This is a genomic window from Sphingosinicella sp. LHD-64 (genome assembly GCF_031157375.1).
Taxonomy (GTDB): domain Bacteria; phylum Pseudomonadota; class Alphaproteobacteria; order Sphingomonadales; family Sphingomonadaceae; genus Allosphingosinicella.
In genome coordinates, this window is the sequence record NZ_JAVIFV010000003.1 from 169,882 (window position 1) to 278,440 (window position 108,559).

Sequence of the window (108,559 nt, forward strand, 5' to 3'; positions counted from 1 at the left end):
GCTTCTCGAACGCCTTGTGGACGAAGGCCGAGACCTCCTCGTCCTCGACCGGGAGGATGCGCGGCAGCATCTCGACGATGGTCACCTCGGCGCCGAGGTCGGAATAGAAGCTGGCGAACTCGACCCCGATCGCGCCCGAGCCGACGACCAGCAGCTTGGTCGGCATCTCCTTCGGCACCAGCGCATGGCGATAGGTCCAGATCCGCTCCCCGTCCGCCTTGGCGAACGGCAGGTCGCGCGCCCGCGCGCCCGTGGCGACAATGATGTTCTTGGCGGCGAGCTCGGTTGTCTTGCCGTCCTTGGTGACGGTGAGCTTGCTTTTGCCCGCCAGCGCGCCGTCGCCCTCGTAGACAGTGATCTTGTTCTTCTTCATCAGCCCCTTGACGCCGGCATTCAATTGGTCGGCGACCTTGCGGCTGCGCTGCACCACCGCGGCGAGGTCGAAGCCCGGCTTCTCGACCGTCAGGCCATAGGCGGCGGCATGGGTCATATAGTGGTAGATTTCCGACGTGCGCAGCAACGCCTTGGTCGGAATGCACCCCCAGTTGAGGCAGATCCCCCCAAGCCGCTCGCGCTCGACGATCGCGACCTTCAGCCCAAGCTGCGCCGCCCGGATCGCCCCGACATAGCCGCCGGGTCCGGAGCCGAGGACGATGAGATCGTAAGTGTCAGCCATGGAGCGCTCCTTTAAGCCCCTCTCCCCTCTGCGGGAGAGGGATTGGGGAGAGGGGATACCAGCGCCTCAAGGATTCGCTGGGTTACCCCCTCCTTGTTGGTGAGAATGTCGTTGTTCCAGAACCGGAGAATTCGAAAGCCCTGACTGCGAAGATAGATGTCGCGGCTTGCATCGGAAGACGCATCATGTTGCCCACCATCCGCCTCGACGATCAGCCGTTGCCGGAGGCAAGCGAAGTCGACGATGTAGTTATCGATCGGCACTTGTCGTTTGAACTTGTACTCCGACAGGCGTTTCGCCCTGAGGAGGTCCCACAGCTTCCGCTCGGCATCCGTCGGTGCGCTCCGCATCGCCTTGGCGCGCGTCCGAAGGAGCTTCGGCGTCGGATGAGAGCCCTGCCCTCTCCCCAACCCCTCTCCCGCAAGGGGAGAGGGGCTCATTACGCCAGCATCCCCATCGGGTCCTCGACCAGCTTCTTGAACGCCTGCATCAGTCGTGCCCCGTCGGCGCCGTCGATGGCGCGGTGGTCGAAGCTGCCGGTGGCGCTCATGATCGTCGCGATCTGGAGCGAATCGTCGATCACATAGGGGCGCTTCTCGCCGGCGCCGATCGCCATGATCATGCCCTGCGGCGGATTGATCACCGCGTCGAATGCCTTGATGCCGTACATGCCCATGTTGGAGATGCTGGCGGTGCCGCCCTGATATTCGTGGGGCTGGAGCTTGCCCTCCTTGGCGCGGCCGGCAAGGTCGGTCATCTCCTTCGAGATCGCCGAGAGCGACTTGGTGTCGGCACCGACGATGATCGGCGTGATCAGGCCGTTCGGGATCGACACCGCGACCGAGACGTCGGCGCGGCTGTACTTGAAGAGCTGGTCGCCGGAGATCGAGACGTTGCACTCCGGCACCTCGATCAGCGCCACCGCGAGCGCCTTGATCATCATGTCGTTGACGCTGAGCTTGACGCCGCGCGCCTCGAGGCTGGCGTTCAGCTGGCTCCTGAGCTTCAGCAGCGCGTCGAGGCGGATGTCCACCGTGAGGTAGATGTGCGGGATCGTCTGCTTCGCCTCGGTGAGGCGCCGCGCGATCGTCTTTCGCATGTTGGAGAGTTTGACCGCCTCGTGCGGGATCTCGGCCTCGAACGCGGCCGGCGCGGCGTGGGCGGGCGCTACAGCTGGTGCAGCAGCGGCGGGCGCCTCGGCCACCCTGGCCGGTGCCTTGCCGGAGGCCGCCTTGATGTCGGCCTTGACGATGCGGCCGCCGGGGCCGGTGCCGCTGAGGCCGGACAGATCGATCCCCTGCGCCTCGGCCAGCCGCCGCGCCAGCGGGCTCGCCTTCACCCGGCCGCCGTCCGTGGCCGGCGCCGGAGCCGGAGCAGGTGTCGGAGCCGGAGCAGGTGTCGGAGCGGGCGCGGGTGCTGGCGCCGGAGCCGAAACTTCGGCCTTCGGCTCCTCTTTAGGCGCAGGGGCCGGGGCCGGGGCGGCCGATGCCGCGGCCGAAGCGTCTTCGCCCTCTTCGGCAATCAACGCGATGACCGTGCCGACCTTCACTTCATCCGTGCCGTCCGCGACCAGAATCTTCGCCACGGTCCCCTCGTCGACCGCTTCGAATTCCATCGTCGCCTTGTCCGTCTCGATCTCCGCCAGGATGTCCCCGGACTTCACTGAATCCCCTTCCTTCACCAGCCATTTGGCGAGGGTCCCCTCCTCCATGGTCGGCGAAAGGGCGGGCATCTTGAGTTCGATCGGCATCGGAAAGGGCTCTCCTGTTCGCGGGGTCCGCCGCACCCAAGCGTCCAAACAGCAAAGCCATGGTCCGGGTCAAGCCTGTCCTGAGCGGCCGGCCTTTGCCGGCCAGCCGAAGGGCCTGTCCTGAGCGGCCGGACGGGCCAAGACTTGTGTCGCCGCCCCGATTGGCGCAGTCCTGTCGCAAACGGAGGGGGTCGTGCGGTCCTATTTGGTCGTGATGGACGAGACGGAGGAGGCGCTGGGAGCGCTCCGTTATGCAGCGCGGCGGGCGGCGCGGACCGGCGGGATGGTCGAGATCCTGGCGCTCGTCCCCCAGGCGGAATTCTCGCAATGGGGCGCGGTCCAGCAGGCGATGGAGGAGGAAGCGCGGCTGCGCGCCGAGGCGATGCTCGCCCAGGCGGCCGGGGCGATCGCCGAGGAAGCCGGGATCAAGCCCGCGGTCACGGTGAAGCAGGGCGAACCGGCCAAGGCGGTCACCGAGATGCTGAAGGAACGCCCCGAGATCACCGCGCTCGTCCTTGCCGCGGCGGCCGAGGGCAAGCCAGGGCCGCTGATCAGCCATTTCGCCGGATCGGCCGCGAGCAGCCTGCCCTGCCCGCTGATCATCGTGCCGGCCGGCCTCAGCGACGAGGCGCTCGACCGGCTGACCTGATCCTCAGCCGCGCTCGCCGGCGGGCGGCGGGGCCGGGCGCGGCGCGGGCCGCGGGGCCGGACGGGGCGGCGGGGGTGGTGCCGGACGCGCAGCGGCCGCGGGCGGGCAATCGCAGCGCGGGCGCGGCGCGGCGGTGCGATGGACGCGGCGGCGCGGCCGCTGGCGGACCTCGACAACCTCCTCGATCACTTCCTCGGTATAGGTCACGGCCGGCGTATAGGTCGTCTCGATGATGATCGGATAGGCATAGCCATAGCCATAGCCATAGCTGTATCCGTAAGCGCCCTGGCCGTAATAACCGCCATAAGGCTGCGGCGGACCGTAACCGGGCCCATAGTCGGCATAGGCCGGGCCGCCATGCTCACGCGCCCAGGCATAATCCTCCTCACCCGGGCGGTAGTCGCGGCTTCCGTGATAGGCGGGAATGCCGTCCTCGACGTCCCAGCGTTCGCCATATTCGTCCCAGTCGAGTCCTTCGCGGCTGTCGAGGACGCGGCCGCCCCGGTCGATCCGGTAGGCGTCGTCATAATAGCGGACCCAGCGGCTGTCGGCGCCGGGATCGGCGAAACCGTAGGCCTGCCAGTTGCTGATGTGGAATTGCGGTCCGAACCAGAAAGGATGCACGACGAAGCCGCGTCGGATGCGGTGCGGGAAGCCCGGACCGGGGCGGAAATGATGGCCGCCGCCATGGCGGACGACCGTGTTGCCGCCATGCCCGGTGACGCCCGGCGGCGGCCCGTGGCGCGGCGCCGGCTGGGCCAGAGCGGCGGCCGGAATCAGCGCGGCGCCGGCGGCAAGCGTCAGGAGGGAAAGCGTCTTCATCAGGCCAGGTCCCCGTTTCGCAATCGGGGATGTCTAGCCGTCCACGTTAACCAAGGCCATGCCGCCCAGCCGCGCGGCGATGCGCTGTATCAGTTTGACACAGCCCGTTTCGTCCTCCGCGTCGAACCGCCCGGGGAGCGGACTGTCGAGATCGAGCACGCCGATCAGCGTCCCGCCCTCCGCAACGATCGGCACGACCAGCTCGGACCGGCTGGCGGCGTCGCAGGCGATGTGGCCGGGAAAGGCATGGACATCGGCCACACATTGCGGCTCGCGCGTGGCGGCGGCGGCGCCGCAGACGCCCTTGCCGAACGGGATGCGGATGCAGGCCGGCCGCCCCTGGAACGGGCCGAGCACCAGTTCCTGTCCTGAGCCCGTCGAAGGGTCGCCACCGACATTGCGGTAGAAGCCGGCCCAGTTGAGATCGGGCAGCGCCTCCCACAGGAGGGCCGCGACATTGGCCATATTGGCGATCGCGTCCGGCTCGCCGGCGGTCAGCGCGTCGGCGGCCTCGGTCAGCTCGGCATAGAGCGACGGCTTGTCCGCCGCTTCGATCTTGAAGTCGTACATCAGATCCCTTTCGTCATTCCGGTGAAAGCCGGAATCTCCCTTCCTTTGAAGAACGGGAGCAAGAAATGAGATTCCAGCTTTCGCTGGAATGACGGGCTAGTCGAAACTCACCTTTCCGCGCCCCTGCTTGACCGAACCGCGCTGCTTCTTCGTGTCGACCCGCTTCGCCTTGGCCGCGCGGCTCGGCTTCGTCTTGATCCGCTTCGCCTGCCGGATATGGGCACGCGCGATGAGGTCCGCCAGCCGGGCCCGTGCGTCCTCGCGATTGGCCTCTTGGGTTCGGTAATTGCGCGCGGTGATCACGATCTCGCCGGCATCGGTCATCCGGCTGCCCGCCAGCTCCTTGAGCCGCTGCCAGGCGTAAGGCTGGAGGCCGAGCTTGAACACGTCGCAGCGCAGCTGGCAGGCGGTCGCCACCTTGTTGACATTCTGTCCGCCCGGGCCGGAGGCGGCAAGGAACCGCTCCTCCAACGCCTCCTCGGGAATCTCAAACGGCATCGGCCGGCTCCAGCAGGGCCTCGTCGAAGCCGGCATTGACGAAGGTCGGCGGCAATGGCGCGGTGGCCTCGATCGGGGGCTTGCCCGCCCGCTCGACCCGTAGCGAGCGGGCGTGGAGCAGCATCGGCCCCTTCCCCGCCCCGTAGACCGGATCGCCGGCGATCGGCAGGCCGATGCCCGAGGCGGCATGGACGCGGATCTGGTGGGTGCGGCCGGTCTCCGGCGTGAACAGGATGACGGCGCGACCGTCGCGAACCGCCGCGATGCGCCAGTGCGTGACGGCCGGCTTCCCGCGCGGATCCGGCACCATCCGCCAGCCCTCCTCCGCCGTCGAGGTCTTGCCGAGGGCGATCTCGACCGTGCCCGACTCGAGAGCCGGCACGCCGTCCAGCACCGCGAGATAGGTCTTGCCGACCTGCTTCTCCTCGAACGCCCGCTGGAATTTCTTGTGCGCCTTCGGGTTGCGTGCGAGCAGAAGGCAGCCCGAGGTGTCCCGGTCGAGGCGGTGCACCGGGAGCGGTTCGCGCTGGAAACCGAAGCGCAGATGGCGAAGATAGTCCTCGAGGCTCTCCGGCGTGCGCGAACCCGGATGCACGGCAAGCCCGGCCGGCTTGTCGAGCACGATCGCCTCGCCATCGATGAAAAGCACCCGGTTCTGAATCACTTGGCCTCCTGCGAATCGCCTGCCACGACTGTGGCGGCACCGCAAATGAGGGGGTTGAAATTATCCCATAATTTCAAGCCATGCCGGGGCATGGCGAGCCCTCATGGCGGTTTTCCAACGATTCCATCACATTAACACCAAATTAACCTTTTGCGTTCACATCTCGAAAGGTTAATGGGCGTCGTGGACCCGGCTTTCAGGGGCGGTCCGCGACGACAGGAGGGCGATTTTTCATGCGCGTGCTGCTGATCGAAGACGAGCCGACGACGGCCAAGGCCATCGAGCTCATGCTGGGCACCGAAGGCTTCAATGTCTACACCACCGATCTCGGTGAGGAGGGCTTGGATCTCGGCAAGCTCTACGACTACGACATCATCTGCCTCGACCTCAACCTGCCCGACATGCACGGCTATGACGTGCTGAAGAAGCTCCGGACCGCCAAGGTCGGCACGCCGGTGCTGATCCTCTCCGGCGTCAGCGAGCTCGATTCGAAGGTCCGGGCACTGGGCTTCGGCGCCGACGACTATGTCACCAAGCCCTTCCATCGCGACGAGCTGGTCGCGCGCATCCACGCCATCGTCCGCCGCTCGAAGGGCCACAGCCAGTCGGTGATCCGCACCGGCAAGCTGTCGGTCAATCTCGACGCCAAGACGGTCGAGGTCGACGGTGCCCGCGTGCACCTGACCGGCAAGGAATATGCGATGCTGGAGCTGCTCTCGCTCCGCAAGGGCACGACGCTCACCAAGGAGATGTTCCTCAATCATCTCTACGGCGGCATGGACGAGCCCGAGCTCAAGATCATCGACGTCTTCATCTGCAAGCTTCGCAAGAAGCTCAGCCTCGCCTGCGGCGGGGACAATTATATCGAGACCGTCTGGGGCCGCGGCTATGTGCTGCGCGAGCCCGACGAAGTGGAAGCGGCCCAGGTCGCCTGAACCAGTTCGGGGGAGCGCTTGGCAAGAACCGGCGTCCGCGAGCCTCGCGGGCGCCGGTTTTCTTTTCAGCCCCCGTCATTCCAGCGAAAGCTGGAATCTCGCTGCCTTTGCAGGGGTAGTGACGAACAAATGGGATTCCAGCTTTCGCTGGAATGACGGCTCAAAGAGTGACCCCGATCAGAAATCTGCGGCCAGCGCGGGCCACAGCACCATGAGCAGACCGGCCAGGCTCGCCGCCCAGACGAAGGTGCGGACCACCGGCACGCCGAAGCCGTAGAGCGGCAGATAGACGATCCGCGCGCCCAGCCATACCAGCGCGCCGATCGCGGTCCACTGGCTGGTGAGGTTCGCGGCGGTCACGATCAGGATCGCGGCAGCCATGACCGGGAAGGTCTCGAAATAATTGGCCTGCGCCCGCGCCAAACGGCCGACGACCGGATCGGGCGGCGGCAGGGTTTCGTCGCGCGCGCCGACGTTCCACTTCGTACCGTACTGCCGCGTCTTCACCCGCACCGCGGCGAAAACATGGACCAGCGCAAGGACGCAGCCCCAGGCGAGCACGGCGAGTTCGGTCGTCATGGGCGAACGATAGGCCCGCCCTGTCCACGCGTCACGCCGGCAATCATGCTGCAACGCAAAATGCGTTTGCGGTCCGCGCCTATTGGTGCATGTTGATCGCCGTCCAACCGGCTGCGGGGTGCATGGCGAAACGACCGGCCTTCGACGAACTCTGGGGAGCGAGCCGCGACCGGACGGCGCGCCCCGGCTTCGAGCCGCTCGCCCGATGGCTCGCCGACACGCCGCCCGCCGAACTCGAGCGCCGCCAGCAGGCGGCCGAGGCCGCCTTCCGCAGCCTTGGCATCACCTTCGCCGTCTATGGCGAGGAGGAGGCGGCGGAGCGGATCATCCCGTTCGACATCATCCCGCGCGTCTTTTCCGCCCGCGAATGGGCGAACCTCTCGGTCGGGCTCGAGCAGCGGGTGCAGGCGATCAACGCCTTCATCGACGACGTCTACGGCGCCCGTCGCATTATCGCCGACGGGGTGATCCCGGCAGATATCGTGCTCGGCAACCCGCAATATTGCGTGCCCGTCGCCGGCGCGCGCGCGCCGCACGGCATCTACGCCCATATCTGCGGCATCGACATGGTCCGCACCGGGCCGGACGAATTCTATGTGCTGGAGGACAATGCCCGCACCCCGTCGGGCGTCTCCTACATGCTGGAGAACCGCGAGGCGATGCTGCGCCTGTGCCCGGAGCTGTTCGAGGCGCTGCCGGTCCAGCCGGTGGATTCCTATCCCGAGCTGCTCCGCGACATGCTCTATTCGGTGACGCCGGGGCGGACCCGCGCACCGACCTGCGTGGTGCTGACGCCCGGCCATTTCAATTCGGCCTTCTTCGAGCACAGCTTCCTCGCCGACAATATGGGTGTCGAGCTGGTCGAGGGGAGCGACCTGGAGGTCGATGACGACATCGTCTGGATGCGCACGACCGACGGGCGGGTGCGCGTCGACGTCATCTACCGCCGGATCGACGATGCCTATCTCGATCCGCTCGTCTTCCGGCCGGATTCGGCGCTCGGCGTGCCGGGGCTGATGGCCGCCTATCTCGCCGGCAACGTCACCCTGGTGAACGCGCCTGGCACCGGCATCGCCGACGACAAGGCGATCTATTCCTACATGCCCGAGATCGTCCGCTATTATGCGGACGAGGAGCCGAAGCTCCCCAATGTCGAGACGTACCGGTGTCGCGAGCCGGACGCGCTCAAATACACGCTCGACCATCTCGAAGAACTGGTCGTGAAGCTGGTCGACGGTTCGGGCGGCTATGGCATGCTGGTCGGCCCGACCGCCTCGAAGAAGGAAATCGAGGCGTTTCGCGCCGCGCTCAAGGCCGAGCCGCACCGCTACATTTCCCAGCCGACGCTGGCACTCTCGACCGTGCCGACGATCACCGAGGCCGGTATCGCGCCGCGCCATGTCGATTTCCGCCCCTTCGTCCTCACCGGCTCGACGGGGGTGAAGATCGTGCCGGGCGGCCTCACCCGTGTGGCGCTGCGCGAAGGTTCTCTGGTGGTGAATTCCAGCCAGGGCGGCGGGACCAAGGACAGCTTCATCCTCGACGGGGACGGCGAACCGGAGGGCGCTCCCTGATGCTCTCGCGCACCGCCCTCAGCCTCTACTGGATCGGCCGCTACATGGAGCGGGCCGAGTTCACCTGCCGGCTGGTCGAGGCGACGATCCGCCTCAACGCGCTCGGCGACCATGTCGAGGGCGATCAGGCCTGGCGGAGCGCGCTCAGCGTGGTCGGGTCCGCGCAGGCCTTCGCCGCCACCGGGGAGACCTTCAGCAGCCACGCGGCGCGGCGCTACCTGACCTTGAGCGAGGACAATCCGAGCTCGATCCGCACCTGCATCGCGTCCGCGCGCGACGGTGCGCGGGCCGCCCGCACGGCGCTGACGGTCGAGGTCTGGGAGGCGATCAACCGCGCCTGGCTCCTCCTGCGCGGACGCACAAGCCCCGGCGGCATGCAGCAGACGCTCAATCTCGTCGACGAGCTCAAGGCCGAGATCCGCGGCTTCGAGGGCGCGCTCGGCCGGATGCTGCGCAGCGAAGGCCGTTGGTTCATGCAGTTGGGCTCGGTGATCGAGCGCGGCGACAACACCGCGCGGCTGCTCGACGTCAAATATTACCTGCTGCTCCCGCCGGGGCAGGAGGTCGGCGGCGCGCTCGACCGCGACCAGTGGACGACGATCCTCCAGATCGTCTCGGCCAAGACCGCCTACCGTCACATCTACCAGGAAGCCCTGCAGCCCTGGCTGGTCGCCGACTTCCTGATCTTCCGCAAGGAAATGCCCCGGTCGCTCTCCGCCTCGGCCGACGAGACGGTCGACCTGCTCGGCGCGTTTGCCGGCCGCTCGGGGCGGATCGGTCCGGCCGACCGGCTCGCCCGCCAGCGTCAGGCACGGGTGGACGATCTCGACATCGTCACCATCTTCCAGGACGGCCTGCACGAGTGGCTGCACCGCTATGTCGGCGAGAATGCGGCGCTCGATCAGGCCATCGCCCAGCAGTTCCGGTTCGCCTGATGCAGCTCGTCGTCAACTACACCACCGCCTACAGCTATACGGAGCCCGCCCGGCGGGTGATCCAGCTGCTGCGCGTCACACCGCAGAGCTTCGCCGGCCAGGCGGTGCTCGACTGGCGGATCGACGTCGATTGCGACGCCCAGCTGCGCGAGAGCCGCGACGGCTACGGCAACATCATCCACATGCTCTACGTCGACCGGCCGGTGGATCACCTGCGGGTCGCGGTAACGGGCAAGGTGCTGACCGACGACAAGGCCGGTGTCGTCCACGGCCTGACCCATGAGCTGCCGCAGCAGATCTTCCTGAGGCCGACGCCGCTCACGCAAGACGGGCCGGCCATCGCGGCGCTGTCGGAGCGGATCGCCGCATCCGGAGGCAGCCCGCTCGAACGGCTGCACGGCCTGTCCGGGACGCTGTATGACACGCTGCGTTTCGACACCGAGGCCACGGCGGTCGACACCGTGGCCGAGCAGGCCTGCGCCGAGGGCCATGGCGTGTGCCAGGATTTCGCCCACATCTTCATCGCCGCCGCCCGCCGGCTCGGCATGCCCGCACGCTACGTTTCCGGCCATCTCTTCCGCCGCGACGGCGCGCACTATCAGGAAGCGGGCCATGCCTGGGCCGAGGCCTGGGTCGACGACCTCGGCTGGGTCGCGTTCGATCCGGTCAACGGCATCTGCATCGACGACGCCTATCTGCGCGTTGCTTGCGGACTCGACTATCGCGACGCGGCGCCGGTCGTCGGCGCACGTTCGGGTGGCGGCGGCGAGGATATGACCGTAAAAGTGCAGGTCAGCGATGCGTCGCAGCAGGCGCAGATGCAGATGCAGGCCTGAAACCAACCGCACGAGGAAATCGGGGGACGGATGACCTACTGTCTTGGCATGCTGCTCGACGCCGGGCTGATCATGATCGCCGACACGCGCACCAATGCGGGGGTCGACGACATCTCCTCCTACCGCAAGCTACACTGCCTCGCCGACGACAAGGACCGCTGCATCTACGCCGCCTCGGCCGGCAATCTCTCGACGACCCAGACCGTGCTCGGCCTGCTGCGCGAAGGCGTGCCGACCGGCGAGGATGAAAGCCTGATGCGCACGATCCACGAGCCGACCAGCATGTTCCGCGCGGCCCAGCTGGTCGGCGAGGCGGTGCAGATCGCCAACGAGACGGTCGGCAGGGCGCTCGCCTCGATCAAGATCAGCGGCGCCTCCTCGATCCTGCTCGGCGGACGGATCGGCAAGGGTCCGCCGTCGCTCTACCTGATCTACTCCGCCGGCAACTTCATCGAATGCAAGCCGGACGTCCCCTTCTTCCAGATCGGCGAGACGAAGTATGGACGCCCGATCCTCGACCGCACGATCACGCCGTCGACCTCGCTCGCCGAGGCGATGAAAGTGGCTTTCCTCTCGTTCGACTCGTCGATCCGCTCCAACCTTGCGGTGGCGCGGCCGCTCGACCTCATCGTCATGCCGACCCGGGCCGGCGCCAAGCCGTTCACCCGCCGCATCGGCGTCGACGATCCCTATTTCGACGACCTCTCGGCACGCTGGGGCGACCTGCTGCACGACGCGACTGCGGCGATCCCCGATCCGCCATTCATGGCCGAGCTGAACGGGCATTAGGGCGGTGGCGCACAGCGAAGCATTCGAGACCCTGCGCAAATACGGGCTCGCCTTTCCGGAGGCGACGGAAGGTTTCCCCTGGGGCCACACCGCGCTCAAGGTGCGGAACAAGACGTTCGTCTGGCTCGACGAGACCGAGGGCAAGCTCAGCATGACCGCAAAGCTGCCGGTCAGCCGCGACTTCGCCCTTGTCTTCGACTTCGCCGAGCCGGCCGGCTACGGCCTCGGCCGTTCGGGCTGGATCAGCTGCCGGTTCGCGGACGGCGAGACGCCCGACCTCGACCTCCTCAAGCGCTGGATCGCCGAAAGCTATCGCGCCGTCGCGCCGAAGAAGTTGGCGGCGACCCGGCCCGGCCAATGATCCCTATTCGTCATTCCGGCGAAAGCCGGAATCTCCCGTCCTTCAGGAGTGAGGAGGAAAGAGATTCCAGCTTTCGCTGGGATGACGGGGTTTAAAGTCCCAGCGCCCGCCGGATCTCGCGCCAGTCGACGATCTTGTAGTTCTGCTGGCCCTGACCGTCGTCGGTGTCATGGACGCCGATCGCGCCTTCCGGAAACGGTCCGATCGGACCGCTCCATGCGTCGACACCGTCTGTACTCGTCACCGAATCGATCGCGCCGCCCTCGATCGCGAAGCGACCGACATAGTCGTAACCCTCAGCGGTGATGCGCCACACCGGATAGGTGCTGTCGCCCTGACTGGAGGCAATGAGATATTTCGCCCCGCGGTCGCGCATGATGGCGAGGCCCTCGACGTCGGCGGTCAGTCGTCGACCGTCTGCCATGGCGATCCGGGTGCCGGCCGTCTCGCCGGAAAGCGCAAAGCGCCAGATACCGACATCCTCCTCACCGACATAAAGCTGACCGGCCTCATCATCGGCAACGCAGCCTTCGGGCTGTGACCCGACGCGCATGGTGCGCTCAAGCGTTGCGCTCGGTCCGCCGGCGCCGGCCGTCACGCGATACTGACGCACTTCCCCTTCCTTGTTGTTGGGAATGAGGAAGAATGCCTCGCCAGCTCGCGCCATGCAGAAGCCGTAGGGTTCCCCCATGTCGGTCGCCGGGATGAAGCCATAGGGGCGCGTCTCGAGCGTGTCGGGATCGAGCAGATAGGTCATGATGCCGAAGCGTCGACGATCCGTGGCCGCGACGAGCACGTAATCGCGGCCGTCAACGACGAAGCCCGGACGAAGGTCGACATTGTTCATCGGCCCGTCGCCGAAGAATTGCCGGACGCTTCCGTCCATATCATGCACGTAGAGACCGTCGGACTTGTCCGTGCCGAATATCACCGCGCGGCTCGGGTCGCGCGGATCGGCCCAGAATGCCGGATCGTCCGCATCGACAGCGGGGTCGGTGGTGACCACCGTCTCGACCGCCGCCGGCACGGGCCGCGCCGGATCGCCGCGGGCGGCGGAGCCTTGGGGGATCGCGACCTCCGTGGTGGTGGCACAGCCCGATAAAGCGAGCAGTGCGGCGACCGCAGTCGTTGCATGAAAACGCATCGACATCCCCCTAGAAATTCGCCCGGACGCCGAATTTGCCGGTCCAGCTATATTCCTCATACTGAAGAAGGCGCGGACGCCCCGGCCCGCGCTGGTAGGCCGTGTAAGGCTCGTCGAAGGCGTTCACCAGCTCCGCGAACACCTGGAAATTCCGGTTGATCCGGTAGCGGACGCTCGCATCGAACTGGAAATGGTCGCGCACGTAACGGTCCTCGTCAGGCTCGCCGCCGATCTCATCCAGATAGCCTGCCCGATAGGTGCCCGCGAGCCGCAGGCTGATCGGTCCGCGTTCATAGCCCAATACGGCATTGAAGGTATGGCGCGACGCGCTGGGCAGAGGGATGGTTCGACCGGTCGTCAATTCGCCGTCCGCGAGGCGACCCTCGGCATCCGTATACGTGTAATTGAAGTTGACGAGCAGTCCGTTGAGCGGCGCCGGCAGGAAAGTCAGCGCCTGCTGATAGCTGAACTCGAAGCCGGTCACCTCGGCCCGTTCGCCGTTGATCGGGATCGTCGCCTCGTCCGCGAACACGCCATTGAAGGTGATATCCTCGAAATTCGCCTCGACGATGAAATCGTCGATCGACTTGTAGAAGAATCCCGCCTGCACGACCGCATTGCGGGCGAAATAATATTCCGCCGACAGATCGAGGTTCCACGCACGATAGGGTCGCAATTCAGGGTTGCCGAACGTGCCTTCGCGATCGCCTTCGTCATTTTCCTCAATCAGGAAGCGGGGTGCGAGATTGCCGATATTCGGCCGCACGATGCTGCGATAGCCGCCAAGGCGCAGCAGCATGTCCCGCGCGGCCTGGTAACGGATGTTGATGCTGGGAAGCCAATCCGTGTACCTTCGGCGGAAGTTGAGCGGAGACACGAAGACTGTATCCTCCTCCAGCTCGACGCCGTCTCGGATCGCGCCCTCCTCGACGAGCTCCACGAAGTTGCCATTGATGTCGTTGCGCGTGTGCTCCATGCGCACCCCGGCCACCGCGCGCAGCGGGCCCGTGTCGAGCCTGCCAAGCAGATAGCCCGCATAGATGTCTTCCGACACGGAGTAGTCGGCCACCGCGGATTCGAACGCTGTATCGATCGGGTTGAGCTCGAAACTGCCGCGATTGGCGTCGAAGAAGTCGCGCGCATCTCCGAAACTCGGCACCGGATCAATCACGGCCAGGCCGTAATTCTGTTGACCGAGCACGTCGGCCAGCGTGAAGTCGCCGTCGAACCCGTCGTAGAGGTCGAGTTCGAGGTCATAGTCCTTCTGACGCAGCCGCACCTTGCCGCCGAACTGGATGTCGAACGAGCCGGTGGCGAGCGGGATGTTGCGCGTGATGTCGGCGCGAACCGTCCACTCCTCGTCGGTGGAATCGCTGAGCGAGGTCAGGCTGAGCTCGTTGAACTCGAACTCGGCCGGATCCAGAAACGCCTCATTGCCTGCGTTGATCGTGTAACGCGGCAATACGGTGTCCGAATAATCGAACGTGACCGACAGATCGCCCGGATCCTCGAAGCTGCGCCGGAACTCGATCGGGTCGATCGAGCCATTCTCTCTCTCCGAAGCCCATGAATAGGCACCCGAGTAACGGAAGGTCCAGGGACCCGCCACCGTCTCGCCGCCCGTGGTCAGCGAGAGGATGTTCTGGGCTTCGAAGCGATCCTTGAGGTCGCGCGTGACCTGGATCTCGCCATCGTCGGACAGGAACGTTGCCGTGTTGCTGTCGCCGCTCGACGGATCTTCGTCCATCTCGAAGATCAGGCGTCGACGATATTCCTGATCCTCGAAGCGGCTGTAGAGCCCGCGCGCGTAGAGCGTGGTCGTGCTGCTCGGCCGCCAGTCGAGCGACAGGGTGCCGCCGATACGCTGGCGGGTGACGTCATAGTCGCGATATTCGAGCGTATCGGCGAAGACGATACCGTCATCCGTCTCCCCCCAGCCATCCATTTCGACATTGTCGGTCGCGAAGCGCCGCCGATAGTAGGAAAAGCCACCTGCAATGCCGAAATTGTCGGTGAGCCGCGTGGAGAAATCGACGCTGCCCTTGGGGGAGAGACGATCGGTAAGGTCGTTGTAGGTCCCTTCAAGAGACAGTGCGAGCAGCCCGCGCTGACGATCGAAGGCACTGGTTGTGTTGATCTCGATCGACGCGCCGATCGTATCCGCGTCCATATCGGGTGTAAGCGATTTGCGGATCTCGATCGACTCGATCAGCTCGGTCGGGATCACGTCGAGCGCGACTGAGCGGACGTCTGCTTCAGGGGCCGGGACGCGATTGCCATTGATCGATGCGGCATTGAGATTTGGATCCAGGCCGCGCACCGAGACGAAACGGCCCTCGCCCTGGTCATTGAGAATGTTGACCCCCGGCGCGCGGCGCAGCGCCTCGGCGACATTCTGATCGGGAAACTGGCCGATCGCGTCGCGGGTGAGGACGGTATCGACCGTGTCGGAAGCCCGCTGCCGGGCCAGCGAGCTCGAGAGATTGGCGCGCTGGCCGATGACGAGAATCGAAGCGCCTTCGATCGCCCCCAATTCGACGCTGGTCGTGACCGTGCCGGCTTCCGGCACCGCAATCGACTGTGTGACCTCCTCCGCGCCCGTATAGCGGGTGCGCATCGTGTAGGTCCCGGGGGGCACGTCGGCGAAGCGAAAGGTGCCGTCGGAGGCGGCCTGGGTAGTCCGGCCGAGCTCGACGAGGATGATCTCGGCGCCTTGCAGCGCGCGCGTTCCTGAGCTGTCGACAACGGTCCCCGCGATCGTCTGCGCGAATGCCGTGCCCGGCAGCGCGACTGTGACCAGCATGGCCGCGATCATCCGGCTGCGCGCCGACAGCCTGCCCATCTTTCTCATGTCCGGAAAACCCCCTGATGATGCGCCGAGTCGTCGGCTTGTGGGGCTCGCTATGGCGAGTCAGCATGGCAGGCAGGCTACGTTTCGCGAACGTTTCAATGACGATTGGAAGTCAGTTTTACGACCGGAGAGACGGGTGTGAATTTCTCACATCGTTTCGGCCCATGCAGGCGCCAGCGCCGCCTCGGCCGCGACCCGCCCGGTCTGGACGGCCCCGTTCATGTAGCCGGGCCAGGCGTCCGACAGCCATTCGCCGGCGAAGAACAACGGGTCCGCGCCGCTGGCGCGGACCCGTTGTTCTTCCTCCACCGTCATCAAACTTCCGAAGCGGGTGATCTGGCCAGGCCGGAAGTTGATATAGGCGCCTTTGGTCAGCGGATCGTCGCACCAGCGGGTGCGGCGGACGATGCCGATGGGCTGCGGCAGCGCCGGGATGGCGCGGCGCGCGGCATCGCTGAAGCGGGCGGCGAGGTCCGCAGTGTTCGACGCCGCGGCGGCTGCGACCTGATCGCCGCCGAGAAAGTAGCAGATCGCGCCGGCGCCCTGCCCTTCGGCCGGCGCGAACGAGGCGGCGTCCCAGCCGGCGGCGAACGGCTGTCCCGCCCAGAGCGCGCCGCCATAGCCAAGCGAGTCGCGCCACGGCTGCGTCTCGTATCCGACCACCAGCTTCTCGTTGCGGCCAAGCTCGATCTCACCGATCAGGTCGCGCCACAGCGGCGGCAGCGGCCCGTCGATCTCCACCTCGCGGATCAGCGGCGCCGGAAGCGCGAGGATCACCCGGTCGGCGCGCACCTCCTCGCCGTCGGCAAAGGCGAGACGGACCTCCGGCCCGCTCACGTCGAGCCGGGTCAGGCGCCTGTTGAGGCGGATCGCGCCTTCGTACAGGCGGCCGAGCGCGCCGGCGATCTGATCCGACCCGCCCGAGATGACGTAGCGCTCGTCGGACAGGCTGACCCGGGTGACCCGCGCGCCGTCGACGGTGGGCAGGTTGAACAGCAGCTCCAGCGCGGAGGCGTCGCGCGGCTCGGCGCCATATTCGGTGCGAATGCCCGCCTCGATCGCGTCGCGGGCATCGCCGGCGGGCAGTTCGCGGCGATCGAGATAGTCGGCGACGGACATCGCATCGATCTCGCGCGCGACCGCCTCATAGTCCCGGTCGAGCCGATCCGAATCCCGTGTGATCTCGGCGGCGATGCCGCGTAATGCACGGGCGAGATCCGCCTCTTCGACAGGCGCGCTGTCGCGGCCGATCTGCACTTCATGCGTCGGACCGAACGCCTTGCGGTCGACCATCCGGATGCCAAACCGGCGGATGAGGCGGATCATGTCGGCATGGTCGCTGTTCACCAGCTGCCCGCCCTCGTCGAACGCATAATCCGGCGCGAACACGCCCCGCACGCTGCGCGTCCGCCCGCCGACCGCACCGCGCGCTTCATGGAGCGTTGCCGCGACACCGCGCGACGCCAGCGTGTCGAGTGCACTGAGGCCAGCCAGCCCGCCACCGACGATCGCGATGCGTGGCGGCGTCTGCCCGAAGGCCGGCGCGCGCGGCAGCAGCAGCGCGCCGGCGCCACCCGCGAGCCCGGCCAGCACCCGGCGGCGCGTGATCCCGTCGCCGCCTAGCCGCGCCAGCGCCTCGCCATTCGCCTTTAGGTTCATCGCCCGCGCCCGATCGAGCGCCCGCCAGATGCCGACTCCCTTGCTCATTTGCCCTTCTCCCCCAAAAGAAGCTTTGACAACCACGTTAGTAGAGAAACTCTAGACTCGTGTTTCGACATGCCCTAAAAGCGGCGTCCGCTGGAGGGCCGGAGGGGGGCCACTTGTGCCCGAAACGGCGCCGTGCCAGCGAATGAACTGGTTCTCCTCGCAACTGGTAAAGGAATACGAACGTGAAGAAGATTGCTATTGCTCTCGTCGCTGTGTCGACCCTCGGCCTCGCCGCTTGCGGCGGTGAGACCACCCCGACCACCAACGAGGTCGTTGCCAACACCCTCGACGCCGCCAACGAAGCCGTTGCGGACCTTGAGAATGCGGCTGACGCTGCGGTTGCCGACATCGGCAACGCGACCAGCGATCTGACCAATGCGGCCGACGCTGCCGGCGACTCGGTTGCCAACGTCGCCGACGCGGCCGGCAACGAGCTGAACTAAGCAAAGCTTCACAGCATTGCGGAAGGGCTGCGTGCCGGATTGGCGCGCAGCCCTTTTTCTTTGCCCGCGTCTCGCGTTAGACAACCGGCTTTGCGATTCTAAGCCGATTCTGGGAGGATGCGGGATGAGACTGACGCTGAAGCTGGCCGGACTGGGCCTGGCGCTGACGCTCGGCGCGTGCGGCGGCGGCAACGACAATAGCGGCGGCCTGACCCGCGAAGAGGAGCGCCAGCTCGACAATGCCGCGGCGATGCTGGAGGACAATGTCTTCGACGCGTCCGCCGACAGCCTGGTCGCCAACGAGGCGGATCTCGGCGCGGCCGAGGACGGCGCGGTGCTCGACAACGAAAGCGTCAACTCCCAATAGCTTCGGCCGGCGCGTTCGGCAGGGCAAAGGCGGGACGGCGCATCGCGGCAACGCAGGAGGTGTCGATCCCCTCCGTGCTGCCGCGGTCGAACAGCTGCCGCGTGAGCGACTGGGTGCAGTCGTTGACCGGCACATGGCCGGCCGGCACCACGACGTGCAGCGGGCGGCTGAAATTGCGCGCCATCGCCGCGCCCCAGGAGGGCGGAGTCACGGGATCGAACTGCCCGGACAGGATGAGCACCGGCACATCCGAGCGCATCTGTCGATAATAGTCGTCGGACACCTGCCCGCGCGGCCAGACCGAGCAGGCCGCCATCTGGCCGCGGACGCGGTAGGCGCCGATGAAGCTTCCCTCGGTCAACCGCGCCACCTCCTCCGGCCGAATTCGCCAGACGTCCTCGGCGCAGCTGATCGAGAGCATGAGGCCGGTGCGGACCGCGCGTCTCAGCCCGCGGCTGCCTTGCATCGCCGCCTCGGCAAACGGCGCGAGATCGCCAGCGCGGCCGCGCTTCAGGAGGAGCGGCACCTGCAGCGCATTGTCGCCGTAGAGAATGACCCGGAGGCCGTCGCCGAACGCAGAGGCTGTAAGCCGAACCTCCACCGGCGCGTTGGTCGCAGGATGCGGAATGCGGACCATGACCGGCGCGGCACCGAGCCGGGCGAGAATCGCCGCGAGGTCGCCGCGCACGTCGGGATAGGCCGCGGCGCAGGCCGGATCGGCGACACAGCTCTCGACGATCAGATCGAAGGCGCGCTGGGCAGCGGCGGCGTGATAGAGCGGCAGCCGGTTCTCGATCGGCGCTGCGCCGGACAGTGCCGCGGCGCGGACATGGGACCCGAACATGCGGATATAGGTGAGCGCGGCACGGGTGCCGTAGGAACCGCTGTCGATCAGGATCCGGTCATGGCCGAGCGCCTGACGCAACTCGTCCAGATCCTCCATCGCCTTGGGGGTGGTATACTGGGTGAGGTCGGCGCGTTGCGCGAGCTGATCGCGGCATTCGGCATAGCGGACGCCGTCGGCGAGCAGCGGCTCGAGATAGGCCTGCACATTGTCGTCCGATCCGCCGAGCGCGCATTCCAGCGCGTTGTCGCCGCCGGTCCCGCGGATGTCCATGAGGACGATGTCGCGGGTGTCGCGATACCGGGCGTCGGCAAAGCCCGGCGCGTCGACCGTCGCCGCCTGGCCGGGGCCGCCCGAAATGAAATAGACCGGTTCGCGGCCGGGCAGATTGCGTGCGGGCAGGACCACGACGTTGAGCGCAAGCACGCGACCGTCGGTCACCTCGCGGTTCTCGGGAACCCGGAGGGTGCCGCAACGCGCGGTGACCTGCTCCCCGGTCTCGGCGCCGTCGGGGCCGCGCACGGCAATCTGGCAGGACGACAAGCCAAGACGCTCTGCCGGCGGCGCAAGCTCAGCAAAGGCCGGGGCGGAACTCGCCAGCAGGGCGGCGATGACGATGAGCAAGCGGTGCGCGATCACGAGGCTCTCCCGTCGGTCTGTTCGGCACCTTGTTCCGCAAGCGGCACTGCCGGGCAAGAAAAAGGGCCAGGGAGTCGCCTCCCCGGCCCTTTCTCGTTTTCTGCCTGGGCAGCGGCGCGAAGTGAATTCGCGCCGTCGGTTGGGTCGGCGGCATGCCGCCGCCCGCCGTCCGTTCCGATTCCGTCTCCGGCGCAGCGCGAACGCTGCGCCGGTGCGAAATCAGAAGTCCATGCCGCCCATGCCGCCGCCCGGCATCGCCGGCATGGCGGGCTTGTCTTCCGGCAGCTCGGACACGGCGGCTTCCGTCGTGATGAGCAGGCCGGCGACCGAGGCCGCGTCCTGGAGGGCGGTGCGCACGACCTTGGTCGGGTCGATCACGCCGGCGGTGACGAGGTTCTCGTAGGTGTCGGTCTGGGCGTTGAAGCCCAGATTCTCGTCATTGCCGTCGATCAGCTTGCCGGCGACGACCGCGCCGTCGCTGCCCGCATTCTCGGCGATCTGCCGCAGCGGCGCCTGGAGCGCCTTGCGGATGATGTCGATGCCGCGGGTCTGATCGTCGTTGGCGCCCTTGAGGCCTTCGAGGGCCTTGGTGGCGTAGAGCAACGCCGTGCCGCCGCCGGGGACGATGCCTTCCTCGACCGCCGCGCGGGTGGCGTGAAGGGCGTCGTCGACGCGGTCTTTGCGCTCCTTGACCTCGACCTCGGACGCGCCGCCGACCTTGATCACCGCAACGCCGCCGGCCAGCTTCGCCAGCCGCTCCTGCAGCTTCTCGCGGTCATAGTCGGACGTCGTGACCTCGATCTGCTGACGGATCGATTCGATCCGGCCCTTGATCTGGTCGCCCTCGCCGGCACCGTCGACGATGGTCGTGTTGTCCTTGTCGATGGTGACGCGCTTGGCCTGGCCGAGCATGGTGACGGTGACGCTCTCGAGCTTGATGCCGAGATCCTCGGAGATCATCTCGCCGCCGGTCAGGATCGCGATGTCCTGCAGCATCGCCTTGCGGCGATCGCCGAAGCCCGGCGCCTTGACGGCCGCGACCTTGAGGCCGCCGCGCAGCTTGTTCACCACGAGCGTGGCGAGCGCCTCGCCCTCGATGTCCTCGGCGATGATGAGGAGCGGACGGCCCGACTGGACGACCGCTTCCAGGATCGGGAGCATCGCCTGCAGGTTGCTGAGCTTCTTCTCGTGGATGAGGATGTAGGGGTCGGTGAGTTCGACCGACATCTTTTCCGGATTGGTGATGAAGTAGGGGCTCAGATAGCCGCGGTCGAACTGCATGCCCTCGACGACGTCGAGCTCGAACTCGAGACCCTTGGCTTCCTCGACGGTGATCACGCCTTCCTTGCCGACCTTCTCCATCGCCTCGGCGATCTTCTCGCCGACGACGGTGTCGCCGTTGGAGGAGATGATGCCGACCTGGGCGATCTCATTGGAGCCGGCGACCGGCTTGGAGCGCGCCTTGAGGTCCGCGACGACCTTCTCGACCGCGACGTCGATGCCGCGCTTGAGGTCCATCGGGTTGATGCCGGCCGCGACCGACTTCATGCCCTCGCGCACGATCGCCTGGGCGAGCACGGTGGCGGTGGTGGTGCCGTCGCCGGCAAGGTCGTTGGTCTTCGACGCGACCTCGCGCAGCATCTGCGCGCCCATGTTCTCGAACTTGTCCTTGAGCTCGATCTCCTTGGCGACGGTGACGCCGTCCTTGGTGATGCGCGGCGCGCCGAAGCTCTTGTCGAGCACGACGTTGCGGCCCTTGGGGCCGAGGGTGACCTTCACCGCATCGGCGAGGATGTCGACGCCGCGCAGGATGCGCTCACGGGCATCGCGCGAGAAGCGTACGTCTTTGGCTGCCATGTTGGACTACCTTTCAGTCTGGAAAATTCACGAAGTTCACGGTGTTCGCCGTGCGTGCGAAGGTCAGCCGACGATCCCCAGGATGTCGCTTTCCTTCATGATGATGAGGTCCTCGCCGTTGACCTTGACCTCGGTGCCCGACCATTTGCCGAACAGGATGCGGTCGCCGGCCTTGACGTCGAGCGGGGTCACCTTGCCGTCCTCGGCCTTCGCGCCGGTGCCGACGGCGACGACTTCGCCTTCCTGCGGCTTTTCCTTGGCGGTGTCGGGGATGATGATCCCGCCGGCCGTCTTCTCCTCGGCCTCGACGCGGCGTACGAGCACGCGATCGTGCAGCGGACGAAAGTTCATGCGTTCAACCTTTCCCTGTGGCGCGGCAACCCCATCTGGATGACAAGGCTGCGCTGATGATTCACTGTTAGCACTCATGCATGACGAGTGCCAACGCGCGCCGATTTAGGCACGGGAAAGGCGGCGTCAAGGGCCGCGACGCGAAGCGGGCGCAATCAGGGTCGAATCGAGACCCGCCAGGCGACCGAGAAGCGCCAGTCGGACTCATATCCGGCGAACGGCCGGTCGACGGTGCGGGCATATTCGAGCTCGATCATCGCCCGGTCCATCCAGGCGAGGCGCACGCCCGCCCCGGCCGAGGCCAGGTCGAAATCGGCGCCCGTGAAGAAGCCCGGTCGCGGCACCAGGCGGACGGCCGCATAGTCGCCGAAGCCGTAGATTTCGCTGGCCGCGAACCGGCCGGAGCCGATCGGGCGCCAGGCGAGCTCGGCGAGGCCGGCGAGGCCGCGGTCGGCATTGAGGATGCCGATCTCGAAGGCGCGGCCGAAATCGGCGCCGCCGATCGAGAAGCGCTCGACCGCCGGTAGGGGATCGCGCGTCCACTGGCCGCTGCCGCGCAGGCGCAGGACGGCGCGCCGGCCCAGAGCCTGATCGAAGGTCGCGCGGCCATTGATCTTGAAGAAGGTCGCATCGCCGCTGGCAGCAGGCACGTCGGCGCCGAGCACGGAGAGGCCGCGGCTGACGGTGAGGCCGGCGCTCAGCGCCCGCCGCTCGGCGGTCTGGGCGTAGCCGGCCGCGGCGCGGAGCGCGCGGGTCTGCTCGGTGGCGATGATCGAGCCGAAGGCGGCATTCTCGCTGTCCAGGCCGTCAAAGGCGAGGCTCAGGGTCAGGTTGCGCCGGTAGCCGCGGATCAGCGGATGGGTGAGGACGAGGCCGAAGGACGTCGCCTCGCCGCGCAGGTCCGAGCCGCGGGGACGGGTGATGAGATGGCCGACGCTGCCCGTGAGGCGGGTACCCTCGCGCCCGATCGGGGTCGAATGGCTGCCGCCGACATAGAGCTGCTCGTCGAAATCGACCGAGGCCAGGCCGGCGATCTGGGTCTCGTCGCCCTCGCGTAGCAGGCCGTAGCCGCGCGCCGTCGCCTGGAACTGGCCGTCGCGGACCAGCCGGGTGGTGCGGTTGTCGAAGCTGAAGGCCAATGTGGGCCGGCGATAATCGAGCGCGAGGATGAGGCGCACGCCGCCCGGCCCCGCCCCCATCTCGAGCCGCGACTGGACCTTGAGGCCGGGGATATCCTGGATCAGCGAGATGTAGCGTTCCAACGTGCGGCGGCTGGTCGGCCGCTCGCGGGTGAGATTCTCGGCATAACGCCGGACCAGCTCGTTGGAGCGCCCCTCGACCTCGCCGGTCAGGATCACCGCCTCGATATGCCCCTCCGCGACCAGCACGCGGACATTGCCGGTCGACAGGTCCTGCTCCGGAACGGCGATGGTGAAGAGGGCGACCTCGGAGCGGCCATAGGCGCGCGACATCGCATCGGCGAGCGCCTGCAAGGTCGCCCGGTTCGCCGGCTGGCCGACGAAGACCATCGCCGCCTCGGCCACGATTCCCGGTACGTCGGTCTTTTCGAAGGAAATGGTGCGGATCGGCGGCGCGGCCTCGTCGCCGGCCTGGACGCTGACCGCCGCCGACGGCGTGTCCGCCGCCTCGCCGGTCGGCACCGGCGCGGTTGGCTGGGTGCGATCGACGCGGTCGCGGTCGATCGGGGTCGAGGTCTGCGCGCCCGCCGCCGACGCCGCGCCGGCCAGCGCGAGCGCGCCGAGCATGTGACGTTTCATGATGACTCCCCCTTTACATCGCGACGACGCGCGAAGGCGGGGCCCGGCGAACCAGACCCCGCCCTCTTCACGCGCGCGCCGTCAGTCGCGGCGGCCGCCGGTCAGGCCGCCGAGCAGGCCGCCGTTGTTGCCGCCATTGCCGTTGCCGCCCGTTAGGCCGCCGAGCAGGCCACCATTGGTGGCACCATTGCCGTTGCCGCCGCCGAGCAGGCCGCCGGTGAGGCCGCCGACCGTGCCGGTGACGCCCTGCACGACGCCCTGCACCGGACTGGTCGGAGCGGGGCTGCCAGTGCCGCCGCCCGTGGCCGGCTGGAGCACGCCGGTGACGGTGTTCACCACCGTCTGGACCGGATTGCCGCCCTGCCCGTCGCCGCCGCCCGGCAGCACGCCCGTCACGGTTTCGACGACCGCCTGGACGGGATTGCCACCCGCGCCGCCACCGCCGCCCGGCAACGCGCCGGTGACGGTGTTCACGACGGTCTGCACGACATTGCCGCTGTTGCCCGTCGCGGGCGTAGCGATGGTGAGCAGCTGCCCTTGCGAGCCTACGCCGAGGGTCAGCGCCTCACCCTGCTGCTGGGTCGGCGAGAGGACGCTGGCGCCGATCAGCGGCGACTGGCCCTCGCGTCCGATCACCCTGGCATTGCCGACGGTGACGTTGACCAGGGCGCCCGGCGCAGCGGTGAGGCCGTCGACGAGATAATCCTGGCCGTTGCCGGCACGGACCAGCGCCTGACCGGTATTCTCGATCACGTCGACCACCCGACCGGCAAGCGAGACCTGGCCGGGCAGCACGCCATCGACCTGGTCGGCAAGGTTCGAGACCGGACCGCCGGCAAGGCCCGTCACGGCGTTGCCGGACGCAACGAGCACGCCGGAGACGACCGGAAGCCGGCTGTTGGGATCGCCGGTATTGGCGAGAAGACCCGTGCCGGCGATGCCGTTCGGCCCGATCAGGCCGCCGACCGCCAGCGCGCCGAGCCCGCCAAGGCCGGGAAGCCCGTTCGAGCCGCCGGACCCGTTTGTGCCCGGAGGTCCGGCGGGTCCGGCGGGTCCGGCGGGTCCGGCGGGGCCTCCAGGGCCCGCTGGGCCCGCAGGCCCCTCGGCACCGGCCGGTCCCTGAGCGCCTTGCGGGCCGGCGGGCCCGACGCCCGAGAACCGAGTCGATCCGTTCGACTCACATGCCGAGAGACCAACGAAAAGAACGGCCGATGATGTCACGGCCATTGCCCTTGCTAACATGTGCGACATACTCCCTGCTCCTTCCCCGTTTGAAGTCACTAGTAAGACTATAACGCAGTTCTACTTATTATGTTCCCGAAACTGTTCCGAAACGGATGCAATAGATTCCAAGGGGTTAACTGCTATTAACTATATCTGTTAATAAACGTTACTTATGCGTCTATTTGATCTAATCTATAGACAAATTGACCAGTAACGACAGTCATCTGACCATTTACATGAGACGGTGGCTGGTCTAGCGGAGCGGGCATAAGGAGGCCCCGCATGAAGTTCGTCGGCAAGGTCTGGAGGCTGCTGGTCGGGATCAAGGACGCGCTGGTCCTCATCTTCCTGCTGCTCTTCTTCGGCGGGCTCTACGCCCTGCTCTCGGCGAGCCCCTATGACGGCAGCGCCCGCGATGGCACGCTCCGGCTCGATCTCGCCGGCGCGATCGTGGAGCAGCCGGCGGAGGAAAGCGCGCTGGCCGCGCTCGGCGGCGGATCGGTGACGCGCGAATATCGCCTCGCCGAGGTCGTGCGGTCGCTCGACGCCGCGGCGGAGAACAGCCGCATCCGGGCCGTCGCGCTCGATCTCGACATCTTCACCGGCGGCGGCCAGACCGCGATCGCCGATGTCGGCGCCGCGCTCGACCGGGTGCGGCGCGCCGGCAAGCGCGTCGTCGCATATGCGACCGGCTATACCGACGACAGCTACCAGCTCGCCGCCCATGCCGACGAGATCTGGCTCGATCCCTTGGGTGTGGTCGTGATCGCCGGGCCGGGCGGCGCCAGCCTCTATTATGCCGGGCTGATGGAGCGGCTCGGCATCACCGCCAACGTCTACCGGGTCGGCACCTACAAGTCGGCGGTCGAGCCCTATACGCGCAGCGACATGTCCCCGGAGGCGCGCGAGGCGAGCCAGGCGCTCGCCGACGGGCTCTGGCAGACCTGGCAGCAGGACGTCCGCCAGGCGCGGCCGCGCGCCAACATCGCCGGCTGGGTGCAGGACCCGCAGGCCTTCATCCAGGCCGCGAACGGCGACCTGGCGCAAGCGGCGCGGCGGGCGGGACTGGTCGACCGGGTCGGCGATCGCGTCGCCTTCGGCCGGCGCATAGCCGAACTCGGCGGCGCGGGCGAGGCGAGCGTGCCCGGCAGCTACCGGGCGGTCCACTATGACGCGTGGGCCGCGGAGAATCCGCTGAGCCGTTCGGGCCAGATCGGCGTGCTCACCGTCGCCGGCACGATCGTCGACGGCCACGCCGCGCTCGGCACGGCCGGGGCCGAGACGGTGGTCGAAACGCTGGAGACCGGACTCAGGAACAACACGCTGCGCGCGCTCGTCGTCCGGGTCGACTCGCCCGGCGGATCGGTGATCGCCTCGGAGCGGATCCGCCGCGCCATCCTGGGCGTGCGCGAGCGCGGCATCCCGGTGGTGATCTCGTTCGGCTCGGTGGCGGCCAGCGGCGGCTACTGGATCGCGACCGCCGGCGACACGATCATGGCCGAGCCTTCGACGATCACCGGATCGATCGGCGTGTTCGGCATCCTGCCGAGCTTCCAGGGCACGCTGCAGCGGATCGGCGTCGGCGCCGACGGGGTGCGCACCACGCCGCTCTCCGGCGAGCCGGACCTGCTGCGCGGCCCTTCCGAAGAGGCGAGCCGGCTGCTGCAGACCGGCGTCGATGGCACCTACCGGCGCTTCATCGGCCTCGTCTCGCGGGCCCGGCGGCTGCCGCCGGCGCGGGTCAACGAGATCGGCCAGGGGCGGGTCTGGGCCGGCGGAACCGCCCGGCAGATCGGCCTGGTCGACCGCTTCGGCTCGCTCAATGACGCGATTGCCGAGGCGGCGCGGCGCGCGAACATCGCCGCCGAGGATGCCCGCCCGGTATTCCTCGACAAGCCGCCGAGCTTCTGGGCACAGCTGCTGCGCGGCGTCGCCGAGGGCGAGAATACGGCGCGCGCGCCGGATGCCTTCTCGCGCCTCGCGCAGCGGCCACAAACCGTGCTGACCCGGGTGCTGGCAGACGCCGAGGCAATGCTGGACGGCCCGGCGATCCAGGCCCGCTGCCTCGAATGCCCGGCAATCGCGCCGGTGCGGCGGGCGCGGGGGGCGGACGACTCGCTGATCGGGCGCCTGCTGGCGCTGGTCTGGCGACCGTGACGATTCGGCTGGCGACGCCGGAAGATGCCGGAGCGATTGCGGAAATCTATGCGCCCTACGTGACCGGCTCGGCGGTCTCGTTCGAGACCGAGCCGCCGGACGCCGCGATGGTCCGCGAGCGAATGGCAGCGGGCGATGGCCTCTATCCCTGGCTCGTGTTCGAGGAGCCGGACGGGACGATCGCCGGCTACGCCTATGCCACCCAGTTCCGTGCCCGCCGCGCCTATCGCTTCACCGTCGAGGCGACCGTCTACGTGCGCGGGGACCGGCACGGCCGCGGTATCGGCGCGCGGCTCTACGAGACGCTGTTCGCGCTGCTGACTGACCAGGGCTTCACCCAGGCGATCGTCGCCATCACCCTGCCCAACGACCCGAGCATCAAGCTGCACCGGGCCCAAGGCTTCACCGAAGCGGGCGTCTACCGCGACGTCGGCCACAAGCTCGCCGAATGGCGCAGCGTCGCGATCTGGCAGCGCCCGCTCGCGCCACCCGCCGCGAACCCGGCCGAGCCGCGCCCGGTACACGAGGCCTGGCGGGGCTGACGAAGCGTCCCGTTCCGGGGCAGGATTTTCTTAACCCTGTTCCGGTCTCGACAGACCGGGCCGCGACGCGTCAGTTCGCGCCCATGGACCGGCGTTTCCTCATCGCACTCGTGCTCGCCTGCCTGTTCGTGGCGATTCCCTCGCACGGCCAGGTGCCGCCCGCGCCGTTCACCGTGCAGGAGAGCGGCAACGGGTTCGCGACGCTTGCCGAGGCCGTCGCGGCGATCGGCGACGGCAGCGGCACGATCCTGATCGCGCCCGGCCGCTACCGCCAGTGCGCGGTGCAGAACGGGGGAGAGATCGCCTATGTGGCCCAGCAGGCGGGGACGGTGATCTTCGACGGCGTCGCCTGCGAGGGCAAGGCGGCGCTCGTCCTCGACGGCCGCGCCGCCCGGATCGAGGGCCTCGTCTTCCAGAACATCCGCGTGCCCGACATGAACGGCGCCGGTATCCGGCTCGAGACCGGCGATCTCACCGTGCGCGAGACGATGTTCCGGAGCGGCGAGAACGGCATCCTCGTGTCCAACGACCATGGAGGCACGATCCGGATCGAGCACTCGACCTTCTCCGGCCTCGGCGGCTGCCCGGAAAATGCCGGCTGCGCCCATTCGATCTACAACAGCGGCACCGGCACGCTGATCGTCACCCGGACCCGCTTCGAGCGCGGCACGGGCGGCCATTATCTCAAGAGCCGCGGCCGGCGGATCGAGGTCACCGAATCGAGCTTCGACGACAGCCAGGGCCAGGCGACCAACTACATGATCGACCTCTCCAACGGCGCCACCGGCACGATCGCCGGCAACACCTTCGTCCAGGGCGAAAACAAGGAAAATTACAGCGCCCTGATCATGGTCGCGGCGGAGGGCGCCGAGCATCGTTCGGCGGGGCTTTCCGTCACCGGCAATCAGGCCGATCTCGCCCCGGGCGTCGACCGGCGGACCGCCTTCGTGGCCGATGCGAGCGGCGATCCGATCACGATCGCGAACAACCGCCTGGGGCCGCAGATCGCCCGGTTCGAGCAGCGCTAGGCTCTTTCCGAAACACGAACAGGTCGTCACCCTGAACTTGTTTCAGGGTCCAGCTGGTCACTTGCCCGGGCGGTGGAGACCTGGATGCTGAAACAAGTTCAGCATGATGATGTGAGTGGGCGGAGCGTCCGGCTTCCAGTCTTGACCCCGCCCGCCGTCGCCCTAGATAGGCGCGGCGAGGCCACGCCCTCCCCCTTTCACGGGTACAAGTCCGGGACGGCCCGGCTCTTTTTCAAAGGAGAGCCGGCATGGCTTGGCTGTTTTTGATCGTCGCGGGATTGCTCGAGGTCCTCTGGGCCTATTCGATGAAGCTGTCGGAGGGGTTCACCCGCCCCGGAGCGTCGGCGGTGACGATCGTCGCGATGATCTTCAGCTTCGGTTTGCTCTCGATCGCGATGCGCGCGCTGCCGCTCGGCACCGCCTATACGGTCTGGACCGGGATCGGTGCGGTCGGCGCCTTCCTGGTCGGCATCGTCGTGCTCGGCGAGCAGGTGAGCGCGTTGCGCATCGCTGCGGCGGTGATGATCGTCGGCGGCCTCGTCCTGATGAAGGTGTCGACGACGGCTTGAGCCAAGATCGTCATTGCGAGCGACGCGAAGCAATCCGGTACGGCTTTCGAGTCAGGCTGGATTGCTTCGTCGCTTCGCTCCTCGCAATGACGCCCTCCGCGGCCAGTCCACTGAACACCTCGCGCATGGGCCGCGCCATGCTATAGCGCGCGCGATGACTCGGTTGGCGGCCGTCCTTTTCCTGCTTCTCGCATTGGTCGGCGCCGCTGGTCCGGCCGCCGCGCAGCCGCCGCAGCGGATGAACGTCAGCCTGGTGCCGGAGACGGAGGGCGTGCTGCCGGGCGGCACGATCACGCTCGCCTTCGTGATGCGGCCGACGGCGGGTTGGCACGGCTACTGGCGCAACCCGGGCGACGCCGGGGCGGAGCCGCGGGTCGACTGGCGCCTGCCGACCGGCTGGACGGCCGAGCCGCTGCAATATCCGGTGCCCGACCGGCTGCTCGTCATGGGCCTGATGAACTATGTCTACGAGCATGATTACGCGTTGCTCGTGAACCTGAAGGTGCCCGAGACGGCCGAGCCCGGCGTCACCGTGCCGGTTGACGCGCGGCTCGATTATCTGGTCTGCACCAACGAGCTGTGCGTGCCCGAGACCGCCACGGTCTCGATCGAGCTCCACACGATCCAGCCGGGCGCACGCGATCCCGCCTTCGGGGCGTGGCGCCAAGCGCTGCCGCGGCCGCTCAATGAGCCGGCGCGCTTCCAGGTGGCGGGCAACCGCCTCAGGATCGCGATTCCTTTCCCGCAGGGGACCAATGTCGCCGCGCCCTATTTCTTCCCTATCACCACCGATGCGATGCGCCATTCCGAGCCGCAGACCGTCTCGCGCAGCGGCCAGTTCCTGATCGTCGAGGCGGGCGCCGGGGCGCAGGCCGCCTCGCTCCGGACGCTCGAGGGCGTGATCGAGATCGGCACCGGGACCGGCCTCCAGTTCGCTGCACGGCCCGGAGAGGTTCCGGCCGCCGGGGCGACGATCGCCGGGCCGGTCGAGAATGAAGGGGGGCAGGCGAGCGAGGCGGACGCGGGCGGCTCGATCCTGCTCGCTTTAATCGGTGCGCTGATCGGCGGCCTGATCCTCAACGTCATGCCGTGTGTGTTTCCAATCCTGAGCCTCAAGGCATTGAGCCTCGCCCGCGTGGGCGCGGACAGCGGTGCGGCCCGGCGCGAGGCGCTGGCCTATGCGGCCGGCGTGATCGGCACCTGCCTGGCGCTCGGCGGCGTGCTGCTGGCGGTGCGGGCCGGGGGCGCCGCGGCGGGCTGGGCATTCCAGCTGCAGGACCCGCGAGTGATCCTGCTGCTGCTGCTGCTCGTGACAGCGATCGCGCTCAACCTCGCCGGTCTGTTCCAGCTTCCCGCGCTGGCCGGTGGCGACGATCTCGCGCGGAGTGGGGGCACGAAAGGCGCCTTCTTCACCGGCGCGCTGGCTGCCTTCATCGCGACGCCCTGCACCGGGCCGTTCCTCGGCTTCGCGCTCGGCGCGGCGCTGGTGCTGCCGACCTGGGCCGGGCTCGCGGTGTTCGCCGGCCTGGGCCTCGGGCTGGCGCTCCCGTTCCTGCTCTTCGGCTTCGTGCCGGCGCTGCGCAATCTGCTGCCGAAGCCTGGCGCGTGGATGGAGACGCTCCAGCGCATCCTGTCCGTTCCGATGTTCCTGACCGCGCTCGGCCTGATCTGGGTGCTGGGCCGTCAGGCCGGCGTCGACGGCATGACGCTCGGCCTCGCCGCCGCACTGCTGCTCGGCCTCGGCCTGTGGTGGCTCGGGCGCAAGCAGGGCGGCGGGCGCATCTGGCTCGCACTCGCGGTGATCGCCATCGCGGTAGTCGCACCCTTGCCCTTCGTCCGCACCGCCGCGCCGGCCGCGGCGGAGGCGAGCGCTGATCCGCTCGGCAGCGAGCCGTTCAGCGAGGCGCGTCTCGCGGAACTTCGCGCCGGCGGCACGCCGACCTTCGTCTATTTCACCGCCGACTGGTGCATCACCTGCAAGGTCAACGAACGCGCGGCCTTGGAGCAGGAGGAGGTGGCGGAGGCCTTCCGCGCCAGGGGCGTCCGCGTCCTCGTCGGCGACTGGACGCGCGGCGACGAGGCGATCGGCCGCTTCCTCGAACGCCACGGCCGCTCGGGCGTGCCCTTCTACCTCTATTACGCCCCCGGCCGCGAACCGGAGGTGCTGCCGCAGATCCTGACGGTCGGCCGGCTGACGGCGCTCGGCGCCTGACAAGAGACGCATGATGTGTTCCCGCTTCCGCGGGAACACACTGGTTACACTATCGACTCTGGCCGTTTGACCCCCGGCGGCGGTCGAACGCCTGCCGCCCGGCCACCCAGGTCTCGATCACCTGCGTCTCGCGGATCGCGTTCGGATCGGATGTCTGGAAGATATCCCGGTCGAGGAACAGGAAGTCGGCATAGCGCCCGGGCTCCAGCGTCCCGATCTGCTCCTCGGCGAAGCCGGCATAGGCCGCGCCGCGGGTGAAGGCGTCGAACGCCTGCTCGAGCGTCAGCCTCTGTTCGGGCAGCCATCCGCCGGGCGGCTGCCCCTGCGCATCCTGCCGGCTGATCGCTGCGGCGAGGCCGTGGAACGGGTTCGGGTTCTCGACCGGGAAATCCGAGCCGAAGGCGATCGGCACATCATTGGCGAGCATCGAGCGCCAGGCATAGGCGCCCTGCAGCCGCTCCATGCCCATCCGCACCTCGGCCATCCGCCAGTCCGAGGTCTCGTGCACCGGCTGCATCGACGCGATGATGCCGTGCCGGGCGAAGCGCGGCAGATCGACCGGATCGACGATCTGGGCGTGCTCGATCCGCCAGCGCCGATCTCCCGTATAGGTATCGGATAGTTCCTCGATCGCGCCGAGCAGTTCGGCATTGGCCCGATCGCCGATCGCGTGGACCGCGACCTGGAAATTGTCCATGGCCGCGCGGCTCATCAGATTCTTGAGCACCGTATCGGTGAGCAGCATGAGTCCGCGCTGTCCGGGGGCGTCGCGATAGTCCTGCTTGAGCAGGGCGCCGCGCGAGCCGAGCGCGCCATCGAGGACGAGCTTCACCCCCACCATCCGGAGGCGTCCGTCGTAGAGCCACGGCGTCGGCCGCGTGCCGGCGGTGGCGAGCAGCGCATCGACCCCCGCCGCGTAGGAGAGGATGCGCAGGTTGAGCTGGTTGTTGTCGCCGGCGCGGCGGATCGTGCTCCAGTCCTCGATGCTCGTCCCCATGTCGGCAACGCCGGTGAGGCCGTTCGACAGCAGGATCTCCTGCGCGCGCGCAAGGGCGCGATCGCGCTGGACCGGGAGCGGCGGCGGCACGGCGCGCTGCATCAGCTCCATGGCGGTGTCGACGAAAATCCCGGTTGGCGCCGCATTCGCGCCGCGGCCGGCCCGCTCGATCCGGCCGCCGGCCGGCGCCTGCGACTGGGCGGTGATCTGCGCCTCGGTCATCGCGACCGTGTTCGCCCAGCCGGCATGGCCGTCGACCCGCTCCAGCCAGACCGGCCGGCCCGGCACGACGGCGTCGAGATCGGCGGCGGTCGGGAAGCGGCCGAGGCCCCAGCGCTCCTGGTTCCAGCCGCGCCCGATGATCCAGCGCGGGCTCGGGTTGGCGGCGGCGTATTGGGCGATGCGCTGCTGCGCCTCCTGCAGCGAGTTCGTATCGGACAGGTCGAGCGTCAGCGCGCCCATGCCGAGGCCCATGACATGGCCATGCGCGTCGATGAGGCCGGGGATCACCGTCCGGCCCCGCCCGTCGAGCAGGTAGCGCGGCCGTTCAGGGCGGCGGTCGCCGCGCCGGAGGAGCTGCTTCACCCGGCCGTCGTCGCCGATCACCATGCCGTTGAAGCGGAACAGCCGCCCGTCCTCGCGCATGGTGTAGCCGTTGACATTGTCGACGAGCTGATCGGCGAGCGCCGGCGTGGCGGCGACGAGGATCGCCGCGAGGAACAGCAACAGACGCTTCAAGGCTCCAGCCTCCGGACCAGTGAAGAGGTGTCCTGCCGCGCGCCGCCGATCGCCTGCACGTCGGCATAGAATTGATCGACCAGAGCGGTGAGCGCGAGACGGGAGCCGTTGGCGCGCGCCTCTTCGAGCGCGAGCCCGAGATCCTTGCGCATCCAGTCGACCGCGAAGCCGAAATCGAACTCGCCCTTGTCCATCGTCGCCCAGCGATTGACCATCTGCCAGCTCTGCGCGGCGCCGCCCGAGACCGCCTCGAACACCTTTCCGGGGTCGAGGCCGGCGCGGTGGGTGAAATGGATCGCCTCGGCGAGGCCCTGGACGATTCCGGCGATGCAGATCTGGTTGACCATCTTGGTGAGCTGGCCGCTCCCCGCCGGCCCGACATGGACGATCCGCGCCGCATAGGCCTGCATCAACGGCGTCGCGGCGGCGATCGCGGCGTCGGTGCCGCCGCACATGATCGAGAGCTTGCCGTTCTCGGCCCCAGCCTGGCCGCCCGAGACCGGGGCGTCGACGCTGTGGAGATCCCGCCTCTCCGCCTCTTCGGCCAGTTGCCGGGCGATGCGGGCGGAGACGGTGGTGTGGTCGATGAAGACCGCGCCGGGCCGCATCGCGCTGAAGGCGCCGTCCGGCCCCAGCGTCACCGCCTCGACATCGGCGTCGGCGCCGACGCAGGCGATCACCGCGTCGGCTTCGGCCGCCGCGTCGGCCGCGCTTGCCGCGCCGGTGCCGCCGTAGCTCTGGATCCAGGCCTCGACCTTGGCCGGGCTGCGATTGTAGACGGTGAGCGCGTGCCCGGCGGAAGCGAGATGCCGGGCCATCGGCGCGCCCATGACGCCGAGCCCGAGGAAAGCGATGCGTGCCATGGGCCCCGCGATAAGGCCTGTTTGCCGTCGGCGCCAGATGGGTCTAGGGCTCGCTCCCATGGCGAGCCCCGCGCGCACGACGCACCCTCCGGTCACCCTCGCAGGGATCGAAGCCGCCGCAGCGCGCATCGCCGGCGCAGTGATCCGCACCCCGACGATGCTGAGCCGCACATTGTCCGAGCGGAGCGGCGCCACGGTCTACGTGAAGTTCGAGAATCTCCAGCATACCGGCGCCTACAAGGAGCGCGGCGCGCTCAACAAATTGCTGCTGATGGACCCGGCCCGGCGGTCGCGCGGGGTGATCGCCGCCTCGGCGGGGAACCATGCGCAGGCCGTCGCCTACCATGCCCGGCGCCTCGGCGTGCCGGCGGTGATCGTGATGCCGAAGCCGACCCCGATCGTGAAGGTGAGCCAGACCGAAGCGCATGGCGCCGAGGTCGTCCTGTTCGGCGAGACGTTCGACGAGGCCTATGCGGAATCGCGTCGGCTTGCGGAGGAACGCGGCCTCACCTTCGTCCATCCGTTCGACGATGCCGAGGTCATGGCGGGGCAGGGCACGGTGGCGCTGGAACTGCTCGCCGATGCGCCGGAGATCGACGCGCTCGTCATCCCGATCGGCGGCGGCGGGCTCATTTCCGGCATTGCGACGGCGGCCAAGGCGCTGAAGCCCGGCATCGCCGTGGTGGGTGCGCAGGCCGAACTCTATCCCAGCATGTACGCGAAGTTGTCGGGCCAGTCGCTGCCCTGCGCCGGTGACACGATTGCCGAGGGCATCGCGGTCAAGGCGCCGGGCGTCGAGACCGCCGACATCATCCGCGAGGTCGTCGACGACATCGTGCTCGTCTCCGAACGCGACATCGAAAGCGCGCTCTGCCTGCTCGCCACTGCCGAGAAGACGGTCGCCGAGGGCGCCGGCGCGGTCGGCCTCGCCGCCTTGCTCAGCCATCCTGACCGCTTCGCCGGCAAGACCGTCGGCCTCGTCGTCAGCGGCGGCAATATCGACACCCATCTTTTCGCAAACGTGCTGCTGCGCGATCTCGTCCGCTCCGGCCGGATGACGCGGCTGCGCATCCATCTCCAGGACCGCCCCGGCGCGCTGGTCGCGGTGATGAAGCTGTTCTCCGCGCACCAGGTGAACATCGTCGAGGTCAACCACCAGCGCGTGTTCACCTCGCTCCCCGCCAAGGACGCCGCGATCGAGGTCGCCTGCGAGGCGCGCGACGCCGGCCAGATCGCGAAGCTGATCGAGACGCTCGAGGGCGACGGCTACAAGGTCTTTCCGGTCGCGCTGGAGTAGGTTTGGTTCAGTTCAAACCGTCATTGCGAGCGTAGCGAAGCAATCCAGCGTAGCCTCAGATGCAGACTGGATTGCTTCGTCGCTGCCGCGAAGCGGCAGTTTATCCTGAGCGACGCCGCAGGCAGCGTCGAAGGGCGCCTCGCAATGACGGGTACTGTTAATCGTCCTCCAGTCGCCGTCCCGGCGTGGAACGGCTCGCCGCAACGTGGCTGCCGACATGTTAACCGGCCTTCCCAACGCCCCGGCGCAGGCGCATACTTGCCGCCAGGTCCAGACGAGCCTGCCGGAGTCGAATTGAGCGCACCGTTTCGTTTCCCCCGCTTCTTCGTGACCACGCCGTCACCATGCCCCTATCTGGACGGCAGGACGGAGCGGAAGGTGTTCACCGAGCTGTCGGGCCCGCATGCGGGCGAGCTCAACGACGCGCTCGGGCGGATCGGCTTCCGCCGCAGCCAGAACGTCGCCTACCGCCCCTCCTGCCTCGATTGCGCCGCCTGCGTCTCGGTCCGCGTCGTCGCCAGCGAATTCAAGGCCACCGCGAGCCAGCGCAAGACGCTGCGCCGCAACGCCGACCTCGAGGTCACCGCCTGCAAGGCGTGGGCGACCGAAGAGCAGTACGACCTGCTCCGCCGCTACCTGCGCGCCCGCCATCCCGACGGCGGCATGGTCGAGATGGACGAGCACGATTTCTCCGACATGGTCGAGCAGAGCCCGGTCCGCACCTATATCGTCGAATATCGCGAGCCCGCGACGGACGGCCGCCCGGGCCGCCTCGTCGGCGCCTGCCTCACCGATCAGCAGGCCGATGGCCTCAGCATGATCTACAGCTTCTTCGAGCCGGACAACGAGCACCGCGCGGGTCTCGGCACCTACATCATCCTCGACCATATCGTCCGCGCCGGGCGGGCGGGGCTGCCCTATGTCTATCTCGGCTACTGGGTCGAGGAGTCGAAGCGCATGGCCTACAAGTCGCGCTTCCGGCCGCTGGAGAAGCTCGGCCCCGGCGGCTGGCGCCGCTTCGATCCCGAGCAGCGCGAGCTGGCGCTGGGCTGAGCGGCGTCACCTCGCTTCGTCGGGAACGAGGTGATCGATCGCCATACGACCTACTCCCGGCGCAGGAAGGCGAAGGCGTTGTCCCTTGGCGCGTCGTGATTGAATGCCTGATCGATCCAGAGCATCGCATAGGGCTCCAGCAAACGCGCGTTGCGGAGCGGACCGGCGTCGATCCCCTCGAAGCCCAGATTTTCCACCAGCCGCAGCACGTCGATCTTGCGCTCCCCATCGTCCCCGGCGACGAACATCGCCGGACGGGCGGCATAGCCCGATGCGTCGGCCATGACCGCGAAGCCGACCTGATTCATTGTCTTGAACACGATCGCGTCCGGGGCGAGCCGGGCGACCTCCTCACCCCCCGATGTCGAGAAACCCAGGGCGAGCGCGGGTCCATCCTTCCCGAATGTCAGCGGATTGGTCGCGTCGATCACGATCTTGCCGGCGAGCGATCCGCACTGACGGATCGCGTCCGGCACTGCCTCCCATCCGACGGCCAGCACGACCACGTCCGATTGGTCCGCCACGGCCTCCACTCCGGCAATCCGCGCATCGCCCGCCGCTTGCGCTGCGGCCACATGCTTCGGATCAACTGGATCGCGCACGCCGAACAGGATCTCATGCCCTGCGCGGGCCCAGCCGGTTCCCAGGGCCTTGCCGACATCGCCGGCGCCTATGATTCCTAATTCTCATCGCATGATCTCCGAGTTGCCGGCCGATTCCCGTCGGCTCGAAATCGGTCTAGGATCGGGTCGCTAGGGCTTTCAACGCACCGGATGGTGCGTGGACGAGGGGTTTGCATGAAACGACTGAAGTCCCGCTATGGCTGCCCGGTCGAGCTGGCGATCGAATTTGTCGGCGGCAAATGGAAGACGGTGATCCTCGCCTGGCTGAAGGAAGCGCCACATCGTTACAGCGACCTGCGCGCCCGCATTCCCGGCATTTCGGAGAAGGTCCTGACACAACGCCTCAAGGATCTGGAAATGCTGGGCCTGGTGGAGCGAACGCGTGGCGAGGGCGGCCAGGCAGTCTCCGTCTATCGCCTGACCGCGCTCGGCGAGAGCCTTCGTCCGATGCTCGACGCACTCTATGAGTGGGGGGACGCACGCGCCAACGACCTGTCTATTTCGGTGCGTTAGGCCCGACGACAGTTGGGGCGTGGTCTTTTACGGGCAATCCACGCTTGACCGGCATATAAAGACATCTTTATATCCCCAAATATGGCTGCGGCTCCAAAGATTTTTGCGTCCCTCGCCGATCCGACGCGGCTCAGAATCCTGATGCTGCTGCGTGCAATGGAATTGTCGGTGGGCGAGATCGCGCAGGTGCTGGGGCAGAGCCAGCCGCGCGTGTCGCGCCATGTGAAGATCCTGATCGACGCCGGTCTCGCCGAGCGACGCAAGGAGGGGAGCTGGGTGTTCGTCAGCCTCGGCGAACGTGGCCGGACGGAGCCGCTCTTCCAGCTTCTCGACCGCTGGACCGAGCTCGACGGCGAGAATGCCTGGATGACCGCCGATGCCGCCCGGCTCGCCGCGGTCCGTGCCGATCGTGCCGCTGCCGCCGAGCGCTATTTCGCCAGCCATGCCGGCGATTGGGACGCGCTGCGTTCGCTGCATGTCGCCGAAAGCGAGGTCGAGGCGGCGATCGCCCGTGCGCTGGGCGAGGACCCTTATGGGCGCCTTGTCGATATCGGCACCGGCACCGGGCGGATGATCGAGCTGTTCGGCCCGAAGGCCGAGCGCGCGCTCGGCATCGACCGTTCGCCGGAGATGCTGCGGCTCGCGCGGGTAAAACTCGCCGACGCCGGACTCGAATCCGCCGAGCTGCGCCAGGGCGACATGTATGCGCTGCCGTCGCCATCGGGCAGCGCCGACACGGTCATCATCCATCAGGTGCTGCATTATGCGCAGAACCCCGCCGCGGCGGTCGCCGAGGCGGCGCGGCTGCTCGGCCCGGGCGGACGGCTGCTGATCGCCGATTTCGCGGCCCATGAGCGCGAGGAGCTGCGCAGCCGCGATGCGCATGCCCGTCTCGGCTTCGCCGATGAATCGGTGCTGCGCTACCTCGCCGAGGCCGGCCTGGAGGGCGAGGTCGTCGAGCATCTCGAAGGCGGCGAGCTCACCGTCACCATCTGGCTCGGCGTCCAGCCCGAGGCGCGCCTGAAGGTGGTCGCATGAGCCCGGCCGCGCCCGCACTCTCCCGCACCGCCCGGCCGCTGTTCGAGGACGCCGCCGGCGACATTGCGGTCAGCTTCGAATTCTTCCCGCCCAGGACTGAGAAGATGGAGGCGACGCTCTGGGAGTCGATCCAGACGCTGGCGCCGCTGAACCCGCGCTTCGTCTCGGTGACCTACGGCGCCGGCGGCTCGACCCGGGAGCGCACCCACGCGACCGTGGCGCGGATCGTGCGCGAGACGGCGCTGACGCCGGCTGCCCATCTCACCTGCGTCGCCGCGACCCGGGGCGAGATCGACGACGTCGCGCGCGCCTATTGGGACGCCGGCGTGCGCCACATCGTCGCCCTTCGCGGCGATCCGCCCGAGCCCGGCGCGCGCTTCCGGTCGCCGGAGGGCGGCTACGCCAATGCCGCAGAGCTGGTCGAAGGGTTGAAGAGGGTCGCGCCGTTCGACGTGTCGGTCGCCGCCTATCCCGAATGCCATCCGGATTCGGCGACGCGCGCGGCCGATCTCGACAATCTCAGGCGCAAGATGGACGCGGGCGCCGACCGGGCGATCACCCAGTTCTTCTTCTCGGCCGAGAGCTTCTTCCGCTTCCGCGACGAGGCGGCGGCGGCCGGGATCGACGCGGAGATCGTGCCGGGCATCCTGCCCGTCTCCAACGTCGCCCAGACCCGCAAGTTCGCCGGCCAGTGCGGCGCCGCGATCCCGCCCTGGATGGACCGTCTGTTCGAGGGGCTGGACGACCTGCCCGATGCCCGCAAGCTCGTCGCGGCGACCGTCGCGGCGGAGCTTTGCGCGCAGCTCTATCGCGGTGGCGTGCGCCATTTCCACTTCTATACGTTGAACCGCGCAGAGCTGGCCTATGCCATCTGCCACCTGCTGGGCGTGCGGCCCGGCGCCAAGCAGAAGGACCAGGCCGCGTGAGCGCACGTGAGAGACTGAAGACCGCGGCCGGTGAGCGTATCCTGCTCACCGATGGCGCGTTCGGCACCGAGATCCAGAACCGCAAGCTGACCGAGGCCGACTATCGCGGCGCGCTCGATCTCTCCCGCGACCAGAAGGGCAACAACGACATCCTGGCGCTGACCCGCCCCGATGTCGTGGACGCGATCACGCGCGCCTATCTGGAGGCGGGGTCCGACATCGTCTCGACCAACACATTCAGCGCCAACCGGATCAGCCAGGCCGATTATGCGGCGGAAGCCTTGGTTGGCGACATCAACCGGGCTTCGGCCCGGATCGCCCGTGCTGCTGCGAACGACTACGAGGCGAAGGACGCCAAAAACGGAATCGGGCGCCCGCGCTTCGTCGCCGGCGCGATCGGGCCGACCAACAAGACGCTGTCGCTCTCGCCCGACGTCAACGATCCCGGCTTTCGCGAGATCGACTTCGACGAATTGAAGGCGGTCTATCGCGAGCAGATCGACGCGCTGCTGGAAGGCGGCGCCGATTTCATCTTGATCGAGACGATCTTCGACACGCTGAATGCCAAGGCCGGCATCATGGCCGCCAAGGACGCGGCCGCCGCGCTCGGGCGCGACGTGCCGCTGATGATCTCGATGACCCTCACCGACCTCTCCGGCCGCAACCTTTCCGGCCACACGGTCGAGGCCTTCTGGCACGCCGTGCGCCATGCCGACGCCGTGACGATCGGCCTCAACTGCTCGTTCGGCGCCCAGCAATTGCGCCCGCATGTCCAGGCCCTGTCCGGCATCGCCGACACGCTGATCATGGCCTATCCCAATGCGGGCCTGCCCAACGAGCTGGGCGAATATGACGAGCTGCCCGAGCAGACCGCGGCTTTGCTCAAGGAATGGGCCGAGGCCGGCTGGGTCAACATCATCGGCGGCTGCTGCGGCTCCACTCCCGCGCATATCGCCGCCATGGCGAAGGCCGTCGCCGGCTATGCGCCTCGCCGGATCGCGACGCCGGCGCGGGTCACCCGCCTCGCCGGCCTCGAGCCGATGATCCTCGCCGCCTGAAACACATAAGAGACATGACCACCCAGCAGCGCGCCACGTTCGTCAATATCGGCGAGCGCACCAACGTCACCGGCTCCGCCAAGTTCAAGAAGCTCGTAATGGCCGGCGACTACCCGGCCGCGGTCGAGGTCGCGCGCCAGCAGGTCGAGAACGGCGCCCAGGTGATCGACGTCAACATGGACGAAGGCCTGCTCGACGCCGAGCTCGCCATGACCACCTTCCTGAAGCTGATCGCCGCCGAGCCCGACATCGCCCGCGTGCCGGTGATGGTCGACAGCTCGAAATGGGCGGTGATCGAGGCCGGCCTCAAATGCGTCTCGGGCAAGCCGATCGTCAATTCGATCAGCATGAAGGAAGGCGAGGCCGAGTTCCTGCGCCTCGCGCGCAAGGTCCGCGACTATGGCGCGGCGGTCGTCGTCATGGCGTTCGACGAGACCGGGCAGGCGGACACCCAGGCGCGCAAGGTCGAGATCTGCAGCCGCGCCTATGACCTGCTCGTCGCCGACGGCTTTCCGCCCGAGGACATCATCTTCGATCCCAACATCTTCGCGGTCGCGACGGGAATCGACGAGCACCGCACCTATGCGGTCGACTTCATCGAGGCGTGCAAGGTGATCCGCCAGCGCTGCCCCAGCGCCCATATTTCCGGCGGCCTTTCGAACCTCAGCTTCTCGTTCCGCGGCAACGAGCCGGTGCGCCGGGCGATGCACTCGGTCTTCCTCTATCACGCCATTCCCGCCGGGCTCGACATGGCGATCGTCAATGCCGGCCAGCTCGACGTCTACGACACGATCGATCCGGTGCTGCGCGAGGCCTGCGAGGACGTCATCCTCGATCGCCGCGAGGACGCCACCGAACGGTTGGTCACGTTGGCCGAGAATTATCTCGGCAGCGATCCGGCGCGCGAGAAGGAAGCGGCCGAATGGCGCGGCTGGCCGGTCGCCAGGCGGCTGGAGCATGCGCTCGTCAAAGGCATCGACGCCCATGTCGTCGAGGATACCGAGGAGGCCCGCCAGGAGGCCGCCCGACCGATTGAGGTCATCGAAGGGCCGCTGATGGACGGCATGAACGTCGTCGGCGACCTGTTCGGCGCCGGCAAGATGTTCCTGCCGCAGGTGGTGAAGTCCGCGCGCGTGATGAAGAAGGCGGTCGCCCACCTCCTCCCCTATATCGAGGCGGAAAAGGACGAGGGCGCCAAGGGCAAGGGCCGGGTCGTGATGGCGACCGTCAAGGGCGACGTCCACGACATCGGCAAGAACATCGTCGGCGTCGTCCTGCAGTGCAACGGCTTCGAGATCATCGACCTGGGCGTGATGGTGCCCTGGCAGGACATCCTCAAGGCCGCCAACGAGAATGACGCGGACATGATCGGCCTCTCCGGCCTCATCACCCCATCACTCGACGAGATGGTGACGGTCGCCGAGGAGATGCAGCGCGAGAAGATGGCGATGCCGCTCCTGATCGGCGGCGCGACCACCTCGCGCGTCCATACCGCGCTCCGGATCGATCCGGCCTATGACGGCCCGGTGATCCATGTTCTCGACGCCAGCCGCGCGGTCGGCGTCGCCGCCAGCCTCGTTTCAGACACGCAGAAGGCGCCGCTCGTCGCCAGGACGGCCGAGGACTATGAGGCGGTCCGCATTGCCCGCGCCAACAAGGGGCAGAGCGAGCTGGCGACGCTCGAGGAGGCGCGCGCCAACGCCCTCGCCTACGATCCCGCCGGCAAGGCGCCGCCGCCGCAGCGCCCGGGCGTCCATCATTTCAACGACTGGCCGCTGCGCGAGCTCAGGGACAGCATCGACTGGACGCCGTTCTTCCGCGCCTGGGAGCTGGCCGGCACCTATCCCGGCATTCTCGACGATCCGATCATCGGCGAGAGCGCGCGCTCCCTGTTCGCCGACGCGCAGACGATGCTCGACAGGATCATCGCCGAGCACTGGCTGACGGCGCGCGCCTCGGTCGGCCTGTGGCGCTGCCGGCGCGAGGGCGACGACGTCCACGTCCTCGCCCGCAACGAGGAGACACAGCTCCCTTTCCTGCGCCAACAGGTGAAGAAGCGCGAGGGACGGGCGAACATGTGCCTCGCCGATTTCATCGATCCGAATGGCGAGGACTGGATCGGCGGCTTCGCGGTCGGCATTCACGGCATCGAGCCGCATCTCGAGCGGTTCAAGGCGCAGAACGACGTCTATTCGGACATCCTCCTGAAGGCGCTCGCCGACCGCCTCGCCGAGAGCTTCGCCGAGACGCTGCACGCCCATGTCCGCCATTCGACCTGGGGCTATGCGCCGGACGAGCATTTCACCAATGCCGATCTCATCCGTGAGACCTATGTCGGCATCCGTCCCGCGCCCGGCTATCCGGCCTGCCCCGACCACAGCCTGAAGCCGATCCTGTTCGACATGCTCGCCGGCGAGGGCGCGAACGAGGGGCCGGCCGGCGTCAGCCTCACCGAAAGCTTCGCGATGCTGCCGACCGCGGCGGTTTCCGGCTTCTACTTCGCGCACCGCGACAGCGACTATTTCGGCGTCGCCCGGATCGGCCCGGACCAGCTCGAGGACTATGCCATCCGCCGCGGCGTTTCCCTCGAGCAGGCAACCCGCTGGCTGAGGCCCAATCTCGACTGATCACGCTCGTCCCGGGCGATATTCGATCCGCTAATGCCCTTCGCTCCGGCGGCGTACCCAGTCGACCGGCCCGCGCACGAACCGGTCGCGCAACTGCTCCAGCGAGACGCGGTTGCCGGCGCGGAAGAAGCCGAGGAGCTGCCGGCCGGCGTCATTGTCCGCATAGTTGGTGCCGGTCAGACGCACGCGGGTCGCGCGCCCTTCCGGTATCAGCTCGAAGATGCTCACCACCTGGCGGTAAGTGTCGAAATGGGGAAAGCCCCCCGGCGCCTTGACGGTGCGGAAGACGAGCAGCCGGCCGGGAATGCGGGCGAGGACTTGCTGGCGGATCGTCGTCTGGTCGTTCGGCCCGGCGGTCGGCGTATAGCTGGTCTCGATGAGGTCGGGCGCACCGTCGACCGAGCGCGCGACCGGCGCCGCCCAGGTACGCCAGCCTTCGGGCGTCGAAATCGCCGCCCAGACCGCGTCCGGAGGCGCCGCCACGACGACCTCATGGGACAGGACGAGAGTCCCCGCGGGATCGCGCTGCTCGCTGACGGCAACATCCTGGGCCGGAGCAGGCGCCGCGGCCAGCAAGGCGAAAGCGACGAGCATTCCTTTCATGGCGGCTCTCCCTCCTGCCGCCATCATTCTTGAATGATCGATCAAGTCAAGGCTTGTCGGACCGATATTCCGGCAACGCCCAGCCATACCACAAGGCGCCGCCGCGCAGGGCGAAACCGGCCAGGGTGGCGACGAGGCCCGCCACGCCGCCGGGTACGCCCGCGACGACCAGCCCGACCAGCAGGGCGGCGGAGAGGGCGGCGGCGGTGACATAGAGTTCCGGCCGCAGCAGGATCGAAGGCTCGCCGGCGAGCACGTCGCGGACGATGCCGCCCAGGCAACCGGTGAGCACGCCCATGCCGAAGGCGGGGAGTGGCGCGAGGCCGAAGGCGAGGCCCTTGGCGGCGCCGAAGCTGGCGAAGGCGGCGAGGCCCGCGGCATCGAACCACAGCAGCGCCTTGTGGTGCCAGGAGCCGCGCGGCAGCAGCCAGGCCGCCAGCGCCGCGCCGAAGCAGATCAGGAGAGTCGCATTCTCGTGCACCCAGAAGACCGGCGCGCCGATCAGCAGGTCACGCACCGTGCCGCCGCCCACCGCCGTGACGACCGCGAAGAAGATGAAGGTGACCAGCGTCTGGCGCTTCTCCGCCGCCAGCAGCGCGCCCGACAACGCGAAGACGGCGATGCCGGCATGGTTCAGCACCTCGAGCATCGGCGCAAGCGCGGCGGGGAGCTGGGTCGGCGACATGGCCTCTCCCGTACCATATTCCCGTCACCCCGGCGAAGGCCGGGGTCTCGTGGAGACCGCCGTAACCTTTTGTCCTGAGACCCCGGCCTTCGCCGGGGTGACGCGTTAGGTCAGATGTGGATCGGAAGGCCCCGGACCGCCATCGCCGCTTCCTTGACCGCCTCGCTGTGCGTCGGGTGGGCGTGGCAGGTATAGGCGATGTCCTCGCTGGTCGCGCCGAACTCCATTGCCTGGGCGGCCTGGGCGATCATCGTGCCCGCGACCGAGGCGATGATCCAGACGCCCAGCACCCGGTCCGACTTCGCGTCGGCGATCACCTTGACGAAGCCGTCGGCCTCTTTGTTGGTCTTGGCGCGGCTGTTGGCGAGCATCGGGAACTTGCCGGTCTTGACCTCATAGCCCTCGGCCCTGGCGTCCTCCTCGGTCTTGCCGACGCCGGCGATCTCCGGGAAGGTGTAGACGACGCTCGGGATCACGTCGTGGTTCACGATGCCGACCTGGCCGGCGATGATCTCGGCCGCGGCGATGCCCTCGTCCTCGGCCTTGTGGGCGAGCATCGGGCCGGGCGTCACGTCGCCGATCGCGTAGATGCCGGCAACGCCGGTGCGAAAACCGTGGTCGACCTCGATCTGGCCGCGCGTGTTGACCTGGATGCCCGCCTTGTCGAGATCGAGCCCTTCCGTATTGGGCTTGCGGCCGATCGAGACCAACACCGCATCCGCCTCGATCGTCTCGGCCGCGCCGCCGGCGGCGGGCTCGACGGTGAGGACGACACCCTTGCCCTTCTTCTCGGCCTTGGTGACCTTGGTCGAGGTGCGGATCTCGAAGCCCTGCTTCCTGAAGATCTTGTTCGCTTCCTTGCGGACGTCACCGTCCATGCCGGGGAGGATCTGGTCGAGGAACTCGACGACCGTGACCTTGGCGCCGAGCCGCTTCCAGACCGAGCCGAGCTCAAGACCGATCACGCCACCGCCGATGACGACGAGATGGTCCGGCACCTTCGCCAGCTCCAGCGCGCCGGTCGAATCGACGATTCTGGCTTGGTCGATCTCGACGCCCGGCAGCGGCGTCACCGACGAGCCGGTGGCGATGATGAAGTTCTTCGCGGTGTAGGACGTGCCGCCAACGTCGATCGTGGTCTTCGACGTAAACTTGGCATGGCCCTTCAGCCACTCGACCTTGTTCTTCTTGAACAGGAAGGCGACGCCCTGGGTGAGGCCCTTGATCGATTCCAGCCGGGCCTCGTGCATCACGCCGAGATCGAGCTCGACCTTGCTGGTCTTCACGCCCCATTTGGCGAGCGTGCCATGCGCGGCCTCCTCATACAGCTCGGAAGCATGGAGCAGCGCCTTGGAGGGGATGCAGCCGACGTTGAGGCAGGTGCCGCCCAGCGTCTCGCGGCTCTCGACGCAGGCGGTCTTGAGCCCGAGCTGCGCCGCACGGATCGCGGCCACATAGCCGCCGGGCCCGGCGCCGATCACGATCACGTCGAAATTGGTGTCTGCCATATTCTGTTTCCCTTGGGCATCATCCCAGCGGAAGCTGGGATCTCATTGCCTTTTCACAAGGAAGGGAGATTCCAGCTTTCGCTGGAATGACGACAATCATCATAGATCGATCAGCAACCGCGTCGGATCCTCGAGCGCTTCCTTCATTCGCACGAGGAAAGTGACCGCCTCGCGGCCGTCGATCAGGCGGTGGTCGTAGCTGAGCGCGAGATACATCATCGGGCGGGCGACGATCTGGCCGTCCTTCACCACCGGCCGCTCCTCGATGCGGTGCATGCCGAGCACCGCCGACTGCGGCGGATTGATGATCGGGGTGGAGAGAAGCGAGCCGAACACGCCGCCATTGGAGATGGTGAAGGTGCCGCCCTGCATCTCCTCGATCTTCAGCGTGCCGTCCTGCGCGCGCTTGCCGAAATCGGCGATCGTCTTCTCGATCTCGGCGAAGCTCATCGCCTGGGCGTTGCGGACCACCGGGACGACCAGGCCCTGCGGCGCCGACACCGCGACCGAGACGTCGAGATAGTCGTGATAGACGATCTCCTCGCCGTCGATCGAGCCGTTGACCGAGGGGACGTCGCGCGCGGCGAGCGCGGCCGCCTTCACGAAGAAGGCCATGAAGCCGAGGCGGATGCCGTGCTTCTTCTCGAACAGGTCCTTGTACTTCGCCCGCGCCGCCATCACCGCCGTCATGTCGACGTCGTTGAAGGTGGTGAGCATCGCCGCGGTGTTCTGCGCCTCCTTGAGGCGGCGGGCGATGGTCTGGCGGACACGCGTCATCCGCACCCGCTCCTCGCGGCGCTCGCCCGTCGCGGCGGCCGCGCTGGGCGCAGGGGCCGTAGCGGGCGTCGCCGGCGCGGGCGCCTCGGCCTTCTGCAGCTTCGAAGCAGCGAGCACGTCGTCCTTGGTGAGGCGCCCGTCCTTGCCGGTGCCTTTGATCTTCGAGGGATCGAGATGATGCTCCAGCACCACCCGGCGCACGGCCGGCGACAGGGTCAGGTGGGATTCGTCGTCCCCTGCGGGGGCGGCAGCCTCTTCCTTGACCTCGATATTCTCGCCGGCGCCGGCCGGATTGACCGGCGTTTCCGCCGGTGCTGGCGGCGCCGGGGCCGCGGCGGCAGGTGCGTGAGCGGCGCTGCCGCCGCCCGCCTCGATCCGCGCGATCAGGGCGCCAACCGCGATCGTGTCGCCTTCCTTGACGAGCTGCTCGCCCATCACGCCGGCCGACGGCGCATTGACCTCGACCGCGACCTTGTCGGTTTCGAGGCTGGCTACGGCCTCGTCCGCCTTCACTGCCTCGCCGGGCTGCTTGAGCCACTGGCCCAGCGTCGCCTCGGTGATCGATTCCCCGAGCGTCGGGACCTTGACGTCTATGGCCATGCTGGTTGCGCTTTCTCTCTAGCTGGCTTTGCGATGGGCGATGGCGCGCGCCGAATGGCCGAGCGCGTCCTCGATGAGCTCGGCCTGCTCGGCGGCATGCCGCTTGGCGAGGCCGGTGGCAGGCGAGGCCGAAGCCTTGCGGCCCGCGTAGAGCGGCCGCTGCGCCTTGGCGTCGGCGAGGCACTTCTCGATCCGCCATTCGACGAAGTGCCAGTAGCCCTGGTTCTTGGGCTCCTCCTGGCACCAGACCACCTCTTCGAGGTTGGTCATCCGCTTGATCCGCGCGATGAGCGGCTCGCCCGGGAACGGATAAAGCTGCTCGACCCGGACGATCGAGGTGTTGGCATCGCCCGCCTTGTCGCGCGCCTCCATGAGCTCGTAGGCGACCTTGCCGGTGCACAGGACGAGCCGGCGCACCTCCTTGTCGGCGGGCGGGTTGAGATCGGACAGGAGGCGGCGGAAATGGCCGTCGCCCTCGAAATCGGCCGCGCTCGAGACGGCGTACTTGTTCCGGAGCAGCGACTTCGGGGTCATGATGATCAGCGGCTTGCGGAAATCGCGGTGCATCTGCCGGCGCAGGATGTGGAAATAATTGGCCGGCGTGGTGCAGTTCGCGACCTGCATATTGTCCTCGCCGCAGAGCTGCAGGAAGCGCTCGGGCCGCGCCGAGCTGTGCTCCGGCCCCTGCCCTTCATAGCCGTGCGGCAGCAGCATCACGAGGCCGTTGGCGCGCAGCCACTTCGCCTCGCCGGCGGCGATGAACTGGTCGATCATCACCTGCGCGCCGTTGGCGAAGTCGCCGAACTGCGCCTCCCAGAGCACGAGCGTCTTCGGGTCGGCGCTGGCATAGCCATATTCGAAGCCGAGCACGCCATATTCGGAGAGCGGGCTGTCGCGCACCTCGAACCGGCCCGGGCCGATGCGGGTGAGCGGGATATATTTGGCGCCCGAATTCTGGTCGACCCAGGCCGAGTGGCGCTGGCTGAAGGTGCCGCGGCCGCTGTCCTGGCCGGACAGGCGCACGCCATAGCCTTCGCTGAGCAGCGTGCCGTAGGCGAGCGCCTCGGCCGTCGCCCAGTCGAAGCCCTGGCCGCTCTCGAACATCTCGCGCCGCGCGTCGATGATCCGCCCCAGCGTCTTGTGGATGGTGACGCTGCTGGGGACGGTGGTCAGCACCTTGCCGACGTCATGGTAGGCGGTCTTGCCGATCGCGGTGGCGACGTTGCGGCGCTCCTCCTCCGGCGTCGCCGGCTTGTTGAGCCCGCTCCAGCGGCCCTCGAACCAGTCGGCCTTGTTCGGCAGGTAGGACTTGGCCGCCTCGAACTCGCTTTCGAGCAGGGTCGAGAAGGCCGCGACCTCGCCGTCCATCCAGCCCTCGCCGATCACGCCTTCGTCGACGAGGCGCGCGCCATAGACGTCGGAGACGCCCGGATGCTGGCGGATCGCGGCATACATGAGCGGCTGGGTGAAGCTCGGCTCGTCGCCCTCGTTGTGGCCGAAGCGCCGGTAGCACCACATGTCGATGACGATGTCGCGCTGGAATTCGTGGCGGTATTCCATCGCCAGCTTGCAGGCGAAGGTCACCGCCTCCGGATCGTCGCCGTTGACGTGGAGGATCGGCGCCTGGACCATCTTCGCCACGTCCGACGGATAGGGCGAGGAGCGCGCGAACTGGGGCGAGGTGGTGAAGCCCACCTGATTGTTGATGACGAAGTGCAGGCAGCCGCCGGTGTCGTAGCCCGGCAGGTCCGAGAAGCCGAAGCATTCGGCGACGATTCCCTGCCCCGCGAACGCCGCGTCGCCGTGGATCAGCACCGGCAGCACGGTCGCGCCGGTCGTGTCGCCGCGGCCCTGTTGCTGCGCCCGCGCCTTGCCGAGGACGACGGGGTCGACCGCCTCCAGATGGCTGGGGTTCGGCACGAGGCTGAGATGGACCCGCACGCCGTCGAACTCGCGGTCGGACGAGGTGCCGAGATGGTATTTGACGTCGCCCGAGCCGCCGACATCCTCGGGGTTCGCCGAACCGCCGGCGAACTCGCTGAAGATGACGCGGTAGGGCTTGCCCATGACGTTGGCGAGGACGTTGAGGCGGCCGCGATGGGCCATGCCGATCACGACCTCCTGGACGCCGTAGCCGCCGCCATATTTGATCACCGCCTCAAGCGCGGGGATCATCGATTCGCCGCCGTCGAGGCCGAACCGCTTGGTGCCGACATACTTTTTGGCGAGGAAGCGTTCCCACTGCTCGCCCTGGATCACCTTGATGAGGATCGCCTTCTGGCCCTCGGGCGTGAAGCGGATCTCCGCCTCGCGCCCCTCCATCCGGTCCTGCAGGAAGCGGCGCTCCTCCAGGTCGTTGATGTGCATATATTCGAGGCCGACCTTGCCGCAGTAATTGCGCTGCAGCACCGGCACGATCTCGCGCACCGTCGCCCATTCGTAGCCCAATGTGCCGTCGAGAAAGACCGGGCGGTCGAGATCGGCGCCGGAGAAGCCGTGGAATTCGGGGGTGAGATCGGCCGGCAGCTCGCGCTTGGTGAGGCCGAGCGGATCGAGATCGGCGGCGAGATGGCCGCGCACCCGGTAGGTGCGGATCAGCATCATCGCCTGGATCGCGTCCTTGGCGGCCTGCTCGACCTCGGCCTCGGACTTCCCGGCGGCAGTCGCGGCGGCCTTCGCCTTGTCCGCCACCTTCGGAAGCGTCATCCGCGTGGGATCGAGCCCCGCATTGACCTCATCCAGCTCGACCAGGGGCCAACCTGCGCGGGCCCAGCTCGGGCCTTGTTCGCGCTCGCTCGTCATCGATAGGTCGTTTGTCATTTTGCCTGCCGTCACCCCGGCGAAGGCCGGGGTCCAGTTCCAATCTCCGTCTGGATACCGGCCTTCGCCGGTATGACGGATTCGCTCAACCCCTTAAAAGCGACGCAAGGGTCTCGCCCAGCTCAGATGGGCTCGGGGAGACGGTAATTCCAGCCGCCTCCATCGCGGCGATCTTGTCCTCGGCGCCGCCCTTGCCGCCCGAGACGATCGCGCCGGCATGGCCCATGCGGCGGCCCGGCGGGGCGGTGCGGCCGGCGATGAAGCCGACGACCGGCTTCTTGCGGCCCTTCTTCGCCTCGTCGACGAGGAACTGGGCGGCCTCTTCCTCGGCGCTGCCGCCGATCTCGCCGATCATGATGATCGACTCGGTGGCATCGTCGCCGAGGAACAGCTCGAGCACGTCGATGAAGTTGGTGCCGTTGACCGGATCGCCGCCGATGCCGACCGCGGTGGTCTGGCCGAGGCCGGCATTGGTCGTCTGGAACACCGCCTCGTAGGTCAGCGTGCCCGAGCGGCTGACGATGCCCACCGAGCCCTTGCGGAAGATGTTGCCCGGCATGATGCCGATCTTGCATTCGTTCGGGGTCAGCACGCCCGGGCAGTTCGGGCCGATCAGCCGCGACTTCGAGCCGGAAAGCGCCCGCTTCACCTTCACCATGTCGAGCACCGGAATGCCCTCGGTGATCGCGACGATCAGCGGCACCTCGGCGTCGATCGCCTCGAGGATCGAGTCCGCGGCGAAGGGCGGCGGCACGTAGACCACGCTCGCGTCCGCGCCGGTCTTCGCGACCGCCTCGGCGACCGTGTCGAACACCGGCAGGCCGATATGGGTCTGCCCGCCTTTGCCGGGTGTGACGCCGCCGACCATCTTCGTCCCGTAGGCGAGCGCCTGCTCGGTATGGAAGGTGCCGGTATCGCCGGTCATCCCCTGGGTGATGACCTTGGTGTTCGAATTGACCAGGATACTCATTCGCTTTTCATTCCTTCGTCACGGTCCAAGTCATCAGGAAATCGGGGTTGGTGATGACTTCACCGGTACTCCTCAATCTATATTCACCGGGGGCGGCGCGCTCGAGGGTACGGACATCGAAAGGATACTCCCGGACCTTGCCATCGTCGCAATCGATGCGGACGAGAGCGTAAGCCTGTTGATCCTCGATGCTTGCCACACCTGCGAACTGCTCCTGCGTGTAATTCCCATCCTTAGCGAGCCGCGTAATCCCGATCAGGATAACGCGGCCCTCAAGCTCCGAGGGTTCGATCCGTTCAGGCAAGACTGCCATCGATCCCCTTGCAGGCCTCGAGCAACTCCTTGACCGCGTCGACCGAGACCTGGAGGTTGGCCTTCGCCTCGTCGTCCAGCGCGATCTCGACGATCTCCTCGACACCGCCGGCGCCGATGATCACCGGCACGCCGACATAGAGGCCGTCGAGGCCGTATTTGCCCTCGACGAAGGCGGCGCAGGGCAGCAGGCGCTTCTGGTCGCCGAGATAGGCCTCGGCCATGGCGATGCCGCTGGTCGCCGGGGCGTAATAGGCCGAGCCGGTGCCGAGCAGGGCGACGATCTCGCCGCCGCCGCCGCGGGTGCGCTTCACGATCGCGTCGATCCGCTCCTTGGTCGACCTGCCCATCTTGACGAGGTCGGGGACCGGAATGCCGGCGACGGTCGAATACTGGACGACCGGAACCATCGTGTCGCCGTGGCCGCCGAGCACGAAGGTCGTGACATCCCGGGCCGAGACGTTGAACTCGTCGGCGAGGAAATGGCTGAAGCGGGCCGAATCGAGCACGCCCGCCATGCCGACCACCATGTGGTGCGGCAGGCCGGAAAATTCGCGCAGCGCCCAGACCATGGCGTCGAGCGGGTTGGTGATGCAGATCACGAACGCGTTCGGGGCGTTGTTCTTGATGCCCTCGCCGACCGCCTTCATGACCTTGAGGTTGATGCCGAGCAGGTCGTCGCGGCTCATGCCGGGCTTGCGGGCGACGCCGGCGGTGACGATGATGACGTCGGCGCCCTGGATGTCCTTGTAATCGTTGGAGCCGGTGATCTTCGCGTCGAAGCCCTCGATCGGGCCGCACTGGGAAAGATCGAGCGCCTTGCCCTGCGGCACGCCCTCGACCACGTCGAACAGGACGATGTCGCCCAGCTCCTTGGACGCGGCGAGATGCGCGAGCGTCCCCCCGATATTGCCGGCACCGATCAGCGCGATCTTCTTGCGAGCCATGAAGCCCTCCCGTCTTGCAGCGATTCAAAGCGAAGGGGCCGCGGAACGCGGCCAGACGTGGCGCTCGCTTAGACCCGTGATGCGCGAGGGGCAACCGGGGAGGCAGAGAATCTTGGCGCTCGCGCCGAACTACTCGGCGCGGGTCAACACATGGCGGGCGAACTCGCGCGAACCGCCGTCGCGCGTGGCCACCGTATCGGTGACCTCGAGCCGCCCGTCGGGCATCAGCCGGTAGACGGTCCGGCCGCGCTCGGTTTCGACCGAACCCCAGTCGGCGGTGAGCACCTGCCCCTCGACCCGGCCGGAGATGCCGAAGGTCACGCCGCGATTGTCGAACCACTGCGCCTGCCAGCCGCCGGTCTCGACCGGCCGATAGAAGGCCCGCCCCTCGAAGCCGCCGCCGCCCCGGTAACTCAGCTCGAGGAACTTGCCGCCGAGCGCCGGGCGGATATCGAGCGCCGCCTCGCTCGCGGCGCCAAACATCGTTCCCGTCCCCTGCCAGCGCCCCACCAGCCAGGAAAGAGCGCCAAGGTCCTGGGCCGCGGCCGGAACGGCGGCGACCAAAGCCAGCGCGGCGACGGCGCCCCTAAACACCCTGCTCATGTGCCTCGCTCAGGTCCTGATAGAACATCAGCGCATTGTCGTCGGGATCGTAGAAGGTGAGCAGGCGAACCATGCCGGGAATGTCCATGATCGGCCCGTCCTGACGGATGCCGCGCCGGTCGAGCTCGGCCTTGGCCGCGTCGAGGTCGGTGACCCCGAAGGTCAGGGTCGCGCCGCCCTTGCCGCCCGGCTCCTCGACCTCGGACAGGCCGATATTGACCCGCGCGACGCCCGAGGTGAGCTCGCACCAGGCGAGATCGTCCATCCGGTAGATAAGCTCGCCGCCGAACACGTCCAGATACCAGGGGATCGCGCGGTCCAGGCTCTTGACGCTCATCGAGCAGGTCAGGCCGCCATCATAGGTGATCGCCATCGTTTCGCCTCCCGAATCATCCATAAGTTCTATTTTTATATCGCATATACTTTCTGGCGCTGCTAGCAAGAGGCATGATCGATGACGCCGATCTCCTGAGGCTGACCGCGGGGCGCTGGCTGGTGCCGCTGATGGCGCATGTCGCGACGGCCGGGGGCGGCGCGCGCTTCGCGGCGATGCTGGCGCAGATCGGCCTGTCGCGCAGCGCGCTGACGGCGAGTCTGGCGCAGCTCCAGGAGGCTGGCTGGCTCACGCGCAATCCTGGACACGGTCACCCGCTCCGGCCGGAATATGTGCTGACCGCGAAGGGCGAGCTGATCGCCAGGTTCTGCGAGAGTGTGATGCGGCAGCGGACGCGGCTCGGGCTGGAGCCCGGCCAGTTGCCGCGCTGGTCGCTGCCGATCGTCGCGCGGCTGGACGGGGCGCGCACGCGGTTCAATATGCTGCGCACCGAGCTCAGGCCGGTCACGCCCCGTGCCCTGTCGCTGACGCTCAAGCAGATGCTGGCGATCGACCTCGTCGACCGGTCGCTCGAAGACGAATTTCCGCCGATCGCGATCTACGGCCTGACCTCTCGCGGTCAGGATCTCGCCGCCGCGATGCACGGATGACGACAGGAGGCTCCATGCTTTTCGAAGGCATCAACGTCGTGTCCATCGAGGTGCCGGACCTCGCCGCTGCCAAGCATTTCTACGGCGAGGTGCTCGGTCTCGGGACGCCGCTCTACGATCTGCCCGACGCGGGCTGGATCGAGTTCGCCACCGGCAGGGCCGGCGGCAACCTCTCGATCATGACGGCCGGCCCGGGCTGGACCCCGTCGCACACGACCACGATCGTGCTCAACAGCCCCGATTGCCACCAAACCTGCGCCGCGCTTCGCGCCCGCGGCGTCCGCTGCGACGATCCGCAGGTCTTTCCCGGCTATGTCACCTTCGCCAGCTTCTACGACCCCTTCGGGAACCGGCTGCAGATGTGCAGTCCGGCACCGGACGCCTAGGCCGCGCCGACGATGTTCAGGATGTTGCCGTCCGGATCCTTGAACCAGGCGATCTTGTAGCCGTCGTCGGCGACATGGAGATCGCCCTCGGCGCGCATGCCGGGCATGTCGTAATGTTCGAAGGCGACGCCCTTGCGCTTCAGGTCGGCGACCTCGGAATCGATGTCGTCGACCTCCCAGGTGACCGCGGTCGCCTCGTTGGTGCCGGCGAACTCCGAGCGATAGACGTTGATGCTGCTGTCGCCGCTTTTCAGCACGATCAGCTCCTCGCCCTCATTGTCGATCTGCTTCAGGCCGAGCGTGCCGGTGTAGAAATCGCGCGCGCGACCGATGTCGCTGACCGCGAGATTGGCGACGGCGTTGCGGGTTCCAAGCATGGCGTCCTCCTCTGCCGCGGACAATGTCTCGCGCCGGAGGAGGGTTCCGGCGTCTACCGCGCCGGACCTGCCAGCCGTCGAATCATGCCGACCCAGTGATCGATATTCTCGTAGAACGAGCGCTGCGGATTGCGCTCGTCGCGGCCGTGGGCGCGCTCGTCGGTGGGCGAGATGCCCCAGCCCGATTCGACGCCATAGACCGGCACGCCCCTGTTGCGGAAATAGAGGCCATCGGTGGCCCCCGTGCTCATCTGCGGCACGATCGCGACGCCGGGATGGCGGGCGTGGATCTCGGCTGTGAAGGCGCCGACCACGTCCTCGCGCAGCGGCGAGGCATCGGCCGGACGCGCCTCGCGGACCGGCTCGACCGCGACATTGTCGGGGCCTGCGATCTCGCGCAGGATCGCCAGCACCCGCGCCGGATCATGGCCCGGGAACATGCGGCAGTTGACGTTGGCCTGCGCCTGCTGCGGCAGCGCGTTGGGGGCGTGGCCGCCGCTCAGCATGGTCGCGACGCAGCGGGTGCGGGTGAGGCCGACCTCGGTCGGCGAGGCCTCGATCACGTCCGCCGCCGCGCCGTCATTGGGATTGGCGAGCCAGGCGCGGATCGCCGCGGCCAGCGGCGGCTCGGCATTGCGCACACGATCGGCGAGCATCGCCCGCGTCGTCTCGTTCTGCATCGGCTCGAACCGGTAGCGCTCCAGCCGCTCCAGCGTGTGGGCGAGCGCATAGATCGCGTTGTCGGGGCGCGGGCGCGAGCTGTGGCCGCCCGGATTGGTCGCGGTGAAGGTGAAGTCCTGATAGACCTTCTCGGCGGTCTGGATGCCGAAGCCGAGCGGCGTCCCGTCGGCCAGATAGGCGCCGCCGCCGGCATCGGCATTGAGCGCGAAATCGATCGTGGCGACGTCGAACCATTCGTTGGCGGCGAGACGTGCGCCGTCCCCGCCCGTCTCCTCGTCGCCGGTGAACAGGACGAGGATGTCGCGGTCCGGTGCGAAGCCTTCGGCGCGCAGCCGCAGCAGGGCCATCGTGATCGCGACCACGCCCTGCTTGTCGTCGGCGGTGCCGCGCCCGTAGAAATAGCCGTCCGCCGCGCCCAGCTCGAACGGCTCGCGCGACCAGTCCTCGCGGCGCGCGTCGACCACGTCCATATGCGCCATCAGCAGGATCGCCTTGCGGCCCGACGGCCGCGCCGCCGGCCAGCGCAGGGTGAGCGCGGCGGTGTGATCGTCCGGCAGGGTCACGTCATAGGGTCGCACGGTGACATCGGTCAGCCCGCCGGCGCGGAACTGCTCCTGGAGATAATTGGCGAGCTCCGTCATCCGCCCGCGCCCCTGCACGGTCGGGATCGAGATCGCCCGCGCGTAGATTTCCCGCGCCTTCTGGTGCCACGGGTTGGCGGGCTCCATCGCCACCCGGTCCGGCTGGGCGACGGCGGCCGTGGCAAGCAACGCGGCAGCCACCGCGGCGAATCGGGCGAAGCGCATGAAAATTCTCCCTGTTTGGCGGCGCACGATCACCGGAAACGGCGCGGCGTCAAGCGCCCCCAATCCGGAGGCCTACTCAAACATCGGGATTACCACCCGAGAGAGCGCACTGTCCGTTCCATCGGGCTCAATTGACAAACTCGCGCGGCCGAAATCGCGACCTAGGAGCCCTGAGACCAACTGCACGATAATCGGACTCGCTTACCTGAAGGTTCAGTGCTGACCGATAGCACCGTTGAAGGCGGTCTTGCGAAAAGACTGCGGCACTCCAGAACCTTGAGCCAGCAGGTGTACTCATGAATCGACGAATGTCATTTAGCTCATCGACAGTAAGCTCATATGCGGCGCCTTCCGCGTCGCAAGCAATTGCAGTTCGATCAATTTGAGATCTGTCCACAGGCACGCGAGTGGCTAGGTGCTGGGCCAGAAGGTCAAGCTTCTCCACCCATCGCCGTTGTCCCGGGCGGATTCCAGCGGCGATCAGGGCATCTGCCGCTGTCGTGGTAATCGCTGCTTCTATCGACGATCGCCTCCAAAATTCTGGGATGGGATGATCCTCCCATAATCTGATCGCAGCCTCGTGACGCCCCGTCTCAGGTGGGGATGGTGGTGGCACCAACTGATAAAGCAACGCGAGAATCGCAAGAGCATATTGTCCTGGCACGCCAAACTCCGAATTTCAGCAATGACCCAACAAGCGGCTGAGCCATTCCCTACTCCACCCCGTGCCCCTTCGCGAGATAGTCCTCGCTCTGCATCTCCATCAGGCGTGAGGCGGTGCGCTCGAATTCGAAGGCGCCGTCGCCCGTCGGATAGAGCGCCTGCGGTTCGGCATCGGCGGCGGCGAGGAGCTTCACCTTGTGCTCGTAGAGCGCGTCGATCAGCGTCACGAAGCGGGCGGCCTCGTTGCGGTTCTCCGGGCCGAGCTTCGGAATGCCGACGAGGATCACCGTATGGAAATGCCGGGCGATGGCGAGATAGTCGCTGGCGCCCCGCGCCTCGCCGCACAGCCGCTTGAACGAGAAGACGGCGACGCCCTTCAGGCTCTTGGGCACATGCAGCGTCCGCCCGCCGGGGATCGCCAGTTCCTCGGTCGGCACCTTCGCCCGGTCCTCGACCGGATAATCGGTGAGGCGGAAGAAGGCTTCGGAGAGCGCCGCGCTCGCCGCCGGCCCGTTCGGCACATACCAGGTCGGCATGCCGCCGAGACGTTCCAGCCGGTAGTCCGTGGGGCCGTTGAGCGGCAGCACCTCCAGCTTCTGCTCGATCAGCGCGATGAAGGGCAGGAACAATTCGCGGTTGAGCCCGCCCTTGTAGAGATCGCGCGGTGGCCGGTTCGAGGTGGTGATCACGGTCACGCCGGCGTCGAGCAGCTGGATGAACAGCCGCGACAGGATCATCGCGTCGGCGCTGTTGTTGATGATCATCTCGTCGAAGCACAGCAGTTTCGCCTCGGCCGCGACCGCGCGGGCGACCGGCGGGATCGGATCGCCCTCTTCACGCGCCCGGGCGGCGCGCAGCCGATCGTGCATCTCCAGCATGAACTCGTTGAAATGGACGCGGCGCTTGGGTGCGTAGTCGATGGTGTCGAAGGCGAGGTCCATCAGCATGGATTTGCCGCGCCCGACCCCGCCCCACATGTAGATGCCGCCGGGCGGCTGCACCTTCCTGCCCGCGAGCCGCCACAGGATGCTGCCCTTCTTCGGCACCTCGGCGAGCGCGGTGGCCAGCCGGTCGAGCGCAGCGACCGCGCGTTCCTGATCGGCATCGGGCCTGAGCTCGCCCGCCGCGACGAGGGCGCGGTAGCGCTCGCCGACGCGCGTCATGTCGAGGCCTTGCACAACGCGCCGGTGAAGGCGGCGACCAGTTCCTCGCCCTGCACCACCTTGCCCTGCAGGAACACGAGCCGTCCGGTCTCGCGCAGCAGCTCGACCTCGGCATCGAGCGGGGCGCCCGGCCGGGCCGGCGACAGGAAGCGGGTGCTGCAATCGAGCGTCACGCCGCGCGCGACCGACGCGCCGGCGAGCGCGCCGCCGGCGAACATCGCCATGTCGATGAAGGTCAGGATCGCCCCGCCATGGACGATCCCGCCGAGATTGCAGTGCCGTTCCTCGGGAAACATCCGGCAGGTTGCCCGGCCGAGCCCGTCGGCGCGGACGACGAGCTTGCCGACCACCGCGTGGAAACGGCCGTCCTCGGGCAGGTCCCAGGTCCACCAGCCGGGATGATCCGGATCGGGCGCGTGGCGGATCAAAGGGTGGATGTCCATCGACGGTCGAAGCAGCCGCGGCCGGCGTTCGGTGAGGCTAGGCCGCCGCGCGCCGCAGCGCCCCGCCTTCTGCAAGGCGCAGATGCAGGGCATGGGGCGACAGCTCAAGCCCGTTGGGCCAACCCAGCGCCCCCCCCTCGATGAACGCACGCGCGAAATAGGCCGGATCCCGCAACCGTTCGGTCAGGACGGTCCCGCGCGCGATGAGTCCGCCCGCCGACCAGATGCCGACGCTGCCGTCGCTGAAGCCCAGCTCCAGCATCGGATGATCCAGCGGCCTCACCGACACGAGCTTAATCATCGACATCGGCTCCCGGGATCATTTCCATCGGCTCAAGCGCTTCGCCATGCGCCCAGTTTGCCATAAGCGCGTCACGGTGGTCCAGCGCCCACTGACGGACGATGCGCGCGGCCTTCTTCGGCAGATCGCCATGGATGATCTCGCCGTCGGAGATACCGACAAACGCCTCGAAACCCTGGTAGGCGGCGTGAAAATGTGGGGGCGGGTGATCGTCGTGATACATGCGGATGACGATGCCGAAGAAGACCGAGATGATCGGCATCGGCTTCGTCTCCGCTCGAGCTAGACTGCTCTTTCCACCAGCATCTTCTTGGTCTCGGCGATCGCCTTGGCGGGGCTCAGGCCCTTGGGGCAGACGTTCGCGCAGTTCATGATCGTGTGGCAGCGGTAGAGGCGGAACGGGTCTTCGAGGTCGTCGAGCCGCTCGCCGGTATATTCGTCGCGGCTGTCGGCGAGCCAGCGATAGGCCTGGAGCAGGATCGCCGGCCCCAGGAACTTGTCGCTGTTCCACCAGTAGCTCGGGCAGCTCGTCGAACAGCAGGCGCACAGGATGCACTCGTAGAGGCCGTCCAGCTTCGACCGGTCCTCGGGCGACTGCAGCCGCTCCTTGCCCGCCGGCGCCGGCGTCTTGGTCTTCAGCCAGGGCTCGATCGAGGCATATTGCGCGTAGAAATGGGTGAAGTCCGGCACCAGATCCTTGATCACGTCCATGTGCGGCAGCGGCGTGATCCTGACCTCGCCCTTCAGGTCCTCGATCGTGGTGGTGCAGGCGAGGCCGTTCGTGCCGGCCATGTTCATCGAGCAGGAACCGCAAATGCCCTCGCGGCATGAGCGGCGGAAGGTGAGCGTCGAATCCTGCTCGCTCTTGATCTTGATGAGCGCGTCGAGGACCATCGGGCCGCAGCTGTCGAGATCGACCTCGTACGTGTCGTAGCGCGGGTTCTCGCCGCTGTCCGGATCGTAGCGGTAGACCTTGAAGCTCTTTGTGCGCGTCGCCCCGGCCGGGGCGGGATGCGCCTTGCCCTTCTTCGTGATCTTGCTGTTCTTCGGAAGCGTGAATTCGGCCATGGACGTCTCCCCGGTACGTCGGCGGGGATAGCGGCAAGCGCCGCGCGGCTCAATGGCCAAGCGGCGTCACGCCGCCAGCCGCTTTTCCATCAGCAGGCTGGCGATCCGGTGGGTCCGGGCATTGTCGACATCGACCGCATAGGCGCCGTCGTCGAGGATGATGCGCGACGCCCGGATCCCGAACCTCTTGCCGATCCGGCGCATCGCCTCCTCGGTCGTCACCCGGCCGAAGCGCATGCGGACGAGGTTCATGACGCCGAACGCCCGGGCGATCCGCATCGGATTCTTGAAGAACTGGCCACCCTCGCGGAACGCCTCGGCCGCCTTCAGTCCCTGCTGCGACAGCCCGTAGAGATTGCAGTTGGAAAAGCCGCCGTCGCGAAACCGGTAGAAATTGCGCTGCGCCTCGGGATGGGCGGCCTGGATGTCCTCCTTGCGGGCCAGCGCGACCACGGCGTCGTCGCCCGCCCGCAGCCGCGCCGCCACCTGCTCCACCGGCCCGGCCGCGAGCAGGACATTGTCGGCCGTGGTCACGACCACCGGCCCGCTCGCACCTTCGGCGGCGGCATAGACGCTGTCGGCGATGTTGCCGGCCGCCGGCATGAAGCGGACCGGCAACGGCGAGGCCGTCGCAATGGCGGAGAGCTTCTCGTCCGCCCCCGCCTCGACCGAGATGCGGACGCTCGCAATGCCCTCGACCAGCTCCAGCCCGGCCAGCACATGGGCAAGCAGCGGCCTGCCCCGGATCGGCACCAGGCACTTGTGGGTCACTCCGGCCTCGGCGGCGAGCGGATCGAGCCTGCCGTCGCGCTGGGCGGCAAGCACCACGACGACGAGGTCCTTGGCCGTCACGCCGCGCACTCCTCCGGCGCGCCGCGGCCGAACGCCCGCCCCGGCCGCTCGACCGTCTCGATCACCCCCTGACGCAGCAGGCTGTGCGCGACGATGGTCTCGACCAGCTCGGCATGGCTGACGCCGATCGAGCGCGCCGAACGGCTGATCGTCTTCTTCGACCAGAGGTTGCAGGAGAGATTGACCTCCATGAACCTCAAATCACCGGTGGCGGGATCGTAGCGGAACTCGAACCGGCCGTAGTCGAACGGCCACAGTTCCGGCAGCAGCGCTCGGACATGGGTGTCCAGCCGCGCCGCGACCTCCGCGTCCTCGACCCGCTCCAGCGGATCGTCGCCGCCGCCGGAGAGGTTGCGCTTCTCGGCATAGGAGCGCACCTCGTCCGGACGGTCCGGCGGGCGGTAGCCTAGGCTCGGCAGCAGCCACGCCCCGTCCGCACCGACCACCGGCACGGCGAGATCGATCAGCGGCGCATAGGCTTCGAGGATCACGTCGTGCCCGGCCGCGAGCAGCTCTTCGGCATGCTCCCTTGCCGCGGCCCAACCGTCATGAATACGCACGCCCCACGAGGCCGAGCTCGCATTGGGCTTCACCACCAGCCGGTCCCAGGCGAAGGCCGGCTCCGGCACCCCGCTTTGCCCCTGGCGGACGATCGCCCAGGGGGTCACCGGCACGCCGCGCCGCTCGGCGACGCATTTCATCAGATGCTTGTCGTCCGAAAGGCCGCGCAGGATCGGCGAGGCGCCGAGGAACGGCAGCGCGTGCCGGCGCAGCAACAGCGGCGCCAGCATCTCGCTGTTCACGAACCCGCCGCGGTTGAGCAGGGTGACGACGAAATCCGCGTCCGGGCGGTCGAACAGGGCCTCATAGCTGTTCGCCGCGACCACGTTGAGGCCGACCTGGCGGAGCGTGGTCAGCATCTCGTGATGGTAGACGGCATGGGTGCCGTCCACCGCGTCCGGCTGGCCGCCGGCCAGCGCGTGCTTGGCAAGGAACAGGACCTTCAACCGCGCCTTGTCGGCCGCGGGAACCGACAGGATCGCCGGATGGGGCGGCGCCGATACGCGCGGCGACGCGCCCCAGAGGAGGGCAAGCCGCTCGTCGGGCGCGGTGCGGTGGCGGACGTCCATGGGGCCTGACTAGCCCGCAGGTGTGACCGGGTAAGGACGAAGCCGTGAAAGCTGTGCGACAGTGCGGTTACGGACGCTGCCAGTCCGCCACCGGCCAGCCCCGCTCGGCGGCGAGCCGGGCCAGCTTGCGCGACGGATTGACCGCCATCGGTTCGTCCGCCCATTCGAACACCGGGCGGTCCGAGGAGCTGTCGGAATAGAAGCGGACCGCCAGCCCGTCCCGCACCAGCGCCTCGCGGATCAGGAACTGCTCGACCGCGGCGAGCTTGCTGTTGCCATAGACGTTGGCGCCGGCCAGCCCCGGGCCGACCCGCCCGTCGTCGCCCACCCGCACCTGCGTCGCGACCACGAAATCGAAGCCCAGCTGCCGGGCGATCGGCGCCGCATAGACTTCGTGTGCGGCGGTCGCGAGCACGAGCCTTGCCCCGTCCGCGCGATCCCTTTCGATCTGCGCCCGGGCACCCGGCCGGATGTTGCGCGCCAGCGTCGCCGCGGTGAAGGCGTCGATCGCCCGCGCCATCCGCGCCGCCGGCACGCGTCCCAGCATCACCGCCCACATCGCCGATTTCAGCTGGTCGCGATCGAACGCGCCGAGCTTGTGCGCGATCATCAGCAGGGGGACGAGCGGCACGAGCAGCAGCCGCGCCGGCGCGATCAAAGCCGCGCTCTTCAGCAGGAACAGCGAATAGGTGGGCCGCCAGCTCACGGTGCGGTCGAGGTCGTAGATGGCAAGCAGCTGCCGGCCCTCAGCCATGCTGCGCTTCCGCGATCAGGCGGGTGGCGAGCGCGTGGTCCTCGACCTTGTCGACGTCGATGCAGGCGACCGGGTCGCTGAGCTCGACGGCAGTGGCCGTCAGACCCAGCCGCTTGCCCGCCAGACGAAGGGCCTGTTTGAGCGACAGGAGCCGCAGCCCCACCCCGGCAAGCAACAGCGGCCCGAACGCCGCAACGATCTTGCCGCCCTTCTTGCGGTGCGCCTCGATCTCGCGCCAGAACGCGATCGCGATCCGCGCGCGCGCGTTCGAGAGCAGGAACAGATTGGCGCCGGAATAAGCGCCGGCACGGAAGCGGATCCAGGTGCGCCGGCCGTCGAACCGGGTGCGGTAGAGCCGCTCCTCGACCATAGCGACGGCCAGATCGGTGCCGGCCGCCCTCGCCCTGTCCAGAAACTCGTCGATCATCGCGCGGGTCAGCAGCGGATGATCGCCGGTCGTGACCAGCACCGGCTGGTCCGGCGTCGGCGTCCCCATCGCGTCGAGCACGGTCTGGCTGATCGTGCTCGCGCCGGCCGCGAAGGTGACCTTGGGATGCCCGGTCAGCCAGGCGCAGCCCGGATCGGCGCCGAGGACGGCGGCATCGGCGCCGAGGATGGTGACCCGGCCGATCGCCGGATGCCCGACCAGCGTCCGCGCGATCCGCGACAGCATCGGCTCGCCGGCCAGCGGCACCAGCACCTTCAGCGGAACATGGAAATGGTCGGCAAGCGCGTCCGGCCCGGGCCGCTGGCCCGCGAGCAACAAGGCGTGGACGGAACCGGCGGGCGCGATCATCGCGCGCCCATAGCCAAGCGCCTCCCTGTCATCAATCTTTCACGACGCCTTCGCCGGCCGGCAAAGAATGCGCGCGCTTCCCCGCGAAAGCTGTTAGCAGACCGCCAAGAGGGACAATGACCGATCAGCTTTCGACCGCGCCGACCGTCGCCGTGATCGGCGACAATCCGACCCGCCTGTGGGGCATCAGCATGACCGAACGCACCCGCCGCATCGCGCGCGCGGCGAAGCTCGGCTGGGCCGAACCCGGCGTCGACGGCGCCGCCCCGGCCGCGCCGGTCGTGCTCGTCAATCCGGCCTTCGCCTTCGATCCCGGCTGGCTGCGCCATGTCGCGGCGCATCCCGGCCTTGCGCTGACCAAAGGCGGCGTGCCGGTGCTGGCCCATGCGACGAGCGACGCCACCGCGGCGGCAGTTGCCGGCGCGATGCAGGACGGCACGGTGCTCGACGCGCCGGGGCTGGAGACCGTCGCCTATGAAAGCGGGCCGACGCTGGAGAACGAGGAGCTGCGCAAGCGCGAGGTGCCGTTCCTCGACCGGCTGGAGCCCGCCACGGTGCGGTCGCTCGAGCGGGCAAGCTATGCCGGCGCCTACAAGGGCGTGACCGACCTGCTCACCAAATATCTCTGGCCGGAATGGGCGCTGGTCCTCACCCGGCTCGCGGCGCGGATCGGGATGACGCCCAATATGGTGACGTCGGTCGGCGCGATCCTCTGCGTCATCGCCACGATCTGCTTCTTCAGGGGCTGGTACTGGACCGGGCTCGGGCTCGGGCTCGTTTTCATGGTGCTCGACACGGTCGACGGCAAGCTCGCCCGTTGCACCATCACCTCGTCCTGGTGGGGCAACATCTTCGACCACGGCATCGATCTCATCCATCCGCCGATCTGGTGGTATGCCTGGGGCGTCGGGCTCGGCGCCGTCGGGCTGGCCCTTACCGACACGATGTTCTGGACGGTGATGGCGGTGATGCTCGCCGGCTATGTGCTCCAGCGGCTGATCGAAGGCGCCTTCATCCAGCAGTTCGGCATGCACATCCATGTGTGGCGCAAGTTCGATTCGGACTTCCGGCTGGTCACGGCGCGGCGCAACCCGAACATGGTGATCCTGTTCGCCTCGCTGCTGTTCGGACGCCCGGACGTCGGGCTGATCGCGGTGGCGGTGTGGACAATGCTCTCGCTCGTCGTCCACCTGGTCCAGCTGGTTCAGGCCTTCATCGCGCGGGCGCGGGGCCAGAAGCTGGTTTCCTGGCTGGCGACGGACGCCTCGGCCAGCACCTGAACGATCTCCTCGGCGGCACGGGCCGGCGCGGCGGCGGTTGCGTCGCCGAGCGCCCGCGCGACGAAGGCCGTCTGGAACGGTTCGTAGAGCGGGTGCCGTCCCGCCGCCGCCTCGATCGTCGGCCAGAACGCTGCGTGATCGCGCACGACATCGCCGCAGCCCTGATAGTCCTCCGCGCCCTCGCGCCACGACATGTTCGGTGCCTCGAGCAGCACGCAGGGACGGGGCCGGGCGAGATATTCGACGATCTGGCTGGAAACGTCGCCGACATAGAGATCGGCCATCTCGGTATAGCTGCCGTCGACCATCGCGAAGCTGCCGGTATCGACATGGACGTGCGGTGCCTCTCCGGCCGCCGCGAGCACCGCGAGCGCACCGGGATCGCGCTCGAACAGGCGCTGATGCGGCGCGAGCACGACATTGTAGCGATCCTGCGCCACCAGCCTTTCGACGATCTCGCGCCCCCAGTCCCACCAGGACGAGCAGTAACGCTGCCAGTGCGGCGTGTAGAGAAGCACCGGCCGGTCGTCGGCGAAGAGATCGCCGCGGCGCAGCGACGGCCGGAAGCTCGCCTTGGCGTAGCCGGTCTCGACGATCCGCTCGGCGCGGATGCCATGGGCGAGATGATCGGTCGTGTGGAACCCGCTCGGCACCAGCAGCCGCGCGGCGTAGCGCAGCCGCCCGTCGCGATTGTAGTTGAGCGGCCCGGCGCCATGAACGGTGAACAGATAGCGCGCCTTTGCGGGCAGCAGCCGTGGCAGCCAAAGGCTGGTCTGCTCGGCGCAGACCACGACACGCGTCCCGATCAGCCGCGGCGCGAGCCGCGCCAGCATCGGCATCTTTGCCGGCAGCGGCGGATTGCGGCCGGGCTCGAAGCCATTGAGTTTCAGGAAACCGGGCGCCCGCCGCAACCGCACGTTGCGATGCTGCGGCCCCAGCCAGTCGGCGACCAGGTCCTCATGGGCGGAGGTGCTGACCCACAGGTCGATCGGCAGATCGGGCCGTCGCCGGGCCAATGCGTCGACAATCGGCCACAGATGCGGCGCGAGCAGCATCTCGCCAAGGAACAGGAATGCAACATCGCTGCGGCCCATGGCCTTCCTACTTCACGCTACGGCACGCCACGACCACTGGACGATTCTAACCCTTCCAACCCGCAATATGCTCGACGCGGTCGATCTCCACCCAATGGCCCTTGTCGATCACCACGCCGTGGACGGGGCCAGTCTTCGCCAAGTCGTCGATGATCGCATGGTGGAAGCTCTGGATGCCGTTCTCGGCACGCATCGCCTTGTCGAGCCCGGCCCGGTACACGCCGCCGTCGTCGACGCTCGCGATGACGCCGAGGGAATGGAAACGGGCACGCGACGGATTGAGCGTCTTCGCCACCTGACGCACCAGTCCTGCCTCCATTTCCACCAGCATTTCGTCCAGAACCGGCGAAACCATCGGCTCGACGAAAAGGTTCACACCCTGCTGAATTCGCGACAGGCCGTCTGAAATCAGCGTCGGCTCGTAGACCGTGTCGCCGTTCAGGATCGCATAGCGGCCCTCGAGCAGGTCGCGGGCCGCCCAGACGCTGGAGATGCTGCTCGACACCGCCCAGAACGGGTTAAAACGCAGTTCCACGTCGTCGCCGCGCGCCGCGAGATGGTCCGCGAGGCGATCGATGCGATAGCCGCCGACGACGATGCGGCGCTTGACCCCGGCCGCGGCAAGCGCGTCGAGCTGGTGATCGACGATCGCGCGGCCGCCGACCTCGATCAGGCATTTCGGCCGGTCGGCGGTGAGCGGCAGCAGCCGCGTGCCCTTGCCGGCGTTCAGCAGGATGGCGGTGTCGATCATCGGCGGAGCGCCTAGCCGCCAATTATGGCGAGACTTGGAAGGCACGCATGCTAGGAATTGCCTGATGAATGTCAGGCACTGCCACAATATCGACGACTTCCGGCGGCTGGCGAAGCGGCGGCTGCCCGGGCCGGTGTTCGACTATATCGACGGCGGCGCCGACGACGAGGTGACCCTCAAACGCAATACCGCCGCCTTCGACGATTGCGATCTCGTCCCCAACGTGCTCGCCGGGGTCACCGACATCGACATGTCGGTCACCGTCATGGGCCGCAGGATCGAGATGCCGCTGATGCTCTCGCCGACCGCGATGCAGCGGCTGTTCCACTGGGAGGGCGAGCGTGCCGTCGGCCGGGCGGTCGAGAAGTTCGGCACCTGGTTCGGCATCTCGACGATCGGCACGGTGAGCATCGAGGAGATCGGCCGGACGGTTTCCACGCCCAAGCTCTTCCAGCTCTACGTCCACCGCGATCCCGGCCTCAACCGCGCGCTCGTCCAGCGCTGCAAGGACGCCGGCTTCGATGCGATCGCACTCACCGTCGACACGATCGTCGGGGGCAACCGCGAGCGCGACCTCCGCACCGGCTTCACCACGCCGCCGCGCTGGACGCCGCGATCACTGGCGAGCTTCGCCGCCCATCCCGGCTGGACCTTCGACTATCTGCTGAGGGAACCCTTCGCGCTCGCCAATGTGAGGGACTTCGTGACGGACGGCAGCTCGGTCGCCTCGGGAGTCGCCGAATATATCGACAAGATGTTCGATCCGGCGATGGACTGGAAGGCGGCCGAGGCGATCCGGGCGGACTGGGGCGGCCCGTTCGCCCTCAAGGGCGTGATGTCGGTCGCCGACGCCCGCCGCGCCGTCGAGATCGGGGCGAGCACGATCTACGTCTCCAACCATGGCGGCCGCCAGCTGGACGGCAGCCGCGCCCCGTTCGACCAGCTCGCCGAGATCGTCGACGCAGTCGGCGACAAGCTGGAGGTGATCTGCGACGGCGGCATCCGCCGCGGCAGCCACGTGCTGAAGGCGCTCAGCGTCGGCGCCACCGCCTGCTCGGGCGGCCGCCTCTATCTCTACGCGCTGGCGGCCGGCGGCCAGGCCGGCGTCGAGTGCGCGCTCGGCAAGCTCCAGGCCGAGATCGCCCGCGGCATGCGCCTCATGGGCGTCACCCGGATCGACCAGCTCTCCCGCGACAACCTGCGCTGGCGCTAGGCTGTCGCCGGGCAGGGCCCCTGCCCTTCGCCCGACGAGGGCACGATGATCACCACCCGCCGGTTCTCCGCCCGGCCGGTGCGGGTCGTGTTGCTCTCGATCGGCCGGGTGTCGCCGAATCCCTCGGCGCGCAGCAGCCCGCGCGCCATGCCGCCTTCGACCAGCGCATTGGCGACGACGAGCGCGCGGCGCTCGGACAGCTGCTGGTTGTACTCGGCCGTGCCGGTGCTGTCGGCATGGCCCTCCACCCGCGCGCTGCGGATCTCGACCGCGCACAAGGCCGTGGCGATCCGGCGCAGGGCCTCGGCCTGGACTGGATCGATTTCGCTGCCGTCGGTTGGGAAGAGCAGCCGGCTCGACATGTCGAACAGCCACGCCTCGTCGCCCTCGACGAAGCCCTGCGCCTGCAGCACCGCCTCTTGCGCGGGATTGAGACCGGCCTGGGGCGGCGGCATGGTCTGGCAGCCCGCCAGCGCCAAGGCGACAAGAACAAGACAACGACCCGGTATCGACATCACGTCAACTCCCACAGTCACTCGGCCCCGTCCGCAGCGCGGACGCGGCGCTTCTTCTCGGCATACATCGCCCGGTCGGCCTTGCGCAGCAGCGCCGCCGCATCGCGGCCATGTTCGGGATAGAGCGCGATCCCGGCGCTCAGCGCCGGCCGGACCTCGCTGCCGTCGGGCAGCGTGAACGGGCGCTGCGACGTCCCGGCGATCTCGGCGGCCATCGGTCCCGACCGCGCTGCGGCATCGTCGCCGACCAGCAGCACGACGAACTCGTCGCCGCCGACTCGTGCCACCACGTCGGCGGCGCCTGCGCAGGCCCTGATCCGCATCGCCATTTCGACCAGCACGGCATCGCCGGCGGCATGGCCGTGCCGGTCGTTCACTGCCTTGAAGCCGTCGCCGTCGACATAGATCAGGCCGACCGTCGCTTCCGCCGTCTCCGCCTCCTCGAGCGCCCGGGCGATCTGGTTCTCGAAGAAGGCGCGGTTGGGCAGGCCGGTCAGCGCGTCGTGGGTGGCGCGGTAGGCGAGCGTCTCGTGCTCCGATTCCACATGCGATCGCCACGCCTCGAGCTCGGCGAGCAGCGCATTGAAGTCGTCGCCCAGCGAATCGATTTCGGCGATCTCCGCCCCCGGCACCCGCCGCTCGAAGGCGCGCTCGGCACGGACCTCGTGCGCCACGCGGGCGATCGCCGCGAGCGGATCGGCGACGGTGCGCTGCAGGCGACGCGACAGCGCCCGGCCGACGACGGCGATGATGAGGAGGCAGGCCAGCATGCCGGCGAGGCCGCGCAGCAGCAGATGCGCCAGCCCCGCGCCGCTGCCCCTGAGCTCGACCTCGCCGATGCGCTGGCCCTGATAGGTGACCGGCGCCACCGCTGGCGCGAGCATGGCGAGCCCGCGCACGATGCGTTCGCCCGGGAAATGCAGCCCGTTCGCCTCCGATCGCCAGGCGTACATCTCGCGACCGTCGGTCGTGCGGACGACGAGCAGCTCGACGTCCCCGGTCCGCACGACCGGGGCCAGCGCCTCGGCCAGCGCAATGCGATCCTCGAACACCAGCGCCGCTTCGGCCGTGTAGGCGGCGGCCTGGGCGGTGAGCCGCACCTCCTTCTGCGCATAGTCGCGGGCGGCGAGATAGCCGACCAGCAGCATCGCGAAGGCCGACAGGGTCACGGCGAACAGGGTCACCCGCGCATGGACGCGGGCGAGCGCGTCGCGGATGGTGGGACGGGGCGCCGGCGCACTCATAGCGGGTCTCCCACGGCGCCGGACAGGCGCAACACGCGGGGGTCGACGCGGACCCGGCTGCGCGACACGGCATCGAGATTGAGGTCGAGGCCGACCTCGGCGCGCGCCACGCGCAGGCAGAACATCGCGCCGGCCCGACATTGTGGATCGGCCTCGTCGATCGTCACCACCGCCTGGCCGCGCATCCGGCCGAGCAGCGCGACGCGATCGGCTGCGGCCATCGATCCGAGATAGACCGCGTCACAATCCTCGGCGCGGGCGGCCGGCGCGGCGATCCGCCGAACGGTGGTCCGGGGGCCAGGCCCTGCTGCCGCGCCGATCTGCCCTGCGAAGCGCGGCGCCCCGGCGATGCAGATGCGAACCACCGGGGGCGAAGCGGGCCAGCGGCTGTAACCGAGAATGCCGTGAACGATGCGCGCCACCGCTTGCGGCTGGCCGGCCGGACCGGCGCCCACGCGCGCCTGGGCAAGGCTGACCGCGGCCTCCTCGGCCGCCGCCCCCGACACCGCCAGCATTGCCGACAGGAACGCAACAAATGTCGATCGAACCGGCAACGCCCCCTCCCGCATGTCGGGGAGACCATCTCCATCAGCGGCAGGGGGCGCCTTTAGCCGGAACGGCTCCGGAATGCTATGCCGTGGTTACCGGCGTCTCAACCGTTTCGGGGTCATCGGTGCGGCCGCCCCAGTTCAGGTTGCGGGTGACGTACATCACCGCGGCCAGCGCCACGAAGAGCATCAGCGACCCGATCAGCAGCGAATAGGCCTCGAGGCTGAGCAGCACGTAGAGCACCGCATAGAGGCCGGCGAGCAGCGCGCCGATGAACGCGGCCCGCCGCCAGCTCTTCAGCACCGCCGCCGAATAGGCGGTGTTGAGCGCTGCGATCGCGCCCGCGGCGACCAGATAGGCCGGCGCGAAGCCGATCACCTCGGCGAAGGCGAGCAGCAGCACGAAGAACAGCACCAGCCCGGCGCCGACCAGCAGATACTCGACCCCGGAGACGCGCACGCCGCCGATCACGTCGAACATCAGGAAGGCGAGGAAGGTGAAGCCGATGAACAGGAAGCCGTATTTGGTCGCACGATTGACCTGCGAATAGAGATCGACCGGCTGGACCAGGTCGATCTGTGCGAGCTGCCCGCCGGGCGGAGTTGCGCCGCGCGGCCCATATTCGTCCGTGACGACGGGCGGCGGCGGGGCGGCACCGGGCGCACCGGTGGAGACCAGCGACTGGCCGAGCGCGAGATTGCCGACCCGATAGACGGCGTTGAAGCCGTCGGCGGTCACCGTCCGATCGGAGGGAAGGAAGCTGCCCTGGAAGCTCGGATGCGGCCAGGCGGAGTGGACGCGCCAGCGCGTGTCGCCCGCCTGCGGCGCCAGGCTCAGCGACCCGTTGCCGCGGAACTCATATTCGAAATCGACGAGGATCGGCTGGCCGGCCAGCGCGCCGGCGTCGAGCCAGGCGAAGAAGCCCCGCCCGCCGGTCGCGCCGCTGCCGCCGCCCGGCTGAAGTCGCAGCGTCCGTCCGCCGACCCGGATGCGCGGATTGGCGCCGAGCCCGCGCGGATCGGTGAGGCCGAAGCGCAGCTCGGCGCGGGTGAGGTCCATGTCCGCGACCGCGACCGCGAGCTGCGACAGATCGGCCGGCATGGCGAAGCGCGCCCGCCCGCGCACCCGGCTGTCATAGACGACGACCTCGTAGATCGACCGCGCCCGGCGCTCGGGCCGGACCTCGGTCGAAAGGTCGGCAATTTCGGGCGACAGGGTCAACTCGCGCTGCACCTGGCGCGACCGGGTGACCTGCTGGCCGTTCTCGGTGACGGTCTCGCTGGTCGTGGCGCGATAGGGGATGACGAGCGTCGGCCCGGCGATCACCTGCGGCCCGCCCCACCCCTCGGCGATGCTGGAGCGCGCGAATTCCGACTGCTGCTGCCGGTCGTAGACCAGCAGCCAGACGGTGAAGAGCGGGAAGGAAAGCAGGAAGCCGATGAAGATGGCGAGCGCCAGCTTCGTCCCGGGCGACCGGTCCGTGGAAAGTAGCGACATGTTGGACGACTCCTTTTGTGGACTCAACTCGTCGTATGTAATGCACGGTTCATCGTCAAGTTCCCTGCGATGAGCCGTTTTCACGCAGGTTCGCCGGATGCGTCCGCCCACCCTCCTCCCCCTCGCCTTCCTCGCCGCCTGCGGCGCCTCTGTGGACAGCGCGGCGCCGCCGGCGACCGGCACCTCGACGGAGATGCCGGTGGGCGCCGTCGTGCTGCCGGCGGCAAGCGTGCCGACGATCCTGCAGCAATGCTCCCGCCAGTCTCCGACCGCGGGCGAGGGCGGCTGGCAGCCGTCGGCGGGCGAGATCGTCGCGCTGGAGGCGGCCGCCGCCGCGGCGCTGCGCGCGCGGCAGGAGACGAACGACCCCGACTGGTCGCGCTTCCCGGACAACTGGCGGCGGCAATATGTCGGGCTCGTGCGCGGCGGCCGGCGCTTCATCTACGGCAACGCGTACCCGCGCGACGTCGACCGCCACGCCCGCGACTCCGGTCAATGGCGGCGCGAGCCAGTGATCGTGTGCGACGGCGGCCCGTCCTTCTTCGGCGTCGAATATGATGTCGAGGCGGGCCGGATCACCCAGCTCGCCTTCAACGGCGGGTTCTGAGGCCGATCGTCACCCCGGCGCAGGCCGGGGTCCAGCCCTTCAGGCAAACATTACAGCCTTCATCTGGATACCGGCCTTCGCCGGTATGACGAACCAACGGAACAGATCGCCTAGCCGATCAGCCGCGCCCGCTGCTCGTCGCTGAGCAAAGCGCAATAGTCGGCCTTGCCGAACCAGCGGTAGCGATTGGCGGCGACCCGGTCGTAGAGCCAGTCACGCAGACTCTCCGGCAGCACGCCCATCGCCCTCAGCAGCCGCCACCAGCCGCCGAGCACCGAGAACAGCGCGAGATAGCCCGCACTCTTGGTGAACGCCCGCCCGTCGCACAGGAACAGATAGGTGTCGTCCATCGCCAGCCCGTAATGGCGGTAGAGCGCCGCGCCGAGCGCGCCCTGCGCCGAGGCCATGTCGACGCGACGCTCGCGGTCGTGCCGCATGATGAAGGCGGCCCCGCCCGAGCAGAGCACGCAGACGGCGTCGAACACGAACAGCGGCCTCTCGCCGAAGTCCGGCACGGCGGGATCGTCGCGCCAGGACCAGAGCTTGCCGGCCAGCTCAGGCATCGGCGCCCTCGACGATCACCGAAATGTCCAGCCCGTCCAGGGCGGCCAGATAGGTGTCGAGATCGACGAGATCGAGGCACGCCCGCGCCCCCGCCGGCACCGCCGCGCCGGCCGCAAGCCGCTTCGCGAGAAGGATCGCGGGCATGCAGGGAATATAGGGCCCGTGCCCCGAACGGGCGATCAGGAAGAAGCGGATCGTCTTCGCCGCGCCGGCGGTATCGGTGCCGGCCAGATAGACGTGCATACCGCTGCGCCCCGATCCCAGCGGATCGAACAGGAAGGCGGCGCGGAGCAGGAACGGCGCCATCCGGTCGAGCGACGGCAGCAGCCGGGCGCGGACCAGACCGGAGAGCGCCCAGGTGCCGAGGTGGAGCGGGGCGACCTCGTGGCCCGCCGAGAAGCGGACGGTGCGAAGCTCCGGCCAGCGCGCCGGGAAGAGGTCGAGATCGGGAATGTCGCAATTGCCGAACCAGCGCCGGCCGAGCTCGGGATAGGTTTCGACGTGGAGGTCCTGCCAGCCATGGACCGTGACCCAGTCGCCGTCGCGCAGTGCCCGGAACGGCTGGCCGATATAGCTCAGGACGGCCGAAGCGGTGGCGAGGCCGCGATTGGTCTGCTGCGCCGCGCTGATCCCGTAATCGACGCTGTCGAGCCGGGCGAAGTCGCCGCGATAGCGGTCGATCACCGCGGCGCTGAGGCACGGCACCGAGCTTGCGCCGGTGACGATCGCGACGCCGGCCGCGCGCGCCCGTTCGTCGAGTGCGCCGATCCCGCCGACGAAGGCGCGGGCGTCGGCAAGGTCGAGATAGTGCGCGCCCGCCGCGATGCAGGCCTCGGCGACGCGATAGCTCTGCTTCTGGAACGGCCCGACGGTGTGGATCACCACCTCCGCCCGCGCCGCCGCGAGCGCCGCGCCGACATCGCCGTCGATGTCGATCGCAACGGCCTCGGCCGGGTTCACCGCCTCGAGCCGGTCAAGGAACGCAGCCGCCTTGTCACGCGAACGCCCGCCGACGAGCAAGGTCACGTTCGGATCGGCGGCGAGCCGGCGGGCGATGCAGGACCCGAAATTGCCGTAGCCGCCGATGACGAGGACGCGGGCGGTCACGACGGCTTCGCCACCATCAGGAAGAAGACCGCGACGAGGCCGATGAAGGCCGGCCAGCCGAGCGCGAACCACCAGCGGAACAGCCGGTCGAACAGCGCCGCGTCGAACGGCCCGCCCGCGACCTTGGCGGCGAGCATCCGCGCCATCCGCGCCTGGATCCATACCACCGGCAACCAGCAGACACCGGCGAGGACGTAGAGCGCATAGGTCCACATCAGCCAGGCCTCGGTCCCGTCGAGCCCGGTGCGCGCCGCCAGCCAGGCGCCGCTCAGCGGCTGCACGATCACCGCCGGCAGGGTGAACAGGAAATCTGCCCGCACCGTCGCGCGCGCCGCCTGCAGCCGCGCCGCGTCACCGGCGTTGCGCGCCGACCAGAAGAAGAAGGCGGTGCCGAGCCCGGTGCCGAACAGGATCGTGGCGCTGAGGATGTGGATCGTCTTGACGAGGATGTAGCTGTCCACGTTTGGCCAAACTCCGGTTCGGGCTGAGCCTGTCGAAGCCCTGCCCCTCCCCTAAAGAAGAAAGACGGCCCTTCGACAAGCTCTGGGCGAACGGAAATGCGCAGCCAAAATCCCAGGACACTCGTCAGGCCGACGGGCCGTGCCGCCCGCTGGCTCGACAAGCCACGCCCCTTTTCGTCACTCCCGCGAAAGCGGGAGTCCAGCTCAGTTGAAGGAAGCGGGATTCCCGCTTTCGCGAGAATGACGGTAAGAGGGGGCGCCTCGATCCGGAGGACTGTCCCTGATGGCCATTCGCATCTCTCGCGCCTTCGCCGTCCATCCGGGCGACTGGCTGCGCAGCGAGATCGTCGCGCCCAATGGCCTCAACGTCACGGAGGCCGCGCGCCATCTCGGCGTGACCCGCCAGGCGATGAGCAACCTCCTCAACGCCCGCGCCGGCCTCTCCGCCGACATGGCGATCCGCTTCGAAAAGGCCTTCGGCGTGAAGGCGGACACGCTGCTTCGGATGCAGACGGCCTATGAGCTGGCAGGGGCGCGGGCGAATGAGCGCGAGATACGGGTGGAGCGGTTCAGGAAGGCGGCGTGATCGCGCAAAGCGCTTAGCCAAGTAGTTCAGAACCGTTCCTTTACGCCCGCTTGCTTCAGAATCGCGTTGGCCGTGAACCGCTTGCGTGTTCCCATATCGAGCGCGAAATTGCGATCGGTGATCGGGCTGTGCCAGATTTCATGGTCGCCTTTGCCGTGCCGCACGAACGTGCAGCCATTGTCGAGCAGAATGCGCTTGAGCTCGCGACCATAGGGTCCACCCATCAGGCGGCGACCGGCATCGTGCTTTCGTGGAAGGCAACGAGGCGCAGCGCGTGCGGGCCCTGGCGACGATCCTCGTCGATCAGATGCGCGTTGTCGGCGATCAGTTCCGGCATCACCGCCATTGCCCGCTCCCGCAGCCGCTCGAGCGTATCGCCCTCGGTCACCAGCCCGGGCACGTCGCAGTCAAGCGTGTACCAGACCTTCGCCTCGGGATCATATCCGGCGTGAAGGGTCCAGATGGCCATATGCTCACTCCTCTCGGAGAATATGGATGCGAGCGTGGTGGTTGGCAACCAAGCACGGAAGCCCGAGAGGTTACTCGACTACCTCATAAGGCCATTGCCAAGGCGACTGTAGAAATGAGCCACCGCCTTTGATGTCGGACTCCTTGACCCAGATGCGAAACTTGGTTCCAATCCGGTGCCTGTTCCGTGCTTCGCGAGAGAATTGAACCTGCATTTCTGGCGGGAACATCTGCCCCGACACCGGCCTGACCCGGACCTCGCCTCGGCTCCCGGTTCGCCTTGCTTGGTAAGACTCTACGATGATCTGATGGTGATACTCCCACGGCATTGCCATCAACAAGAACTCCGTTGAAGGTCGGATACGCCGAAATGGGGTTCGCACAATCGGACGCGGTCGGCTTAAACAACAGCAGCGGGCCTCAATACACCCGCGCCTTCGGCTTGATGTACTGGACCTCGTCGGTCAGCGTATATTCGTGGACCGGGCGGTAATCGAGGGTGACCTTGCCGCCCTGCCCGCCCCAGCCGTCGAACCAGGAGGCGGTGTGCTTCATCCAGTTCTTGTCGTCGCGATTCGGATAGTCCTCGTGCGCGTGGGCGCCGCGGCTTTCCTTGCGGTTGACCGCGCCGGCGATCGTCACGCTCGCCTGGCTGATCAGGTTGTCCAGCTCGAGCGACTCGACGAGGTCGGTGTTCCAGATCAGGCTGCGGTCGGTGACCTGGATGTCGTTCATCCGCGCGTAGGTCTTCGCCAGCTTCTCGACGCCTTCCTTCATCAGCTCGTCGGTGCGGAACACCGCGCAGTGGGTCTGCATGTTGCGCTGCATCTCGGTGCGGATCTCCGCGGTCGGCGAGCCGCCGCTGGCGAAGCGGAACCTGTCGAGCCGGGCGAGCGCCAGATCGGCGCCGTTCGCCGGCAGCGGCGCCTGCGCCGCGTTCGGCTTCAGGATCTCGGCGAGCCGCAGGCCCGTCGCGCGCCCGAACACGACGAGGTCGATCAGGCTGTTCGAGCCCAGCCGGTTGGCGCCATGGACCGAGACGCAGGCCGCCTCGCCCACCGCGAACAGGCCCGGCACCACGCTGTCCGGATTGCCGTCCCTGATGGTCACGACCTCGCCGTGGAAGTTGGTCGGGATGCCGCCCATATTGTAGTGGACGGTCGGCGTGACCGGCAGCGGCTGTCGGGTCAGATCGACGCCCGCGAACACCTTGCCGCTTTCCGTGATCCCCGGCAGCCGCTCGGCCAGGATCTCCGGCGCGATATGGTCGAGGTGGAGGTAGATATGGTCCTTGTGCGGGCCGACGCCGCGGCCCTCGCGAATCTCCATCGCCATCGAGCGCGACACGACGTCGCGTGACGCGAGGTCCTTCGCCGACGGGGCGTAGCGCTCCATGAAGCGCTCGCCCTCGGAGTTGGTCAGATAGCCGCCCTCGCCGCGCGCGCCCTCGGTGATCAGCACGCCGGCGCCGTAGATGCCGGTGGGGTGGAACTGGACGAACTCCATGTCCTGCAGCGGCAGGTCGGCGCGCAGCACCATGCCGCCGCCGTCGCCGGTGCAGGTATGGGCCGAAGTCGCGGTGAAATAGCAGCGGCCGTAGCCGCCCGTCGCCAGCACCACCGCCTGGGCGCGGAAGCGGTGGATCGATCCGTCCTCCATGCAGAGCGCGACGACGCCGCGGCAGACCGGACCGTTCGGGCCGTTCTCCATGATCAGGTCGAGCGCGAAATATTCGATGTAGAAATCGGCGTCGTACTTCAGGCTCTGCTGGTAGAGCGCGTGCAGCATGGCGTGACCGGTGCGGTCGGCGGCCGCGCAGGTGCGCTGCGCCGGCGGCCCCTCGCCCATATTCTGCATCATGCCGCCGAAGGCGCGCTGGTAGATCTTGCCCTCGTCGGTGCGGCTGAACGGCACCCCGGCATGCTCCAGCTCGTAGACCGCCGCCGGCGCCTCACGGACCATATATTCGATCGCGTCCTGATCGCCAAGCCAGTCGGAGCCCTTGACCGTGTCGTACATGTGCCAGGTCCAGTGGTCCGGGCCCATATTGCCGAGGCTGGCCGCGACGCCGCCCTGCGCGGCGACGGTGTGGCTGCGGGTCGGGAAGACCTTGGTGATGTTCGCCGTCTTGAGCCCGCCCTGCGCGGCGCCCATCGTCGCGCGCAGGCCCGAGCCGCCGGCGCCGACCACCACGACATCGTAGGTGTGGTCGATGATCTTGTAGGCCTCGGCCATTATGCGGCGCTCCCGGTCACGGCGATCTTGAAGAGGGCGAAGAGCGCGAGCCCGGCGCCGAGAATGGCGAGGAAGTTGACCAAAGTGACCCAGAAGAGCTTGCTGCCCTCCTCGTGCACATAGTCCTCGATGACGACGATCACGCCCATCTTCAGGTGCCAGAAGGTGGTGATGACGAGCAGCGCCATCGGCACCGCGGCGAGCGGCGAGCCCAGCCATTCGACGATCGTGCCGCGGTCATAGGCGGGCAGCCGCAGCAGCGAGACGATGAACCAGCCGGACAGGATCAGGCTGGCGAGCGCGCTCACCCGCTCGTGCCACCAGTGCCGGGCGCCCTCGCGCGCCGAGCCGAGGCCGCGCACCTGCTTGAGAGCGGTTTCCATCTTCGCGCTCATGCGCCCCTCCCGAACAGGATCCAGGCCCAGAACAGGGCGGTGAGCAGCAGCGATCCGACGATCGTCATCACCGCCCAGGTCCTGTTGGTCCGAAGCTCGTAGCCCGCGCCGATGTCCATGACGAAGTGCCTGAGGCCCGACAGCGTATGCTGGAAGAAGGCCCAGACCAGCCCGACGCCGATGATCACCCCGATCGCGTAAAGGATCCAGCCGACGGCGCCTTCGGGCGCACCCGTCCCGGTCAGCCAGCCCATCACGCTGGTGAAGGTCGCATAGGCCTCCGCGCCCGTCGCCGCGGCGACCAGCCACCAGACGAGCAAAGCCGCGGCGAGCGCGAGGCCGGAGCCGGTGACCCGGTGCAGGATCGACACCAGCATGTGCGGGCCCCAGCGCCAGATAGAGAGATGCGGCGACAAGGGCCGGGACGGATTACGATGCATGAAGCGAGCTCCCCTTCGCTGGGGTCGCTTCTAATCCGAATGCGTGCGGTTGCAAGATCGGCTTTACCCCTCCGGCGATGCCGAACGCTCAACGTCCAACATGAACCTTCCCCTCCCTGCAACGGAGGGGCCAGGGGTGGGTAGGCGCACAGCGCCTTTCTGATAATTTCATGCAGTGAACTGCCGGATCGAACGAAGAATTATGCTCGTAACAATCGCAGCATCACTATAGGTCGACGTAATAAGGGGGCAACTATGCGGAAAGGTCTTGTCGGGTTTCTATTCGCGGGGTTTCTTGCGGCGCTGGCGCCTGCTTCGGCAGAAGCCCAGCCGTCGGCAAACGCCAGAGCAGAGTGGACACCGCGAGAGCACGGGGTCGTCATCGCCGACACTTGGGTTCCGCTGAGACTCTGCTGGATCGGCGAAGGAGGATATCCCGATCCTGGTGCGATATGGACTCCGGACCACCACACCGCGATTCGGGACCTGAACGTTATGAGCTCCTGCTACGATCGCGAAGTGAGGTTTACCGAGCCCGGCACGCGCTCCATCACCTTTACGGACGAAGCCCCCGCTACCGTTGGGATACCGTTGGCAGATTTCGGGTTCGATGGGCGAGGTTGAGCGAGACCTCCGGCCCCTATCGCATACGATCAGTCGTCATCAGAAATGGAGAACCCTTAGTTCCAACGAGAACGAGGGAGGCCCTACTTTCTCGAGCGCAGGTCGTGACACCGAGTGGCCGCTTCAGGGCAACCGCGCCGAATAACAGGGACGTCATCTGTTCGTCTGTCCGGGAGGTGTCGTCCGGGCGCCGGGTCAGCGGTAGCAACGGCAGGCTAATCAGACGTTGCTACCTAATCTAAGACGGTTGAGGGTCGAGATTGCCGCCGCCATGGGTGCGGGAGGGGCGCAGCCGCACTGACGAAAAGGTGCGGGTGCCAACTCAGAACAAAGCCGCCTTCCAACCATAGCGGACATAACTGACAACACAGTTCACGCACAACCACTTTCCTATTTTGAACCTTTATGGTTCATACTGTCGAATGACAGAGAACCGATTCGCGCACAGCCCTGCGCTCCGTCACGAGGCGGCGACCGATGAGCCCGCCTTTGCCGAAACCTACCGGCCGCGCCCCGGCGATCCGGCCTATGATCCGGCCAGCGACTTCGAGTTCGCGACCGAGGCCGAGTCCGACGCCTATTTCGCCGGCCTGTGCGACGGCATCCGCCAGGGCGGCGGGGTGGTCACGCCGCGGCTGGAGGCGCGCGCCCGCGCCGCCTATCCCGAGCTGTTCGGCGAACCCGCGCCCGCCGAAAGCGGGGACCTGCTGGATTTCGATCCGGCGCCGCTGCGCTACCGCAGCGACGGCCTGACACCGGAGAAGCAGCGCGAATATGTCGAAGCGCTGGCCGATTGCGGCGTCGCCCGCGTCGCCGCGGCGCGGATCGGCGTCTCCGAGCAGGCGATCAATCGCGTCCGCCGCCGCGCCGACGCCCGGTCCTTCGATCTCGCCTGCGAGGCGGCGATGCGCTTCGGCGCCCGGCGGCTGCGCGCCATCGCCTTCGAGCGGGCGATCGAGGGCACGGTGAAGCGCCACTATTGGCACGGCGAGCTGAAAAGCGAAGAGCGGGTCTACGACAACCGGCTGCTCGTCTACCTGCTCGGGCGTACTGCCCACCTGCTCGACGAGCCCGACGACGCCAAGGCCGTCGCCGACCAATGGGAGCCCTGGGTCGAGGCGATCGGCGCGGGCACGCCGCCGCCCGTGCCGAGCGCGCCTGCTCCAGCCGAAGCCGGGGCCGAAGCGCCCGCACCGGATCCGGATGATATCGACGAAGACGATGCCGAGGTCTGGCAGCGGGACGGGGTCTGGTGGACCTGCCTCCTGCCGCCGGACGGCTTCACGGGCGTCGAGGAGGGCCGGCATGGCGAGTTCGGCTATCGCCGCCGGCTGACCGACGACGAGGAAGCGATCATGGAGGCGCACGCGGCGCGGCTCAGCGCCATCGGCACGGCCTATGCGGCCCACCGCCGCGACACCTATTTTGCGGACATCTCACAGGCGTTCGCGGCCTTCGGGCCGCTACCGGATTTTTCGCCCAGGGAAGCCGAAACTTCTGAAACTTCCGGCGGAGACCGCGCTTGAATGGCAGACACCGCTCTTCGACATGCCTTCGTCGAACCTCCGCACTTGTGGATAGAACAGGACGGAAATCTTGCCCCCGGGACTCCCCGGCCCCTATAGCTTCGCCATGTCCGATCTGTTCGCTTCGACCGGAGGTCGAGTTCATTCCGAGCCCAGCCGAGGGGCTTCCCGCACCGGCACCGATTACGACGCCAGCGCCATCGAGGTGCTGGAGGGCCTCGAGCCCGTCCGCCGCCGGCCCGGCATGTATATCGGCGGCACCGACGAGCGCGCGCTCCACCACCTCGCCGCCGAGGTGCTCGACAACAGTATGGACGAGGCGGTGGCGGGCCATGCCAGCCGGATCGAGGTGACGCTGGAAGCGGTGGAGGGCACGGCGGGGCGCCTGACGATCTCCGACAACGGCCGCGGCATCCCGGTCGACGAGCATCCCAAATATCCGGGCAAGTCGGCGCTGGAGGTGATCCTCACCACGCTCCATTCCGGCGGCAAATTCTCCGACAAGGCCTATGCGACCTCGGGCGGCCTGCACGGCGTCGGCGTCAGCGTCGTCAACGCGCTGTCGATCGAGACGATCGTCGAGGTGGCACGCAACAAGCAGGTTTTCCGCCAGACCTTCTCGAAGGGCACGCCGACCTCGCAGCTGGTCGAGATCGGCGCCACCCAGAACCGGCGCGGCACCAGCACCACCTTCACGCCCGATCCCGAAATCTTCGGCGAGGACGCCAGGTTCAAGCCGGCGCGGCTCTACCGGCTCGCCCGCTCCAAGGCGTATCTGTTCGCCGGGGTCGAGATCCGCTGGCGCTGCGATCCCGAACTCGCCAGCGACGACGTGCCGGCCGAGGCGGTGTTCCAGTTCCCCGGCGGCCTCGCCGATCACCTGAAGGAGCAGCTCGGCGACAAGGAGACGGCGACCAGCACGCCGTTCACCGGTCGCCACGACTTCCCGAACACGCAGGGATCGGTCGAATGGGCGGTGGCCTGGCCGGTCTGGGGGGAGGGCGGCCAATCCTATTACTGCAACACCATCCCGACACCCGACGGCGGCACGCACGAGGCCGGCCTGCGCATGGCGTTGACCCGCGGCATCCGCGCGTTCGGCGAGCTGGTCGGCCAGAAGAAGGCCAAGGACATCCAGGCCGAGGACGCGCTTGCGGGCGCGGAGATCATGCTCTCGGTGTTCATCCGCGATCCGCAGTTCCAGAGCCAGACCAAGGACCGGCTGACCTCGCCCGACGCCGCCCGGCTGGTCGAGACGGCGGTGCGCGACCATTTCGACCATTATCTCGCCGACCATATGGAGCGCGGGCGCGCTTTGCTCGGCTTCGTGCTCGACCGGATGGACGAGCGCCTCAAGCGACGCGCCGAGCGGGAGATCAAGCGCAAGACCGCGACGTCCGGCCGCAAGCTGCGTTTGCCCGGCAAGCTCACCGACTGCGCCAACGACGATCCGGCGGGCACCGAATTGTTCATCGTCGAGGGCGACAGCGCCGGCGGCTCCGCCAAGCAGGCGCGCGACCGCAAGACCCAGGCGATCCTGCCGATCCGCGGCAAGATCCTGAACGTCGCCTCCGCCACCGCCGACAAGATCCGCGCCAATCAGGAGATCGCGGACCTGGTCCAGGCGCTGGGCTGCGGCACGCGCGAGCGCTGCAATCCAGACGACCTCAGGTACGAGCGCATCGTCATCATGACCGACGCCGATGTCGACGGCGCCCATATCGCGACCCTGCTGATGACCTTCTTCTTTCAGGAAATGCCGGAGCTGGTGAAGCGCGGCCACCTCTTCCTCGCCCAGCCGCCGCTCTACCGGCTCTCGGCCGGCGGGACGATCGCCTATGCCCGCGACGAAGCGCATCGCGCCGAGCTGGAGCGCGAGCTGTTCAAGGGCAAGAAGGTCGAGGTCTCCCGCTTCAAGGGTCTGGGCGAGATGAATCCCGGCCAGCTCAAGGAAACCACGATGGACCCGAAGACGCGGGGCATGCTCCGCATCACCCTCCCGCCCGAACCCGAGGAGCGGTTCGCGGTCCGCGACCTCGTCGACCGGCTGATGGGCCGCAATCCCGAGCATCGCTTCCACTTCATCCAGGCCCATGCCGCCGAGCTGGACGAGGAGGAGATCGACGCATGAGCGGCGTGCCGTTGTTCGAGGTGAATCCGGCGCTCGATCGCCAGGCGCTCGCGCTGCGCTTCGCGCGTGACCGGCGCGTGCAGATCCGCGACGTCCTCACCGAGGAGACCGCCCAGGAGGTCCGGAAGGTCCTGGCCGGCACCGATTGGGGCGTCGCGTGGGAAGCGGCCGGCGACGGGCCGCACATGATGCGGGCCGCGGAGATGCGGCAAGCCGCTCCGCAAGACAAGGCGGCGATCGGCCAGAAGCTGATGAAGGCGATGCAGGGCCGGGACTATGCCTTCGTCTACGGTTGCTACCCGCTGCTGACCGCCTATCAGGAGAAGTGGGACGAAGGCGCGCCGCACGACCTCATCATGGAATATATCAACGCGGAGCCGTTCCTCGATCTGGTGCGCGAGGTCACGGGCTTTTCCGGCCTCGTGAAGGCCGATGCGCAAGGCACGCTGTACCAGCCGAGCCATTTCCTTTCGATGCACGACGACAGCCATGTCATGGAGGGCTGGCGGGTCGCCTATGTGCTCAACATGGCGATCGACGACTGGCGGCCCGAATGGGGCGGCTATCTGCAATTCTATGACGACGATGGCGATGTGATCGCCGGCTATCGCCCCCGGTTCAACGCCCTCAACCTCTTCGCCGTGCCGCAGAAGCACAATGTCACCTATGTGCCGCCGTTCGCGCCCGTGGGCCGCTATGCAATCACGGGCTGGTTCCGGGATTGGTGATGCTGCGCCGATGGACGATCCAGCGGGCGACCGGGACCGGGATCGTGGCCGGGATCGCGGCTTTCCTCGCGGCGGCGGCGATCGACAGCTGGCCCGGCGGGCTGCTCTATCCTTATGCGCTCCTGCTCGCCCTGACCGCCCTGTGCGGCGCCTCCGTGCTGCTGATCACGGCGCGCGACATGCGGGTGCGCGGCACCAGCCAGCTGATGCGGCCGATCCGCGGCTTCGACATCATGATCGGGCTCGTGCTGCTGCTGCCGGCCGGCTACGCGCTCGCGACTATATGGCCGCGTCTCGGGCTATGAGGCGCCGGCTTCCGCCTCATTGAGCGCCGCTTCGATCATCCGTTCCCACACCGCGACGTCGCCCGCCGCCGCCATCGTCGGATCGGGCTCGCGCAGCGTCCGGATGATCGACAGGGCGTCCTCGCGATAATCGCGCCAGACCGTGTCGACGATATCGGCGGCGGAGGCGTCGCTGCCGCCGGCGTTGCTGCTGACGACCCGCCCGGCAATCACGCGCGCGATCCGCTCGATCAGGCTGGTGTTCGAAACCGGCATGTCCCTCTCCTTTGCTCGGGGAAGGTAACGCCGCCCCGCGGCCGGGGTTTCCATTCGCCTTAACTCTATGTTCGGCACCTCGGCCGTCGCGCAGGTCTGCCTCTGGTTCATCAGCTGGCTGATGGTCCTGGGCGGCTTCCTCTTCGGCATCCTGGGGCTGCTCGCCGGTCTGCTGTGGGTGATCGGCGACGCCTTCCTGATGCCCGGGCTCGTCCGCAGCGCGAACGAGCGGACGCGGCGGAACGCGATCGGCTACACCTTCGCCTGAGTGACGCCCTCGATCGGCGCAATCAGCGGGAAGCGGGGAATCTCGACGGCGAAGGAGTCGCCGCCCTCTCCGATCATGAAATAGCGGCCTTCCATGTGGCCGGTCGGCGTGCTGAGCGGGCAGCCCGAGACATAGTCGAACGATCCGCCGGGCTCGAGCACCGGCTGCTCGCCGACCACGCCCTCGCCGCGTACCTGCTGGGTGATGCCGCGTCCGTCGCTGATGACCCATTCGCGGCTTATCAGCTGGATCGCCGCGGCGCCCTCGTTCTCGATGCGGATGTGATAGGCCCAGAACCAGCGACCCTTGGCGGGCTCCGACTGCTCGGGAAGGAAGCTGACCGAGACCCGGACGGTGATGTCGCCGGTCGTGGCGGAATGGGGGAAGAGTTGTTTCACGCTTCTGATGTGTGACGCCGCGGACGACAGGTCAACCATGCAAGGTCGCATCACGAGATGGCCATGCGCTTCAGGCGTTCGACCAGGCGCTCCCGGCCCGCCAGCACCTCCGCCCGCCGGTCGACGAGCACGTCGCGGGCAAGGAAGGCTTCGGTGACGCGCAGGCCCTCGCGGATCGTGTCCCAGGACGGTGTCGCCGTCCCCCGCAACAGCGCCGGCGGCAGGCCGAGGATGCGATCCTCGTCGAGACCGAAGCCGAGCTGGTCGAGCAGCAGCAGTTCATAGCGTACCAGTGCGGCGCTCCAGCCTCGTGCGCTGGGCGCAGCTTCGATCGCCGCCAGCAATCCCTCCAATCCCGCATGGAGCGCCGGATAGGGCTGACCTTCAGGCAGTGCCGCGGCGGTCAGCGCACAGGCCCATTCGATCCCGGCGGCTGCCAGCGGTTCCGACAGCAGGAAGGCGCGGCTGTGCGCCAGCTCGGCGGTCAGATGGGCGAGCTGCTCGTCGGTTCGTGCCCGGAATTCGGCCTGAATGCGATTGCCCGGCATCAGCACGGGCCGCAGCCGCCGCGAGCGCCCGCCGCGGACGTAGCCCGCCCGAACACCCTCGTCCGGCGTCAGCGCCCGGACGATCGCGCCATGCTCGCCATGCGCGCGGACGGCAACGATCACGGCCTCGGTCAGGAGCTGCATCGCCCGAGACTATCAATGGAGCGCGCCGCGCACGAGCCTTTCCATCCCGGTGGCGCCTGCGGCTCGCTTTGCGAACCTGACCGCATGGTCGAAACCGTCGAGCGTGCGACCAAGCAGCAGGTTGGCGGGCGTGCGGCGCAGGAGCAGCAGATCGACGCTGTCGATCGACCCGGTGGCGAACAGGCGTTTGTGGGCGCCATCCCCTTCGGTAAAATCGAACCAGGCGAAGCGGCGTTCGCCCATGAGCTGACGCATCGCCTCGACCTGGAGCACCGTGCCCGGCGAGAAATCGGCGAAATCGGGGTCGTAGCCGAGATGGGCGTAGAGGAGCACCTCTCCCTCTGCCGGCGCGTGGAGATAGCTGATCGGTTCGTCGTCGACGAGCAGGACCCAGCCGCGCACCGCATCGCGCCGTGCCAACGCCTCCAGTCGCGTCAGCGCTTCCGATCCCTCGGGCAGGCCGGCATCCAGCAGGCGCTCCTGGTAGGTCCGTGCCGAAACCTGACGGGCCAGGCGATGGAACTCCGCCATCTCGCCGGGCGCGCGGTAGGCTCGCAGATCGAGCGCACCGCCCGAGCGATCGGCGAGGCGCCGCACCTTCCGGCGCAAGGTCGAGCGGGTCTTGGCGGAGAAGCCGGCGAGATAGGCGTCAAAACCGATGCGAAGATCCGCATGGTGACGAGAATAATGCTGACGGACGAACCCATGCAGTTCCGGAAGAGCCGCGCGAAGCGGGGCGACGAGATGGGCCGGCAAGGCAGTGATCAGGTAGCCCTCGGCACCGCTCGGCAGTGCGGCCAGCCTCGGCACCTCGCCCGTCAGCGCAGCCGCAAGCCCGATATGCGTGCGGATGAGCGGGCGCCGAAAGCGCCAAAGGGTGCGGGCGCCAACACGCAGCGGCAGGGTGACCGGTATGGCAGAGGGCGCCATGCAGCTATCCGCCAAGCAGGGGCAGCAGCATTTCGACGCCGTGCATCGAGGAGCCGCAGGTCGCGGTCGCCGCCTCGACGGGCCGCTCGTAACGGGTCCCCGCCCACACCTGTTCGACGACGCGGCGCGCGGTTCGCAGTGGTCTGGCGGGCATCGGTTGCGCGGCCGAGGAGAGATCGATGTCGCCAAGCTCGGCAAAGGACATGGTGGGATGCAGATCGCGCCTTGCGGCAAGCAATGCGCACAGCCGCTCGAAGCGGCGCTGGACCACGCGGTTGGGCCGGAGCCCGTCACGCGAGGCAAGCTCGAAGCTGTGGCTGACGATCGTGGTCAGCGGATGGCGGTGCTTCGCCGCATGGCGGAGCGCGCCGAGCAGCTCGGCGGCCGACACGGCGCAGATCTGCAGGTGGCGCAGCTGACCGGACCGCTCCTCGAGCTGTCCCACCGGGATCTCGGCGATTCCCCCAACACGGACCGGAGCGATCTGACGCGCAGGCAAAGGGATGAGGCTCAACGATCGGTGACTGCCGTTGTGGCTCGCATCATAAGCGAAGCCCAGCTCGGCGAGCGCTGACAGCGTGTCGATGTTCGCGGCATAGCTGCCACCGCGGAAGGCGATCGGACGGGGCGCGCCGGCAGTCATCAGCAGATCGCGCGCCCGCGCGAGCAGCTCCCGTTGGCCCGTCCGGTCGTAGGATGTAAGCTCGACCCCGACAGGGTCGGAGCCCGCTGCCAAGGCCTGCCAATGGGCATGAAGGTGCAACTGCACCTCCTGTCCTGCCGCGAGAATCGGCCCGACAATCCGCCGAATCGGTTCGGGGCCATAAAGCAGCGCCGGCATCGGATCGACAAAGAAGCAGGCCTTGAGACCATGCTTGGCCAGCACCTCGAGCTGCCAGGAGATACCGACGCCTGCCGGCTCGATGCTCCGCTCGAAGTTTGTACGCCAGTCGCCGCCCGGCCGATAGTGGCGGGAGGTCAGCTCGGTATCGACCGTGATAAGGACGGGCGCGGCCATCCCGGCGGTTTAGCCGCGGGGGTGAAAATAATCGTAAATGCCCTGCGCCGTCGCGCGGCTGATGCCGGGGACCTTCTCCAGGTCCTCCAGTGCTGCAGCCTTGACGGCGCGGGCGGTGCCGAAGTGCATCAGGAGGGCGCGCTTCCGGCCCGGGCCGATGCCGGGGACCTCGTCGAGCGGGCTCGTCACCATCGATTTGGCGCGCTTGGTGCGGTGGGCGCCGATCGCGAACCGGTGCGCTTCGTCGCGCAGCCGCTGGAGGTAGAACAGCGTGGGCGAGTTGGGCGGCAGCGTGATTTCGCGCCCGTTCGGGAAGTGGAAGGTCTCGCGGCCGGCATTGCGGTCGGGCCCCTTGGAGACGCCGATCACCGGCACGTCATGGACGCCGGCATCTTCCATCACCTCGCACACCGACGAGAGCTGCCCCTTTCCGCCGTCGATCAGCAGGAGGTCCGGCCATTCGCCCTTCGAGCGGTCCGGATCCTCCTTCTCGAGCCGGGCGAAGCGGCGGCCCAGCACCTCGCGCATCATCGCGAAATCGTCGCCGGGGACGGTCTCGGGACGTTTGATGTTGAACTTGCGATAGGCGTTCTTGCGGAAGCCCTCCGGCCCCGCGACGATCATCGCGCCGACCGCGTTCGTACCCATCACATGGCTGTTGTCGTAAACCTCGATCCGCTCCGGCGGCTCGGGCAGCTCGAACAGGTCGGCCAGCTCGCGCAGGTTCTTGAGCGTCGTCGAGCTTTCGGCGAGCCGGCGGTCCAGCTCCTCCTCGGCATTGCGGCCGGCCTGGCGGATCATCTTGGCGGTCTCGCCGCGCACCGGGGTCTTGAGCTGGACCTTGCGCCCCGCACGCTCGGAAAAGGCTTCGGCGAGCAGCGCCGCTTCGGGCAATTCCCGGTCGGTCAGAATCTGCCGCGCCGGCGGCACCTCCTCGTAGAATTGCGCGAGGAAGCTGGACAGCACCTCGGCCTCCGGCACGTCGCTGGTGTGCGCCGGGAAGAAGCTGCGATGGCCCCAGTTCTGGCCGCCGCGGATGAAGAAGGCCTGGATGCACATCTGCCCGCCCCTGGAGGCGAGCGCGAACAGATCGGCGTCGCCCAGCTTCTCGGCATGGATCGCCTGGCTGCCCTGGATGTAGGTAAGCGCGCGGAGGCGATCGCGGTAGATCGCCGCCAGCTCGAAATCCATGGCGTCCGAAGCGGCGCTCATCAGGCCCTGCAGCTTGGTCTGCACCTTGGTCGAACGGCCGCCGAGATAGTCCTTGGCGTCGCGGACCAGCTCATCATAGCCGGCCGCGTCGATCCGGTCGACGCAGGGCGCCGAGCAGCGGCGGATCTGGTAGAGCAGGCACGGCCGCGAGCGATTGGCGAAGAAGCTGTCGGAGCAGCTCCGGAGCAGGAACAATTTCTGCAGTGCGTTCAACGTCTCGCGCACCGATCCGGCGCTGGCGAACGGCCCGTAATATTGCCCCTTGATCCGCCTCGCGCCGCGATGGAGCTGGACGCGCGGGAAGGCATGATCCTCGCGCAGCAGGATGAAGGGGAAGCTTTTGTCGTCGCGCAGCAGGACGTTGTAGGGCGGCCGGTAGTGCTTGATGAGCTGCGCCTCGAGCAGCAGCGCCTCGGCTTCGTTGTGGGTCGTGACGATCTGCATCGAGCGGGTCTGGGAGACCATCCGCTGCAGCCGCTTCGTCAGCCGCGGCACCTGGGTGTAGCTCGTCACCCGATTCTTCAGCGCGCGCGCCTTGCCGACATAGAGAACGTCCCCGCGCGCATCGAGCATCCGGTAGACGCCCGAACGCACGGGCAGGGTCTTCACGCAGGCGCGAATCGCCGCGATGCCCGCCTCGAGATCGGGCGTACCATCGCCACGCACGGTATACGTGGCCTTCTCCTCGTTGAAGCGCGAGGATGCATTGGGTTGGTCGGGGCGGTCGGCTTTGCTGGTCACGAGGGCAACTTAGGGGCTTCGCCCCGCCCTCGCCACATCGTCATTCCGGCGAAAGCCGGAATCTCAATGCCTATTCGGCAGAAAAGAGGGATCCTGGCTTTCGCCAGGATGACGGACCTAGCGGCGACCCAGTCCCGCAATGGTCGCGTCGACCATCGCCTTGTCGCCCTTGGCATCCAGCTTGTCGCGGATCAGGCTCTCGGCAGCCACGGCAGCGGCGCGGGCGGCTCTGGCGCGGACCTCGTCGACCGCGGCGCGCTCGGCGGCGGCGATCTTGTCCTCGGCCATGCGGGTGCGGCGCTCGATCAGGGCAGCGGCGTCGGTCTCGGCCTGGGCGACGATGCCGGCGGCCTCGGTCCTGGCGCGCTCGACCATCATCGCGGCCTCAGCGCTCGCCTGAGCGGACTTCGCCTCATATTCCGCGCGCAGCGCCTCGGCTTCCTTGCGGAGCTGCGTGGCCTCGTCGAGTTGCTGGCGGATCGTGCCGATCTTCTTGTCCAGCGCCTTGCCGATCGCCGACGGGACCTTCTTCCAGATCATCAGCGCGAACACGGCCAGCATCGCCAGCGCGACCCAGCCGTCGGCAGCGAAACCCCAGGCGGTCGGCTGGGCGTAGCCACCGCCATGATCCTCGGTCGAGGCGTGGGCGTCGGTGGTTGCGGGAAGATGATTAGCCATTGGCCAAAGCCTGTCCTGAGCCCTGTCGAAGGGCCGCCTTCACTGCCTGGGCCGCGTCGGCCTTGCTGACGGAAACGCCCGCGAGGCGCGTCACCATGTCCTGTGCCGCCTCGGCAGCGACGTTCTCGATATCGGCCAGCGCGGCGTCGGTCGCGGCACGCAGCCGCGCCTCCGCCTTCTCGACCTTGCCCCGGATCTTCTCGTCCGCCTTCGCGACCTGTGCCTCGGTGGCGCGGGCGGCGTCCGACTTGGCGGCCGCGGTCAGCTTCGCCGCCTCGGTGCGGTTCTCCAACACCCTGGCGCGATAGGCCTCCTCGGTCGCGTCGGCGGCCTCGCGCGCGACCTGGGCGGCGGCGAGATCGTCGGCGATCCGGGAATCGCGGGCGTCCATCGTCCCCAGGATCTTCGGGAGCATCGCCTTGCCGATGCCGAAATAGATCACGGCAAGGGTAAGCGCGAGCCAGAAGAGCTGCGAGTAGAGGACGTCGGCGAGCTGGTTGATCTGAGGCATTTCGGGCCTTCTTCTCTAGCCTGTGTGGATGCGGCGGGCCGGGGCCCGCCACCGCCTGAACTTAACGGGCGTAGAGAATGATCATCGCGACGGCGAACGCGATCAGGCCGAGCAGCTCGGCGGCCGCGAAGCCGATGAAGAGACGGCCCTGCTGGCTGTCGGCCGCAGCCGGGTTGCGCAGCGCGCCCTGGAGGAACGAGCCGAAGACCGTACCGACGCCCGCCGCGGCGGCGCCGACACCAATGGCGGCGAGACCGGCGCCGATGACCTGAGCAGATGCGAAGTCCATGTTAAGCTCCTTTGTGATTCAATGACTTAGTGAAGATTTTCCGCGTCGTTGATGTACAGCGACGTCAAGAGGGCGAAGACATAGGCCTGGATCGCGCAGACCAGCAGCTCGAGCGCGCTGACACCGGCGATGAAGACGAAGCTCAGCAGGGCGACGCCCCAGCCCATTGGCCCATCCGAAGAGAGGCCGGAGACGACGAAGCTGCCGAATACCTTCACCAGGATGTGGCCGGCGATCATCGCCACGAACAGTCGCAGCGCGAGGCTGAACGGACGGACCAGGAAGGAGAGCAGCTCGATCAGGAAGATGAGCGGCAGCAGCACCTTCGGCGTGCCATGCGGAATGAACAGCGAGAAGAAGTGGAAGCCGTGCTTCCAGAAGCCGACGATCAGCACGATCGAGAAGCTGATGATCGCGAGCACGCCGGTGATCGTGAACTGGCTGGTGATCGTGAACGGGTGCGAGACGAGGCCAACCCCGGGAACATATTCCGCGACAGGGCTGAGAACGCCGAACGGCATCATGCCCATCAGGTTGGAGAACAGGATGAAGATGAAGACGGTGAACACCCAGGGGAGGTACTTGCGCCCCTCCGGCCCGATATTGGTGTCGATCAGCGAGCTGATGAAGCCGGTGATCCCTTCCACCATGAGCTGCCAGCGGCCGGGAACGAGCTCGCGCTTCATCCCGCCGATCATGAAGACGAGGATCGCGCCGAGCACGATCATCATCCACAGCGCGCTGTTGGTGAAGGCGAACGGGTTGCCCGAGAGCGATCCCGCGAGGGAATCGATCTGGAACTGGTGCATCGGGTCGATGGTGGATTGCTCGGCCGCCACGCGTCTGTAACCCTTATCCTTTGCCAGCGCCTATTTCGGCGGCTGTCTTGAAATCCAAAGCACGTTCCTGATGGCGATTCCGAACCCGAGGAACATCATCGCCAACATCACCCAGGGCCGGGTCCCCGCCCATCCGTCGATCAGCCAGCCGATGAGGGCGCTGCCGAGCGGAATGCCGATCAGGTCGGAGAGGATCCGCATCCCCTGGGATCGTCCCCGGTTGGATGCGGGGTCCGTCGTCCCCGTTCGAGCGGCCTCCTGCGCTTGTGCCTGCCTCAACCGCTTGTCGAGCGATGTCAGCCGCGCATCTTCAGGAAGGCCAGGGTCCTGCCAGGGCTCGTTTTCCTGCATGCCGTCTCCCGTGGAACAAGCCGCCGTAATTGGGACTGATCGGGGCGAGGACATGCCGGCGAACAAACCCGCCAAGGCGGGGTTCCTTTAGGAAGCGGTGGGGGCCAAGTCAACATATCGCCGCAATGCAGCAACGGCCGGACTTGGCGGGCGCGCCGGAGGCGGTATGAAAACGGACATGATCGTCGTCACCGCCCTGCTCGCCCTCGCCGCCCAGCCCGGCGATTTCAACCGCACCGAGGAGACCGAGCTGCTCGAGTTCAGCTATGCCTGGCCGGCCGAAGCCGTACGCGATCCGGCGCTCAACGCCATTCTCGAAGAGCGGATGGAGGCGGCCCGTTTCGAGGCCAGGCGGACGGCCGAGGAAGACCGGCGCACCCGCCCGGCCGAGGCGCCATTCAATGCGCATCATTACGGCGAATCATGGATCGTCGACGGCGACACGCCGCGACTGCTCAGCCTTTCCTCCTCGGCCAGCACCTATACCGGCGGCGCGCACAGCAACCTGCTGTTCGCCGCGATGCTGTGGGACAAGCAGGCGCATCGGGTGCTCGACACGCCCAGCCTGTTCGGATCGGCCCTGGCCGGCCTCGGCGACCGCTATTGCGCCGCGCTCGTCGTCGAGCGCGAGGAACGCCGCGGCGAACCCACTCCGCAGGGCGACCTGTTCGGCGACTGCCCGGGGATCGACCAGCAGGTGCTCGCGCCTGCCGACCGCGACCGGAACGGCCGGTTCGACACGCTGCGCATCCTGCTGCCACCCTATGCGGCCGGACCCTATGTCGAGGGCGACTATGTGATCGACGTTGCGTTCGGCGACGCCGATCTCGCGGCCATCGAGGCCGACTATCGCCCCGCCTTCGAAGTGCCTGGGCCGGATTTCCGGCCGGTCAGCGACGAGGCGGAATAAGCCTTACCCGCAATGGCTCGGCCGCGGCACCGGCTCGTTGCCGTTGCGCTGGCGCCAGACGCCGTCGGGGAGGCGATAATACTGCCCCGCGCCGATCCGGCCGGCGAAGATCTGGCAGGCGGTCGCGGCGGCGGCCTCCTCGATCGTCACGCCGCGCTGCTGGGCGAGCTGGGTATAGGCAGCGCGGCGCTGGATGTTGATCTGCTCCACCTGCGAGCGGATATTGGCCGGCGCGGAGCCGACCACGCCCATATAGCCGTCGGCCTGCTCGCCGGCCTGGCCGGAGGCGCGCAGCTGCGCGGCGGCGTCCTGATAGGCATAGGCATAAGCCGCCCCGCCCGCGACCATCGCGAGCCCCAAAGCGGCGGCGACCATCAGTTTCATTTCGCGGGTCATCAGAATATTCCCTCGTTGTTCCGGATCAGCTCCTGGGCGTCCTGCTGGAGCCTTACCACGACTTCCTGTCGGATGTTGATGTTGAGGTTGATCTCGATCGGCCGTTCGGGCGCGGTCACCTGGACGCAGCCGCCAGCCAAGCCCACGCCGGCGAGCGCCACGATCCCCTTCCCCGTTCGTCCCCAAGATCTGGCCATGAGCCGGTGGGTCGCATCGCGGACCTTCCTCTTCAAACTGTGATGGATCATCGCACAGGCTCGCTTTCTTCAGGCTGAACGCCGTTTTCCTGAACGGCGGGAGTGTTTTGGGTGTCGATCAGGCGGTCGGGCAGGACCGACTGGATGAGCAGGGTCGGGTCGCTGAACGACTGGGCGGTGGCGAACAGGGAGCGGAATTGCCCCTGGATGCGGATGTTGAACTCGAACGGGATGCGGGCGAGCTGGTTGAGGATACGCCCCGCGACCATCTGCGGGATGCCGCCACCGCCGGGCAATGTGGTGGCGGACGGGTCGCGGGCGATGCCGTCGAGATCGATGACGGTGATGAACTCGCCGTCGAGCGCGCCGTTCAGGGTGAGATCGAACTTGTCGTAGCGCAGCGATTTCAGCGCGTTGAAGGCGAGGATGCCGTAGGCGCCGAGATCGCGGTCGGTGAGCTCGCCGACATAGGAGAGCGTGCCGCCCTCCGGCCGCGCCGTCAGCCGGCCGTCGCGAATCTCGCCGGTGCCGTTCGCGTCGAACTGCATCGGCACGATGCCGTCGAACGTGCCGGTGGCGGCGATGTTGCCGAACTCCATCTGCGCGATGAAGCTGGCGGCATCGAGTCCCTCGACCCGGAAGGTCAGATATTTCGTCGTCTCACGGCTGAAATCGAGCACGGTCGGCTCCAGCGACAGCGTGCCGCCGGAGAAGGGCCAGCGCGCGCCATCGACGGCGACGCGGTAGTCGGGCTGGAGCTGATAGGTGACGCGGCCGTCATAGACGTCGATGCCGGCCTGAATCAGGCGGACCTCGGCGGTCTGGCCCGGCGCGGTGACGAGGCCGAGCAGATCGGTGAAGTTCAGGGTCGTGGTCAGCCCCTCGACCGGGCCGAACGGCGCGGCGAGATTCATGTCCTGGGTGGCGAAGGTCCCGCTGCTGCGCGTCCCTTCGGCGTCCCACGCGATCCGGCCCCGGCCGGTGACGGTCCCGTCGACGAGCGCGACGACGCCGACGGTGAGCGGGGTCAGCGCGTCGGGCTGGAAGCCGCGGGGCTGGAAGCGCAGGCCGGCGACGTCGAGCACCGCGCCGCCGGCGCCGGTGCCGAGATCGTGGTCGATCGTCGCGCGCATCACCCGCGTGCCGCTTTCGGGATGATCGAGCCCGCCGGCGGCACGAAGGTCGTTGCCGGCGATGGCGAGGCGGAAATCGCGCGTGACGAGCGGCTGGAAGCGCAAGGGATCCTGCCGGTCGGCGACGGTGAGGGCACCTTCGGCATTCAGCGTGCCACCCGCGAACCGCCAGCGTCCGCTTCCCTCCGACACCAGCAGCGGGACGCCGGCCAGATCGCCAGCAAGGCCGGTGAACCCCCCCGCGACCCCGCCGCCGGCGAGGCGTCCGTCGAGCCCGGCGATGTCGAGGCGGCTCTCGCCGGACGAGGCGCCCAGCCGCGCGGCGAGGTCGGCGGCGGTGAAACCGTCGAGGCCGACCCGGAGCCGGCTCGCGGCCAGCGTGATCGGGGAGCTGCCGAGGCGGCCCGCGAATCGCGGCGCGCGCACCTCGGCGCCGCCCTGCAATGCGCCGCCCGGCTGCTGCGAGACGAGGGCACGGCCGACCGGACAGAGCGGCAGGCGCGTCGCGCCGAGGCGGAGGTTCTGGACCTCCAGCGCCTGGAACGAGGCGGCGACGCAGGATTCGCCGAGCGCGAGGCCGCCGCGCCCGAACCGGCCGCTGAGCGGCAGCAGCAGCCCTTCGACGCGGCCGCCGCTGAATGGCCCGTCGAGCCTTGCGGTGGTCGAGAAGCGGGTGTTGCCGCCGGATGCGGAGGCGAAGTCGATCGCGCCAAGCGCGAGACGCGCCCCGGCGGCCTCGAGCGGCGCGACCCGGCCGGTACCCCGGATCGGGCCGCCCGCACGCGCCTGGCGCAGGGTGAAGCGGGCGTCCGGGAAGCCGCCGCCGGTCAGTGCGAAATCGCCGTCGAGCGCGAGTCCGCCGCCGGGCCAGCCATAGGTCGCGCCGCTGCCGCCGTCGACGAGCAGGCGCGCGCCGCTTGCCGTGGTGAGTCGCAGCCGGCCGATACCGAGGCCACCCCGATCTGGTGCGACCGCAAGGCGAACACCCGCATTCACGATGGCGCCGCCCTGTCCGGCGCGCACCAGCGCCCGGGCCAGGTTGTCGCCGATCGGGCCCAACGGGGTGCCCTGCATCGCCCGCAAGGAGCCCGCAGCGCCGGCCAAAGTGCGCTCCGGCAGCACGACACCCGTCGCCTGCAGGTCGCCGGTCATCACCAGCTCGCTTCGACGCAGGGAGAGGACATAGGGTCCCGCGATCCGCGCCCGCCGGGTACGCACAGCATCGGCCTCGACCGATCCGGCGGAGAGATCGGCGCGGCCCTGGGTGCGCAGCGCATTGCCGTCGAGGGTCAGGCGGGCGTCGACGTCGTTGAGCCGGCCGGCACGCGTGACCAGCGTCGGAATCCGCGCCGCCGCACCGCCCTGCCAGATGTCCAGCGACCGGCCCAGCCGGGTGTTGACGGCCAGCAGCGGGCGTTCGACGACGAGATCATCACCGCAGCCGAACCGCGCGGCGGAGACCGGCCCACGCACGGCCGGATGCCGATCGTCGACCGCCGCGGCAAGATCGGCGCGGGGCCCCTCGACGGTGCAGCCGCCCAGAGTCAGCCGGTTCGCCGCCAGCGCCAGCCTGCCGGCAAAGCCGTCGGCGAGATTGCCCCTCCCTTCAACCGCGACGGCGAGGAAGCCGGCCGGCGTCTCAAGCGCGATCGCCGCGTCGGCGACGTCGATGCGCTGGTCCGGCAATTCGAACGGGACGCCGGTGGGGGGCGGAAGCAGCCGGTCGATCTGGCCGAGGCTGAGCCGCCCGTCCTCGTCGATCCGCCCGCGCAACCGGACGCCGCGCGCGGTGACGAGCCCGATCTCCGGCCCGCCGAGGCCGAGCACGACCTGTACCTCGAGATGGCGGACGGTCGCGTCGGGACGGGCGCGATCGCCGATCACCACATTTTCGAGGATCTGGCTGCCGAGCCCGATCCGCTTCACCTCATAGGTCGCATCCACCCCGCGCCGGGCGAGCTCGCCTTCGATATAGTCCGTCGCCAGCCGCTCGCGCAGGATCCAGGCAACGGCGAGCGCGACGAGCAGCAGGACGAGCAGCACCGCGAGGCCGCGTCGCAGCCGTCGTGGCCACCGCCGCACCCCCACCGTTTCTCCGATGTCCTCAGATTCTTCCACGCGTCGGTCCGAAACTCGCCCGTTCAACCCAGCCGCGCCCGATGCGTTCCGGCGCCGTCACGTTGCCTAACCGCTACGTCGGGCTTAATCCAACCCTGATGGCCGACGCCGCACCGGACGGCAGCGGGCACCGTGCCCGGCTGCGCCAGCGCCTGTTCGAGGGCGGCCCCGACGCGCTGCTCGATCACGAGCTGGTCGAATATCTCCTCGCCCTCGCCATCCCGCGCCGCGACACCAAGCCGCTCGCGAAGAAGCTGCTGCGGGACTTCGGCGGCTTTGGCGGGCTGATGACAGCCGACGCCGAAGCGATCATGCGCGTCGGCGAGATCAGCGAGCCCGCAGTTGCCGCGCTGAAGACCGCACATGCCGCGGCGCTGCGGCTGCTCAAGGACGATGTGCGTCAGCGCCCGGTCCTCGGCTCCTGGCAGGCGCTGCTCGACTATCTCCACGCCGACATGGCGCACGAGGGGATCGAACGGGTCCGGGTGCTTTTCCTCAATGCCAAGAACGTCCTCATCCGCGACGAGCCGATGTGGGAGGGCTCGGTCGACGAATCCGCGGTCTATATCCGCGAAATCATGCGCCGGGCGCTCGATCTCCACGCCACCGCGATCATCGTCGTGCACAACCATCCGAGCGGCGATCCCAGCCCGAGCCAGCAGGACATCCGCCTCACCCGCGATCTCGCCGAGGCCGGGCGGCATCTTCGCATCACCTTGCACGATCACATCATCATCGGCGCGAGCGGCCATGCCAGCCTGCGCGCGATGGGATTGATCTAGCTTTTTCCCCGCATTTGCCGGAGGCGGAACTCCCGGTTGCGCCCCCGCCCTCCCGGCCATAAAGCCGCGCGCATGATCCCCCGCTATTCACGCCCCGCCATGGCCGCCATCTGGGAACCGGAGAACCGCTTCCGCATCTGGTTCGAGATCGAAGCGCACGCGCTCGACGCGATGGCCGAGCTCGGGGTCGTGCCGAAGGATGCCGCGAGGGCGGTCTGGGACTGGTGGGCGACCAAGCCGGCGATCGGCGTCGCGCGGATCGACGCGATCGAGGCGGTCACCAGGCATGACGTGATCGCCTTCCTGACCTGGGTGTCGGAGAATGTCGGGCCGGAAGCACGCTTCCTCCATCAGGGCATGACCAGCTCGGACGTGCTCGACACCTGCCTCGCGGTGCAGCTGAAGCAGGCCGCAGACATATTGCTTGCCGATCTCGACGAGTTGCTCGCCGTGCTGAAGCGGCGGGCCGAGGAGCACAAGCTCACCCCGACGATCGGCCGCAGCCACGGCATCCATGCCGAGCCGGTCACCTTCGGCCTGAAGCTCGCCCAGGCCTATGCCGAGTTCGCCCGCAACCGCGCCCGCCTCGCCGCGGCGCGCGACGATGTCGCCACCTGCGCGATTTCCGGCGCGGTCGGCACCTTCGCCAATGTCGATCCGCGGGTGGAGGCCCATGTCGCCGGAAAGCTGGGTCTGGCCGTCGAGCCGGTCTCGACGCAGGTGATCCCGCGCGATCGTCATGCGATGTTCTTCGCGACGCTCGGCGTCGTCGCCTCGTCGATCGAGCGGCTGGCGACCGAGGTCCGTCATCTGCAGCGCACCGAGGTGCTGGAGGCGGAGGAATATTTCTCGCCGGGCCAGAAAGGCTCGTCGGCGATGCCGCACAAGCGCAACCCGGTGCTGACCGAGAATCTCACCGGCCTCGCCCGGATGGTGCGCGGCTATGTGACGCCGGCGCTGGAGAATGTGGCGCTCTGGCACGAGCGCGACATCAGCCATTCGTCGGTCGAGCGCTATATCGGCCCCGACGCGACGGTGACGCTCGACTTCGCCCTCGCCCGCCTCACCGGCGTGATGGACAAGCTCCTCGTCTACCCGGAGCGGATGCAGAAGAATCTCGACCGGATGGGCGGGCTCGTCCACTCGCAGCGGGTGCTGCTCGCCCTTACCCAGGCGGGCGCGTCGCGCGAAGGCGCCTATGCGATGGTCCAGCGCAATGCGATGAAGGTGTGGGAATCGGACGGGCGGCTTTCGCTGCTCGACCTGCTCAAGGCCGATGCCGAGGTGACCGCCTTGCTCACCGCGGCGGAGCTCGAGGAGAAATTCGACCTCGACTACCACCTGAAGCACGTCGAGACGATCTTCGCGCGGGTGTTCGGCGCATAGAATTTGCCGCTTGGCGGGCGTTGCTTGCCGGGCGTTGCGGTCACCCTATCTACCGGCTCAGCACCCAGCAGGAGCCCGTCATGGCCGACCTCTCCGCCTTTCCGATCACCAAGCGCTGGCCGGCGCAGCATCCCGACCGCATCCAGCTCTACTCGCTGAACACGCCCAACGGGGTGAAGGCGTCGATCATGCTGGAGGAGACCGGCCACGCTTACGAGCCGCACCTCGTCGACATCGGCGCGAACGAGACCTGGATCCCGGAATTCCTCTCGCTCAATCCCAACGGGAAAATCCCCGCAATCATCGATCCTGACGGCCCCGGAGGAAAGCCGTTCGGCCTGTGGGAATCGGGCGCGATCCTGATTTATCTCGCGGAGAAGAGAGGCCAATTCCTTCCCGCCGATCCGGCGCGGCGCTACGAGACCATCCAGTGGATGATGTTCCAGATGGCGGCGATCGGGCCGATGTTCGGCCAGGTCGGCTTCTTCCACAAATTCGCCGGCCGCGAATATGAGGACAAGCGGCCGCTCCAGCGCTACGTCACCGAGAGCAAGCGCCTGCTCGGCGTGCTCGAAGACCGGCTGGCGACGCGCGCGTGGATCATGGGCGACGACTATACGATCGCCGACATCGCAACCTTGGGCTGGGTCCGCAACCTCATCGGCTTCTACGAGGCCGGCGGCCTGGTCGACTATGCCAGCCTGAAGAACGTCCCCGCCTGGCTTGAACGCGGCCTAGCCCGGCCGGCGGTCCAGCGCGGTCTCGAAATTCCCGCCAAGCCCTGACCGGTCAGCGCCGCGCCGGCAGGACGTGGACGAGGCCGCGGGTGAAGCCCGACGGGAAGACGGTCAGGTGGTTCTCGTCGGGCAGCACGACCGAGGCCATGCGGAGGCCCGGATAATTGCGCGCGCGCAAGCGTTGTTCGAATGTCGCGAGGTCCGCGACCAGATCGACCTCCTGATTGTAACGCCGGTCGCCGGGTCGGATCGCTTCCAGCGCGCCGACATAGAAGAAGAGGTTGGCCGGCAGGTCGCGGTGATTGCGGGCATAGGCCGCCTCGACGTCGAGCATGTGGCGCCGGTCGTACCAGAGCGACGGGCTGCCCAGGATATAGTCGTGGAACAGCGTCGGCTCGGTAAACAGGATCTGCGTGCCGAGCAGCGCGCCGTAGGAATGGCCCATGAAGACGCGGCGGGCGGGATCGGAGCGGAAGCGCTGCTCGACGAAGGGCAGCACCTGTGTCCTGATGTAGGTCTGGTAGGCGGCGCCCGCGCCGTGCAGCGCGTTGCCCGCGCTGCGCGGACCGTTGGGGGTCGGCGTGTAGTCGCGGCGGCGGCTGTCCGCGCCGTCCTCGCCCACGGCGTAGGACAGGCCGACCAGGATGAAATCCTCGACCGCCGGGCCTTCGAGATTGACCCGCCTGGCGATCGACCGGATGAGCGGGAAGCCGTAATCCGCGTCGGCGACGTACATCACCGGATAGCGCCGGGCGGCATCCGCCTCATAGCCGGCCGGCAGGCTGACGAAGACCTGATAGCTGCGCCCCGACGCGGGATCGGGCACGGTCCAGACCTGGGTGCCGGCCAGTTCATAGGGCCGGCCTTCCGCGGGCCGCTCCTGCGCGGCTTCGGCATCGGCGGCGTTCGTGCAGCCGGCCAGTATCGCCGCCAGCAAGGCGGCGACGCAGATCATGTTCGTTTTCAAGGACAATCCCCCGCTGAATAGACGCGGGGACCGTAGGAATCCGCGGGCTGCCGCGCGAGATCGTTGCGCCCGCGCGTGGCCGGAACGGGCCGACCGCTAGGCCGGTCGCTCCATATAGACCTTGTCAGCGGCGAGCGGTCGTTCGGCCTCGCCGGGTTCAAACCCGTGCCGGGACCAGAAGCGGTCGGCGCCGCCGACGGCGATCAATGTGAGGCGGTCAATGCCGCGGGCACGGGCGGCAACGGCGATCGTTGCCAGCGCACTCGCCGCGAAGCCGCCGCCACGCGCTTCGGGCGCGATCACGACGTCGTGGACGTACCAGCCGTCGGCGTCGTCCGGGATCGCGCCCAGCAAGGCGTTGATCTCGGGGACGGCGCCGCGAGGCCAGGGGTGGCTCAGGAAATGGCCGAGGATTTCATCGCCGCGGGCCAGCACGAGGCAACCTTCCGGCGCCAACGCGATTCGTTCGGCATAGATAGCCGCATCCTCGCCATAAGGCCCGAGCACGGCCGCGGCCAAGGCGGCGATCGCCCCGGCATCCGCGACGCGCGCCGGGCGCCAGCGCGGCGGCTCAGCCGCCAAGCGCGGTCTTGATCTTCTTGAAGAAGCCCTTGGCGTTCGGACATTCGTCGCCGGTCTCGGTTTCCCGGAACGCTTCGAGCAGTTCCTTCTGCTTCGCCGAAAGCCGGGTCGGCGTCTCGACCTGGATCTCGATCACCATGTCGCCCGCGCCGCGTCCGTTCAGCACCGGCATGCCGGCGCCGCGCTGGCGCAGCTGCTTGCCGGTCTGGGTCCCGGCCGGAATGGTGATCTGGTGCATTTCCTTGTCGAGGCCGGGAACCTCGATGCACCCGCCCAGTGCCGCGGTGGTGAAACTGACCGGCGCACGGGCGAACAGGGTCGTGCCCTCGCGCTGGAAGATCGGGTGCCGGGCCATGTGCAGAAAGATGTAAAGGTCGCCCATCGGGCCACCGCGCACGCCCGCCTCGCCTTCGCCGGCGAGCCGGATGCGGGTGCCCTCGTCGACGCCGGCCGGGATGTTGACGGTCAGCGTCTTGCGCTTCTCCACTCGGCCTTCGCCGCGGCAGGTGGGGCACGGATCGGCGATCGTCTCGCCGACACCGCGGCAGGACGGGCAGGTCTGCTCGACCACGAAGAAACCGTTGCGCGCGCGAACCTTGCCGTGGCCGCCGCACATCTGGCAGGCGCGCGCGCCGGTGCCGGGCTTCGCGCCCGAACCGGCGCAGGGATCGCAGACAGCGGTCGTGTCGACCTGCAGCTCCACCTCGCGGCCGGCGAAGGCGTCCTCGAGCCTGATTTCGAGATCATAGCGCAGGTCGGAGCCGCGACGCAGGTCGCCGCGCCGGCCCTGCTGGCCACCCATGAACTCGCCGAAGATGTTGTCGAAAATGTCGGCAAAGGAGCCGAAATCCTGCGCCCCGCCATTGCCGCCGCCAAAGCCTCCTGGGCCGCCGTTGCGGAATGCGGCATGGCCGAAGCGATCATAGGCCGCCCGCTTCTGCGGGTCCTTCAGGCAGTCATAGGCCTCGCTGATCGCCTTGAAGCGGGCTTCGTGATCCTTGCAGCCGCCATTGCGGTCCGGATGGCACTCCATCGCCAGCTTGCGATAGGCGGACTTGATCGTCGCCCCGTCCGCGGTGCGCTCAACCTGGAGCAGCTCGTAATAATCGGTGTCAACCATGACGGTTCGGCGCCCCCCGGCGACAAGCCGTCACCCCGGCGGAGGCCGGGGTCTCAGCGAGCAGGGCCGTGACCTTTCTCCCTGAGATGCCGGCCTCCACCGGCATGACGACCATGATCATGCCTCAGCCCTTGTTCTCGTCGTTCACTTCGGAGAACTCGGCGTCGACGACATCCTCGTCGCCGCCACTGCCGGCATTCTCGCCAGCGGGCGCCTCGGCGGCCGGCGAGGCGGCCGCCTGCTGCTCCTTCTCGTAGATCGCCTGGCCGAGCTTCATCGCGACCTGGGCGAGCGCCTGCGACTTTTCCTTCATCGTCTCGGGATCGCCGCCTTCGAGCGCGGTCTTCGTCTCGGCGACGGCGGCCTCGATCTCGGTCTTGAGGGTCGCGTCGATCTTGTCGCCATGCTCGCGCAGCTGCTGCTCGGTCGAGTGGACCAGGCTCTCGGCGCCGTTCTTCGCCTCGGCGCCCTCGCGGCGCTTCTTGTCCTCGTCGGCGAACTGCTCCGCTTCCTGGACCATCTTCTCGATGTCGGCGTCCGAAAGACCACCAGAAGCCTGGATGCGGATCTGCTGCTCCTTGCCGGTGCCCTTGTCCTTGGCATGGACGTTGACGATGCCGTTGGCGTCGATGTCGAAGGTGACCTCGATCTGCGGCACGCCGCGCGGCGCCGGCGGGATGCCGACCAGATCGAACTGGCCGAGCATCTTGTTGTCCGCCGCCATCTCGCGCTCGCCCTGGAAGACGCGGATGGTCACCGCATTCTGGTTGTCCTCGGCGGTCGAGTAGGTCTGCGTCTTCTTGGTCGGGATCGTCGTGTTGCGGTCGATCATCCGGGTGAAGACGCCGCCCAGCGTCTCGATGCCGAGGCTCAGCGGGGTGACGTCGAGCAGCAGGACGTCCTTGACCTCGCCCTGCAGCACGCCCGCCTGGATCGCGGCGCCCATCGCGACGACCTCGTCCGGGTTGACGCCGGTGTGCGGCTCCTTGCCGAAGAACTCCTTCACCGTGTCGCGGACCTTGGGCATGCGGGTCATGCCGCCGACCAGGACGACCTCGTCGACCTCGCTGGCCTTGAGCCCTGCATCGGCCAGCGCCTTCTTGCACGGCTCCAGCGTCCGCTTGATCAGGTCGCCGACGATCTTTTCCAGATCCGAACGCGTGATCGTCTCGACGAGGTGGAGCGGGGTCGAAGCGCCGCCCTCCATCCGCGCGGTGATGAACGGCAGGTTCACCTCGGTCGACTGCGCCGAGGACAGCTCGATCTTCGCCTTCTCCGCGGCTTCCTTCAGCCGCTGCAGCGCGAGCCGGTCCTGGCGCAGGTCGATATTCTCCTTCGCCTTGAATTTGTCGGCGAGCGAATCGACGATCTTGGCGTCGAAATCCTCGCCGCCCAGGAAGGTGTCGCCGTTGGTGGACTTCACCTCGAACACGCCGTCGCCGATCTCGAGGATCGAGATGTCGAACGTGCCGCCGCCCAGATCGTAGACCGCGATCGTCTTGCCGTCCTGCTTCTCGAGCCCGTAGGCGAGCGCCGCCGCGGTCGGTTCGTTGATGATGCGCAGCACTTCGAGGCCGGCGATCTGGCCGGCATCCTTGGTCGCCTGGCGCTGCGCGTCGTTGAAGTAGGCAGGGACGGTGATCACCGCCTGGGTGACGGTCTCGCCGAGATAGGCCTCGGCGGTTTCCTTCATCTTCTGGAGCGTGAAGGCGGAGATCTGCGAGGGGCTGTAATCCTTGCCGCCCGCTTTGACCCAGGCGTCGCCATTGGCGCCCTTGACGATCTCGTAGGGGACCAGCTCGGTGTCCTTCTTGGTCACCGGATCGTCGAAGCGGCGGCCGATCAGGCGCTTCACCGCGAAGACGGTGTTGTCGGGATTGGTGACCGCCTGGCGCTTGGCCGGCTGGCCGACGAGGCGCTCGCCGTCCTTGGTGAAGGCGATGACGGACGGCGTCGTGCGCGCGCCTTCCGCATTCTCGATGACCTTGGGCTTCCCGCCCTCCATGACGGCGACCGCGCTGTTGGTGGTGCCGAGATCGATACCGATCACTTTTGCCATATTCGTCCCTTTTTGGCCCCTCTAAATAGCGATGGCCCGCGCACCCTCGACAGGAGCCGCGCGCAGGCGCTTCATGGAGGGCGATATAGGGGCCGATTCCGTTGCGACAAGAAGTCGCGCCGTCTATGGGCAGGCCCATGCGAAACGCCGTCCCGATCCTGGCCGCGCTGCTCCTCGCGACCGGCTGCAACCAGGCCCCTTCGACCGATGTCGAGGTGACCAATCCGGTGATCCGCCTGCCGGCCGTCCCCGGCCGGCCCGGCGCCGGCTATTTCCACCTCCGCGCGCCGCAGGACCGGGTGGCGCTGACCGCGGTCACGACCCCGGCCGCCGAGCGGGTCGAGATGCATGAGACGATGAGCGAGGGGAACATGGCCTCAATGCGCCCGGTGCGACGGATCGAGGTCGGCCGCGAGATCGCCTTCGCGCCGGGGGGCCGGCACCTGATGCTGTTCGGGGTCAGTCCGGAGCTCAAGGCCGGCGAGACGACCGACCTCACCTTCCAGTTCGAGCAGGGCGCGCCGGTGACGGTGAGCGCCCGGGTGATCGGCGCCGGCGATGCGCTCGGCGGAGAGCATGACGGCCACTAGTCTTTCCCTCCTTCCCGGCGTCACCCTGAACTTGTTTCAGGGTCCAGCTGGCCATCCGTCCGGGCGGTGGAAGCCTGGATGCTGAAACAAGTTCAGCATGACATTATGGGAAACGAATGACCTCGCGCCCCCTTACCGCCGGCGAGCGCGCCATCGTGCAGGGCATGTTCGGCGACGCGGTCGATGCGGAGCGCGTGCGCATCCACCGCCGCAAATGGTTCTTCCTGCATCCGGCGAAGGTGATCATGGCCCCCGACGGCCACATCTGGGTGCCGCCGAAGAGCGACCTGTGGGCCGACGACTATTCCAAGGCGCCGATCAGCCTCCAGGGCCTGTTCGTCCACGAGATGACCCATGTCTGGCAGGCCCAGCGCAAGGGCCGCTGGTATCTGCCGCTGATGCGCCACCCCTTCTGCCGCTACGATTACAGCTTCGTCCCCGGCTGGCCACTGGATCGCTACGGCCTGGAGCAGCAGGCCGAGATCATGCGGCACGTGTTCCTGCAGCGGCGCGCGGTCAGGCCGGCCGGCGTGACGGAGCTGGCGAGCCTGGAGGGTGCGCTTCCGTTCAGATCGGCTTGACGGCTGTGATGGGTGGGAAGCCGACTTCTGTTCCCCTCCCTTCCGGGGAGGGGAGTAACGTCCGCAATGGGTCGAATGCAAAGGTCACCGCGGCGGCGTCCCATGCGGCCGGTATGTATAGTCGTAGGACGGCGTCCAAATCTGTCCGCCATCGGTCGAGGTCTCGCCGACCTGTCGGACCGTCTCGCCCTCCCGCCACTGGGTGACCCGGGTCTGGCGGGCTTGCTCGCCGGGACGAGCTGGGCGCTCGGCGATGAAGACCATCCGGCCGTTCTCCACACGGCCGGTATAGTCGATCCGGTCGGCGGCGGAATCGACCCAGGTCTGCCGCCACACACCGGCCGCGCGGTCGTAGCTGCTGACGCTGCCGCCGTCGTTCATGTCGAACGGGCGCCACGTCTCCCGGATCGCGCAATCGTTGTAGATCCGCTCGACGGTCGAGCGGCCGGCCAACCCGAGCGAGCCGGTGTAGTAGACATCCCATTCGCCCACCCAGAAATCGAGCTGGCGGTATTCGGGGGCGGTGCAGTTTTGTGGCGCCGGGCGTGGCACCGGCGGCGGCAATGGCAGCTGCGCGTCGGCCTGCATGGGTGCCAGCAACGCGGCCAGCGCCAGTCCCCAAAGCCGACCCTTCATCAGCGCCTCCCACGATGAGCGGAACAGCATATACAGCCTTTGGCAGATCATCGTCACCCCGGCGCAGGCCAGGTCCAGACTCCTTTCTTGAAGGACTGGATACCGGCCTACGCCGGTATGACGAAAGGACTGAAAGCCTGCTTCCTTTCGGCCTCGCCCGTGCTAGCCTTTCCGCGACATCGGGGACCCGCGACCATGACCGAACAGCCGCTCGATACCTTCCGCTCCTCCACCCTGGGCTGGCTGCGCGGGACGTTGGCGGGCCTGGGCACCGGGCTGCTGCTCGTCCTCGGCATCGTGCTCACCGTCGCCGGCGTCGGAGTCGCGCAGACCGGGATCACGTGGCTGCCGCTGCTGCTCACCCTGGCCGCGCTCGTCATCCTGGCCGTGGTCTGGGTGAAGAACCTCGCCGCGACTTACGAGATCACGGAAGAGCGGCTGATCATCCGGACCGGCATCCTGTTCAAGGCGGTCGACGAGATCGAGCTCTACCGGATCAAGGACGTGCGCCTCAACTTCACCCTGCTGAATCAGTGGGCGGGGATCGGCACCCTTTCGATCTCGTCGAGCGACGAGACCACCCGGAGCGGCGATCTCGTCATCCCGCACGTCGCCAGTGCGCAGGCCCGCCGCGAGCATCTGCGCCGCCTCGTCGACACCGCCCGCCAGAAGCGGCAGGTGCGCGAGATCGACATGGCGCACGAGCACATCTGATCGTCGCGCCACGCGGCCCTACCGTCACCCTGAACTCGTTTCAGGGTCCAGTTCTCAACCTGCGCCGAGGTCTCCACACTGGATGCTGAAACAAGTTCAGCATGACGGTGGAGCGTCAGGCCGCCTTTCGCACGTCATCCGCCGCATGCGGATCGAGATCCTCGGTCCCTTCCAGTGCCTCGTAGAGATGGTCGAGCCCCTCCGACACCGTCTCGAGCAACGCCTCGAAGCTGTCGATGACGAAGTAGCGCGGCTGGAAGCTGTCCGTCCGGTAGCGGGTGCGCAGCACCTGGTTGATGTCGAAGCGGGCGCGGTGGGGCACGTCGCTCTCCAGCGAGTAGACGCTCTCGCCGAAGCTGGAGAGGATGCCGGCGCCGTAGATGCGCCGCGCGCCCGCCTCCATCGTGAGGCCGAACTCGATCGTGTACCAGTAGAGCCGGGCAAGCCGCTGCAGCGTGCCGCCCGCATGCGCCTCGAGGCCGAGCGCGCCGAGATGCTGGATGAAGTCCGCGGCGACATGGTCGGCGAGGATGGGGACGTGGCCGAACACGTCGTGGAAGACGTCCGGCTCCTCGAGGTAGTCGAGGCTGGTCGCGGCGCGGATGAAATTGCCGGCCGGGAAGCGGCGGCGGCTCAGATGCTCGAAGAACACCTCGTCGGGGATAAGGCCGGGAACCGAAACCACCGTCCAGCCGGTGCGGGCGAACAGCCGCTCGTTGAGCTCGTCGAAATCCGGAATGCCGGGCTTGGAGAGCTTCAGCAGGTCGAGGCCTTCGAAGAACTGCTTCACGGCGCGGCCCTTCAGGCATTCCTGCTGGCGCGCGAAGAGCAGGTCCCACACCCGGTGCTCGACCGGGGTGAACCGCTCCCAATGCTGCGGAATCGTCCAGTCGGCCGCCGCCCCCAAGGGCGGTTTCGCGGTGTCGAGGCCGATATGGGTATCGGAGGTCATGAGGTCCTTCCTTTCGAACACAAAGAAAAACCCCGCCCGGAGGTCCGGACGGGGTGCGATCCTGAAACTTGGCTGTTACGCGCGCGTCAGATCGGTCCCGCCCGGGCGGTCCGATAATAATAGACGGTCGAGGCGATCATCGCGCGCATCGCCATAAGGATCGGTGAGAAGCGCCGTGCTGTCAAGGGCGGAGCTTGCGGGCCAGCCATTCCTCGATCGCGCGATAGGCGGAGCGGCCGCGCGGCGGATCGTCGCCATTGCCGACCGAGAAATAGGCGATGCCGGTTCCCGAAGCCGGATCGACCCAGAGGCCGGAGCGCAGGCCGTAGGCATCGCCGGCATGGCCCGCGACGGCGCGGCCACGCCCAAAAAGGTCGTCGCGGCAGCCCGCGGTGCGGACCGGCAGACTTTGTGACGCGAGCCCATAGGCGCAGTAGAAACCGCTATCGATCTCGCCATTGGCGCCGTCGAAGGTCCAGACGGGCGCGAGGAGCATGCGAATGCTCGCCTCGCTCACGAAGCGCTGCCCCTGGTGCGTCCCGCCGTGGAGCAGGAGGCGACCGACGACGGCAAGGTCGCGCGCCGAGATCCTGAGGCCCCCTTGCGGCGAGAACAGGGCGCCGTTGCTGCCGAGCACATAGTTCGAGAGGTCGCAGGAGGAGCCCTCGGGCGCGTTGACCGCGCAATCGGGCGGCCGCCCGCCGAGATCGTCGCGGATTGGCTGGCCGCCGCCAGAACGCAGCACGACGGCGCGGGCGATGGCGGCGTCGCTGCAGGTCGACCAGTTGAAGCAGGCATCGAGGCCGAGCGGTTGCAGCACCAGCCGCGCCATCAGCCGATCGAACCGCTCGCCGGTCACCCGTTCCAGCGCGGAGGCGATCACC

114 protein-coding genes (2 of these 114 running past the window's edge) are annotated in these 108,559 nt (G+C 67.9%); 39 read left to right on the top strand and 75 right to left on the bottom strand.

All coding sequences use genetic code 11. The features are described 5' to 3' along the window. The 3 genes in view from lpdA (RCO27_RS08735) to RCO27_RS08745 are tightly spaced (at most 11 nt apart) and all read right to left on the bottom strand, a layout consistent with a single transcriptional unit that may run on beyond the window. Positions 1-676, bottom strand: partial view of a dihydrolipoyl dehydrogenase gene (gene lpdA, locus RCO27_RS08735; protein WP_309002286.1) — the beginning only. Its footprint begins 722 nt before the window's first position; only the first 676 of its 1,398 coding nucleotides appear in the window; its start codon is at positions 674-676; the stop codon falls past the left edge of the window. Between the two features lie 11 nt (positions 677-687). Then, on the bottom strand, positions 688-1,116 hold the full coding sequence (locus tag RCO27_RS08740; RefSeq protein WP_309002287.1) for an endonuclease domain-containing protein: 429 nt from the start codon (positions 1,114-1,116) through the stop codon (positions 688-690). Continuing rightward, a complete protein-coding gene (locus RCO27_RS08745; protein ID WP_309002288.1) occupies positions 1,116-2,426 on the bottom strand; it encodes a pyruvate dehydrogenase complex dihydrolipoamide acetyltransferase in 1,311 nt (436 codons plus the stop codon). Before RCO27_RS08745 ends, RCO27_RS08740 begins: the two co-directional genes overlap by 1 nt. Before the next feature lie 193 nt (positions 2,427-2,619). Between RCO27_RS08745 and RCO27_RS08750 the strand changes: the two genes are divergently transcribed. After that, the gene (locus RCO27_RS08750) at positions 2,620-3,075 is read left to right on the top strand and encodes a universal stress protein (RefSeq protein ID WP_309002289.1); all 456 of its coding nucleotides are present in this window, start codon (positions 2,620-2,622) and stop codon (positions 3,073-3,075) included. A gap of 3 nt (positions 3,076-3,078) precedes the next feature. Here the strand turns inward: RCO27_RS08750 and RCO27_RS08755 are convergent, their stop codons facing one another. The 4 genes from RCO27_RS08755 to RCO27_RS08770 all read right to left on the bottom strand — a co-directional run bounded on the left by RCO27_RS08755 (position 3,079) and on the right by RCO27_RS08770 (position 5,614). Further along, positions 3,079-3,897 (bottom strand): RcnB family protein, encoded by an 819-nt coding sequence (locus RCO27_RS08755; RefSeq protein ID WP_309002290.1) that lies wholly within the window; start codon positions 3,895-3,897, stop codon positions 3,079-3,081. Between the two features lie 33 nt (positions 3,898-3,930). Further along, on the bottom strand, positions 3,931-4,467 hold the full coding sequence (locus RCO27_RS08760) for a GAF domain-containing protein (protein ID WP_309002291.1): 537 nt from the start codon (positions 4,465-4,467) through the stop codon (positions 3,931-3,933). A gap of 96 nt (positions 4,468-4,563) precedes the next feature. Continuing rightward, on the bottom strand, positions 4,564-4,965 hold the full coding sequence (gene arfB, locus RCO27_RS08765) for an alternative ribosome rescue aminoacyl-tRNA hydrolase ArfB (protein ID WP_309002292.1): 402 nt from the start codon (positions 4,963-4,965) through the stop codon (positions 4,564-4,566). Then, entirely contained in the window at positions 4,955-5,614 is a 660-nt protein-coding gene (locus RCO27_RS08770; protein WP_309002293.1) for an RNA pseudouridine synthase, read from the bottom strand. The genes arfB and RCO27_RS08770 overlap by 11 nt, the downstream gene beginning before the upstream one ends. Positions 5,615-5,862: 248 nt before the next feature. On the opposite strand from RCO27_RS08770, the gene ctrA reads away from it, so the two are divergent. Next, positions 5,863-6,564: a response regulator transcription factor CtrA gene (ctrA, locus tag RCO27_RS08775; RefSeq protein ID WP_309002294.1), complete on the top strand. Its 702-nt coding sequence runs from the start codon at positions 5,863-5,865 to the stop codon at positions 6,562-6,564. 177 nt (positions 6,565-6,741) lie between these two features. On the opposite strand, the gene RCO27_RS08780 is transcribed toward ctrA, so the two are convergent. Beyond that, entirely contained in the window at positions 6,742-7,143 is a 402-nt protein-coding gene (locus tag RCO27_RS08780) for an MAPEG family protein (protein ID WP_309002295.1), read from the bottom strand. Positions 7,144-7,265: 122 nt separating this feature from the next. Here RCO27_RS08780 and RCO27_RS08785 point away from each other — a divergent pair, with 122 nt between their 5' ends. The 5 genes from RCO27_RS08785 to RCO27_RS08805 are packed head-to-tail and all read left to right on the top strand — an operon-like array spanning position 7,266 to position 11,638. Next, positions 7,266-8,717 (top strand): circularly permuted type 2 ATP-grasp protein, encoded by a 1,452-nt coding sequence (locus tag RCO27_RS08785; RefSeq protein WP_309002296.1) that lies wholly within the window; start codon positions 7,266-7,268, stop codon positions 8,715-8,717. Further along, a complete protein-coding gene (locus RCO27_RS08790) occupies positions 8,717-9,652 on the top strand; it encodes an alpha-E domain-containing protein (protein ID WP_309002297.1) in 936 nt (311 codons plus the stop codon). Before RCO27_RS08785 ends, RCO27_RS08790 begins: the two co-directional genes overlap by 1 nt. After that, entirely contained in the window at positions 9,652-10,488 is an 837-nt protein-coding gene (locus tag RCO27_RS08795; RefSeq protein ID WP_309002298.1) for a transglutaminase family protein, read from the top strand. The genes RCO27_RS08790 and RCO27_RS08795 overlap by 1 nt, the downstream gene beginning before the upstream one ends. A gap of 30 nt (positions 10,489-10,518) precedes the next feature. Continuing rightward, positions 10,519-11,277, top strand: a complete 759-nt coding sequence (locus RCO27_RS08800; protein ID WP_309002299.1) for a peptidase — start codon at positions 10,519-10,521, stop codon at positions 11,275-11,277. Positions 11,278-11,281: 4 nt separating this feature from the next. Next, positions 11,282-11,638, top strand: a complete 357-nt coding sequence (locus RCO27_RS08805; RefSeq protein WP_309002300.1) for an MmcQ/YjbR family DNA-binding protein — start codon at positions 11,282-11,284, stop codon at positions 11,636-11,638. A 91-nt stretch (positions 11,639-11,729) separates the two neighbouring features. Here the strand turns inward: RCO27_RS08805 and RCO27_RS08810 are convergent, their stop codons facing one another. The 3 genes from RCO27_RS08810 to RCO27_RS08820 all read right to left on the bottom strand — a co-directional run bounded on the left by RCO27_RS08810 (position 11,730) and on the right by RCO27_RS08820 (position 17,340). Next, positions 11,730-12,782 carry a phytase gene (locus RCO27_RS08810; protein ID WP_309002301.1) on the bottom strand — a complete coding sequence of 351 codons (1,053 nt, stop codon included), beginning with the start codon at positions 12,780-12,782 and terminating at the stop codon, positions 11,730-11,732. A gap of 10 nt (positions 12,783-12,792) precedes the next feature. Next, positions 12,793-15,624, bottom strand: a complete 2,832-nt coding sequence (locus RCO27_RS08815; RefSeq protein WP_374990383.1) for a TonB-dependent receptor — start codon at positions 15,622-15,624, stop codon at positions 12,793-12,795. Positions 15,625-15,780: 156 nt separating this feature from the next. Beyond that, the gene (locus tag RCO27_RS08820) at positions 15,781-17,340 is read right to left on the bottom strand and encodes an NAD(P)/FAD-dependent oxidoreductase (RefSeq protein ID WP_309002303.1); all 1,560 of its coding nucleotides are present in this window, start codon (positions 17,338-17,340) and stop codon (positions 15,781-15,783) included. A 182-nt stretch (positions 17,341-17,522) separates the two neighbouring features. Here RCO27_RS08820 and RCO27_RS08825 point away from each other — a divergent pair, with 182 nt between their 5' ends. Beyond that, on the top strand, positions 17,523-17,783 hold the full coding sequence (locus RCO27_RS08825; protein ID WP_309002304.1) for a hypothetical protein: 261 nt from the start codon (positions 17,523-17,525) through the stop codon (positions 17,781-17,783). A 124-nt stretch (positions 17,784-17,907) separates the two neighbouring features. Continuing rightward, a complete protein-coding gene (locus RCO27_RS08830; protein ID WP_309002305.1) occupies positions 17,908-18,150 on the top strand; it encodes a hypothetical protein in 243 nt (80 codons plus the stop codon). On the opposite strand, the gene RCO27_RS08835 is transcribed toward RCO27_RS08830, so the two are convergent. The 5 genes from RCO27_RS08835 to RCO27_RS08855 all read right to left on the bottom strand — a co-directional run bounded on the left by RCO27_RS08835 (position 18,137) and on the right by RCO27_RS08855 (position 24,846). Next, positions 18,137-19,633 carry an alpha/beta hydrolase gene (locus RCO27_RS08835; protein ID WP_309002306.1) on the bottom strand — a complete coding sequence of 499 codons (1,497 nt, stop codon included), beginning with the start codon at positions 19,631-19,633 and terminating at the stop codon, positions 18,137-18,139. The genes RCO27_RS08830 and RCO27_RS08835 overlap by 14 nt on opposite strands. A gap of 219 nt (positions 19,634-19,852) precedes the next feature. Beyond that, a complete protein-coding gene (groL, locus tag RCO27_RS08840) occupies positions 19,853-21,490 on the bottom strand; it encodes a chaperonin GroEL (protein ID WP_309002307.1) in 1,638 nt (545 codons plus the stop codon). 63 nt (positions 21,491-21,553) lie between these two features. After that, the gene (groES, locus tag RCO27_RS08845; protein ID WP_309002308.1) at positions 21,554-21,841 is read right to left on the bottom strand and encodes a co-chaperone GroES; all 288 of its coding nucleotides are present in this window, start codon (positions 21,839-21,841) and stop codon (positions 21,554-21,556) included. A gap of 155 nt (positions 21,842-21,996) precedes the next feature. Beyond that, positions 21,997-23,619, bottom strand: coding sequence for a ShlB/FhaC/HecB family hemolysin secretion/activation protein (locus tag RCO27_RS08850; RefSeq protein ID WP_309002309.1), 1,623 nt, complete (start codon positions 23,617-23,619; stop codon positions 21,997-21,999). 81 nt (positions 23,620-23,700) lie between these two features. Continuing rightward, positions 23,701-24,846: a hypothetical protein gene (locus RCO27_RS08855; protein WP_309002310.1), complete on the bottom strand. Its 1,146-nt coding sequence runs from the start codon at positions 24,844-24,846 to the stop codon at positions 23,701-23,703. 279 nt (positions 24,847-25,125) lie between these two features. Here RCO27_RS08855 and sppA point away from each other — a divergent pair, with 279 nt between their 5' ends. From sppA to RCO27_RS08880, 5 genes are all read left to right on the top strand, one after another. After that, positions 25,126-27,000: a signal peptide peptidase SppA gene (sppA, locus tag RCO27_RS08860; RefSeq protein WP_309002311.1), complete on the top strand. Its 1,875-nt coding sequence runs from the start codon at positions 25,126-25,128 to the stop codon at positions 26,998-27,000. Then, positions 26,997-27,542, top strand: coding sequence for an N-acetyltransferase family protein (locus RCO27_RS08865; RefSeq protein WP_309002312.1), 546 nt, complete (start codon positions 26,997-26,999; stop codon positions 27,540-27,542). The genes sppA and RCO27_RS08865 overlap by 4 nt, the downstream gene beginning before the upstream one ends. An 83-nt stretch (positions 27,543-27,625) precedes the next feature. Then, the gene (locus RCO27_RS08870; RefSeq protein ID WP_309002313.1) at positions 27,626-28,570 is read left to right on the top strand and encodes a right-handed parallel beta-helix repeat-containing protein; all 945 of its coding nucleotides are present in this window, start codon (positions 27,626-27,628) and stop codon (positions 28,568-28,570) included. Between the two features lie 248 nt (positions 28,571-28,818). Then, positions 28,819-29,139 (top strand): multidrug efflux SMR transporter, encoded by a 321-nt coding sequence (locus RCO27_RS08875; protein ID WP_309002314.1) that lies wholly within the window; start codon positions 28,819-28,821, stop codon positions 29,137-29,139. A gap of 154 nt (positions 29,140-29,293) precedes the next feature. Further along, entirely contained in the window at positions 29,294-31,351 is a 2,058-nt protein-coding gene (locus tag RCO27_RS08880; RefSeq protein ID WP_309002315.1) for a thioredoxin family protein, read from the top strand. 49 nt (positions 31,352-31,400) lie between these two features. Here RCO27_RS08880 and RCO27_RS08885 read toward each other — a convergent pair whose 3' ends face one another. Both RCO27_RS08885 and RCO27_RS08890 read right to left on the bottom strand, forming a co-directional pair. Continuing rightward, positions 31,401-33,086 (bottom strand): amidohydrolase, encoded by a 1,686-nt coding sequence (locus RCO27_RS08885; protein WP_309002316.1) that lies wholly within the window; start codon positions 33,084-33,086, stop codon positions 31,401-31,403. Further along, positions 33,083-33,949: an NAD(P)-dependent oxidoreductase gene (locus RCO27_RS08890; RefSeq protein WP_309002317.1), complete on the bottom strand. Its 867-nt coding sequence runs from the start codon at positions 33,947-33,949 to the stop codon at positions 33,083-33,085. The genes RCO27_RS08885 and RCO27_RS08890 overlap by 4 nt, the downstream gene beginning before the upstream one ends. A 58-nt stretch (positions 33,950-34,007) precedes the next feature. Between RCO27_RS08890 and RCO27_RS08895 the strand changes: the two genes are divergently transcribed. Beyond that, on the top strand, positions 34,008-35,246 hold the full coding sequence (locus RCO27_RS08895) for a threonine ammonia-lyase (RefSeq protein WP_309002318.1): 1,239 nt from the start codon (positions 34,008-34,010) through the stop codon (positions 35,244-35,246). A gap of 294 nt (positions 35,247-35,540) precedes the next feature. Beyond that, a complete protein-coding gene (locus tag RCO27_RS08900) occupies positions 35,541-36,299 on the top strand; it encodes an arginyltransferase (protein WP_309002319.1) in 759 nt (252 codons plus the stop codon). A 50-nt stretch (positions 36,300-36,349) separates the two neighbouring features. On the opposite strand, the gene RCO27_RS08905 is transcribed toward RCO27_RS08900, so the two are convergent. Further along, complete coding sequence (locus RCO27_RS08905; RefSeq protein WP_309003192.1) at positions 36,350-36,976, bottom strand: NAD(P)-binding domain-containing protein; 627 nt, start codon at positions 36,974-36,976, stop codon at positions 36,350-36,352. 120 nt (positions 36,977-37,096) lie between these two features. Here RCO27_RS08905 and RCO27_RS08910 point away from each other — a divergent pair, with 120 nt between their 5' ends. The 5 genes from RCO27_RS08910 (at position 37,097) to metH (ending at position 43,084) form a co-directional block, all read left to right on the top strand. Then, complete coding sequence (locus tag RCO27_RS08910; protein ID WP_309002320.1) at positions 37,097-37,435, top strand: helix-turn-helix domain-containing protein; 339 nt, start codon at positions 37,097-37,099, stop codon at positions 37,433-37,435. An 81-nt stretch (positions 37,436-37,516) separates the two neighbouring features. After that, the gene (locus RCO27_RS08915) at positions 37,517-38,473 is read left to right on the top strand and encodes a metalloregulator ArsR/SmtB family transcription factor (RefSeq protein WP_309002321.1); all 957 of its coding nucleotides are present in this window, start codon (positions 37,517-37,519) and stop codon (positions 38,471-38,473) included. Continuing rightward, positions 38,470-39,399 (top strand): methylenetetrahydrofolate reductase [NAD(P)H], encoded by a 930-nt coding sequence (metF, locus tag RCO27_RS08920; protein ID WP_309002322.1) that lies wholly within the window; start codon positions 38,470-38,472, stop codon positions 39,397-39,399. The genes RCO27_RS08915 and metF overlap by 4 nt, the downstream gene beginning before the upstream one ends. Then, positions 39,396-40,457 carry a homocysteine S-methyltransferase family protein gene (locus RCO27_RS08925; protein WP_309002323.1) on the top strand — a complete coding sequence of 354 codons (1,062 nt, stop codon included), beginning with the start codon at positions 39,396-39,398 and terminating at the stop codon, positions 40,455-40,457. Before metF ends, RCO27_RS08925 begins: the two co-directional genes overlap by 4 nt. Positions 40,458-40,471: 14 nt before the next feature. Next, the gene (gene metH, locus RCO27_RS08930; protein WP_309002324.1) at positions 40,472-43,084 is read left to right on the top strand and encodes a methionine synthase; all 2,613 of its coding nucleotides are present in this window, start codon (positions 40,472-40,474) and stop codon (positions 43,082-43,084) included. 30 nt (positions 43,085-43,114) lie between these two features. Here metH and RCO27_RS08935 read toward each other — a convergent pair whose 3' ends face one another. From RCO27_RS08935 to RCO27_RS08980, 10 genes are all read right to left on the bottom strand, one after another. Further along, positions 43,115-43,687 carry an SRPBCC domain-containing protein gene (locus RCO27_RS08935; protein ID WP_309002325.1) on the bottom strand — a complete coding sequence of 191 codons (573 nt, stop codon included), beginning with the start codon at positions 43,685-43,687 and terminating at the stop codon, positions 43,115-43,117. 46 nt (positions 43,688-43,733) lie between these two features. Next, positions 43,734-44,372 carry a trimeric intracellular cation channel family protein gene (locus RCO27_RS08940; protein ID WP_309002326.1) on the bottom strand — a complete coding sequence of 213 codons (639 nt, stop codon included), beginning with the start codon at positions 44,370-44,372 and terminating at the stop codon, positions 43,734-43,736. 110 nt (positions 44,373-44,482) lie between these two features. Beyond that, positions 44,483-45,880, bottom strand: coding sequence for a dihydrolipoyl dehydrogenase (gene lpdA / locus RCO27_RS08945; RefSeq protein ID WP_309002327.1), 1,398 nt, complete (start codon positions 45,878-45,880; stop codon positions 44,483-44,485). Between the two features lie 99 nt (positions 45,881-45,979). After that, positions 45,980-47,257: a 2-oxoglutarate dehydrogenase complex dihydrolipoyllysine-residue succinyltransferase gene (odhB, locus tag RCO27_RS08950; RefSeq protein ID WP_309002328.1), complete on the bottom strand. Its 1,278-nt coding sequence runs from the start codon at positions 47,255-47,257 to the stop codon at positions 45,980-45,982. 18 nt (positions 47,258-47,275) lie between these two features. Continuing rightward, a complete protein-coding gene (locus RCO27_RS08955; protein WP_374990375.1) occupies positions 47,276-50,077 on the bottom strand; it encodes a 2-oxoglutarate dehydrogenase E1 component in 2,802 nt (933 codons plus the stop codon). An 85-nt stretch (positions 50,078-50,162) separates the two neighbouring features. Further along, positions 50,163-51,047, bottom strand: a complete 885-nt coding sequence (gene sucD, locus RCO27_RS08960) for a succinate--CoA ligase subunit alpha (RefSeq protein WP_309002330.1) — start codon at positions 51,045-51,047, stop codon at positions 50,163-50,165. A gap of 7 nt (positions 51,048-51,054) precedes the next feature. After that, positions 51,055-51,360, bottom strand: a complete 306-nt coding sequence (locus tag RCO27_RS08965; RefSeq protein ID WP_309002331.1) for a hypothetical protein — start codon at positions 51,358-51,360, stop codon at positions 51,055-51,057. Next, positions 51,344-52,306, bottom strand: a complete 963-nt coding sequence (gene mdh / locus RCO27_RS08970; protein WP_309002332.1) for a malate dehydrogenase — start codon at positions 52,304-52,306, stop codon at positions 51,344-51,346. The genes RCO27_RS08965 and mdh overlap by 17 nt, the downstream gene beginning before the upstream one ends. 129 nt (positions 52,307-52,435) lie before the next feature. After that, entirely contained in the window at positions 52,436-52,909 is a 474-nt protein-coding gene (locus RCO27_RS08975) for a hypothetical protein (protein ID WP_309002333.1), read from the bottom strand. Further along, the gene (locus RCO27_RS08980; protein ID WP_309002334.1) at positions 52,893-53,282 is read right to left on the bottom strand and encodes a VOC family protein; all 390 of its coding nucleotides are present in this window, start codon (positions 53,280-53,282) and stop codon (positions 52,893-52,895) included. The genes RCO27_RS08975 and RCO27_RS08980 overlap by 17 nt, the downstream gene beginning before the upstream one ends. Before the next feature lie 74 nt (positions 53,283-53,356). Between RCO27_RS08980 and RCO27_RS08985 the strand changes: the two genes are divergently transcribed. Continuing rightward, a complete protein-coding gene (locus RCO27_RS08985) occupies positions 53,357-53,893 on the top strand; it encodes a winged helix-turn-helix transcriptional regulator (RefSeq protein WP_309002335.1) in 537 nt (178 codons plus the stop codon). Between the two features lie 14 nt (positions 53,894-53,907). Beyond that, entirely contained in the window at positions 53,908-54,279 is a 372-nt protein-coding gene (locus RCO27_RS08990) for a VOC family protein (protein WP_309002336.1), read from the top strand. Here the strand turns inward: RCO27_RS08990 and RCO27_RS08995 are convergent. The 11 genes from RCO27_RS08995 to RCO27_RS09045 all read right to left on the bottom strand — a co-directional run bounded on the left by RCO27_RS08995 (position 54,276) and on the right by RCO27_RS09045 (position 63,313). Beyond that, positions 54,276-54,656, bottom strand: coding sequence for a VOC family protein (locus RCO27_RS08995; protein WP_309002337.1), 381 nt, complete (start codon positions 54,654-54,656; stop codon positions 54,276-54,278). The genes RCO27_RS08990 and RCO27_RS08995 overlap by 4 nt on opposite strands. 53 nt (positions 54,657-54,709) lie before the next feature. After that, a complete protein-coding gene (locus tag RCO27_RS09000; RefSeq protein ID WP_309002338.1) occupies positions 54,710-56,143 on the bottom strand; it encodes a M20/M25/M40 family metallo-hydrolase in 1,434 nt (477 codons plus the stop codon). Between the two features lie 713 nt (positions 56,144-56,856). Next, positions 56,857-57,969, bottom strand: coding sequence for a cell division protein ZapE (gene zapE / locus RCO27_RS09005; RefSeq protein WP_309002339.1), 1,113 nt, complete (start codon positions 57,967-57,969; stop codon positions 56,857-56,859). Next, positions 57,966-58,412 (bottom strand): PaaI family thioesterase, encoded by a 447-nt coding sequence (locus RCO27_RS09010; RefSeq protein WP_309002340.1) that lies wholly within the window; start codon positions 58,410-58,412, stop codon positions 57,966-57,968. Before RCO27_RS09010 ends, zapE begins: the two co-directional genes overlap by 4 nt. 37 nt (positions 58,413-58,449) lie before the next feature. Further along, on the bottom strand, positions 58,450-58,713 hold the full coding sequence (locus RCO27_RS09015; RefSeq protein ID WP_309002341.1) for a DUF2442 domain-containing protein: 264 nt from the start codon (positions 58,711-58,713) through the stop codon (positions 58,450-58,452). Continuing rightward, a complete protein-coding gene (locus RCO27_RS09020; RefSeq protein WP_309002342.1) occupies positions 58,706-58,975 on the bottom strand; it encodes a DUF4160 domain-containing protein in 270 nt (89 codons plus the stop codon). The genes RCO27_RS09015 and RCO27_RS09020 overlap by 8 nt, the downstream gene beginning before the upstream one ends. A gap of 20 nt (positions 58,976-58,995) precedes the next feature. Beyond that, complete coding sequence (locus tag RCO27_RS09025) at positions 58,996-59,781, bottom strand: succinate dehydrogenase iron-sulfur subunit (protein WP_309002343.1); 786 nt, start codon at positions 59,779-59,781, stop codon at positions 58,996-58,998. Positions 59,782-59,847: 66 nt separating this feature from the next. Continuing rightward, positions 59,848-60,633 carry an NTP transferase domain-containing protein gene (locus RCO27_RS09030; RefSeq protein ID WP_309002344.1) on the bottom strand — a complete coding sequence of 262 codons (786 nt, stop codon included), beginning with the start codon at positions 60,631-60,633 and terminating at the stop codon, positions 59,848-59,850. Next, the gene (locus RCO27_RS09035; protein ID WP_309002345.1) at positions 60,630-61,763 is read right to left on the bottom strand and encodes a phosphoribosylglycinamide synthetase; all 1,134 of its coding nucleotides are present in this window, start codon (positions 61,761-61,763) and stop codon (positions 60,630-60,632) included. The genes RCO27_RS09030 and RCO27_RS09035 overlap by 4 nt, the downstream gene beginning before the upstream one ends. Before the next feature lie 67 nt (positions 61,764-61,830). Beyond that, complete coding sequence (locus RCO27_RS09040; protein WP_309002346.1) at positions 61,831-62,517, bottom strand: HAD-IB family phosphatase; 687 nt, start codon at positions 62,515-62,517, stop codon at positions 61,831-61,833. Then, a complete protein-coding gene (locus RCO27_RS09045; protein WP_309002347.1) occupies positions 62,510-63,313 on the bottom strand; it encodes an NTP transferase domain-containing protein in 804 nt (267 codons plus the stop codon). The genes RCO27_RS09040 and RCO27_RS09045 overlap by 8 nt, the downstream gene beginning before the upstream one ends. 116 nt (positions 63,314-63,429) lie before the next feature. Between RCO27_RS09045 and RCO27_RS09050 the strand changes: the two genes are divergently transcribed. Next, positions 63,430-64,593: a CDP-alcohol phosphatidyltransferase family protein gene (locus RCO27_RS09050; RefSeq protein ID WP_309002348.1), complete on the top strand. Its 1,164-nt coding sequence runs from the start codon at positions 63,430-63,432 to the stop codon at positions 64,591-64,593. Here RCO27_RS09050 and RCO27_RS09055 read toward each other — a convergent pair. Further along, complete coding sequence (locus tag RCO27_RS09055; RefSeq protein ID WP_309002349.1) at positions 64,518-65,687, bottom strand: hypothetical protein; 1,170 nt, start codon at positions 65,685-65,687, stop codon at positions 64,518-64,520. The two genes, RCO27_RS09050 and RCO27_RS09055, sit on opposite strands and share 76 nt — an antisense overlap. Before the next feature lie 46 nt (positions 65,688-65,733). Further along, a complete protein-coding gene (locus RCO27_RS09060; protein ID WP_309002350.1) occupies positions 65,734-66,438 on the bottom strand; it encodes a sugar phosphate nucleotidyltransferase in 705 nt (234 codons plus the stop codon). Positions 66,439-66,502: 64 nt separating this feature from the next. Here RCO27_RS09060 and RCO27_RS09065 point away from each other — a divergent pair, with 64 nt between their 5' ends. Then, positions 66,503-67,651, top strand: coding sequence for an alpha-hydroxy acid oxidase (locus RCO27_RS09065; protein ID WP_309002351.1), 1,149 nt, complete (start codon positions 66,503-66,505; stop codon positions 67,649-67,651). On the opposite strand, the gene RCO27_RS09070 is transcribed toward RCO27_RS09065, so the two are convergent. From RCO27_RS09070 to creD, 4 genes are all read right to left on the bottom strand, one after another. After that, a complete protein-coding gene (locus RCO27_RS09070) occupies positions 67,648-68,106 on the bottom strand; it encodes an OmpA family protein (RefSeq protein ID WP_309002352.1) in 459 nt (152 codons plus the stop codon). The two genes, RCO27_RS09065 and RCO27_RS09070, sit on opposite strands and share 4 nt — an antisense overlap. 77 nt (positions 68,107-68,183) lie before the next feature. Further along, a complete protein-coding gene (locus RCO27_RS09075; protein ID WP_309002353.1) occupies positions 68,184-69,410 on the bottom strand; it encodes a diguanylate cyclase domain-containing protein in 1,227 nt (408 codons plus the stop codon). Continuing rightward, complete coding sequence (locus RCO27_RS09080) at positions 69,407-69,925, bottom strand: YfiR family protein (RefSeq protein ID WP_309002354.1); 519 nt, start codon at positions 69,923-69,925, stop codon at positions 69,407-69,409. Before RCO27_RS09080 ends, RCO27_RS09075 begins: the two co-directional genes overlap by 4 nt. Before the next feature lie 115 nt (positions 69,926-70,040). Continuing rightward, on the bottom strand, positions 70,041-71,456 hold the full coding sequence (gene creD / locus RCO27_RS09085; protein ID WP_309002355.1) for a cell envelope integrity protein CreD: 1,416 nt from the start codon (positions 71,454-71,456) through the stop codon (positions 70,041-70,043). 97 nt (positions 71,457-71,553) lie between these two features. Between creD and RCO27_RS09090 the strand changes: the two genes are divergently transcribed. Beyond that, on the top strand, positions 71,554-72,063 hold the full coding sequence (locus tag RCO27_RS09090) for a hypothetical protein (protein WP_309002356.1): 510 nt from the start codon (positions 71,554-71,556) through the stop codon (positions 72,061-72,063). Between the two features lie 110 nt (positions 72,064-72,173). On the opposite strand, the gene RCO27_RS09095 is transcribed toward RCO27_RS09090, so the two are convergent. Genes RCO27_RS09095 through RCO27_RS09105 form a run of 3 tightly spaced genes read right to left on the bottom strand, consistent with a single transcriptional unit; the run spans position 72,174 to position 74,195 of the window. Then, positions 72,174-72,626 (bottom strand): DCC1-like thiol-disulfide oxidoreductase family protein, encoded by a 453-nt coding sequence (locus RCO27_RS09095; RefSeq protein ID WP_309002357.1) that lies wholly within the window; start codon positions 72,624-72,626, stop codon positions 72,174-72,176. Next, positions 72,619-73,734 (bottom strand): saccharopine dehydrogenase NADP-binding domain-containing protein, encoded by a 1,116-nt coding sequence (locus RCO27_RS09100; RefSeq protein ID WP_309002358.1) that lies wholly within the window; start codon positions 73,732-73,734, stop codon positions 72,619-72,621. The genes RCO27_RS09095 and RCO27_RS09100 overlap by 8 nt, the downstream gene beginning before the upstream one ends. Next, positions 73,731-74,195: a DUF2269 domain-containing protein gene (locus RCO27_RS09105; protein ID WP_309002359.1), complete on the bottom strand. Its 465-nt coding sequence runs from the start codon at positions 74,193-74,195 to the stop codon at positions 73,731-73,733. The genes RCO27_RS09100 and RCO27_RS09105 overlap by 4 nt, the downstream gene beginning before the upstream one ends. Before the next feature lie 283 nt (positions 74,196-74,478). Between RCO27_RS09105 and RCO27_RS09110 the strand changes: the two genes are divergently transcribed. Next, a complete protein-coding gene (locus RCO27_RS09110) occupies positions 74,479-74,781 on the top strand; it encodes a HigA family addiction module antitoxin (RefSeq protein WP_309002360.1) in 303 nt (100 codons plus the stop codon). A gap of 26 nt (positions 74,782-74,807) precedes the next feature. Here RCO27_RS09110 and RCO27_RS09115 read toward each other — a convergent pair whose 3' ends face one another. From RCO27_RS09115 to sdhC, 5 genes are all read right to left on the bottom strand, one after another. Next, positions 74,808-75,005 (bottom strand): type II toxin-antitoxin system HicA family toxin, encoded by a 198-nt coding sequence (locus RCO27_RS09115; protein WP_309002361.1) that lies wholly within the window; start codon positions 75,003-75,005, stop codon positions 74,808-74,810. Continuing rightward, entirely contained in the window at positions 75,005-75,250 is a 246-nt protein-coding gene (locus RCO27_RS09120) for a DUF1902 domain-containing protein (protein WP_309002362.1), read from the bottom strand. The genes RCO27_RS09115 and RCO27_RS09120 overlap by 1 nt, the downstream gene beginning before the upstream one ends. 419 nt (positions 75,251-75,669) lie before the next feature. Next, positions 75,670-77,484, bottom strand: coding sequence for a succinate dehydrogenase flavoprotein subunit (sdhA, locus tag RCO27_RS09125; protein WP_309002363.1), 1,815 nt, complete (start codon positions 77,482-77,484; stop codon positions 75,670-75,672). Continuing rightward, positions 77,484-77,879 (bottom strand): succinate dehydrogenase, hydrophobic membrane anchor protein, encoded by a 396-nt coding sequence (gene sdhD, locus RCO27_RS09130; protein ID WP_309002364.1) that lies wholly within the window; start codon positions 77,877-77,879, stop codon positions 77,484-77,486. Before sdhD ends, sdhA begins: the two co-directional genes overlap by 1 nt. Then, the gene (gene sdhC, locus RCO27_RS09135; RefSeq protein ID WP_309002365.1) at positions 77,876-78,319 is read right to left on the bottom strand and encodes a succinate dehydrogenase, cytochrome b556 subunit; all 444 of its coding nucleotides are present in this window, start codon (positions 78,317-78,319) and stop codon (positions 77,876-77,878) included. The genes sdhD and sdhC overlap by 4 nt, the downstream gene beginning before the upstream one ends. A 1,046-nt stretch (positions 78,320-79,365) precedes the next feature. On the opposite strand from sdhC, the gene RCO27_RS09140 reads away from it, so the two are divergent. The 4 genes from RCO27_RS09140 (at position 79,366) to RCO27_RS09155 (ending at position 83,633) form a co-directional block, all read left to right on the top strand. Beyond that, positions 79,366-80,469 (top strand): hypothetical protein, encoded by a 1,104-nt coding sequence (locus RCO27_RS09140; protein ID WP_309002366.1) that lies wholly within the window; start codon positions 79,366-79,368, stop codon positions 80,467-80,469. A gap of 106 nt (positions 80,470-80,575) precedes the next feature. Beyond that, positions 80,576-82,600: a DNA topoisomerase IV subunit B gene (gene parE / locus RCO27_RS09145; RefSeq protein ID WP_309002367.1), complete on the top strand. Its 2,025-nt coding sequence runs from the start codon at positions 80,576-80,578 to the stop codon at positions 82,598-82,600. Then, a complete protein-coding gene (locus RCO27_RS09150) occupies positions 82,597-83,328 on the top strand; it encodes a 2OG-Fe(II) oxygenase family protein (protein ID WP_309002368.1) in 732 nt (243 codons plus the stop codon). The genes parE and RCO27_RS09150 overlap by 4 nt, the downstream gene beginning before the upstream one ends. Then, on the top strand, positions 83,328-83,633 hold the full coding sequence (locus tag RCO27_RS09155) for a hypothetical protein (protein ID WP_309002369.1): 306 nt from the start codon (positions 83,328-83,330) through the stop codon (positions 83,631-83,633). The genes RCO27_RS09150 and RCO27_RS09155 overlap by 1 nt, the downstream gene beginning before the upstream one ends. Here RCO27_RS09155 and RCO27_RS09160 read toward each other — a convergent pair. After that, entirely contained in the window at positions 83,628-83,888 is a 261-nt protein-coding gene (locus RCO27_RS09160) for a hypothetical protein (RefSeq protein ID WP_309002370.1), read from the bottom strand. The genes RCO27_RS09155 and RCO27_RS09160 overlap by 6 nt on opposite strands. A 67-nt stretch (positions 83,889-83,955) precedes the next feature. Here RCO27_RS09160 and RCO27_RS09165 point away from each other — a divergent pair, with 67 nt between their 5' ends. After that, on the top strand, positions 83,956-84,156 hold the full coding sequence (locus RCO27_RS09165; RefSeq protein WP_309002371.1) for a hypothetical protein: 201 nt from the start codon (positions 83,956-83,958) through the stop codon (positions 84,154-84,156). Here RCO27_RS09165 and apaG read toward each other — a convergent pair. The 10 genes from apaG to RCO27_RS09215 all read right to left on the bottom strand — a co-directional run bounded on the left by apaG (position 84,141) and on the right by RCO27_RS09215 (position 91,815). After that, positions 84,141-84,554 carry a Co2+/Mg2+ efflux protein ApaG gene (gene apaG, locus RCO27_RS09170; protein WP_309002372.1) on the bottom strand — a complete coding sequence of 138 codons (414 nt, stop codon included), beginning with the start codon at positions 84,552-84,554 and terminating at the stop codon, positions 84,141-84,143. The genes RCO27_RS09165 and apaG overlap by 16 nt on opposite strands. Positions 84,555-84,604: 50 nt before the next feature. Continuing rightward, on the bottom strand, positions 84,605-85,246 hold the full coding sequence (locus tag RCO27_RS09175; RefSeq protein WP_309002373.1) for a recombination protein O N-terminal domain-containing protein: 642 nt from the start codon (positions 85,244-85,246) through the stop codon (positions 84,605-84,607). Positions 85,247-85,258: 12 nt separating this feature from the next. Continuing rightward, positions 85,259-86,176 (bottom strand): GNAT family N-acetyltransferase, encoded by a 918-nt coding sequence (locus RCO27_RS09180; protein ID WP_309002374.1) that lies wholly within the window; start codon positions 86,174-86,176, stop codon positions 85,259-85,261. A gap of 4 nt (positions 86,177-86,180) precedes the next feature. Continuing rightward, positions 86,181-87,194, bottom strand: a complete 1,014-nt coding sequence (locus RCO27_RS09185) for a polysaccharide deacetylase (RefSeq protein ID WP_309002375.1) — start codon at positions 87,192-87,194, stop codon at positions 86,181-86,183. A 9-nt stretch (positions 87,195-87,203) separates the two neighbouring features. Beyond that, positions 87,204-89,147 carry an excinuclease ABC subunit UvrC gene (uvrC, locus tag RCO27_RS09190; protein ID WP_309002376.1) on the bottom strand — a complete coding sequence of 648 codons (1,944 nt, stop codon included), beginning with the start codon at positions 89,145-89,147 and terminating at the stop codon, positions 87,204-87,206. A gap of 117 nt (positions 89,148-89,264) precedes the next feature. Beyond that, a complete protein-coding gene (locus RCO27_RS09195) occupies positions 89,265-89,825 on the bottom strand; it encodes a F0F1 ATP synthase subunit B (protein ID WP_309002377.1) in 561 nt (186 codons plus the stop codon). Next, the gene (locus RCO27_RS09200; RefSeq protein WP_309002378.1) at positions 89,818-90,336 is read right to left on the bottom strand and encodes an ATPase; all 519 of its coding nucleotides are present in this window, start codon (positions 90,334-90,336) and stop codon (positions 89,818-89,820) included. Before RCO27_RS09200 ends, RCO27_RS09195 begins: the two co-directional genes overlap by 8 nt. A 61-nt stretch (positions 90,337-90,397) precedes the next feature. After that, positions 90,398-90,625, bottom strand: coding sequence for a F0F1 ATP synthase subunit C (locus RCO27_RS09205; RefSeq protein WP_309002379.1), 228 nt, complete (start codon positions 90,623-90,625; stop codon positions 90,398-90,400). A gap of 26 nt (positions 90,626-90,651) precedes the next feature. Beyond that, positions 90,652-91,464 carry a F0F1 ATP synthase subunit A gene (locus RCO27_RS09210; RefSeq protein WP_309002380.1) on the bottom strand — a complete coding sequence of 271 codons (813 nt, stop codon included), beginning with the start codon at positions 91,462-91,464 and terminating at the stop codon, positions 90,652-90,654. A gap of 30 nt (positions 91,465-91,494) precedes the next feature. After that, the gene (locus RCO27_RS09215; RefSeq protein WP_309002381.1) at positions 91,495-91,815 is read right to left on the bottom strand and encodes an AtpZ/AtpI family protein; all 321 of its coding nucleotides are present in this window, start codon (positions 91,813-91,815) and stop codon (positions 91,495-91,497) included. 166 nt (positions 91,816-91,981) lie between these two features. On the opposite strand from RCO27_RS09215, the gene RCO27_RS09220 reads away from it, so the two are divergent. Beyond that, positions 91,982-92,725: a PdaC/SigV domain-containing protein gene (locus tag RCO27_RS09220; RefSeq protein WP_309002382.1), complete on the top strand. Its 744-nt coding sequence runs from the start codon at positions 91,982-91,984 to the stop codon at positions 92,723-92,725. Positions 92,726-92,728: 3 nt separating this feature from the next. Here the strand turns inward: RCO27_RS09220 and RCO27_RS09225 are convergent, their stop codons facing one another. From RCO27_RS09225 to RCO27_RS09235, 3 genes are read right to left on the bottom strand one after another with little or no spacing between them, the layout of a single operon-like run. Next, entirely contained in the window at positions 92,729-93,121 is a 393-nt protein-coding gene (locus tag RCO27_RS09225) for a YdbL family protein (RefSeq protein ID WP_309002383.1), read from the bottom strand. Beyond that, a complete protein-coding gene (locus RCO27_RS09230; RefSeq protein WP_309002384.1) occupies positions 93,121-93,318 on the bottom strand; it encodes a YnbE family lipoprotein in 198 nt (65 codons plus the stop codon). The genes RCO27_RS09225 and RCO27_RS09230 overlap by 1 nt, the downstream gene beginning before the upstream one ends. A 47-nt stretch (positions 93,319-93,365) precedes the next feature. Beyond that, the gene (locus RCO27_RS09235; protein WP_309002385.1) at positions 93,366-96,569 is read right to left on the bottom strand and encodes a YdbH domain-containing protein; all 3,204 of its coding nucleotides are present in this window, start codon (positions 96,567-96,569) and stop codon (positions 93,366-93,368) included. Between the two features lie 98 nt (positions 96,570-96,667). Between RCO27_RS09235 and radC the strand changes: the two genes are divergently transcribed. The 3 genes from radC (at position 96,668) to RCO27_RS09250 (ending at position 99,522) form a co-directional block, all read left to right on the top strand. Next, positions 96,668-97,351, top strand: coding sequence for a DNA repair protein RadC (gene radC, locus RCO27_RS09240; RefSeq protein WP_309002386.1), 684 nt, complete (start codon positions 96,668-96,670; stop codon positions 97,349-97,351). A gap of 72 nt (positions 97,352-97,423) precedes the next feature. Further along, positions 97,424-98,737, top strand: coding sequence for an adenylosuccinate lyase (purB, locus tag RCO27_RS09245; protein ID WP_309002387.1), 1,314 nt, complete (start codon positions 97,424-97,426; stop codon positions 98,735-98,737). Between the two features lie 80 nt (positions 98,738-98,817). Continuing rightward, entirely contained in the window at positions 98,818-99,522 is a 705-nt protein-coding gene (locus RCO27_RS09250; RefSeq protein ID WP_309002388.1) for a glutathione S-transferase N-terminal domain-containing protein, read from the top strand. A 4-nt stretch (positions 99,523-99,526) separates the two neighbouring features. Here the strand turns inward: RCO27_RS09250 and RCO27_RS09255 are convergent, their stop codons facing one another. The 4 genes from RCO27_RS09255 to dnaK all read right to left on the bottom strand — a co-directional run bounded on the left by RCO27_RS09255 (position 99,527) and on the right by dnaK (position 104,202). Then, the gene (locus tag RCO27_RS09255; protein WP_309002389.1) at positions 99,527-100,429 is read right to left on the bottom strand and encodes an alpha/beta hydrolase-fold protein; all 903 of its coding nucleotides are present in this window, start codon (positions 100,427-100,429) and stop codon (positions 99,527-99,529) included. Positions 100,430-100,537: 108 nt separating this feature from the next. Beyond that, positions 100,538-101,023, bottom strand: a complete 486-nt coding sequence (locus RCO27_RS09260) for a GNAT family N-acetyltransferase (protein ID WP_309002390.1) — start codon at positions 101,021-101,023, stop codon at positions 100,538-100,540. After that, positions 101,013-102,143 carry a molecular chaperone DnaJ gene (gene dnaJ, locus RCO27_RS09265; RefSeq protein ID WP_309002391.1) on the bottom strand — a complete coding sequence of 377 codons (1,131 nt, stop codon included), beginning with the start codon at positions 102,141-102,143 and terminating at the stop codon, positions 101,013-101,015. Before dnaJ ends, RCO27_RS09260 begins: the two co-directional genes overlap by 11 nt. Positions 102,144-102,267: 124 nt before the next feature. Further along, positions 102,268-104,202: a molecular chaperone DnaK gene (gene dnaK / locus RCO27_RS09270; protein ID WP_309002392.1), complete on the bottom strand. Its 1,935-nt coding sequence runs from the start codon at positions 104,200-104,202 to the stop codon at positions 102,268-102,270. Positions 104,203-104,339: 137 nt separating this feature from the next. On the opposite strand from dnaK, the gene RCO27_RS09275 reads away from it, so the two are divergent. Together RCO27_RS09275 and RCO27_RS09280 are read left to right on the top strand one after the other, a co-directional pair. Then, a complete protein-coding gene (locus RCO27_RS09275) occupies positions 104,340-104,792 on the top strand; it encodes a copper chaperone PCu(A)C (RefSeq protein WP_309002393.1) in 453 nt (150 codons plus the stop codon). A 116-nt stretch (positions 104,793-104,908) separates the two neighbouring features. After that, positions 104,909-105,373, top strand: a complete 465-nt coding sequence (locus RCO27_RS09280; RefSeq protein WP_309002394.1) for a vgr related protein — start codon at positions 104,909-104,911, stop codon at positions 105,371-105,373. 84 nt (positions 105,374-105,457) lie between these two features. Here the strand turns inward: RCO27_RS09280 and RCO27_RS09285 are convergent, their stop codons facing one another. Continuing rightward, positions 105,458-106,009, bottom strand: a complete 552-nt coding sequence (locus tag RCO27_RS09285; RefSeq protein WP_309002395.1) for a hypothetical protein — start codon at positions 106,007-106,009, stop codon at positions 105,458-105,460. 195 nt (positions 106,010-106,204) lie between these two features. Between RCO27_RS09285 and RCO27_RS09290 the strand changes: the two genes are divergently transcribed. After that, positions 106,205-106,723: a PH domain-containing protein gene (locus tag RCO27_RS09290; RefSeq protein WP_309002396.1), complete on the top strand. Its 519-nt coding sequence runs from the start codon at positions 106,205-106,207 to the stop codon at positions 106,721-106,723. A gap of 115 nt (positions 106,724-106,838) precedes the next feature. Here RCO27_RS09290 and phhA read toward each other — a convergent pair whose 3' ends face one another. Next, the gene (phhA, locus tag RCO27_RS09295) at positions 106,839-107,675 is read right to left on the bottom strand and encodes a phenylalanine 4-monooxygenase (protein ID WP_309002397.1); all 837 of its coding nucleotides are present in this window, start codon (positions 107,673-107,675) and stop codon (positions 106,839-106,841) included. Positions 107,676-107,856: 181 nt separating this feature from the next. Continuing rightward, a protein-coding gene (locus tag RCO27_RS09300; RefSeq protein WP_309002398.1) for a serine hydrolase crosses the window boundary here: on the bottom strand, positions 107,857-108,559 show its 3' portion. The gene runs 425 nt beyond the window's last position; the window shows 703 of its 1,128 coding nt (coding positions 426-1,128); the start codon falls outside the window, past its right edge; its stop codon occupies positions 107,857-107,859.

What these genes read in the sequence shown, in the direction of transcription:
- RCO27_RS08740 (WP_309002287.1), bottom strand. Translation starts at nt 1,116, where the DNA reads ATGAGCCCCTCTCCCCTTGCGGGAGAGGGGTTGGGGAGAGGGCAGGGC.
- RCO27_RS08745 (WP_309002288.1), bottom strand. Translation starts at nt 2,426, where the DNA reads ATGCCGATCGAACTCAAGATGCCCGCCCTTTCGCCGACCATGGAGGAG.
- RCO27_RS08755 (WP_309002290.1), bottom strand. Translation starts at nt 3,897, where the DNA reads ATGAAGACGCTTTCCCTCCTGACGCTTGCCGCCGGCGCCGCGCTGATT.
- RCO27_RS08760 (WP_309002291.1), bottom strand. Translation starts at nt 4,467, where the DNA reads ATGTACGACTTCAAGATCGAAGCGGCGGACAAGCCGTCGCTCTATGCC.
- arfB (WP_309002292.1), bottom strand. Translation starts at nt 4,965, where the DNA reads ATGCCGTTTGAGATTCCCGAGGAGGCGTTGGAGGAGCGGTTCCTTGCC.
- ctrA (WP_309002294.1), top strand. Translation starts at nt 5,863, where the DNA reads ATGCGCGTGCTGCTGATCGAAGACGAGCCGACGACGGCCAAGGCCATC.
- RCO27_RS08780 (WP_309002295.1), bottom strand. Translation starts at nt 7,143, where the DNA reads ATGACGACCGAACTCGCCGTGCTCGCCTGGGGCTGCGTCCTTGCGCTG.
- RCO27_RS08785 (WP_309002296.1), top strand. Translation starts at nt 7,266, where the DNA reads ATGGCGAAACGACCGGCCTTCGACGAACTCTGGGGAGCGAGCCGCGAC.
- RCO27_RS08790 (WP_309002297.1), top strand. Translation starts at nt 8,717, where the DNA reads ATGCTCTCGCGCACCGCCCTCAGCCTCTACTGGATCGGCCGCTACATG.
- RCO27_RS08795 (WP_309002298.1), top strand. Translation starts at nt 9,652, where the DNA reads ATGCAGCTCGTCGTCAACTACACCACCGCCTACAGCTATACGGAGCCC.
- RCO27_RS08800 (WP_309002299.1), top strand. Translation starts at nt 10,519, where the DNA reads ATGACCTACTGTCTTGGCATGCTGCTCGACGCCGGGCTGATCATGATC.
- RCO27_RS08810 (WP_309002301.1), bottom strand. Translation starts at nt 12,782, where the DNA reads ATGCGTTTTCATGCAACGACTGCGGTCGCCGCACTGCTCGCTTTATCG.
- RCO27_RS08815 (WP_374990383.1), bottom strand. Translation starts at nt 15,624, where the DNA reads ATGGGCAGGCTGTCGGCGCGCAGCCGGATGATCGCGGCCATGCTGGTC.
- RCO27_RS08820 (WP_309002303.1), bottom strand. Translation starts at nt 17,340, where the DNA reads ATGAGCAAGGGAGTCGGCATCTGGCGGGCGCTCGATCGGGCGCGGGCG.
- RCO27_RS08830 (WP_309002305.1), top strand. Translation starts at nt 17,908, where the DNA reads ATGAGACTGACGCTGAAGCTGGCCGGACTGGGCCTGGCGCTGACGCTC.
- groL (WP_309002307.1), bottom strand. Translation starts at nt 21,490, where the DNA reads ATGGCAGCCAAAGACGTACGCTTCTCGCGCGATGCCCGTGAGCGCATC.
- groES (WP_309002308.1), bottom strand. Translation starts at nt 21,841, where the DNA reads ATGAACTTTCGTCCGCTGCACGATCGCGTGCTCGTACGCCGCGTCGAG.
- RCO27_RS08850 (WP_309002309.1), bottom strand. Translation starts at nt 23,619, where the DNA reads ATGAAACGTCACATGCTCGGCGCGCTCGCGCTGGCCGGCGCGGCGTCG.
- RCO27_RS08855 (WP_309002310.1), bottom strand. Translation starts at nt 24,846, where the DNA reads ATGGCCGTGACATCATCGGCCGTTCTTTTCGTTGGTCTCTCGGCATGT.
- sppA (WP_309002311.1), top strand. Translation starts at nt 25,126, where the DNA reads ATGAAGTTCGTCGGCAAGGTCTGGAGGCTGCTGGTCGGGATCAAGGAC.
- RCO27_RS08870 (WP_309002313.1), top strand. Translation starts at nt 27,626, where the DNA reads ATGGACCGGCGTTTCCTCATCGCACTCGTGCTCGCCTGCCTGTTCGTG.
- RCO27_RS08875 (WP_309002314.1), top strand. Translation starts at nt 28,819, where the DNA reads ATGGCTTGGCTGTTTTTGATCGTCGCGGGATTGCTCGAGGTCCTCTGG.
- RCO27_RS08880 (WP_309002315.1), top strand. Translation starts at nt 29,294, where the DNA reads ATGACTCGGTTGGCGGCCGTCCTTTTCCTGCTTCTCGCATTGGTCGGC.
- RCO27_RS08890 (WP_309002317.1), bottom strand. Translation starts at nt 33,949, where the DNA reads ATGGCACGCATCGCTTTCCTCGGGCTCGGCGTCATGGGCGCGCCGATG.
- RCO27_RS08895 (WP_309002318.1), top strand. Translation starts at nt 34,008, where the DNA reads ATGGCGAGCCCCGCGCGCACGACGCACCCTCCGGTCACCCTCGCAGGG.
- RCO27_RS08910 (WP_309002320.1), top strand. Translation starts at nt 37,097, where the DNA reads ATGAAACGACTGAAGTCCCGCTATGGCTGCCCGGTCGAGCTGGCGATC.
- RCO27_RS08915 (WP_309002321.1), top strand. Translation starts at nt 37,517, where the DNA reads ATGGCTGCGGCTCCAAAGATTTTTGCGTCCCTCGCCGATCCGACGCGG.
- metF (WP_309002322.1), top strand. Translation starts at nt 38,470, where the DNA reads ATGAGCCCGGCCGCGCCCGCACTCTCCCGCACCGCCCGGCCGCTGTTC.
- metH (WP_309002324.1), top strand. Translation starts at nt 40,472, where the DNA reads ATGACCACCCAGCAGCGCGCCACGTTCGTCAATATCGGCGAGCGCACC.
- RCO27_RS08935 (WP_309002325.1), bottom strand. Translation starts at nt 43,687, where the DNA reads ATGAAAGGAATGCTCGTCGCTTTCGCCTTGCTGGCCGCGGCGCCTGCT.
- RCO27_RS08940 (WP_309002326.1), bottom strand. Translation starts at nt 44,372, where the DNA reads ATGTCGCCGACCCAGCTCCCCGCCGCGCTTGCGCCGATGCTCGAGGTG.
- lpdA (WP_309002327.1), bottom strand. Translation starts at nt 45,880, where the DNA reads ATGGCAGACACCAATTTCGACGTGATCGTGATCGGCGCCGGGCCCGGC.
- odhB (WP_309002328.1), bottom strand. Translation starts at nt 47,257, where the DNA reads ATGGCCATAGACGTCAAGGTCCCGACGCTCGGGGAATCGATCACCGAG.
- RCO27_RS08955 (WP_374990375.1), bottom strand. Translation starts at nt 50,077, where the DNA reads ATGACAAACGACCTATCGATGACGAGCGAGCGCGAACAAGGCCCGAGC.
- sucD (WP_309002330.1), bottom strand. Translation starts at nt 51,047, where the DNA reads ATGAGTATCCTGGTCAATTCGAACACCAAGGTCATCACCCAGGGGATG.
- RCO27_RS08965 (WP_309002331.1), bottom strand. Translation starts at nt 51,360, where the DNA reads ATGGCAGTCTTGCCTGAACGGATCGAACCCTCGGAGCTTGAGGGCCGC.
- mdh (WP_309002332.1), bottom strand. Translation starts at nt 52,306, where the DNA reads ATGGCTCGCAAGAAGATCGCGCTGATCGGTGCCGGCAATATCGGGGGG.
- RCO27_RS08975 (WP_309002333.1), bottom strand. Translation starts at nt 52,909, where the DNA reads ATGAGCAGGGTGTTTAGGGGCGCCGTCGCCGCGCTGGCTTTGGTCGCC.
- RCO27_RS08980 (WP_309002334.1), bottom strand. Translation starts at nt 53,282, where the DNA reads ATGGCGATCACCTATGATGGCGGCCTGACCTGCTCGATGAGCGTCAAG.
- RCO27_RS08985 (WP_309002335.1), top strand. Translation starts at nt 53,357, where the DNA reads ATGATCGATGACGCCGATCTCCTGAGGCTGACCGCGGGGCGCTGGCTG.
- RCO27_RS08990 (WP_309002336.1), top strand. Translation starts at nt 53,908, where the DNA reads ATGCTTTTCGAAGGCATCAACGTCGTGTCCATCGAGGTGCCGGACCTC.
- RCO27_RS08995 (WP_309002337.1), bottom strand. Translation starts at nt 54,656, where the DNA reads ATGCTTGGAACCCGCAACGCCGTCGCCAATCTCGCGGTCAGCGACATC.
- RCO27_RS09000 (WP_309002338.1), bottom strand. Translation starts at nt 56,143, where the DNA reads ATGCGCTTCGCCCGATTCGCCGCGGTGGCTGCCGCGTTGCTTGCCACG.
- zapE (WP_309002339.1), bottom strand. Translation starts at nt 57,969, where the DNA reads ATGACGCGCGTCGGCGAGCGCTACCGCGCCCTCGTCGCGGCGGGCGAG.
- RCO27_RS09010 (WP_309002340.1), bottom strand. Translation starts at nt 58,412, where the DNA reads ATGGACATCCACCCTTTGATCCGCCACGCGCCCGATCCGGATCATCCC.
- RCO27_RS09015 (WP_309002341.1), bottom strand. Translation starts at nt 58,713, where the DNA reads ATGATTAAGCTCGTGTCGGTGAGGCCGCTGGATCATCCGATGCTGGAG.
- RCO27_RS09020 (WP_309002342.1), bottom strand. Translation starts at nt 58,975, where the DNA reads ATGCCGATCATCTCGGTCTTCTTCGGCATCGTCATCCGCATGTATCAC.
- RCO27_RS09025 (WP_309002343.1), bottom strand. Translation starts at nt 59,781, where the DNA reads ATGGCCGAATTCACGCTTCCGAAGAACAGCAAGATCACGAAGAAGGGC.
- RCO27_RS09035 (WP_309002345.1), bottom strand. Translation starts at nt 61,763, where the DNA reads ATGGACGTCCGCCACCGCACCGCGCCCGACGAGCGGCTTGCCCTCCTC.
- RCO27_RS09040 (WP_309002346.1), bottom strand. Translation starts at nt 62,517, where the DNA reads ATGGCTGAGGGCCGGCAGCTGCTTGCCATCTACGACCTCGACCGCACC.
- RCO27_RS09045 (WP_309002347.1), bottom strand. Translation starts at nt 63,313, where the DNA reads ATGATCGCGCCCGCCGGTTCCGTCCACGCCTTGTTGCTCGCGGGCCAG.
- RCO27_RS09050 (WP_309002348.1), top strand. Translation starts at nt 63,430, where the DNA reads ATGACCGATCAGCTTTCGACCGCGCCGACCGTCGCCGTGATCGGCGAC.
- RCO27_RS09055 (WP_309002349.1), bottom strand. Translation starts at nt 65,687, where the DNA reads ATGGGCCGCAGCGATGTTGCATTCCTGTTCCTTGGCGAGATGCTGCTC.
- RCO27_RS09060 (WP_309002350.1), bottom strand. Translation starts at nt 66,438, where the DNA reads ATGATCGACACCGCCATCCTGCTGAACGCCGGCAAGGGCACGCGGCTG.
- RCO27_RS09065 (WP_309002351.1), top strand. Translation starts at nt 66,503, where the DNA reads ATGAATGTCAGGCACTGCCACAATATCGACGACTTCCGGCGGCTGGCG.
- RCO27_RS09070 (WP_309002352.1), bottom strand. Translation starts at nt 68,106, where the DNA reads ATGCCGCCGCCCCAGGCCGGTCTCAATCCCGCGCAAGAGGCGGTGCTG.
- RCO27_RS09075 (WP_309002353.1), bottom strand. Translation starts at nt 69,410, where the DNA reads ATGAGTGCGCCGGCGCCCCGTCCCACCATCCGCGACGCGCTCGCCCGC.
- RCO27_RS09080 (WP_309002354.1), bottom strand. Translation starts at nt 69,925, where the DNA reads ATGCTGGCGGTGTCGGGGGCGGCGGCCGAGGAGGCCGCGGTCAGCCTT.
- creD (WP_309002355.1), bottom strand. Translation starts at nt 71,456, where the DNA reads ATGTCGCTACTTTCCACGGACCGGTCGCCCGGGACGAAGCTGGCGCTC.
- RCO27_RS09090 (WP_309002356.1), top strand. Translation starts at nt 71,554, where the DNA reads ATGCGTCCGCCCACCCTCCTCCCCCTCGCCTTCCTCGCCGCCTGCGGC.
- RCO27_RS09095 (WP_309002357.1), bottom strand. Translation starts at nt 72,626, where the DNA reads ATGCCTGAGCTGGCCGGCAAGCTCTGGTCCTGGCGCGACGATCCCGCC.
- RCO27_RS09110 (WP_309002360.1), top strand. Translation starts at nt 74,479, where the DNA reads ATGGCCATTCGCATCTCTCGCGCCTTCGCCGTCCATCCGGGCGACTGG.
- RCO27_RS09115 (WP_309002361.1), bottom strand. Translation starts at nt 75,005, where the DNA reads ATGGGTGGACCCTATGGTCGCGAGCTCAAGCGCATTCTGCTCGACAAT.
- RCO27_RS09120 (WP_309002362.1), bottom strand. Translation starts at nt 75,250, where the DNA reads ATGGCCATCTGGACCCTTCACGCCGGATATGATCCCGAGGCGAAGGTC.
- sdhA (WP_309002363.1), bottom strand. Translation starts at nt 77,484, where the DNA reads ATGGCCGAGGCCTACAAGATCATCGACCACACCTACGATGTCGTGGTG.
- sdhD (WP_309002364.1), bottom strand. Translation starts at nt 77,879, where the DNA reads ATGAGCGCGAAGATGGAAACCGCTCTCAAGCAGGTGCGCGGCCTCGGC.
- sdhC (WP_309002365.1), bottom strand. Translation starts at nt 78,319, where the DNA reads ATGCATCGTAATCCGTCCCGGCCCTTGTCGCCGCATCTCTCTATCTGG.
- RCO27_RS09140 (WP_309002366.1), top strand. Translation starts at nt 79,366, where the DNA reads ATGACAGAGAACCGATTCGCGCACAGCCCTGCGCTCCGTCACGAGGCG.
- parE (WP_309002367.1), top strand. Translation starts at nt 80,576, where the DNA reads ATGTCCGATCTGTTCGCTTCGACCGGAGGTCGAGTTCATTCCGAGCCC.
- RCO27_RS09150 (WP_309002368.1), top strand. Translation starts at nt 82,597, where the DNA reads ATGAGCGGCGTGCCGTTGTTCGAGGTGAATCCGGCGCTCGATCGCCAG.
- RCO27_RS09155 (WP_309002369.1), top strand. Translation starts at nt 83,328, where the DNA reads ATGCTGCGCCGATGGACGATCCAGCGGGCGACCGGGACCGGGATCGTG.
- RCO27_RS09160 (WP_309002370.1), bottom strand. Translation starts at nt 83,888, where the DNA reads ATGCCGGTTTCGAACACCAGCCTGATCGAGCGGATCGCGCGCGTGATT.
- RCO27_RS09165 (WP_309002371.1), top strand. Translation starts at nt 83,956, where the DNA reads ATGTTCGGCACCTCGGCCGTCGCGCAGGTCTGCCTCTGGTTCATCAGC.
- RCO27_RS09175 (WP_309002373.1), bottom strand. Translation starts at nt 85,246, where the DNA reads ATGCAGCTCCTGACCGAGGCCGTGATCGTTGCCGTCCGCGCGCATGGC.
- RCO27_RS09180 (WP_309002374.1), bottom strand. Translation starts at nt 86,176, where the DNA reads ATGGCGCCCTCTGCCATACCGGTCACCCTGCCGCTGCGTGTTGGCGCC.
- RCO27_RS09185 (WP_309002375.1), bottom strand. Translation starts at nt 87,194, where the DNA reads ATGGCCGCGCCCGTCCTTATCACGGTCGATACCGAGCTGACCTCCCGC.
- RCO27_RS09195 (WP_309002377.1), bottom strand. Translation starts at nt 89,825, where the DNA reads ATGGCTAATCATCTTCCCGCAACCACCGACGCCCACGCCTCGACCGAG.
- RCO27_RS09200 (WP_309002378.1), bottom strand. Translation starts at nt 90,336, where the DNA reads ATGCCTCAGATCAACCAGCTCGCCGACGTCCTCTACTCGCAGCTCTTC.
- RCO27_RS09205 (WP_309002379.1), bottom strand. Translation starts at nt 90,625, where the DNA reads ATGGACTTCGCATCTGCTCAGGTCATCGGCGCCGGTCTCGCCGCCATT.
- RCO27_RS09215 (WP_309002381.1), bottom strand. Translation starts at nt 91,815, where the DNA reads ATGCAGGAAAACGAGCCCTGGCAGGACCCTGGCCTTCCTGAAGATGCG.
- RCO27_RS09220 (WP_309002382.1), top strand. Translation starts at nt 91,982, where the DNA reads ATGAAAACGGACATGATCGTCGTCACCGCCCTGCTCGCCCTCGCCGCC.
- RCO27_RS09225 (WP_309002383.1), bottom strand. Translation starts at nt 93,121, where the DNA reads ATGACCCGCGAAATGAAACTGATGGTCGCCGCCGCTTTGGGGCTCGCG.
- RCO27_RS09230 (WP_309002384.1), bottom strand. Translation starts at nt 93,318, where the DNA reads ATGGCCAGATCTTGGGGACGAACGGGGAAGGGGATCGTGGCGCTCGCC.
- radC (WP_309002386.1), top strand. Translation starts at nt 96,668, where the DNA reads ATGGCCGACGCCGCACCGGACGGCAGCGGGCACCGTGCCCGGCTGCGC.
- purB (WP_309002387.1), top strand. Translation starts at nt 97,424, where the DNA reads ATGATCCCCCGCTATTCACGCCCCGCCATGGCCGCCATCTGGGAACCG.
- RCO27_RS09250 (WP_309002388.1), top strand. Translation starts at nt 98,818, where the DNA reads ATGGCCGACCTCTCCGCCTTTCCGATCACCAAGCGCTGGCCGGCGCAG.
- RCO27_RS09255 (WP_309002389.1), bottom strand. Translation starts at nt 100,429, where the DNA reads ATGATCTGCGTCGCCGCCTTGCTGGCGGCGATACTGGCCGGCTGCACG.
- dnaJ (WP_309002391.1), bottom strand. Translation starts at nt 102,143, where the DNA reads ATGGTTGACACCGATTATTACGAGCTGCTCCAGGTTGAGCGCACCGCG.
- dnaK (WP_309002392.1), bottom strand. Translation starts at nt 104,202, where the DNA reads ATGGCAAAAGTGATCGGTATCGATCTCGGCACCACCAACAGCGCGGTC.
- RCO27_RS09275 (WP_309002393.1), top strand. Translation starts at nt 104,340, where the DNA reads ATGCGAAACGCCGTCCCGATCCTGGCCGCGCTGCTCCTCGCGACCGGC.
- RCO27_RS09280 (WP_309002394.1), top strand. Translation starts at nt 104,909, where the DNA reads ATGACCTCGCGCCCCCTTACCGCCGGCGAGCGCGCCATCGTGCAGGGC.
- RCO27_RS09285 (WP_309002395.1), bottom strand. Translation starts at nt 106,009, where the DNA reads ATGAAGGGTCGGCTTTGGGGACTGGCGCTGGCCGCGTTGCTGGCACCC.
- RCO27_RS09290 (WP_309002396.1), top strand. Translation starts at nt 106,205, where the DNA reads ATGACCGAACAGCCGCTCGATACCTTCCGCTCCTCCACCCTGGGCTGG.
- phhA (WP_309002397.1), bottom strand. Translation starts at nt 107,675, where the DNA reads ATGACCTCCGATACCCATATCGGCCTCGACACCGCGAAACCGCCCTTG.